Origin of the sequence: Corynebacterium tuberculostearicum (genome assembly GCF_046097255.1) — a bacterium.
GTDB classification, from domain to species: domain Bacteria; phylum Actinomycetota; class Actinomycetes; order Mycobacteriales; family Mycobacteriaceae; genus Corynebacterium; species Corynebacterium tuberculostearicum_J.
Genome location: NZ_CP175770.1, coordinates 675,158 through 790,500 on the forward strand (window position 1 = coordinate 675,158; position 115,343 = coordinate 790,500).

The following is a 115,343-nucleotide window of genomic DNA, read 5'->3' on the forward strand; positions in this document are numbered from 1 at the left end:
ATTCCTCGCCCGAATTCGGATACGTAGCGTAGACGACCTCGTGCACAGAATCCGGCAAATGCATGGACTGCGCTTGCGATTTGATGGCGTCTTCGTCCGAATTGCTGAGGATTTGGGCGTGGTCCAGAAACTCCACCGCGGGCTTTTCCTCTGCGATAGCGGCGGGCGCGCTGGCTACAGCGAGAAGACCTACTGCTGCCGCGCAAGGAACCCATCTCATGATGTTCCATATTACGGGCTCCGCGTGTAAACCGTAGTACTTATGCAAAAGCAACTACGCTAAATCGCTGACTACTGTTTATACCGTTTGGAGAATCGAAGCTATCGTGACTGCCAACAACACCCAGGCCCATGAGCCCCTGCAGCGCATCCTGCTGCCTAAGCGCGGCGAGCCCTTTGATGTGCGGATGCTCTACCTCATCGAGGCCGAGCAAAACCGCGAACGCCTCAGCTGGTTTAACCGCACCTCCGTCACCATCCCGGCCGGCGAGGAAGCATCTTTTGAAACCTACTTCAATGCCTTCCCAGCCTCCTACTGGCGCCGCTGGTCCCAGCTGCGTTCCGTAATCCTCAGCCTGGACATTGAGGGTCAAGCAAATATTTCCCTCTACCGCTCCAAGCAGGATGGCCAGCGCATTTCCGTGGCCAACCACCTGGTAGGCACCGGCCACCATGAGTTTGAGCTGCCGCTCAAAAACTTCGAGGATGGCGGCTGGCTGTGGTTCGATATCACCGCCGAGCAGGAAACCACGCTTGCCGACGCCGCCTGGTGCTCCCCCCACGCCCCCGGCCCGCAGCTGCTGCCGGACGGCACCGAGCAGCCGGCGCAGGACAAGCGCGTGGCGGTTGGCATTCCCACCTTTAACCGCCCCACCGATGCCGTGGCAGCGCTCAAGGCACTGGCTGAGGACCCGGTAGTAGACGAGATCATCGACTTCGTCCTCATGCCGGATCAAGGCAACCAGCACCCCGCTGATGAGCCGGGCTACGACGAGGCGGTGGCCCACTTTGGCGATCGCTTCCGCGAATTCCGCCAGGGCAACCTGGGCGGCTCTGGCGGCTACTCCCGCATCATGTACGAGGCGCTGGAAAATACCGATTCGCCCTTCATCCTGTACATGGACGATGACATCGCCATCGAGCCAGACTCCGTACTGCGCGCGGTCCAGGCGGCCCGCTACGCGGCTAAGCCCATCATCGTCGGCGGCCAGATGCTCAATCTGCAGGAGCGCTCCCAGCTGCGCACCACCGGCGAGCAGGTTAACCGAGCCGATTTCATGTGGGGCGCGGCGCCGCACGCCGTCTACGACCACGACTTTGCCAAGTACCCGCTGCGCGCCATCGGCACCCGCGAGACTCACCTGGATCCCAAGAAGTACGATTCCCGCGCGCTGCATCGCCGCGTTGACGTGGAATACAACGGTTGGTGGATGTGCCTCTTCCCTCGTATCGTGGCAGAAACCAACGGCCAGCCGCTGCCGCTGTTTATCAAGTGGGACGATACCGAGTACTCCCTGCGCGCGGCGCGCAACGGATTCCCCACGGTGACCTGGCCAGGCGCCGCCATCTGGCACATGGCCTGGGCGGATAAGGACGATGCCATTGACTGGCAGGCCTACTTCCACCTGCGCAACCGCCTCATCGTGGCCGCGATGTACCACGAGGGGCCGGCCAAGGGCATTACCAAGTCCATCTTTAAGTCCACCCTCAAGCACACCATGTGCATGGAATACTCCACCATGGCCATCCAGATTGAGGCCATGCGAGACTTCCTGGCCGGACCGGACCATCTCTTCGACATCTTGGAGTCTTCGCTGCCGCGCATCGCGCAGATCCGCAAGAACTACTCCGATGCCGTCATCCTGGAATCCGCCGATGAGCTGCCAGCTCCCACCGGCGCGCCGGGAGTACCCACCCGTAATATCGGCGGCCGCCTGGCCAAGATCAAGAAGATCCCGTGGGCCATCAAGGGCCTCAAGCATCTCGTCAGCAAGGAAGATGCTGCGCACCATGAGGCGCCGCAGCTCAACCTCACCCCGGACGAGGCCCGCTGGTTCACCTTGTCCCGCGTAGATTCGGCCACCGTGTCTACCGCCGGTGGCACCGGCGTCGCCTTCCGCAAGCGTGACCGCGACCTAGCCAAGGACCTCGTGGCCCAGACCCGCGAATTGCTGAAGGAAATCGAAGAGAACTTCGACGACCTGCGCGCCGAATACCGCGCGGCCCAGCCGGAGCTGACCTCGCGCGAGTCGTGGAAGAAGGTCTTCGATGCCCAATAAGCTTTCCGTAGCCGAATCGCGCGTCCTCGAGTCCATCCAGGGTGCGGCTTTCGACGTGCCCGGCGTACTTCCCACCGCCCGCGGGCTTAGCCACTGGGGCGAGCATGCCTTAGGTTGGATGGGCAGCGCTGCGGTAGGGGCGGGCATCGACAAGCGCCGCCGCGAAGGCTGGGTCCGTGTTGGGGCCGCCGCCTTCCTCGCGCACGCCGCCAGTGTGGTGCTCAAGCGCATCGTGCGCCGCAAGCGCCCGGATTATCCGTACGTGCGCGTGGGGGTAAAGACGCCCTCCACATTGTCTTTCCCTAGCTCGCACGCGACTTCGACCACCGCATTCCTGGTGGCGGTAAGCCGCCTGACCGGCCGCAAGGCGCCCCTTCTCGGCGTGCCGGTAATGATGGCATCGCGTATGGTGCTCGGAGTGCACTATCCAACAGACACGGCCGTGGGTGCGGCCATCGGCGCTGCTACCGCGGAGGTCGTGATGAAAGGAATGAAGCATGAGTGATGATGGAAACCAGCACTTTTTCCATTCGGAACCGCACACCTCTGGCGTAGATACCGGCCGCAAGCGCAAGCCGCCGAAGAATCTTGTCGATGGCATGATTAAGGCCCTGCGCCCCAAGCAGTGGGTCAAAAACGTCCTGGTGCTGGCCGCCCCCGCCGCGGCCGGCGCCGATGCGTTATTCCACGGCCGCGTGCTTCTCGACGTCCTCTTGGCCTTCGTCGTCTTTTGCCTCGGCGCTTCCTCCATCTACCTGATTAACGATGCGAAGGACTGGCGCGAGGACCAAGAGCATCCGACCAAGCGCTTCCGCCCGATTGCCTCGGGCGTGCTGCCGATTAAGCTCGCCTATGTCATGGCCGTGGTGCTCATCGGCCTGTCCATCGGCCTGTCTTTCCTTGCCACCGCCGGCCCGCAGCTGGCTATCGTGATGGCGATTTATATCGCGCTGCAGTTGGGCTATTGCTTTGGCTGGAAGCATATGCCGGTGATCGATATTGCGCTGGTGTCTTCCGGCTTCATGCTGCGCACCATGGCCGGTGGCGTAGCCGCAGGCATCGAGCTGTCCCAGTGGTTCCTGCTGGTGGCGGCGTTCGGCTCGCTGTTTATGGCCTCCGGCAAGCGCTACTCGGAGATCCTGTTGGTAGAACAAACCGGAGCGAAAATCCGCAAGTCCCTGGAGGGCTATACGCCCACCTACCTGCGCTTCGTGTGGACCCTAGCCGCCACCGCGGTGGTCATCTGCTACACCCTGTGGGGCTTCGAGCTCGCTAACGACGCTCAGACCGGTGGCGTGTGGTACCAGATTTCCATGGTGCCGTTTACTATCGCCATCCTGCGCTACGCGGCCGATGTGGACCGCGGCCAGGGTGGCGCACCGGACGAGATTGCACTCGAGGACCGCACTTTGCAGGTTCTCGCCTTGGCCTGGCTCGCCTGCATTGCCATGGCGGTTTATATCATGCCGTTGTTCTAGACACAGCGGAAACGATGTAGAAATTTTCTGCGGGGCTGATAAACTTTCTCCCCGTGTTTAACACCGACCACAAGAGCATCGCCCGCTGGAGTACCCCAGCGGCCGTTCTTGTGATCGGTGTTTTATCTTTCTGGGGCGGCTTCGCCCGCCGCTGGATTTCCGATGACGGCCTCATCGTCCTGCGCACCGTGCGCAACCTCGAAGCCGGAAACGGGCCCGTGTTCAATATGGGCGAACGAGTCGAGGCCAATACCTCCACGCTGTGGCAGTACCTCATCTTCCTCGTGCGCTGGGTAACCCACGCAAATCTGGAAGGCATCGCCATTTATTTGGGCCTCTTCTTGGCGGTAGCAGCAATGGTTGTCGGTACGGGGGCGTCGGCAAGCGTGCGCTCTGGAGCCGTCCTTCCGGCCGGCGCACTTGTGTATTTGGCCCTGCCACCGGCCCGCGACTTCTTTACCTCCGGCCTGGAATGGGGACTGTGCATCTTCTACCTTGCGGTGCTGTGGTGGCTGTTGCTGCGGTGGTCGCGCCCGCGCCGCCACTCCGGGAGCAATAGCGACGCCTATTGGCTCGCCTTCTGGGCCGGGCTGTCCTGGCTGGTGCGCCCAGAGCTTGCCCTGTACGGCGGCCTGGTGGGAATCGTGCTGCTCGTATCCCACCGCTGGTGGAAGATTCTTGCCGTCGCAGTGCCGTTGCCGTTGGCCTATGAGATTTTCCGCATGGGTTACTACGGCCTGCTGACCCCGCACACGGCCGTGGCCAAGTCTGCGGCCGGTTCCGAATGGGGCAAGGGCTTTACCTACCTGGCGGACTTTGCCGGGCCGTACTGGCTCTTCCTGCCGCTCATCGTGCTGGCCATTGACGGTCTATGGAAGGTGGACCTGCGCCCCACGGCTCTGCGATCCACCGCCACTGCCACGTATCTTTTTGTGGGCGCGGCGCTCATCCATACGCTTTACGTCTTGCGCGTGGGCGGAGACTTTATGCACGGCCGCATGCTGCTGCTGCCGCTCTTTGCGTTTCTGCTTCCGATCTTTGTCGTTAGCGTACGCATGTGGATCGTCTCCGTCCTCTGCGCGGTGTGGGCGCTGGTTATCGTTCTGCGCGGCCATCCGGTGGATCGCAGCATCTATGCGGATGAGATTTCCATCGTGGACGAGCGTGATTTCTGGACCTATGCCACCCAGCGCCAGGATCCGCCCATGCGCGCTGAAGAATTCCTCGGCGCCAAGTTTATGGAGGACTACCAAGAGGGCATCGACGAGCTAGAGGCCGGCGACGCCATGACCTTCCGCTATATCAAGGGCGAAGATCGGTTCTCGTGGACGGCCACGCCTGCGGATCCTTCGCGCACCGATCCGCCGACCGTTTACCTGCTCAATTTGGGCCTGTCTTCCATGAATGCGCCGCTGGATATTCGCGTGCTGGACAATATCGGCCTTAGCAACCCCTTGGCGGCGCGCCAGCCGCGCATCGAGGGCGGGCGCATTGGGCACGACAAGAGCTTGGATATGTCGTGGCAGGTGGCAGATTCCGCGGCCGATATCGACGAGATCCCGGCGTGGATTGATAAGTACGAGGCGGCCAAGGCTCGCGCCGCGCTTGCCGACGCCGATTTTCAGAAACTCTTCGCCACATACAGGGAACCCCTAACTTGGGACCGTTTCTGGAAAAATATTAAATTCTCCCTGACCGATGGCCGGACCCTCACTTTTTCTTCTGATCCCTCTGACTACCTGCGCTAATTCCTTTAGATGCAGACTTTAGGGAGAACCTAAGTTACACTATTCTGTGACATTGTTATCGATCCGTGACGTTAACGGTATACAGGTTCCGGACGATAGAACTTAGTGACAATCACCGAGTAGTTTGAAGGAGAAAGATGACTGCATCCATCAAGGGTCGCGTCCTTTCAGTCATCATGGCAGTTGCCGTAGCTTTGGGCCTGGCCGTCGTGGCGGGTTCCCAGCCGGCAGAGGCAGCCAACCGCGACTGGCTGCGCCGTGACGCCACTGGTACGTGTGAGTGGGACAAGGTTGGCTGGTGGGTCCAGCGTTGCGACGTTTGGTCCGAGGCTATGGGCCGCACCATCCCGGTGCAGGTTCAGCCGGCAAAGCGTGGCGGCAATGCTGCCCTTTACCTGCTGGATGGCCTGCGTGCCACCGATCGCACTAACGCATGGGTAAATGACGTTAATGCTGCCAAGACCTACGAGCCGCACAACATCACCCTCGCTATGCCCGTCGGTGGTGCCGCTTCCTTCTACGCTGACTGGCAGGGTCCTGCTACCTACGACCTGGAAAATCCGGTCAACTACAAGTGGGAAACCTTCCTGACCAGCGAGCTTCCTGGCTACTTGGAGCGCAACTTCGGTGTTGCCCGCAACAACAACTCCATTGCTGGCCTGTCCATGGGCGCCGGTGCTGCACTGACCCTGGCTGCAAAGCACCCGAACCAGTTCCGTCAGGCGCTGTCCTACTCCGGCTTCCTGACCACCACGGTCCCAGGCGCTCAGACCATGATGCGCTTTGCCATGCTGGATGCGGGCGGATTCAACATCAACGCTATGTACGGTTCCCTGTTTAACCCGAAGCGTTTCCAGAACGATCCGCTGCTGCTTATTCCGCAGTTGCGCAATACCAACCTGTACATCTCCGCAGCTTCTGGTGTCCCAGGCGCCGGCGATAGCCACTACCTGCCGGAGCACCAAGCGGCAGGTGCTGCACTCGAGTTCGGCTCCAATATCACCACCCGCGTGTGGGAGGGCGCCGCTCGCCTGCAGGGCCTGAACCCGACCGTGGACTACCCAGCACAGGGTCTGCACAACTGGGAACAGTTCGGCTACCAGCTCAACCGCTCTAAGCCACAGGTACTTAACGTTATGAACGCTTGGTAATTCTCGCGGCCTGATCCTCCTTCCTGATGGAAGGGGGATTTTCTTTTGCGGCGGGTATCGAACAAATATGCGTCTAACTATTGCGGGTGTCTCGGCGTTGCGTTAATCTATGGGTGTCAGTTCGATTGGGTGTGCGAATCTATTTAGAGGGGGAGCTTTCGTGACTACTGCTACCGCACCACCAAAACAGGCGTATTTTTCTACCAATGACATGGAAGACACCGTGTGTGTCATGGCCATGGTGCAAAGAATTCAATCATGGCAACTGTTCCAGGCAGTGCTGCCACAGTTAGAAGACGACGTTGATTGCACACTGGCCATATTGTCTAAGAGGCTCGGTCTTTCGCGATGGCGGGTATCAAGTGCGATCCAAGCCCACTTTCGGATGCGCGAGCTGCCGCTTACTACCGCGGTACAAACGGAACACTGGATTTTGGACCTTCCGCGACTCCAGGTCATTGACGTGGAATTGCGTCCCCTCGGCGAGGATGAAGCGCAGATCCAACTGGTTGATGCGGCCTTGGCAGATTTCCTCACGCCCAAAGACCCAGGACAGCACGTGCCGACGGAACCGGAAATCCGAAATTTCCTGCGTGGATTCATTGATGGGCTGCTGAAGCCAGATTTGTCGGCGCAGATCGAGCGCGCAGTGTCGGTGTCCTATTCGGGTGGACAAGCCACGATTGTATTGAAGACGGATAAGGCCACTGCGGCGGCGATTTCCCGGCATGTTGATAAAGCGGCAGCAGAAGACGGAGTTTCAAAGGCGGAAGCGCTGGAAAATCTGATCTTTAACCGCACTAGTACCAAGGTGGTGATTAACACCTATCGCACCGGCGAGGATCCTTCCCGCGTCTTTATTCCTAGTGCAGGATGGTGCGATCTGGGGGAGGACTTAGCACATGACTCTGCGGTGCGAACTCTTACCGCCGAGGACGTCGAAAAGTATGTTCCCTCAGAAGAAATCCGTGCCTGGGTGCAGGGGCGGGACGCGACCTGCCGGTGGCCGGGGTGTTCAATGCCAGCGCACTATTGCCAACTGGATCACCGAGTGGAGTACGGCGACAAAGGGCCTACCAGTGTGGGAAATCTGGTGAGCTTGTGTCAGCATCACCATAACGTGAAGACGGATGGTCGGGTGCGATACATCATGGACCCGTTTACCGGAGATATTGTCTGGATGTTTGAGGATGGCACCTATGAGGTGGACCGAGCGGCAGGTCCTCTGGCGCCCCGGAATATTCATTGGAAGCTGACGTGGGAGCGATTCCTCAAGCTCAGGAGGGGGCCATTGCAAGGTTTGTGAGTCGGGACTATACAGGGGCCCATGTTCGCTATTGAGAATCCAAACACAGGCAAGAGTGAAGACCAGTTTGAACGTATCGATGATTCGCAGCGCGATGACATCCTAGACCGTTCCACCGCGGCCTACGAGGCATGGCGGAGCACTCGCATCGAGGAGCGTGCTGCGGTTTTGTCCCGCACAGCTGATCTTTATGAAGAGCGCATTGATGAGTTAGCGGATCACATCGGCCGCGAGATGGGCAAGCTGACCCGTTGGGCCAAGGCCGAGGTGCAGATTGTTGCCGATATTTACCGCTACTACTCCGAGCACGCGCACGAGCTGCTTGCCGACGAGTACCTGCCGGCACAGAATGCCGACAAGACCGTAGTGCGCAAGGAGCCGATCGGCCCGTTGCTCGGCATCATGCCGTGGAACTTCCCGTACTACCAGGTGGCCCGCTTCGCGGCGCCTAACCTGCTGCTGGGTAACACCATTGTGCTCAAGCACGCTTCCATCTGCCCGCTGTCTTCCCAGGCGTGCCAGGACATCCTGGAAGAGGCTGGTCTGCCGAAGGATGCGTACATCAACATCTACGCTTCCGGTTCCCAGATGGATGCCTTTGTAGCGGATAAGCGCATCAAGGGTGTTTCGCTGACCGGTTCGGAGGGTGCAGGCTCTGCCGTGGCCAAGACCGCCGGTGAAAATTACAAGAAGTCCGTGCTGGAGCTGGGCGGCAACGACCCGTTCCTGGTTATTGATGATGAGAACCTAGAGTGGGTACTGGATCAGTACAACCTGATCCGCATGTACAACACCGGCCAGGCCTGCAACGCGCCAAAGCGCCTCATCGTTCTGGAGGACTTCTACGACCGCACCGTGGAGTACCTGGAGAAGAAGATTGGGGACATGAAGGTCGGCACTTATGACGACGAGAATGCCGACATTGGTCCGCTGTCCTCCATCGGTGCTCGCGATGAGATCGTGGAGCGCCTGGAAAAGGCCGCGGCCAATGGTGACGCCAAGATCCGTGTAGGCGGCAAGAAGATTGACCGCGAGGGCGCCTACATGGAGCCTGCGCTGCTTACCGACGTCGACCCATCCACCGACGTAGGCTGCAACGAGATCTTCGGCCCTGTGGCTATTGTCTACAAGGCCAAGGACGTTGAAGAGGCTATCGAGATTGCCAATAACTCGGAGTATGGTCTGTCCAGCTCCGTCTGGGGCACCGACCTGGATGCCGCGTTCGAGGTGGCAAACCAGCTCAACGATGGCATGACGTTCGTCAACGAGGCGTCGGTAACCGCAGCAGGCCTGCCATTCGGTGGCGTGAACCGCTCCGGCTACGGCCGCGAGCTGGCACGCTGGGGCGTCGGCGAGTTTGTCAACGAGCACCTGTACCGCGTGAGCGGACAGGATAACCCGGGCAACTCCCCGGCAATGTAGCGGCGTGTCAGTCTAGCGTAAGTCTCAAGTTCAACTTAAACTTGAGCACACGATAGACAGCTCACGCCGCAGGCATCGGTCCGGGGGAGGGGAACCCTCGGAAAGGTACCGCGGCAAATCTTCAAGGACGTTTACCTATGCGCAAAAGCACTTCCCCGAGCAAAGCTCGCAAGGGCCTTGCAGTGGCCGCAGTACCTACCGCTATTGCCGTGGGTTTGGCTCTGCTGCCAAACGCCACCGCACAATCTTCCGTAGGCGATCTCTCTTCCGCAATCGGCGGCGATTCCAGCCTGTCCGATCACTTCGCACCGAAGGATCCGCCCGCCCGCACCCCGCTGAACACCGAATACCCGGATGTTAAGGGCCTGCCGGAGGGCGTCAAGATCAACCGTGTGGAGTACCTGACCAACCGCCACCTGATGGTCTACATCAAGTCCGCGGCTATGCCGGACAAAGAGCAGAAGGTACAAATCCAGCTGGCTCGTGACTGGTACTCCCACCCGGAAAAGAAGTTCCCAGAGGTATGGGCACTCGACGGCCTGCGTGCCCGTGACGATGAGTCCGGCTGGACCATCGAGACCAATATTCTGAACCAGTACGCTGACCGTAACGTCAACCTAGTGATGCCGGTAGGCGGCGAGTCTTCCTTCTACTCGGACTGGGAGCAGGCAGACCGCGGTAAGCGCTACATGTGGGAGACCTTCCTGACTAAGGAATTGATCCCCATCTTGGATAATGAGTACCGCTCGAACCACAAGCGTGCGGTCACCGGCCTGTCCATGGGCGGCACGGCCGCGATGAACTTGGCTGAGCGCAACCCGCACCTGTTCAACTTCGTGGGTTCCTTCTCCGGTTACCTGGACACCACTACGCGCGGCATGCCGGAAGCCATTATGGCTGCGCAGCGCGATGCCGGCGGTTATGATTCCCGCAAGATGTGGGGCCAGCCGGGCTCCCAAAACTGGATCGACCATGATCCAAAGCTGGGCATTGAAAACCTGAAGGACATGAAGGTATATGTCTCCGCAGGTTCGGGCAAGGATGACTTTGGTAACGCCAACTCCGTGGCTAAGGGCCAGGCAAACCTCGCCGGCATGGGCTTGGAGGTCATCTCCCGTATGTCCACCCAGACCTATGTTGATTATGCGAAGCGCGCCAAGATTGACCCTGTGGTTAAGTTCCGCCCATCCGGCGTGCACAGCTGGGAATACTGGCAGTTTGAGATGCAGCAGGCATGGCCCTACATCGCAGATGCCCTCGAGATGGACAAGGCTGATCGCGGTGCGGACTGTGAGGCCATCGGCGCCATCGCCAAGGAGACCAAGAGCGGCGTCATTGGCTCTTGCTTGAATAACGAGTACGACGTCGCCAAGAAGGGCAAGGCCCAGGACTTCGAGTCTGGTACCGCTTACTGGTCCCCGGATACCGGTGCGCACGCCCTCTTCGGCCGCATTGGTGCTCGCTACGCCGAGATCGGCGGGCCCACCTCCTGGCTGGGCTTCCCTAAGACCGGTGAGTCTAAGACCCCGGACGGCAAGGGTCGCTTCGTGCACTTCGAGCACGGCTCCATCTACTGGTCCCCGGAGACCGGTGCTTGGGAGATTACCGGCGATATGTTCCAGGCCTGGGGCAAGAACGGCTACGAAAAGGGCGACCTGAAGTACCCGACCGGCCCAGTCAAGAAGGTCGGCGAGGGCTACATGCAGGAATTCCAGGATGGCATCCTGACCCGTAATCCGGATGGCTCCAACCAGGTAGTCCACGGTGCTATCGGCGCCAAGTACAAGGACATGGGCGGCGCTGAATCTGCGCTCGGCTTCCCGACGTCCGGTGAGAACGCCGTCAATGGCGGCTTCTTCCAGACCTTTGAGAAGGGCAGCATCTACTGGTCCCCGAAGACTGGCGCGCACTACATTCTGAAGAGCAAGATCATGGACCGCTGGGGCCAGGCTGGTTGGGAGCAAGGCGAGTTCGGCTGGCCTACTTCTGACTACTCTGAGATTGCCGCTGGCGGCCTGAGCCAGGAATTCCAGCACGGCAAGATCAGCGAGGTCCTCGGCCAGGTTCGGGCCGAGAAGAAGTAGCTATGCGCAAGCTAGTAGTTGTGGGCGCGGCGCTGTGCCTGGGTCTTGCGGGCTGCGATTCCGCCACGGTGGATAGCGAACCGCCGCAAGAGACCGAGATCGCGCCCCTCGAGCGGGAGTCCGATGCCCCTTCCTCTTCGGAGAATTCCGCTTCTAAGTCGCAGGAAGACCGCGGTGCGCGTGAGATCTCTGAAATCCCGTCCGCTGAGGTGCCGGAACCGGACGCCAAGTACTTGGACAAGCTCAAGGACGCCGGCGTTAACGTCGATGGTGTAGAGGATCAGCTCCTTGGAGCCGGCAAAGCGGCCTGTGACGAGAATGAGGTCACCATTTCTGCGGTTGCCGGCCAGCTCATTGAGCAGCAGCGCACCACGCAGAGTTTTGAGGAGCTTTCCCAGCTCATCAAGGATTCTGCACGTTCAGGGATTTGCTAGGTTTAGCTGGTACAACTAATCCATGCGAAAAACTATTACCGTTGTCGCGGCCCTCGTCGTTTTAGCTGTCATCGGCGTGGGCGCGTCGCGTTACCTCAACCAAGGCACCGATTCCCCTGCTCCGCACACCACGGAGCAGGCCGCGCCGCCGCAACCGCAGCAGCCTGAGTGGTGCCCCCGCGTGGAGTTCATTTCTGCCCCGGGTACTTGGGAGTCCGCGGCTGACGACGACCCCATTAATCCTTCTGCCAACCCGCGCTCGTTCATGCTGTCTATTACGAAGCCGTTGCAGGAGGCCTACGGGGACGACGTGAAGGTCTGGACCCTTCCCTATACCGCGCAATTCAAAAACATTAATGCGCAGCACGAAATGAGCTACGACGATTCCCGCAATGAGGGAACCGGCAAGATGAATGACGAGCTGCGTAGCGTTCATCAAAGCTGCCCAGCTACCAAGTTCATTCTGAGCGGCTTTTCTCAGGGCGCGGTGATTGCCGGCGACGTTGCCGATGAGATTGGTGGCGGCCAGGGCGTGGTTCCGGCGGAATCCATCGCAGGCGTGGCCCTTATCGCAGATGGCCGCCGCCAAAATGGCGTCGGGCAAAACCCAGGCCGCAAGGTGGGCGGCGTCGGCGCTGAAATTGCGCTGCAGCCGGTATCCGGATTGGTTCAGCCCATTGTGCCGGGTGCCTCCATGCGTGGTGCGCGCCAGAATGGGTTCGGTAGCCTCGCGGATCGCACCTTCCAAATTTGCGCGCCCAATGATTCGGTGTGTGATGCCCCGCCAAACGTCACCAATGCACTAGAGCGCGCGCAGGGTTTGATTGCCGCGAATGGCGTGCATGCGCAGTACGCCTCCAATAGTGGCGTTATCGATGGCACGACTGCCAACCAGTGGGTAGTGGGCTGGGCCCGCCAGCTTATCGACGCCGCGTAACAACCATTCCCCCAACTCCGATAGTTTTATTATCGAAACCATTTACCTAAGGAGAATCGATGGATCTGAAAGCGCAGATGGGGCAGTTCCTAGCGCCCGAGTTCACCTTGGCCCAGTTGTCAGAGAATCTCTTCCAAGCGGAGACCAACCCAGACCGCGTGGTGATGCGCCAGTGGATCTACGGGGAGGAAGAAACCTGCCGGGAGCTTACCCGCGCACAGGTCAATAACCGCATCAAGGTGGTGGCGGCGCGCCTGCAGCAGGTGGCAGAGCCCGGTACCCGCGTGGCCATCTTGGCTGGTAATTCGCCGGAATACGTCTTCGGCTTCTTGGGTGCTCTTTATGCGGGCATGGTGCCGATTCCGCTGTATGACCCCAACGAGCCGGGGCACTCGGACCACCTCAAGGCCGTATTTGGTGACTGTGACCCGTCCATCGTGGTGACTAACCGCGTATCGGCGGCGGCAGTGCGCACGTACTTTTCCGCTCAACGCGAGCGCCCGCGCGTCATTTCCCTCGACGCCCTTCCTGATTCTTTGGCGTCCTCCTGGACTCCTGTGGAGGGAACCGCAGAGGACACTGCCTTCCTGCAGTACACCTCCGGTTCCACCCGCACCCCGGCCGGTGTGGAGCTCACCAATCGCGCGATTATTACCAACGTGGCGCAGATCTTCCAGGCACTCCAGCTGCAGATGCCTGCCCGCATCGTTTCTTGGCTGCCGATGCACCACGATATGGGCATCATCCTGGCAATATTCGTTACCATCCTGGGTCTTGACTTCGAGATGATGACCCCGCGCGATTTCATCCAACACCCGGATCGCTGGGTCCGGCGCGTGACGGCCGGCAAACAGGCCACCTATACCGCTATCCCGAACTTTGCCTTGGAACTTGCCGCTCGCCATGCCAAGGATGCAGATTTCTCGCACGTGGCAGGCATCATTATTGGTTCCGAGCCGGTGACCGAATCGGCCGTGGACTCCTTCCTCGATGCCTTCAGCGTGGACCGTTCCGTACTGCGTCCGTCCTATGGCCTGGCAGAAGCGGCGCTTATTGTGTCCACCCCGCAAACTGACAAGCGCCCGGTCATCGCGCACTTTAACCGCGCGGAGCTAGCCGCAGGTCGCGCCGTCATCGAGGATAAATCCGAAGACACCGTTGCCTACGCCTCCAATGGACAGTGCGTGCCGCATCAGCACCTCGCCATTGTGGATCCGGAAACTCGCGCCGAGGTAAAGGACGGCGTCATCGGAGAAATCTGGGTTCACGGTCCCAACATGGCCACCGGCTACCTCAACCGCCCAGAGGAAACTGCTGCGACCTTCCGCAATACGCTGGGTGAGCGCCTGCAGGATGGCTTGCCGGAAGACGATTATTGGATGGCCACCGGAGACTTGGCAACCATCGTGGACGGGGAATTGTATATCACCGGCCGCCTGAAGGATCTCATCGTCATTGCTGGGCGCAACCATTATCCGCAGGATATTGAGGGCACGGTGCAAGCAGCTTCCGCGCAGGTTCGCCCGGATTCCGTTGCTGCCTTCTCCGTGGAAGGCAATGATTCTGAGTCCCTCGTCCTGCTGGTGGAGCGCGCCGATGATGCGCAGCCGTCCGGCGATGCCGAGGCAACCGAGGCCATTCGCACCGCGGTCACCGCCCACCATGGCATCACTCCGGATGACATCGTGTGGAAGGCACCTGGCGAAATCAACCGCACGTCCTCCGGCAAGATTGCGCGCCGCGTAGCCAAGAAGAATTATGTGGGATTCTGATATATCGCTAACAAAGTGACAAAATATAGCGATATACCCCTACGCCATTTAGTATTTTTCCGTAACGAAAGACCTTTTTATGACCATCGAGCAACTGCGAGCATGGCTGCGTGACTGGGTCGCCCAGGCCACCGGTGTTTCCGCCGAAGAGATCCTAGATTCCAAGCCTTTGGAAAATTATGGCCTCTCCTCGCGGGATGCTGTAGTGCTATCCGGCGAGCTGGAAAACCTTCTGGGCACCCGCCTCGATGCCACCGTGGCATATGAGTATCCCACCATCGAGCTGCTGGCGGATCGCCTGCTGAACGCACCTGCGGCGCCCCAGCCAGAAGAGCACGCGCCGCGGATCGCGCAGGGATCCGACGTTGCGGTCATTGGTCTTTCCGGCCGCTTCCCGGGCGCCAAGAATGCCCAAGAGTTCTGGTCTATGTTGGCGGAATCCCGCGCGGGCACCGGCCCGTTGCCAGTGGGCCGGTGGTCCGAGTACTCCGCCGATCCGGTCATGAGCGAGAAGATCGCTCAGCAGAATACCGACGGCGGCTATATCGAAGACATCGCGTCCTTTGATGCGGAATTTTTTGGCCTGTCCCCACTTGAGGCTGCCAATATGGATCCCCAGCAGCGCATCCTGTTGGAGCTGGTGTGGGAAGCGTTAGAAAACGCTGGTGTTCCCGCCAATGAGCTGCGGGGAACGCAGACCGGTGTGTACATGGGCTCGACCAATAATGACTACGGCATGCTCATCGGCGCCGATTCCGCTGAGATGCACCCGTATGCGCTGACCGGCATTTCTTCCGCGGTGGTGGCTAATCGCATTTCCTACGCCCTGGATTTCCGCGGCCCTTCCATCAACGTGGATACGGCTTGCTCCTCCTCCCTCGTGGCGGTGAACCAGGCGATGAAGGATCTGCGCACGGGGAGCGCGGACGTGGCGCTGGCTGGCGGCGTGAATATTCTGGCCGCCCCGCATGCGTCCACGGCGTTCTCGGAGTTAGGCGTTACCTCTCCAACGAGCGCCATTCACGCCTTTTCTGACGACGCCGATGGCATCGTGCGTGCCGACGCCGCCGGCGTCCTCGTGCTCAAGCGCTTGGAGGACGCGGAAGCCGACGGCGACGATATCTTGGCCGTCATCAAGGGCTCGGCCGTTAACTCCGATGGCCACTCCAACGGCCTGACCGCCCCGAACCCGGAGGCACAGGAGGATGTGCTGCGTCGCGCGTATGCTGATGCGGGCGTAAATCCGCAGGACGTGGACTATATCGAGGCCCACGGCACCGGCACCATTCTGGGCGATCCGATCGAGGCCTCTGCCCTGGGACGCGTGCTCGGTGCGGGCCGCGGGGTCGAAACTCCAATTTTGCTCGGCTCTGCCAAGACCAATATCGGCCACTCTGAATCCGCCGCGGGCGTGGTCGGCCTCATCAAGGTCATCCAGGCCATGCGCAATGACGTGATTCCGGCCAATATCAATTACTCGGCGCCGAATCGCTATATCGATTTCGAGGCCGAGCACCTTGAGGTAGTCGAGGATCCGCGCGAGTGGCCCGAGTACTCCGGCCACAAGGTCGCTGGCGTATCCGGCTTTGGTTTCGGTGGCACCAATGCGCACGTCGTGCTCACCGATTACCGCGGCACCCCGGCTGAACGCGCGCCGCAGCTTTCCACCGACACGGTGGCGTTGCCGGTCTCTGGCCTCTTGCCTTCGCGCCGGGCACGCGCTGCGGCCCTGTTGGCAGACTTCATTGAGGCGGAAAAGCCCGCGCTTGTCGACGTCGCCCGCACCGTCGCCCGCCGCAACCACTCCCGTTCCCGTGCCGTCGTGACGGCTAGCTCCACCGAGGAAGCAGTCAAGCGCCTGCGCCAAGTAGCTGAGGGCAAGGTTTCCGTTGGCATCGCCGCTGCGGATTCCCCGCAGGTTCCGGGCCCAGTATTTGTTTATTCCGGTTTCGGATCCCAGCATCGCAAGATGGCTAAGGACATGATTGCGATCTCGCCGCAGTTCAAGGCTCGCTTGGAAGAGCTCGATGCCATCGTGGACTTTGAGTCCGGCTGGTCCATCCTGGATATCGTCAACGACGACGCCCAAACCTATGACACCGAGACTGCCCAGGTGGCCATCACCGCCATTCAGATTGCGTTGACGGACCTGCTCGCTTCCTTTGGCGTGCGCCCGGCCGGCGTGATGGGCATGTCCATGGGCGAGATTGCCGCGGCTTATGCCGCAGGCGGCATCTCCGCAGAGGACGCCATGGTTATTGCCTGCCACCGCGCGCGGTTGATGGGTGAGGGTGAGGCGTCGCTAAGCGATGCCGAGCAAGGAGCCATGGCCGTCGTAGAGCTCTCGGCCGATGATATTGCCGCGCTCGACGGCAATATCGAACCCGCCGTGTATACCGGACCCGGTATGACCACCGTGGGCGGCCCCCGCCAAGAGGTACTGGACTTGGTGGAAAAGCTCGACGGCGAGGGCAAGTTCGCCCGCGCTCTCAACGTGAAGGCCGCCGGGCACACCTCGGCCGTGGACCCCATCCTGGGCGAGCTGCATGCAGCCATCGCCGGCATGGAGGCCAAGCCGCTGCACACCCCGCTGTTTTCCTCCGTGGATAAGGGCGAGGTTTATCGCCCTGGTACCACCGTCCACGATGAGGACTATTGGCTGCGCATGACCCGCCACTCGGTCTATCTGCAGGATGCCACCGAGGCAGCCTTCAACGCCGGCCACACCCAGCTGGTGGAAATCTCGCCGAACCCGGTGGCGCTGATGGGCCTCATGTCCACCGCCTTCGCCGTGTGCAAGGCCGATGCGCAGCTGCTGTATGCGTTGAAGCGCAAGGTAGATCCCACCGAGTCGTTGCTGGATCTACTCAGCAAGCTCTATGTCGCCGGCATGCCGGTAGATTTTGGCGCAGTCTTTGGCTCGGGTGCGCGCGTGGAGGCGCCCTATACCCAGTTCAACCGCCAGCGCTTCTGGACCAACGCGCGCCCGTCGGCCGGCGTTTCCAGCCTGCCGGGCGCACGCGTCAACCTGCCAGAGGGCAAGGTGGCCTTCTCTACCAATGCGGACCAGGCGCCATCCGCGCTGGCCATCGTGGAGGCCGCGGCCGAGGCCGTCAAGCCTGGGGCGCGCATCATCGCCACCGAGGAACACGCCGACCTGCCACCGCGCGGTGAGGTCACCACGGTGGTAAGCCAGTCCATCGGTGGTATGTCCGTAGCCGTCTACGCCGTCCGAGGCGCACAGACGGAGCTCCTAGCGGAAGGCTTTGCCTCCGCCTTGGACTTGGGCGCGGCGCCTATCCCGGGCGTGGCCGAGGTGCCCGAAAGCGCGCCTGCAGCGACGGAAGAAGTCGATGCCGTGCGCTGGGATCCCACGGAGGAGACCGTGGAGGACCGCCTCGCACTCATCGTGTCGGAATCCATGGGCTACGACGTCTCTGACCTGCCGCGCGAGTTGCCGCTCATTGACTTGGGCCTGGATTCCCTGATGGGCATGCGCATTAAGAACCGCGTGGAAAATGACTTCCAGATTCCGCCGCTGCAGGTGCAGGCGCTTCGCGACGCCTCTTTGGCAGACGTCATTGCCATGGTGGAAGAGGCCGTCGCCGGCGGCAGCGTGGATACCAGCGACATTGCTTCTGCGGATACTCCTGCACCAGAAGAAGACGAGCCCGGCCAGGGCGTCGGCGTTGCCCCGCGCGATGCCTCGGAGCGCATGGTCTTTGGTACCTGGGCCACCTTCACCGGAAAGGCCGCGGCGGGCGTTACCTCGGCGCTGCCTGAGGTGAGCGACGAGGTTGCCACCCAGATTGCCGAGCGCCTCACTGAGCGCGCCGGCATCGAGGTCACCGCCCAGCAGGTCCACGAGGCCGAGGCGCTAGAGACTTTGGCCGACCTCGTCCGCGAAGGACTGGAGACCGAGGTAGAAGGCAATATCCGCGTCCTGCGCGAGGCTGATGGTCCGGCCGTATTCATGTTCCACCCAGCCGGCGGCACCACTGTGGTCTACCAGCCACTGACCCGCCGCCTGCCTGAGGACGTGGCAGTCTACGGCGTAGAACGCATCGAGGGCTCGCTGGAAGAGCGCGCCGAGGCCTATATCGAGGACATCCTGCACTACGCTCGCGGCCGAAGGGTCGTGCTCGGCGGATGGTCCTTCGGCGGCGCGCTGGCCTACGAGGTGGCCTACCAGCTGCATCAGCGCACCCAGCGCGGCCAGGATTCGGTGGACGTGGCGTTCATCGCGCTGCTGGATACCACCCAGCCGTCGAACCCAGCGCCGGATACCCCGGAAGAAACCCGTGCCCGCTGGGAGCGCTACGCGGCCTTTGCCAAGAAAACCTACGGACTGGACTTCGAGCCGCCGTACGAGATGCTGGAGACCATGGGCGAAGATGCGCTCATGACCATGTTGGCGGAGTTCCTCGCTACTACCGACGCCTCCGAGCACGGCCTTGCCGCCGGCGTCCTGGAGCACCAGCGCGCTTCCTTCGTGGATAACCAGATTCTGGCCAAGATTGACTTCCATCGCTGGGCCGATGTCACGGTGCCGGTGCTGCTTTTCCGTTCCGAGCGCATGCACGACGGTGCGATTGAGCTGGAGCCGCGCTACGCTGAGATTGATCCCGACGGAGGTTGGGGAGTTATCGTTAAGGATCTAGAAATTGTGCAGCTGCAAGGCGATCACCTTGCAGTGCCAGACGAGCCAGCCATCGGCATCGTGGGCAAGCATATGGACGAATGGATCGAGGAGAAGATACGTGGCGGCCAAGCAGACAACCGCTGAGAAACTCGCTGACCTGCGCGAGCGTCTGGACAAGGCGCAGGACCCAGGCAGTGAGCGCTCCCGCAAGCGCCGCGACGAGGCTGGGCGCACCACGCCTCGTCAACGCATCGATGAATTGCTAGATGAGGGTTCCTTCGTCGAAACCGGCTCCTTGGGTAAGACCCCAGGTGACCCTGACGCCATTTATTCCGATGGCGTGGTCACCGGTTATGGCCGCATCTCCGGCCGCCCAGTGTGTATCTACGCCCACGATAAAACCGTCTACGGCGGCTCTGTCGGCGTGACCTTTGGCAAGAAGGTCACCGAGGTCATGGACATGGCCATCAAGATTGGCTGCCCGGTCATCGGTATCCAGGATTCCGGCGGCGCCCGCATCCAGGATGCGGTGACCTCGCTGGCCATGTACTCCGAGATCGCCCGCCGCCAGCTTCCGCTGTCCGGCCGCAGCCCGCAGATTTCCATCATGATGGGCAAGTCGGCCGGTGGCGCCGTCTATGCTCCCGTGACCACGGACTTTGTCATTGCCGTGGACGAGGAAGCGGAAATGTATGTCACCGGCCCGAACGTCATCCGTGAGGTTACCGGTGAGGATATTACCTCCGCTGAGCTGGGCGGTGCTCGCCAGCAGGAGCTCAACGGCAACGTTTCGGCCGTCGTTCCCTCTGAGGAAGACGCCTTCGACATGGTGCGCGATCTCTTGGACCACCTGCCGCTGACCTGCTTTGATGAGTCACCGGAGTTCGCTGCGCCTTCCGACGCCGAAGTGGCAGAAGACGAAGAGCTCAACGCCTTCATGCCGGATGACACCAATGCTGGCTACGACATGATGGACTTGTTGACCCAGTTGGGCGATGACGAGGATCTCATCGAGATTCAAGAGAACTTCGCGCCCAATATGATCACCGCCTTTGGCCGCATCGATGGCAAGACCGTCGGCTTTGTGGCCAATAACCCCATGCACCTTGCGGGCTGCATTGATGCCGATGCCGCCGATAAGGGCGCGCGCTTCATCCGCATCTGCGATGCTTACAATATTCCGCTGGTCTTTGTGGTGGATACCCCGGGCTACCTGCCGGGCGTAGAACAGGAAAAGGTGGGACTTATCCACCGCGGCGCCAAGTTTGCCTTCGCCGTGGTGGAAGCCACCGTGCCGAAGGTCTCGCTCATCGTGCGCAAAGCCTACGGCGGTGCCTATGCGGTGATGGGCTCGAAGAACCTGACCGGCGATATCAACCTGGCGTGGCCGACCGCGCAGATCGCCGTGATGGGCGCGGCCGCTGCCGTGGTGATGATCGCCGGCAAGCAGCTCGAGGCCGCCGAGACCCCGGAACAGCGCGAAATGACCAAGAAGATGTTCATGGACTTCTACGATGAGACCATGACCGCTCCTTATGTCGCGGCCGAGCGCGGCTATCTAGACGCGATGATTCAGCCGAATCAGTCCCGGTTGGCGCTCCGTCAGGCACTGCGCCAACTGGCCACCAAGCAGGAAAGCGATCTGCCGAAGAAGCACACTATTGCCCCGATGTAATGCCTTGTGCTTGGATAGCATATAAAGAGCTAATCCTAGTGAAGGAGTTATCTATGATTCTGTCTAGCGCTGTGGACATCGTCAGCGAGATCATTGGTTTCGTGGTCGATATTCTGAATCAGGCAGGCATTCAGGTAAGTTCCAAGTAAAAGGAGCAAAAAAGAAGGAGGGTTAAACCCTCCTTCTTTTTTATTTGCGGGCGAAAAGCCGCCAGCCAAAGAAAAATAGTGCGGACATCACCGTCGCTACGATGAGGAAGCTCCAGTGCGGCAGGCGGCCGTTGACCAGCATCCACAGGGCCATGCCGCCCACGACGGTGCTCAGCCAGACGATGCCGCCCTCCTTCCACTTGCCCTGCGCTTTGGCAGCCAGGATGATGACCCAGCCGATAAGCGCGCCTATGGCCCAGGGCCAAAAGGCATCTACCCAGGTGGAAAAGCTCAAACCGCCGTGGGCGAGGCGGGCAGCCACGGCGAAGAGCATCAGGGCGATGATATCGATTACGGGGGCGATTCTCATGCGTTTTCCTTTCGGTTCAAGGCGGCGTAGGTAATGCCCTTGCGGGCATAGTGCCAGAAGTAGATTAGCCAGCCAATGATGGTGATCAAGGCGAAGGAGATAAGGCGGTAGATGATGGCCGCGCCGGTAGCGTCCACCGCGGTCATGCCCGTGGCCACCAGAGTGGCGATGATGGCGGCTTCCACCGTTCCGAGGCCGGCCGGCGTGACCTGAGCAGAGCCGGCAAGCTTAGCGGTGAGATAGGCCAGCGCCACGCCGGCCATCGTCGTGGTGTCCTCGCCCGCATGCAGGGCGGGCAGGTGGCCGGTAACGGCCCACACACAGCCCCAAAGCGAAACCATATCGATCAGGCGGTTGGCCAAAGAGTAGAAGGACACCCAACCGAATTGGCGGCGGGTAAGGTGAACTTCCTCCAGATTCTTGACCTGATCCACGAGGGCTTCGCGCTTGGAGCCCTTAATGAGCTTTTGGCGGTTGAGCCAGCGGATAATGGTATCTGGATGATTGGTCAGCCAGAACAGGCCGCCAGAAAGCGCCAGCATGAGCACCAAGGTGCCGATGAGGGACCAGAGCGCCATATCCGCGTTGAGGAAGAGCACGCCGCCCAAGCCGATGAGCACGAGCCACATCGTGGAAATGGCAGAGGACAGCACGAAGAACCAGCCACACAACATGACGGACGCGCCCCACGTGCGCTGCACGTAGAAGGTGAGGATGGCGGAAAAAGCTGGGCCGGCCGGAAGAGTGGTGGACCAGGCATTAGCGGCCAACGTTAGTGCTGCGGTTTCTGAGGCCGGTACCTTGATGCCGCCGGCGCGAATGAGCAGGCGCATGACCTCGCCCATGGCGAGTACCGCCACGATGGAGGCGATGATCACTAGCGCTATCGCGGCCGGATTGGAATGAGAAAGCCGCGAGAAGCCTTCGCGCAGGAAGTCCAGCTCATCGCGGAAGACATAAACCAAGACCAGCAGGACGATGAGCGAGGCGATAAGGCGCAGCCACTTCTTCACTTACTTACCCCCTTCGAGGCGTTGTTTGAGTTCAGTGAAGGGAACAGTCTTGCCGCGGTGGGTCGCACCGCCGGTCAAAGTGGTGGTGGCGTGGCGCAGCCAGCTAGGGGCCCACCAGTTATCCTCGCGCAGCAAGTGCATGACGGCCGGGACGAGGAGCATGCGGACAATGGTGGCGTCGATAAGCAGGGCAAAAATCATGCCGTAGGCAATGTATTTCATCATCACGATATCGGAGAAGCCGAATGCGCCGGAGACCACGATCATGATAAGCGCCGCTGCGGTGATGATGCCGCCGGTATGCGCGGTGCCGGCCGCAATAGACTCGTCGGTGGAAGCGCCGCGTCGGCGGGCCTCCACCATGCGGGAGACCAAAAAGACCTCGTAATCGGTGGACAGGCCGTAGACAATGGCGATGATGAGCACCAAGATCGGGCTCATGAGCGGGCCGGGCGTGAAGTTGAGGAAGTCCGAGCCCAAGCCGGCAACAAACATCAGCGTCAGGATGCCCAGCGTTGCGCCCAAGGTCAGCAGTGTCATCACAATGGCCTTGAGCGGCAGCACGAAGGAGCCGAAGACTAGGGCCATGAGCAGGAACGTTGCCAGCACCACATAGAGCGCCATCCACGGCAGCGTGTGGAAGAGCGCATCGAGGGACTCCACCTCCATGGCGGGAGTACCGCCCACGTAGAGGTTCACGCCCTCAGGGGCCTTGACCTTTTCCAGCTCGTGCACGATCTTCGCGTAATCATCGCGGTCTTCAATGCCGGCGGAAAGGACGGTCGTGCCGTTCTTGGTGGCGGTCGTCGGCGCCATGGGCTCGGTGAGGCCGTCGAGGCCGCGGACCTGCATGACGACGTCGACAAGCTGCTGGTTCGAGGCATTTTCCACCACAAGCTTGACCGGCTCCGTGCGGAAGGCAGGGAACTCTTCGTTGAATTTATCCTGAGCCACGCGGGTGTCCTGGTCGGGCGGCAGGTAGGACTCGTTGATGCCGCCAAAGGTAATGCTCATCACGGGCAGGGTGAGCGCGATGAGCAGGCCGCATACGGCGATGGTCAGTCCGCGGGCGTGGCGCATGGCCCAGCGCGGAAGCTTATACCACCAGGTGTCCTGAATGGTGCGAGCCGTTCGCGAGGTACGGCGCACGGACCAGGTATCGATCTTGGGGCCGAGCATGCCAAAAATGGACGGCAGCACGGTGACCGAAAGGAGCGCGGCCAAGCCGACTGCAGAAATGGAACCATAGGCCACGGATTTGAGGAAGGCCTGGGGGAAGAGGAAGAGGCCGGAAAGCGCAACGGCGACCATGGCCGCGGAGAAAACCACGGTTTGCCCGGCGGTTGCGGTGGTGGTGGCCACGGCTTCCTCGGTGGAGCGGCCCTTGTCCAACTCCTCGCGGAAGCGCGAAACCATAAAGAGGCCATAATCGATGGCGAGGCCGAGCCCCAGCAGGGTGACGACGGCCTGGGCAAAGACATTGACCTGCGAGAAGCTGGCCAGGATGGACAGGATGCCCAAAGAACCCAAGATGGAGAGACCGCCGACCACCAGCGGCATGCAGGCCGCAACGACGGAACCAAAGACCACCAGGAGGAGGATGCCTACCAGTGGTAGGGCGGCCTTTTCCGCGCGGGAGATGTCATGGGACATTCCCTCATCCAGGGCATCTGCAACTGCCGTGGCACCCGCAATCTCCACTGGCGCGGAGGTATCCGTCAGCGCGCCCTCGATGGTGCGGAAATCCTTCAGCGTCTGCTCGTCATCGCCTTTGAGCCCGATGGCTGCGAAGGCTAGTGAATGATCGGCATTGACCAGGTTCGGGTTCTTCGTGTCGAAGTAGCTGGTCACCGAGTCAATCTGCTCCGGATACTCCGATTTCAACTGGGCCAAGTGCTGCTTGGCGGCGTCGAAGTTCTCATCGGGGGAGTGGAAGAGCAAGATGACATCGCCGGAGTTATCGCGGCCGAATGCTTCCTGCTCGATCTGGGCCGCGCTTGTCGACGCCGCATTGGGATCCTCCCAGCCCTCTTGGCTCATGCGGTCTTCGAGCTGCAAGCCAAAGCCGATGAAGAGCGCAAGGATGGCGGCGACGATGACGGCGGGGATGAGCCGGCGGTGCGCATAGGAAAAACGTCCCCATTTTTCAAACATTGGGGCAGCCTCCTAGCGGTTATTAAGCAGCGCAGCCAGGGGACGGAATGGCTGCAGCCATGCACCACCCTCGGGCAGGTTATCCAGGTTCACGCGCGGTAGCGGCTCGCGGAATACACCCTCGATATCTTCCAGGTCCACAAAATTGATATCCGCGTGGCCTACGGCCCAGGCGGCATGCTCATGGAAACCGAGGACCGTTACCGGAAGGCCTTCTGCGATGAGCTCTTCCAATGGTTCCTGGAAATTCTGGCCATCGGCGGAGGCAACAATCACGCCGGCTAGATCCTCACGGAGGCTTTCGATGTGGTCGAGCATATCCGGATCCACGTCGTCGTCTTCGTGGATCTTGGGCTTGGCAAAAACGCCGAAGCCCACGTTGCGGATGGCTTCTACCCATGGGCGGATGACATCGGCGCCGCCCGGGGTGACATTAGTAAAGACATCGGCGCGCGGCTCCGCATCAACATCCTGGGCAAGGTGTACCAGCCAGCGGCCGATGGCGTCGAAGCGCGGGCGGTGTGCGGCGGTGGGGCGGCCGCCGAGCAGGGAGCCCAGGCCCATGTCCATATTGGGCGCATCCCAGACAAGTAGGTAGGTGCTCATTTATTTCTTCTCCCAGAGATACTCCGTGATGACGTGTTCTTTATCTAGGCCCTTGCCCTCAAACTTGGTGATGACCTGACGATCCACCAACTGCGGGCACTCTGGCCATGGCCAGCCCTTGTAATCCAGGCTCGGCTCTACGTCCACAAGTTCATCGATCCACTCGGCGTATCCGGCGTGGTCGGTAGCAACGTGCAGCACGCCGCCCTTCTTTAGGCGGGACGCAAAAAGGTTGAGTGTGCCCGACTGGATGATGCGGCGCTTGTGGTGACGGGCCTTTGGCCAGGGATCCGGGAAGAAGACGCGGATGCCATCAAGGGATTCCGGCGCAAACATGCGCACCATGACCTCGATACCATCGCCGCGAATCATGCGGATATTGTCGATTCCCTCGCGCTCGATCTGGCCCAGTAACTTGGCCAGGCCCGGCTTGTAGAGTTCGACGGCGATGATATTGGTATCGGCCTCCTTCGGCGCCATGGCGGCGGTAGAGGTGCCGGTACCGGATCCGATTTCCACGATGGTCTTGGCGCCGCTGCGGCCAAACCAGGCATCGAGGTCAATGACCTCGTCTTCCAGCGTGCGGCCTAGTTCTGGCCAGCGCTTTTCAAAAAGCTCATGCTGATTTTCGGTCAGCGTGCCGCGGCGGAAGGTGACGTTGCCCAGGCGTGGGTAGTCAAGCTCGTTGTCGAATACGGCATTGAAATCGGTCTGTGGCGGGCGCCCTGGAGGCATTTCTCCAGCGCGGGTGTTTTGAGAGTTATCTGTGTTATTCATTGCGGCCTATTTTTCCCTGCTTAGCCTTGCCAAGCAATACGCCGTGCCGTGGGTCACGTGTGGCGAGATCAATCCTGGTATAACCAGTGGGGCCGGTTGGGGGTGGGGATGATCGTTTTGGGCGCCGCCGGGGAGGGGAATAGACCCCCAGACAGGGGGGGTGGCAAAAGGCGATTTTTAACACAGTATCTGTGGTTGCGCTTGGTGAAGTTCTGGTAAACGCGGTGGATATAACCAGTGTGACAAAATCTGCGCAAATTATTCGGACAAGCACGTTAATCTTGAGGTGGAAGGCACAGTTGGGGATTCATTTCCCCACTTTTCACACCCACCCTCAGGAGAATTACTAATGACCGCCACTATCCCAGGGCTCGTCGGAGAGCTGCCGACTAAAAACGAAAAGCTTATCGGCTGGATCAGCGAGAACGTTGAGCTTTTCCAGCCGGACCAGGTGGTCTTTGTAGACGGCTCCCAGGACGAGGCTGACCGTTTGGCCGCAGAGCTGGTGGAAAAGGGCACGCTTATCAAGCTGAATGAGGAAAAGCGCCCTAATTCCTACCTGGCTCGCTCCAATCCTTCTGACGTTGCCCGCGTGGAATCCCGCACCTTCATCTGTACCGAGAATGAAGATGGCGCCGGCCCGACCAATAACTGGGCCCCGCCAGCTGCGATGAAGGAAGAAATGACGGAAGCTTTCCGTGGCTCCATGAAGGGTCGCACCATGTACGTGGTTCCCTTCTGCATGGGCCCGATTAGCGATCCGGAGCCGAAGCTGGGCGTGCAGCTGACTGACTCCGCCTATGTTGTGCTCTCCATGCGCATCATGACCCGTATGGGTGCTGAAGCCCTGGAGAAAATTGGTGCTGACGGCAACTTTGTCCACGCCCTGCACTCCGTGGGTGCCCCGCTAGAGCCAGGCCAGGAAGATGTGGCGTGGCCATGCAACGACACCAAGTACATCACCCAGTTCCCTGAAACTAAGGAAATCTGGTCCTACGGTTCTGGCTACGGCGGCAACGCCATCCTGGCTAAGAAGTGCTACGCGCTGCGCATCGCTTCCGTTATGGCCAAGGAAGAGGGCTGGATGGCCGAGCACATGCTCATCTTGAAGCTGACCAACCCAGAAGGCAAGAAGTACCACGTTGCAGCCGCCTTCCCGTCGGCCTGTGGCAAGACCAACCTGGCCATGATTACCCCAACCATTCCGGGCTGGAAGGCTGAGGTCGTTGGCGATGACATTGCGTGGCTACACCTGCGCGAAGACGGTCTCTACGCCGTAAACCCGGAAAACGGCTTCTTCGGCGTAGCTCCTGGCACCAACTACGACTCCAACCCGATTGCCATGCGGACCATGGAGCCGGGTAACACCATTTTCACCAACGTTGCGCTTACCGACGACGGCGATGTCTGGTGGGAGGAGATGTCCAAGGAGGCACCAGAGCACCTCATCGACTGGACCGGTCAGGACTGGACTCCGTCTTCGTCTACCAAGGCTGCGCACCCTAACTCCCGCTACTGCGTGCCGATTTCCCAGTGCCCGAGCGCCGCTCCAGAGTATGACGACTGGCAGGGCGTAAAGATCGATGCCATCCTCTTCGGCGGCCGCCGCAAGACCACCGTTCCGTTGGTTACCCAGGCTTTTGACTGGAACCACGGCACCATGATCGGCGCCCTGCTGGCCTCTGGCCAGACCGCTGCCGCAGAGGGCAGCGTTGGCACCTTGCGCCACGACCCGATGGCTATGCTGCCGTTCATTGGCTACAACGCCGGCGATTACCTGCAGCACTGGATTGACATGGGTGAAAAGGGCGGCGACCGTATGCCGTCTATCTTCCTGGTTAACTGGTTCCGCCGCGGCGACGATGGTCGCTTCCTGTGGCCGGGCTTCGGCGAGAACTCTCGAGTACTCAAGTGGATCATTGACCGCATCGAAGGCAATGTTGAGGCTGAGGAGACCGTCGTAGGTCACACCGCTCGCGCCGAGGACATCGACCTCGAGGGCATCGACTTTGATATCGAGGATGTGCGCGCTGCTCTCGCCGTCAACCCGGAGGACTGGGAAGGCGATATGCAGGATAACGCCAGCTACCTCAACTTCTTGGGCTCCCGCGTCCCGTCCGAGGTGTGGGACCAGTTCCACGCTCTGAAGGAGCGCGTTGAAAACGCCTCCTAAGCACTAGGCTCAGCCAACCCCCAGCGACGTCATTGACGCTGGGGGTTTCGTATTGCCTTACCTAGATATAAAAAGTAAACAATAAGTTAATCTTAGTTAATAAAGGTGAAACTCTTTATCGTTAACGATGACAACTATTAATAATTATGAAATTATTTTATCGGCCCGGAAAACGGGTATTTCATTTCGGAAAAGGAGAGAAATAGATGCGGAAAAAAAAGTCTGGCTTCCGCAGCCGCTGCTTTTGTACTAGGTGCTAGTGCACTTGGGGGAACTGCTTTGGCAGGAGAACTTGTCGATGGGGGGATGTGGGAACACGGTAAGGGTGGAGGACGAGTGTGGTCGAACTACCACCATCCCAGTGTTAATCACGGTAGTTCCGTGAATGGCCACAAGTACGTTGACTCTGGCTGCCAGCCAGCGAATACGTGGGCCCGTGCGCAGGCATCATCTCGTTGGCTCGGGGCGGATGGCGCTTATTACCGCTTGTGTTAATAGAAGGTAAGCGTCACAAGGGTCGCCGTCATGGGCGACCCTTGCTTTAGTTAAGGAAGTATTTCATGAAAGAAGGCGTTAGCCTTTCTCAACGAATTCTCGCCGCATTTTGCGTACTATCCGCATTGTTCTTGGGGTATTGGGCGTTTGCGATGACGCAGTCGGAGGGAATATTTGAAACCGGCTCTTTCATTAACGTCGGATCGAATGATGGCCAGGGCTCTGAAATTCTTGCTGCACTCGATGAGGCTGCGCAATCGAAGGGTGAGCGCATTGCAGTGGAGCTCGAGCAACCGGACCATACCGACGTCTACGCTGCTGGGGACTTTGGTAGCAGTTGGTACGACACGATTGTGCCGGGCAGTCCAGTTCACATGCACGATCTGTCGGAATTGCCGGATAAAGATCCGCGTCAACTCCTACAACTGTCCGGGGGCGAGGATTTCAAAAATACAGTGTATGGAATTCTGGATGCTCACAGCGCGCAGCATCAGGAACTTGAAAGCCTAGAGTGGTCGTTCCTTTTCACGGATACCGCGCTAGCTGGAATTTATTTTCTGATTCTGGCCACGTGCTTTGCTGTCGTCGTGGCCGGCGCGATCGCGCGGACTAGGGATTATGCCGTTTGGCAGCTTATGGGACTATCGCCTAGGGCCATATTTGCACGTGAGTTTCGGCGTTCTTATGCAAGTGCATTTCTTAGTGCACTGGCCATCGCGGTGGTGGCGCTGGTGCTGTGCGCAGTATTGGTTTCACCACGTGTGATGCTAGGGATTATGCGCTACTCGGCAATATTTCTGCTTCCGCTTCTCGTGGTCATGGTGGCTGCATTCCTCCTGACTGTATGGGCATGTAAAAAGCTAGCGTTGAGGGATCGGCTCAAAGGGAAGCTGCCGCAGCGCAGTACCGTGGCAATTGTCGTCTTGTTGAAACTCGTGCCCTGTATTGCAGCTGTAGGACTCATAGCCCCAGCACTAAACCACCTGCATGAAGTGGAGGTGCAAAAAGGCGTTGGTAACTTCTGGAAGCAAGCCGATGATCTGCAGCTCCTGGAACTTTCAGGGGCGCGTGATAGCGAAGGCATCGTAGATTCAACACACAAGTTATCCGAGCTTGCGCGGGCTAAATCTACGGTTGGTCAGTTTCAATATGTACAGTTTTCTGAGGACTCACCGGCAGAGTTCGGCGGAGTCGGCCGCGATATGCTCAGCTTCAATTACACGGCAGCGATGCGTTCGGTGGAAGGCCCACTGCGCGAGAAATTGCAGAATAATCCGCCGCATGAGCCCACAAGGTATATTCCGCGAGGACTGGAAGGCAGTGCAGATTCGGTCCCGAAGGACTTCTATTGCAGCGAGCACGAATGCCCAGTGGAAATCCTCGATAGTGATGACTTCGACGTAGCTACTTGGCAGATAGATGAAACTGGTTGGGGAGAACAGATAAAAACTGCGGGGCCGGTGATGACCATCTATCCGGACGACCAGTTGCCGTCAGATAGAACCATTGTTGCCGGCATGACTCAGAATGGCACTGGCTTTCTGGGTGGGGTTCCGCCTGAGCTTCGCGATGATCCGGACCTTAGCAACTTCGTTTTGAAGACCAACTCGGCTGCACATCTTTGGGCCAAGGGAAACGCATCGCTGCGTGCCGATACCGTTGCGTTGGTCCTCGGTGTCATTGCTGCGGCTTTGATTGCGCTAACCATGGCGGTCATTGCGGGCTTTTTGTATCGAAAGTTGTTTGCACAGCGGCTTCGCGTCTACCGGTTCATGGGAATCCCCATGGCTCGGGCGTATCGATATTTATGGCTTGCTGACGCCGCAATCTGTTGTGTCACCATCGCTTATCTATGGTTTAAAGGCGGCCAAGCACGAGAGCTAGAACGTATGAATAGTATGCCCGCCGTCGTCGCTCAGCTGAAAGTAACGCCAGAAGCAATGGCCTACGGGGTTGGGCTTTCGATTCTTGTGGCTGTCGTTTCAGTAATGACAATGGTGCACATCTCATATCGGGCAGGAAAGAGATAGAAGAATGAATGAGGCCGTAATAAAGATTCGGGAAGGTCGCTACTCCATTGCTAAACGCACCTTGTGGTCCGGCGTGGATATAGATATCGCGCCAGGGCAAGTAGTCGCCTTAACTGGGCCTTCGGGCTGCGGAAAAACCACGCTATTAAATTGCTTAGGTCTTCTGGACTCGCTCACCGGCGGAAGCATGGAAGTGCTCGGTCACGATGCTACGCGTATGAAAGAAAGGCAGGCGCGAAAAGTGCGTCGCAACGATATTGGCTATCTATTTCAGGATTTTGCTCTGGTTGATACCGATTCGGTTGCCGATAATTTAGCTGTAGCATTGCCTCCTAAGACGCCGCAGGCTAAGAAGTCAGAAATTATTTCCGGTGCGCTGGAGCAGGTGGGCTTAGCTGGGCGAGAGAAGGAGAAAGCATTTTCCTTAAGCGGTGGCGAACAGCAGCGAGCTTCTTTTGCCCGTATCTTGGTACGCACCCCGAGCCTCATCTTGGCGGATGAGCCAACTGCGGCTCTCGACAGTAAGAACAGTGACCGCGTGCTGTCCCTACTGCAGGAGCAAGCCGCTGCTGGTGCTGCTGTCGTCGTGGTTACCCACGATGATCGAGTCCGGGATCAATGTAGCGAGGTATTCGAGCTCAGCGCGTATTGCCATTGAAACTTTTAGGTTGCAATACCAATGTCAAGTTAGAAACCGCGAATTCCCGCATACCCGGCACGCGGGTGAGCCACCAAGCCCAGCTGGGGTGGTAGCGGGGGAAGGCGAGTTTGAGCGCGCCGGTGCGCTGTGCCCAGTGGAGGCCGGCGGAGCAGGGGACGTCGAAAAGCGAGGTGCCAAAGACATTCTTGGGCGGGTGACCGTGGCGGCGGGTGTAGCGATCGCGGGCAAACTCACCGCCAATGTAGTGCTCCCACAGGCCGGTCTCGTGGCCGCCAAAGGGGCCGAGCCACACCGTGTAGCTCAAGATGGTGAGGCCACCGGGGCGGGTCACGCGCAGCATTTCCTCGCCCATATCCCAGGGGTTGGGGATGTGCTCGGCCACGTTGGAGGAATAGACCACGTCAAAGGAATTATCGGCAAAGGGCAGGTTGGTGCCATCGCCGCGCACGGAATTGCTCAAGCGGATGCCGGCCGCAGACATCTCGCCGGCGTCCGGCTCCAAACCCACATAGCGGGCGCCGCGCCGGGCAAAAGCGTCCGCAAAATAGCCCGGGCCACCGCCCACATCGAGCACCCGTGCTCCAGGAAGCTCCACGCCCAAGTCGCGGCCGAGGTTATCCACCAGCGCGGCCGTATCCTCCGCGAGCCCGCCGTAGAAGATCTCCGGGCGCGTCTGCTCAAAGCGGAAGGAACGCAGCAGCTGAATGGAGCGGCGGAGCGTGGCCATCTCACGGGTATGTCTCATAACCCACTAGGCTAATACCTCACGATGAAGATTCTTTTACTATGCTGGCGCGATTCCACCCACCCGCAAGGCGGTGGCTCGGAGCGCTACCTGGAGCGCGTGGGCGAATACCTCGCGGCGCAGGGCCACGAGGTGGTTTTTCGCGCCTCCAAGCACATGAATGCCGCGCGCCGGGAGGTGCGCGACGGCGTGCGCTATAGCCGCGGCGGCGCCAAATTCGGCGTGTATCCGCGTGCTTGGGCGGCGATGCTGGCCGGCCGTTTAGGGCTGGGTGACCTGCGCGGCGTGGATGCGGTCATCGATACCCAAAACGGCATCCCATTCTTCGCCCGCCTGGTGTCCGGTGCGCCGACGGTGCTGCTTACTCACCATTGCCACCGCGAACAGTGGCCGGTGGCAGGCCCTCTCCTGGGCCGGCTCGGTTGGTTCCTTGAGTCCCGGGTGGCCCCGCGCGTGTATCGCGGCGCTCCCTATGTCACCGTGTCTGAGGCCTCCCGCCAGGATTTAGAGGCGCTGGGCATTAAGGGCGCGCACATCATCGCCAATGGCCTGGACCCGGTTCCGGATCACGTTCCTTCCCTGGAACGAGAGGCCGAGGTGCACCTGGTGACGCTCTCGCGCCTTGTGCCACATAAGCAGATCGAGCATGCCATGGATACGGTGGCGCAGACCCCGGGCGCGGTCTTGGACGTCATCGGCTCCGGCTGGTGGGAGGCTAACCTGCGCGCCTATGCCGAGGAGCATGGCGTAAGCGATCGCGTGCGCTTTCGCGGCCAGGTGACCGAGGACTATAAGCACGCCCTGCTCGCCCGCGCCGATGCCTTGCTTATGCCCTCGCGCAAAGAGGGGTGGGGTTTGGCAGTAATGGAGGCAGCCCAACATGGGGTGCCCACCGTTGGCTATACATTTGGCCTGCGTGACAGCGTTATCAACGGCAAGACCGGCATCTTAGTAGAGCGCGAAGAGGACTTCGTGGCGGCCACCAAGCAGCTGCTTGCCGACGCCCCACTTCGCCGCACCCTCGGCTCCAACGCGCGGGATTTTGCCGCTAGCTTCTCGTGGAAGAAGACCGGCGAGCAGTTCGCGGAATTGCTGCAAGGGCTAGTAGCGGACACGCCATCCACAAAGCGGTAAGCGCCCACGGAACCTGCGGCCGGGGCGCGTTCGTTTCCGCGGCTATGGCACCGTCCACCACGACCACACCGACGCCGATCTCGGCCAGCCGGTTCATATCCTGCATTTCCCACGCCTGCAGCGCCGCCCGGTATTGCGGCGAGGCTTGGTCCACCACCGTGCCGTCTACGCTCAATTCCCCCGATTCCACCATGGCCACCGCCTTGGAATAGGGGTCGACGGCCACGCCGCCGGGTACCTCCACAAGATTGGCGCGCTCCGGGAAGAAGGCCACGCGGCCGTCAATCGCGCGCACCAACTGCTCATCTATCCCCGTATCCCGCGGCGCGAGCACCGCGAGGCGTCCTGGAACGGGCAGCAGCTGCACGGTCGCCGCCACGGTGGCCAGTGCCGCCGGCAGATTCGGCAGCGCCCCCAACGAGGCCACATAGAGCGGCAACGCCAACATGGTCAGTTTCCCGCTATCGCGCAGCAGCGCCGCCCCCGGTACGTGATCGATGAACCACACCAGAGCACCGGGAACCAGCCAGAAGAATATCGCCCCGCCGAGACCAATCGCTGCTAGTATGCTCAGCCGAACGGGAACTCGCCACGCCCCGAGTACGGCGATGACTGCCACGATGACGCCGCACACGGCGAACCCAATGGCCGCCTCTGCATTCCAGATACCGCCGAGCCGCAGCAGCGCGCCCGCGGTGCCGACGTAGTCTTCTGCCCGCGGGCCAAACGCGGCCACCGCTGCAGCAGTATCGCCGGGCGCGGCGGGATTGAACATGCCCGGAATGGCCCACGGCAAACACAAGACCACGCCGCCGAGCGCTACCCGCTTGCGGCAGGTCACCGCCGCGGTCACCACGGCAAAGAGACCACCCGTAGGGGTAAGCGAAGCTCCCCACATAGCCAGCCACGCCACCCAGCTGCGTTGCTTTCCGGCCCACGCGATGACCGGCAGCAGCCACGCAGCCACCGCAAGCGACCACTGACCCTGCAGGAGACGCTCGATGACGAAGGGATTGGCCACCGCCACCGCCATCGCGCTCACCGCGGCGACCGTAGAGCGCGCCCAGCGCGCCGCGGTGAGCGCGGAGGACGCGGCGGCGGCAAAAATGAGCACCCGTGCCGCCCACGCGCCGCCCACGAGAGCGAGGAAACCGTCTTGCGGTGCGTTGCGGGCGGGCAGACTGCCGCCACCAAAGGCAGAAGGGGAAAGGGCCGGATGGTCAAGCAACGCCATATCGCGCCACAAGAACTCGCCGGGCAAGGCAAAGGGCCAGCACACCGCGGCCACGAGGAGGGTGCCCCAGATAAGGAGTAAAAGACGCCTAGCCTTCACGGTGGCGGCGCATGTACATATAGGCGGCACAGAGCAATAGACCAACGCCGATGGCCTTGCCGGCCCAGCCGACCACCATCAAGGCGCGAATGGTGCGAATGACCGGGCGCACCTCATTAAGGCGCTCCGCGCGGGTCTCATCGGACCAGCGCAGATCAGCGGCAAGGATGGAGCGGTCTTCTGTATCGTCATTCGCCACCATGGTGCCGGCCTGCTTTTCGTCCGCGGCGAAGAAGATTTTGATGTTCTCGCGCAGGTCCACCATGGTGCCGGTGGTCGGCTCGACGGAGATATCGCGGCCGATGGTGTAGAAGGGCTCGACCGTGACTCGGTCAGTGGCATCCAAGGCGAGGAGCTCGCGTGACTCGGCGTCGTAGAACCGCTTCGCTGGCCCGGAGATGCGGAAATCCTCGGCCGCTAGCTGCTTATCGCCGGTGCCGGTATCGACCTCGGCGGTAATGCTTTTGCGCATATCAGCCAAGGAAATGGGCTGGATATCGTGGTGGAAAGAATAGGTAGGGATACCGTCGAGCTTTTCCGTCGTGGTGAAGTCCACCGCCGTGGAGGATTGCGTCGCTAAATCGAAAAACGGATAGGAGCGCTGCTCGGTACCGGAGGGAAAGAAGTAGTTGATTCCATCGCGCTCGAAGTCGGTGCGGGCCATGCCGGTATCCAGCGCCGGTAGCACAAACTTCCATTTATCCTTTGGCGCAGCAACTGGGTAGGTGGACTCGCGGTTCAACACGGAATGCTCCGTGATTCGGGCAAGGGGAGTATTGCCGGCGAGCAGGCGAGAGAGCGAATCGGAGTTAGCGAGCGCATCATCTTCTGCCACCTCAGAGGTGGTGGTATTGCGCTCGATAGTAAGCAGGTCGTGGTGCAGGTAGCACCACATGGGTGCCTGTTTTTCCTGGCACTGCGGGTCTTTGCTATCGCCGGTGGCTTTGGCCCCGGCGATAAACTCGGGCGCATCCATCCACACGCCAGCCGACGGCGCGGTGACGGTGTTGATGTTTTGGTCGAAGGCCAGCGGCCGGGTTTGGTTGTTATACAGAGGCGGCACCACGGTACCCAGCACCAAGAAAATGACGGCGGCAATGACAACCCACGCCAGTGGCGAGCGTGGCCAAAGGTAGCGTTTCATTGCAGTAGTATGTCCAATCAGTTTCAGGTCGATCCGGGGTTAGGAGCAAGCGTGCAGCCGCAGGCATCTGTGAAAAGCGTACCCCAGCATCTGCCGGAGCTGGACGGTCTACGCGCGGTCGCCTCCCTTGGAATCATTGTCACCCACGTGTCTTTTCAGACCGGAACCGGGTGGGGGTTTGCCGGGCGCTTTGATTATTTCGTCGCCGTCTTCTTTGCGCTCAGTGCCTTCTTGCTGTGGCGTCGCCGCGGCTTGCACACCTTATCCGGCTATGCGCGCTCGCGCGTGGCCCGCCTATTGCCAGCCTATTTTGCCTGCGTGGTGGCGGTGATGCTCCTGCTTCCCGACGCCCACTCGCTCACCCTCACCCAACTGCTGAGCAACCTCACCTCTACCCAGATCTATGTGGTGGACGGGCTAGCGCCGGGGCTTACCCACCTGTGGTCGCTATGCGTGGAGTTCTTCTTCTACCTTGCCCTGCCTGTGTTGGTGTGGCTTCTTGGGGCGCTGCCGCGACGCTGGCGGGTAGCGGCCATCGCGCTGGGCGCCGTTGTTAGTTGGGCCTGGGGCTTCGTTCCCTTTGTGGCCGATTACGCCAAGGATCAGGTCAATTCGCAGATCTGGCCGCCGGCGTATGCTTCGTGGTTTGCCGTGGGAATGCTGGCCGCGGAATGCGAAGAAGCCGGTATTAGCTGGCGCGTGCAACGCGCGCTGCGGCCGCGCTGGGCGTGGTGGCTCGCGGCGGCGGTGGTGCTGTGGATTTCCAGCCGCGAGTGGTTCGGGCCGCAGGGGCTGGTGCATCCAGGACCGGGCGAATTTTCCCGCCGCATCATTGCGGGAGCGGCCTTCGCCGCAGCCGTGGTGATACCGGTAGCGCTTGCTCCGCGGGACAAGTCCTGGCTGACCACTCCGCTCATGCAGGCACTGGGCGCGTGGTCCTATTCCATCTTCTTGTGGCATGTGGCCATTCTGGGACTGGCGTTTCCGCTTACCGGGGTGCCGCTGTTTAGCGGGAAGCCCCTGGACTTTTGGGTGATTCTGGCCGTAACGGTGGTGGCCACCGTGGTGGTCTCGGCCGCGAGCTATACACTCATCGAGCGTCCCGGCCGGGATTTTCTCCTCGGTCGGAGGCGAAAAGACAGGCCACGCCCGCGGCACACAAGCAGCTAAGCAGGAGCGAATCGCCCGCATAGGATCCCGATGTCCACGGCGCGCGTGCGAGGATCGCCCCGGCCGCCGCTACGACACCGGGCGCGAGGTAGGCGCGCGGGATGGTGGTCCAGCGCAGCACCAACCAAGCGGCAACGGCCGCCACCGCGGCCGGCCAGCCGGTCAGGGCCAGCGCGGCCAGCGCCACGATGGCCGAGGCGGCACCGCCGCGCGGCGCGCGCCACGTGGGCTGGGACGGGCGCCGCGTGGCCGCCAGGATGCACAGGCTGAGGGCGAGCAAGCCCACGGCGCCGCCGAAGAGGAGGGTGGTGCGGTAAACCGGTTGGGCGCTAAAGGTCATGCGGAAGTCGCCGGAGCGGCCGGCCGGAATGACAAAAGCTTGGGTGGCCGCATCGATCTCGCGCGGGGTGAGCTCTTCCTCGCCTAGGTAGCCGCGCAGGCCCTTATTGAAGGCGCGACCAGTGACCAAGAGGCGATCCTCATCAGCGGCTGCAATCGAGTACCCGGTGGGCTCGGAAGAGCCTGCTGGTTGCCAGCCCTCCTCGCGCAGGCTCACCCACGGCCCCGTGGTGCGCACGCGGTGCGTGCCAGGGCTGAGGGTGAGGGAATCGCCGGGGGAGTAGCGGTGGGCGTCGATAAGCACGGGCTTGGTGGAATCCACCGTCACGCGCATGGGGCGCGGCGCCGTGAAATCGCGGATGAGCACGCCGGTATCCTGCAGCATGCGCTGGAAGAAGAATTGGTGCACATTGGGGGAGGTATCCGGGACGGTCACCACGCGCTCGACCGGCTGGCCTTCCACCCCTAATTCCGCGATGCCGGTGCGGTGGGATAGCTCCACGCGGATGGACTCGGTATCGCCGCCGGGAACGCGGACCTCCTGCGAGCGGAAGGGCTGTAAGTCCACGTCTACGGACGCGCTGCCAGAGCGCACGGTCACCGTGGTGGCGCTGGTGGCTATGAGCTTGAGGCGCGGCTGGGTGAAAGAGCCGCGCAGCTCAATCCACCCGGAGTCATCGCCCGGCGCGGGCCACCAGGCGGTGGAGTTTTCCCCATCCACCGCGGCCGTGGCGGACTTTTTCGGCTGGGCCCCGCCAAAGGCCGTGGCATCGGCGGCCGAGGAAGAGACTGCTACCGAGCCGCCGTGGGTTTCCACCTGGGTAAGCGGCCCAGCGGAGGGATAATCGCGCAGGCGGTTATTCACGTGGCTGGGGTCGTCCGCCGCCAGGGGCGCGGAGATGGGGCCGTCGAGGGTGCCGTAGTTGCGGTCCGTGAGCGTCGGGGTATCGGTGACGATATCGGCGTCGTGATCGACGAGCTGGCGGGTGGTAGGGGTGGAGTGGGCGTCGAGAAGCGCCAAGGCTTCCCCACCGCCGGCCACGCGCACTGGCTCTGTCGGCCCTAAGGACATGCCGGCGTGGTTGAGCAGGATGACATCGACGTCGCCGAAGCGATGGACCTCGCCGCCAAACTTGCTGGCCAGGGCCTCGTCCTCGCCGGTGAAGAGATCATGGCGCACCATGACCGCGCCGATGCCCAGGCGCTGCAGGGAGCGAACGCCCGTGGCTGGGTCCTCCTTGAGTGCGGCCATGACGCCGTCGAGCCCGCGGATGGCTTCTGGCGGCACGAGCGGAATGGCATCGCGCACGGCCCAGGGGACATCGAGCAGCGGCTGGGCTGGCTCATCGCGCGTCCACCCCCAGGTCTGCCGGGCAAAGGATGCTTCCGGGTAGATAAGGGTGCGGGTATCGGCGGCATGGGTATTGATAAAGTCCGTGGCCTCGTGCCAGTAGGAGGGAACCTCCTTATACGCCCCCAGCGGCAACAAGCGCTGCGACCATGCCGGGGAGACCACCGCGATGCACAAGAGCAGCGTCAGTGCACCCACCGTCTGCCTCTTGGTGGGGCGCAAACTCCTCGGTAGTGGAAGATGGGCGCAGGCGCGCGCCACGCCTAACAGCAGTGGTATGTGCACCAGCGGATCGAATTTATGCAGGTTGCGCAGCGCGGCCAGCGGTCCATCGAGCGCATCGAGGTACCACGCCACCTGGCAGCCCAGCACCGCGATGCCCACCACCAGCATGACGGACCACACGCGCGGCAGCTTGCTAAGACCGTAGATACCCACGGCCGCGATGCCCATGGTGACCAGCACAAAGAAGGACTCGGTGGCTAGCTCATAGCCGGCCACGCGTTCGGTATCAACAAACGGCGTCCAGCTCGTGGTGCCGCGCAGGATCTCGGGCAGGTTGAGCCAGCGCGTGGTCACGCGGGCGGATTCGATGAATTCCGTAAACGGCGGGGCATAACGCCCAAGCACGACGAGCGGGCCGATCCACCAGGCCGATACCGCCAGGCACCCTAAGAGCCAGGCCGCGCCGGGTCTGAAGGCGCGGCGGTAGAGCAGGATTACTGCGGCCGGGATACACGCCGCGATGGTGGCGGTGGCATTGACCGCGCCCATCAGCGCCACGGGGATGGTGGCCGCGGCGGCATCGCGCCAGGTGAGCTTGGCATTGAGGAAGGGCAGGATAACCCACGGCGCGAGCATGACCGGCCAGGTCTCAGAAGAAATGGCGGTCAGCGTAGAAAGCGTGCGCGGCGAGAGCGCGTAGAGCATCGCCGCCACCCAGACCCACCTTCCGCGCAGGCCCACCTTGCAGGCGAGCTTATGGAAGCCGATGAAGCCGACGCTTAAGACCAGTAGCCACCAGAGGCGCTGGGCCACCCAATCGGGCAGGGGCTGGGTTAAAACGAAGAATGGTCCCTGGGGAAAGAGGTAGCCATAGGCCTGATTCTGTAGCTGCCCCAGGGTAAAGGTATCCGTATAGGCGCTGAGCGCCCCGCGGAGAAAGTGCAGCGGATCGGCCGCCAGATCATGCTTGGTATCGGCGGCCGTTAACCCCCACGGCTGCACGAGGAGGATGAGCGCTAGGGCAAGGATCCCCAGCGGGTAGGGGCGGGCAAGCCGCCCGCGGAGGGTACGCACACCTAGTTGCGGGATCCGTACTCAGGGCCGCCCAAAACCGCATCGGAAGCAGAAACCGCATTGCCTTCCGGCACGGTATCGGTGCCGGAGAATTGTGCGATGCCGATGATGGTGATGACGCCGAGCGCGATGCCCACAACAGCGCTACCGATGGCAGGGCCAAGGGTGCGCTTGTTCAAAGAATCGGTTTCCAGAGCCATGGCTAAAGATACTAGCAGCTATTTAGAAGTATTCTGCCTCATCATCGTCCGCGTCATCCTCGTTTTCCTGCGGCACGATAAAGACGGGAAGGCCGGCATTGCGCACAATCTGATCGGCGGTGGAGTTGGTCCACCAGGCGCGGAAACCTGTCAGGGCGCGGGTGCCGGTCACGATGACATCCACGTCCAGCTCGTGTGCTGCATCAATGATGGCGGAGGAAATAGTGGTGGCGGATTCCACCAAGTGGGCGCGGCCGGCCAAGCCCAGGCTTTCGGCCAGCTCGATGCCCTGGCGGCAAATCTTTAGCGCCTCTTCATAGGCCGGATCCTCTTCGACGCCATCCGGGGAGACGGTGGACTGGTGCATTCCGGTGCGGCTGACGGCGCGGGCGGTTTGCCGGGCTACCGGCTCCCAGGCGGTGAGGATTTCTACCGTGGTGGGCCGCAGCAGCTGGGCCGCGTACTCGAGGGCGCGGCCGGCTCGTTCGGTGCCATCGTAGGCAATTAGCATTGTCTCGCCGTTACTCATGTCACTAGTCTACCCACCGCTTGCGACAGAACGCGAGGAATATTGCACACTGGAAGGCATGAAAACTCCGCGCATCCTTGCCAGCCTCGCCCTCGTGACGGCCTTGGGCGCCTGCTCTACCTCCACCCAGGAGGACAATGAGAGCCAGGACTCCACCACCGCGGCCGCGTCGAGCTCAGCTGCCGCGACGCACGAGACGCACGAAGAGACGTCGCAGGAAGAGGCCCCGCAGCAGGACATCCGCGCCATGGCTGCCTCGGTGCTGATGCCGCCGGTCACCAACTACGACGACGCTAAGGCCAAGCTGGAGGCCGGTGTGGGCGGAATCTTTATCCCTAGCTGGGCGGATCCAAACCTGCTGCAGGAAGAGGGCCGCGATATTAATGCCCTGCGCCAGGAGGTGGGCCGCGACTTTGAGGTCTCCATCGATTTTGAGGGCGGGCGCGTGCAACGTTTCTCGGAGATCCTGAGCGAATATCCCGCGCCGCAACAGATGGCAGCCGAGCGTTCCCCACAAGAGGTGGAGCAGCTTGCGCACGAGATTGGCACGAGCCTGAAGGCGCATGGCATCAACGTGGACTTTGCACCGGTACTCGACGTCGACGGCAATGGCCTAGAGGTGGTGGGCGATCGATCCTTTTCCACCGATCCGGTCCAAGCAGGCGAGTATGGCGCGGCCTTTGCCCGCGGGCTGGATTCCGCCGGGGTCAAGGCCGTGTTCAAGCATTTCCCAGGCCACGGCCGCGCTTCTGGCGATACCCACCTGGCCGAGGCCGTTACCCCGCCGCTAGAAGAACTAGAAGGCCACGAGTTCATTCCTTTTAAGACTGCCCTTCCCCAAGCGCCCAATGCCGCGCTCATGATGGGACACCTCGCCGTGCCCGGCCTGGGTGATGGTCAGACGCCTGCCTCAATCCTGCCCGAGGCCTATGGCCTGGCCCGCGAGACCCTGCAGTACGACGGGCCCATCTATACCGATGACATCGGTGGCATGAAGGCGATTTCGGATTCGCTCCCGCTTGCCGACGCCGTCGTGACCTCCCTCAATGCCGGAGCCGACATGCCCCTGTGGTCCACCGAAGGCGACATTAATGCGGTGATAGACGCCGTTGTTGGCGCCGTCGACCAGGGCCGCCTGCCACTCGAACGCCTTGAGGACGCAGCCCGCCATGTCAGCGCTCCCCCGGCCGGCGCTGCACCCGAGCCCGCACAGGACTAGGAAAAATGCCACTAAAACCGTTAACCTTTAAGGCGTGAAAAAGGCAGAAGGAAAAAACGGTGCTAAAGGCTGGCTCATCGCGCTCGGCGTATTGGTCGGCCTTGTCCTGATCGCGGGCATTGCTTATGCCTGGGATGTCGCGGCCAACCAGGACAAGATTCCGCGCGCCGTTTCCGTCAACGGCGTGGATATCTCCGCCATGGATCGCACCGCCGCCGTGGAGAAGCTCGAAGATGAGCTTGCGGGCGTAGAAACCGAGCCCGTGAGCGTCACCTCCGGCGACCTGCACACCGATTTCGTTCCCTCCGAGTCGGGCCTCGCCCTGGATAACCAGCGCGCCGTGGACAATATTGAGGAGCCTTCCCTCAATCCTTTTACCCGCCTGTATAGCTTCTTCCGCTCCACCCGGGATATTCCGGTAGAGACCAACGTGGATGAGGCCCAGCTGCAACCGGCCCTGGACCGCGTGAAGAAGGATCTCTCCACCGATCCAGTCGATGGCATGCTGGAGCTCAACAATGGTGAGCTCAAGGTCACCGACCCCAAGCTCGGCCAAACCGTGGATGCCGGCGCCCTGCACAATGCGGTTACGGATAATTGGCTCGATTCCGAGGGCGTAAATGTGGACCCAGAAGAAGTAGAACCGGCCATCAATGATGAAGCTATCGAGGCCATGCGCACCGGCGATGCCGCCAAGGCGCTGGATAATCCCATTACCCTGAAGGCCAAGAATAATGTCAGCGCTACCTTGAATAAGCCGGAAATCTCCCAGTTCACCAGCATTGAAAAGAAAGACGGCAAGCTTAAGCTCGCCGTGGATACCAACCGCGCGCAAGAGCTGCTGGCCGAGCGCTCCGAGGGCGCCGATGTCCCGGGCGTAAATGCCAAGATTTCCTTCAACGGCAACGATAAGCAGGTCACCCCGTCGGAAGATGGCGAGATCATCGACTGGGAGCCGACCATGAAGGACTTTGACAAGCGCGTGACCGGCGATGACCGCGAGTGGGATGCTACTTACAAGCCGGACCCGGCAGAGTTCACCACCGACGATGCTAAGAAGGCGACCTTCAACGACACCGTGGGCGAGTTCACCACCGAGGGCTACTCCGCTGCCTCCGGCAAGAATATCGAGCTGGTGGCCCAACAGGTCAACGGCGCCGTGGTCAACCCGGGCGAGACCTTCTCCCTCAACGGCCACACCGGCCCGCGCGGCACGGCGCAAGGCTACGTTGAGTCCGGCATCATTATTGATGGCCACTCCGGCTCCGCCGTGGGCGGCGGCATTTCCCAGTTCGCCACCACCTTGTACAACGCTGCCTACTTTGCAGGCATGGAAGATACTGCCCACACCCCGCACTCGTACTACATTTCCCGCTACCCCGCCGGCCGCGAGGCCACCGTGTACGAGGGCGCCATCGACCTGCAGTTCACTAATACCTTCAATACCCCGGTCCGCATCGAGACCGACTTTGGTGGCGGCAAGATTACCGTGCGCCTAAAGGGCACGAAGACGGTCGACGTTGAGTCTGTGAACAACGGCCGCTGGGCCAAGACGGAGCCGCAGCGCAAGTCGGTGAGCGAGGATTGCTCGCCGTCGTCTGGCGCGCCGGGCTTCACCACCTCGGATACCCGCGTGATCAAGGACCTCTCCGGCAAGGAGATCTCCCGGGAGACCACCACCACGGTCTACGACCCGCAGCCCATCGTTACCTGCGGTTAAGCCATGACCCGGCCGATGCACACCGCGGTGAAGGACCCGGCGGACATCGATCAGCTGGCCCAGCACCCGGTTGCCTTCCGCCGCGTCGCCGGCCTGTTTCGCCCGCACCGCGGCACGCTGTTGCTGGTGGTGGCACTCATCATCGCCACCTCCGGGCTGACGGTGGTGCAGCCTTTCCTGGTGCGCCGCACCGTGGATGAGGCCATTCCTGAACACGACACCGCGCTGCTGCTGTGGCTCGTCGGCGGCATGCTGGCCATCACCGTGGTCTCCCAGGCCATCGGCGTTATCCAGTCCTTTCTGTCGGCGCGGGTGGGGCACACCATCATGCACGAGCTGCGCACGTAGGTCTTTGCCAACCTGCAGCGCCAGTCGCTGCAGTTCTTTACCAATAACCGCGGCGGTGAGATTCAGTCGCGCCTGACCAATGACATCGCGGCGATGCGCGGCATGGTGACCACAACCGCGACATCCGTGGCCAGCAACCTCACCATGACTGTGGCTACGTTGGTGGCGATGGTGGCGCTTTCGCCTACCCTCTCGCTTTTGTCCCTGGTGGTACTGCCGCCTGCAGTGTGGCTGACCCGCCGCGCCGCCGTTCTGCGCCGCAGCCTCATGGAGAAAAACAGCCGCGCGCAGGCGACGCTGCAGCAGACCATTTCGGAGAACCTGTCCGTGTCCGGCATGCGCCTGGCGGCCACGCTGGGTGCGCAGGAGCGCGTCTATGACGGCTTTGAGAAAACCTCCCGCTCCCTCATCCGTTTGGAGCTGGAATCGCAGTTGGCCGGGCGCTGGCGCATGGCGCTGACGCAAATCATCTTCGGCGTGATGCCGGCCCTGATTTACCTGGCGGCCGGCTTGCGCCCGGGCATTACGATTGGCACGCTCATCGCCTTTTCCACCCTGCAGACCCAGATCTTCCGTCCCATTACCGGCCTGCTCAACGTGGGCGCGCAGTGGGTGGCGTCGATGGCGCTGTTTAGCCGCATCTTCGAGTACCTGGACCTGGAGCCCGAACTCACCGAGGCCACCCAGCCCGCCCAGCTTGCCGACGCCTCCCTCACCCTCCAGCACGTCTCCTACCGCTACCCCGGCACCGACACCGACGCGCTTTCCGACGTCTCCCTTTCCATCCCCGCCCACACCACCACCGCGCTAGTGGGGCATACCGGGTCCGGCAAGTCCACGGTGGCCGCACTTTTTGCGCGCCTTGCCGATCCGACCGAAGGCACCGTGCACCTGGGCGGGGTCGACCTGCGCGATATTCCACCTGAGCAGCGCGCGGAGGTCATTGGCGTGGTCTCCCAGGAGACCTACCTGATTCACGGCACGGTGCGGGAGAACCTCCTCTTCGCGCAGCCGAATGCGAGTGAGGAACAGATGTGGGCGGCGCTTAACGCCGCGCGCGTGGACGAGGTCATCGCCGCGCTGCCGGAAGGTCTGGACACAGTGGTGGGCTCGCGCGGCTACCGCTTCTCCGGCGGTGAGCAGCAGCGCCTTTCGCTTGCCCGCACGTTGCTGCGCCAACCACGGGTGCTCATCTTGGATGAGGCCACCTCCGCCCTCGACAACGAGACGGAGCGCGCCATCCAGGAGGCAGTGCTTGGCGCGGATGCTACCCGCTTGGTCATCGCCCACCGCCTGTCCACTATCCGCGATGCCGACCAGATCATCGTCCTCGACGCTGGCCGCGTGGTCGAGCGCGGCACCCACGCCGAGCTGCTTGCGTGCGGCGGTGCCTATGCGGCGCTTCTTCGTGCTGTCGACGAGGCTCAGAGTACGTAGAGAGCTTTTGTCAGGAATCTTAACGCTATTAACTCTTTGGTACGTGGGCTGTTGAAGGCTGAGAATCTAAATGAGTTCAGGGTACCTTGAGCGCTCTTGGTGACGCTTCCTTTTATGGGTCATCAAAGGGGATGTTCTACCTGGTGGTATTGGCAGCATATATGGTTCGTTTCGTCGTCGTTGGAAGGTGCTCTCTGGGAAGCTACTCTCCTGCGTGAAGCTTGCATTCTATGTAACGGGTGTAAAATCGAGCAGGCTTACCCCCTTAAAGGGGCAATGTGTTCAGTTTCACACAAAACTAGATGACGTCTCGAAAGCATTAGTTGAACTGCAGAAGGAGTCTTCACGTTTGGGTGGACCGTGCGGATTCTTGAGAAGTTTAGCCGGTTTTGCGGGGGAGGAGCTTTAGTCGGGGACTTTGCCCAACACGCTGGGGTAGAATCTAGTTATGTAATCCACAGGCTATCGTTAGTTAAGGTTGGGGCCTGCGTAGACGTTTCCACCTGAAAACTACTCTCGGCAGGCGAAAGATTCTTAGCAACGAGTCAGGTCATGGTGCGTGAACCGTGGGGAATGGATTGCACACAGCCAATGAGGCGCGGTGCCTCATTTCGGAACTCGTGTAAAGGACCAGTTTTCGTGAACAAGATCTCTCGTACCGCTCGTTCGGTTACTTTCGCTGCCGTCGTTGGCCTCTCTATGGGTATCTCCGCTCCGGGGGCCCTGGCGGAAGACGGTGCTGTCGATGCACAGCCTGCTGCTGAGCAGGGCGCCGTGAACAAGGCAAACATCAATTTCAACAAAAAGGGCTCGATCACCCTCCACAAGAAGAAGGGCGCCGAGACCGATAATCGGGCCACTGGTAAGGAAATGACGGGCGTCCCGGGTGAGGCTCTGCCTGGTGTGACCTACAAGATCACCAAGCTCGATTACGATCTGCAGAACGGTGATTGGGCGACGTTCCCGAAGACCGCTGCTGACGTCAAGGACGACAAGAAGACTGCGGAAACCAAGGAAGCAACCACCGGCACTGATGGCAAGGCAGCTTTCACTGATCTGCCATTGGGTATCTACTTGGTAGAGGAAACTAACGCTCCGGCCGGCATCGTTGCTGGTGCTCCGTTCATCGTGTCGGTCCCGATGGTCAACGAGGCTTCCGATGCCTGGAACTACGACGTCATCGCATACCCAAAGAACACGGAGACCAAGACCGAGAAGACTGTCAAGGATGCAGATAAGAACATCCAGGACGCGTACTCCTACACCATCAATGCGGATGCTCCGACTTGGGGAGCAGGCAAGAACCTGACTGCTTTCCGCTTCGAGGATCGGCTGGATCAGCGCCTGGACTTCCAGAAGGTCACTGAAGTAAAGGCTGGCGATACGGTTCTCACTGCGGGTGACTACACGGTCAATGACCCGAAGGCCAACGGCAACAAGCTTGTCGTAACCCTTACCGAGCAGGGCCTTGCCAAGGTCAAGTCCGGTGCCAAGATGTCCCTGACCTTCGAGGTTAAGCGCAAGGCGGTTGGCGACACCACTGAGCTGAAGAACCAGGCTGATGTCATCTTCAATAACCCGAACACCGGCAAGGAAGTCAATAACCAGACCAACGAGGTCGTGACCTACCACGGCAAGCTCAAGGTTGTTAAGAAGGACGGCAAGGAAGCCGGTAAGGTCCTGCAGGGCGCGGAGTTCGAGCTCTACCGATGTGCCTCCGCGCAGGATAAGCTCGAGAACCCGCTGACGGTAAACGGCGCGAAAAAGTGGACCACCGGCGCCGACGGTACCTTCACCATCGATGGCCTGCACGTCACCGACTTCGAGGATGGCAAGGAGGTTGTTCCGGCAAGCAAGAAGTTCTGTCTGAAGGAGACCAAGGCTCCTGCTGGCTACGCCAAGCTGGACAAGCCGGTGGAGATCAACTTCACCCGCAAGGACATCGCAGCTACCGGAGAAGGTGACGACGCGGTGACTCTGGTTGCTAACGTTGACAACGTCAAGCAGGATACCCCGAACCTGCCGAATACTGGTGGTGCCGGTGTGGGCATCCTGGCTGCTATTGGCGCAGCAATTGTTGCTGCTGGTGCTTGGTTCGCTCGTCGTACCGCGCGCAACTAATAGCCGGGCGTAGTTCCGGTGGCGCAGACTGTCCATGATGGTCTGCGCTGCGGGTCGGGTAATCAAAATATGGTGCTCGAACCAGTGAGGGGACTGGGCTAGGTATAGACTTCAGTCCCCTTCATTCTCTTTCGTTGTAATCCCGGTCGCGCTGCGCTAGCGCGTGGGGCATTGTTTTGGGTGGTGCGGGTCGTTGACTACGGTGGTAGGCCAAAATGCAGGCCGACGGCACAGGCGCCGTGGAGGCCTAGTCCTTCCGGCGGTAATCGTTGTCGTTGGGTTGTTGGTGATGCTGTACCCAGTGGTCTCGACCGCATGGAACAATTGGAACGCCTCAAGAGTGGCGCAGGAATATGCGCGACTGGATAAAGAGACACCGGCGCAGGTGCAGGATTCGGTGTGGGATGCTGCACATGCATACAACGAAGAACATACGTCGGGTCCGATCTTGGATCCGTGGCTGAACCGTATCGGGGTAGACAATCCCGACTATGAGGCTTATTTGAAGCAGTTGGGTGAGACCGAAGCGATGGCCCGCCTCGTGTTCCCAGCAGTAGACGTTGATCTTCCGGTGTTTCATGGCACCGCAGATAAGACACTGCAGCGTGGTTTGGGGCATTTGTATGGTTCTGACCTGCCGGTCGGTGGATCAGGAACCCATTCCGTCATTACGGGGCATACGGGTCTGGCAAATTCGACGATGTTTGATCACCTCGACTCTGCCACCGAGGGAGATGTGTTCTATATCCAGGTTGCTGGCCACAAATTGAAGTACGTCGTAGACGACATTCAAGTTGTGCTGCCGAGCGAGGTAGATGGCCTACGGCCAGTCGCTGATCAGGATTACGTCACACTGATTACGTGCACCCCGTACGGGATCAACACGCATCGCTTGCTGGTGCGTGGCCATCAGGTTCCTATGGAGCCTGGGGAGGAGTCGGTGTTTGAAAACTCCCATGGTCCGGGCTGGCAATGGTGGATGTACGCGCTGTTGGCTGCGGTGATTGTCATTGGGTGTTGGCTGGTGTGGTGGCTGCGTCGCCAGAAGGCGGCTACCGGGGTGCAAGAAGTTATTAATAAGGAAAGTAGCGTGCGGGAGTAAGGCGATGAAGAGGTTGACAAATGCATGGTCGGCCCGAGTGGTTGCCGTCGGAGTAGCGTGTGCGGTTGCGTTCGCAGGGCCGGGCGTCGTTGCTGCAGAAGCGGTGCAGGTTGCCGGGCAGCAGTCCACTGGTGCGGAACGCACTTCGGCTACGGATACAGTGACAATCCGGCTGACACAAGGCAATCCCAACGACGATGGCCAGCCGCCCTCGGGAAAAATCCAAGGTGTCACAATTCATCTGGACCGGCTTGCCGGCTTGGACCCGACCAACGCTGACGACGCAGCCCGCGTACGGAACGCGAATCTCGACGAGGTTCGTGATTGGCGCACCGATGTGCACGTGGATCTGGTCACCAATGCCAATGGCGAGGTGACGTTTGATGGTCTAGCTCATGGCTTCTATGTGGTGACGTCTACAGCGCCGGATGATTCCTACCGAGAGATAAACCCGTTTGTGGTGGCGGTTCCATTCCACACGGTGGTAGATAACCCGAAACCAGTACCAGGAGTAATCGTGGCTAAGACCCACAAACCGGGTGAAACGCCGACGCCACCCACGTCGTCATCTGCTCCGAGCGCTCCGCCGTCACGCCCGGATACCCCGCAAACACCTCCGAACTATCCACCGACTAAACCAGGGAAGCCACCTCACCAACCCGAGACAACGCCGCCGGGTACTCCAAGTGCCGGTAAGACCTCAACCCCAGTAACGTCGTCGGGCAATGGTGGCTCATTGGCGATGACCGGTGCACAGGTAATCGGTGTAGTAGCCGCAGCGTTGGCATTGATTGCCACTGGTTTCGTGATGATTGCCTTTAGCCGTAGGAAGAATTCAGAAAGCGAGGGACGCTAATGTCCTGGACAGATTCTCATCCGGTCGAGCCGGTTGTGTACCGCTGGCGTGCTCTTGCGGCGTTCATTGCTGCACTGGCTCTCGTTGTTGGTGTTGCTGCACCGGCTGCTCTGCCCGGAATCGTTGGTGCCGTAGCCGAAGCACAAACCACAACCCTGCGCACCAAGCTCGATTCCGCAGACCAACTGAGCCTGACTGTTGGCGACTCCGCAACATTTGAAGGCCACTTTGTTGACGCCGGAACCGTGGAGGAGTTGGAATTCACTGTTGAGACTGCAGGACTGGAGTTCGACGGCTCGGCCTACACACTGACTATCGACGGCGAAGTGATCCCCGTCCGCGAAGGAGACAACCTCGTTGTAAAATCAACCAGCTCTTCAGTGACTTTCCGAATCACTGGCCTTTCTACTGACGTGCCAGCAGGAGCAGCTTTCTCATTGAAGACCCCAGCGGTCGTAGAGGATTCCGAACTTAGTGGGATGTCCGTCGATGTGCGGGGAGTAGCCGAGGAGACGCCCAGCACGTCTTCAACGGAATCCAGCGAAACCCCAGAAGCTCCTTCGGAAGTGACTGAGCCGCTGGAAATTGCTGACGTTGACGAGGCTCCAGCTCGCCTGATGGCAGCACCGAACATTACCCCGTACGCTGCAGGCGACCGAACCATCACGATGAAAAACGATGGTTACGTGCTTAAGGGAAGCCGCTATATCCCGAACTTTAAGATTCCGTCCGGTGAGCTTTTTGGCGGCCAGCTGTCCATTCCGCAAGGCACGGTGGTTACCCTCAAATCCAGCGTTAACAGTTATTTATCGACTAACCCTGATGACCTGACGATCTATTACACCGGTGCCAACGGAGGTTGGTATGAGACGAGGGTGACCTACAGAAGGATTAACGCTAGGGAATACCAGGTCACCCTGCCGCAGATTACTATTGGTGGCACCGCACAGATTCAGTTTAAGGGTGTTCACCGCGGGCCAGCCGACACAGAGTTTACCGCTTCTTTCACTGTTCCTGCGAAAGAGAAGTGCCAAGATTCGGATTTGGTTACAAGCAGAAAGCCAAAGCGCGAGCTCACCCCAGCTGAATTTGCCGACGGTAGCCCTGTCTACGTTGTGACCAGTGAACCTAAGGATCTTCGCCGAGACACTTCTATCCTGAGCCGGCAAGTAAATCAAGGCCGAGACTTTCGCCAGGTGGGAGAGTCCACTCCCTGGGTATACAATGCTCTAGCCTTTGATTCGAGTGATAACTGGCTTTATGCGGTAAGCCAGATTCGCGGTCAAAATGGTGATCCCTGCTACCCTGCAGGAAATCTCCTGCAGATCAATCCGGCAACCGGTGAAGTATATAATCTTGGGCCTATTTTAAAGGCCGGAAGTACCGGTACCCCGTTTGAAACGAGCGGCGACCGGGATGTCCTCAACGCTGGCGTGTACACCAGCGAGGGATTCTTTGTGGCCAACACGTCCACTTCTGGTAGCCGTCACCTTTATAAGGTCGACGTCGACAAAGTCACGGCTCAACGCGTGCTAGGAAGCCAGAAGTCCTACTCGGAGGACTGGGCGGTGCTCCCGCAAGCCCAGAAGTATATGTGGGGTTTCCAGAGTAAGGCTCAGGCAGGCGACAAGCTTATCCTTGAACGCATTGACACACAGACCGGCGACATCAGGACCTGGGATCTCACCGGCATCAAGACCTTGGATGGGCGCACGATCTCGAACCCCTCTGCTTCTTGGGGCAAGGCGTGGACCTACTCCAATGGAAACCTGGGCTTTGGCTCGGGTAGTGCGAATGCGAATCAGCTGGGCTTTGAGCTAAAGATCACCAACCCAGATGATGATAGCCCGAAGTTCGAGCTGGTCAACATAATGAACAACCTGCCTGCTTCATTTAACACGGACGCGGCCTCCGACCTAGTTCCGCCACCGCCAGGGCTGCAATCAAACATTGCGGTGAAGAAGCAACGCTCGGAGACCAAGGTGGTAAACGGCGAGGTGCGTACTTTCTGGACCATCTCCGTGGAAAACACCACGGATAACACCAGTTCGGGCGGCACATTCTGGGAATACCTACCAACGGATACTCACTATGGTGTGAACGCTACCGACCCCACGGCAAAGTTTGAGGGCTTTGGTCCGGGATCTACCGTGGTCAACGGCCGTGGTCCGGGGCCCAATGAGATCAAACCTGAGAGCGGCATTTACGCCGGGATGGACGTGCCGTCAGCCACAAGTGGTGAGGTGGGGTACATGAAGGGTTACGTGGGTACCCTTCCCGGACACGCGAAGGTAGAGTATGTCGTCTCTGCGCCGGTGCGAAAAGATGAGAACGGCAACCTCAAGACGGTGTGTAGTCCCAACAAGGTGGCCTTCCAGGCCACGGACGGGGAGTCGAGCCCGGCTGAAGATGACAACGTTGCTACTGAAGCCTGCTTGAATAAGGTTGCTGTCGACAACACACCGCAACCTGTTCTTGGTGCAGTGAATGAATACACTGCGAAGTACAACGTCGTAGTTGAGGCACCGGACGCACCTGGCTTCGACACCAACGACGTGATCTACGGCAAGCTCACGGACACCCCGAAGTTCGTTGGTGCTGCCACGGTGACTGGAGCCACTGTGGTCTTCAAGGATGAGTTCAACAGGACCAGCCAGCCGCAGTCGTACCTGGGCGCCGGTCCGTACGAACTCAACAAGAATGACACTCCGAAGATCATTAAACCTAAATCCAAGGGTGTTGGCGGAAGTACAGGGCAGCATGTCTACGAGGTGACGGTGCGTTTCAAGCTGGATCGTTCAAAGCTGGACAGCACCTCTGTACCCGCCGGGTACCCGAGCCAACCTGCAGGAAACACCCGCTGCTACACCAAGGATGGCCTGCACGAGCCCAACTTTGGACTCATGAACGAGGCAGAAATAGGCGGCTGGAAGGATACTGACTGTATCCCGCTGGAGACCAAGGAAACTATGGACGTCCTGCTCGAAAAGGCGAGCTATAATCCGGACAACCCGGACGAGATCCAAACCGACGGGTTGCTTGGCGGCGCGCAGTTCACCGTCCACCGCGGTGATGCTAACGGCAACCTGAAGCTAAACGCGGATGGCAGCGTCAACGCTGATGCTAACCCCGTGGTGAAGCAGTCCACGACCACCACCACAGGCCGCGTCAAGCTCGAAGGCTTGGACGCCCCTGGCGTTTATTACCTCATCGAGACCAAGGCACCGAACGGCTATAATCTGCTGCCCGCGCCGATCAAGTTCTCGACGGAGTGGGATCAGAATGGCAATGCAGTCATCAAGGTGCTCTCCGGGGGGACCGCGATCACCAGTAATAGGTGCGCTGAATCTGACACCTCTGCCAACTGTGTGAAGAAAATCGGCGTCCTTCAGGTCGCTGACATCACCAAGGGTGCACTGCCCAAGACCGGTGGTGAGGGCGTAGGCCTGTGGGCGCTCGCTGGTGGCGCGATTGTCGCGGCAGGGTGCCTCGCTTTGCGACGCCGCTGGGCATAGAACCACCGCTTGCGGCAACTTTAGAAAAGGCCCGCTTTTCCAATAACCAGGGAAGGGCGGGCCTTATTGCATGCTCATTGTCGGTTAGGAGTCCTGCGGGTCGTCGTCAAGCGCGGCGCCCTTGCCGTTGCCCACATATTTGCGCCACCAGTAGATGAGAAGAAGCACGATGATGGCAGCGGCAGCCAGAATGGCCCACATCCACCACTGCCAGTGAATACCAGAGCTGTTGAATGCGGCCTCGTCTTCCGGATCCATTGGCACTCGGTGGCCGGTGACGAGCAAGCGGTGGGTATTTACACCGTAGGGGGTGCAGGTAATGAGCGTAACGAGGTCCTGGCCTGGCTCACGGTGGAGCGAGCTGGTGTCCGCAGGCTCGACGACCCGAATATCGTGCACCTCGTACTTGAGCTTCTCGCCGCCGGCGGCGATGTAGAAAGCATCGCCCTTCTTGACCTTGGTGAGGTTGTCCCACAGCGTGGCATTTTGTAGGCCAGTGTGAGCGGAAAGTGCTGCGTGCCGGCCCTCTCCACCACCGACGCCGCCGACAGGTAGGTCCGTGCCGTAGAGGTGGCCAGCGCCGCGGGAGAGTGCTTTTTCTGAGGTGCCATGATAAATGGGCAGATCGGAATCGATAGAGGGGATAACAATGCGGCCCATGGCATCGGTCTCCGACAGCACAGACAGGTATTGGCGGTAGCGCTGGTACTCGGGGGAGTCTTCGTTATCGGTGGTGGTCCAAGCGTCTTCCACACTGATTTGGCCCAGCTGCGCGTTGTAAGACTGCGCCTCGTCCCACGCGGTGTGCAGTACCTCAGGCGGGGCTTGCTTTTCCAGCTTGGCGTATTCCTCCGCGGCGCGGGATTGGGTGTGGTTGTTCCACTGCGTGGCCACGACGGGGTAGAGCAAGACACCGAGGCCGACGAGAATCAGGATCAACGCGATGATGGCGTTGTGGTTGGTGCCTTTTTTCTTGGCTGCGTCGGTGTTTTCCGCTGGTTCCTGCTTGCCCATTGTGTCCTTCCTGTGTGGGGTCTGTTGCGGTGCGTCCTGGTATTGGCGTGGGGGTAGTTTTTGAATCTCAGGCTAGGGACGATGTAGCTCTGAGAGAAAACGTGTCTGTCTAGTCGCCGATAACAAAGCACAGGGCTTCATACCGATTCAGAGTTGCCTCGTCGATGACCAAGATTTGATCAACCGCGCGCTGTTCGTGGAGCTCATCGATTGTGCGGGGCGCAAGATCTTGAAGTACATGCTCACGCTCAGCGCGAAGATCCGCTGTGGTTTTAGGCGTGAAGATAGGGGCTGTCATGGTCCATCCTGTAGGTATGAAATTAGTCCATGAAATGGGAAAACAAGTGGAGCCGACGACGGGAATCGAACCCGCGCCAGCAGCTTGGGAAGCTGCAGTTCTACCATTAAACTACGTCGGCACTGCGCGCTTGCACGCTCCGGCCTACTATACACCGCGGCCTTCGGCATGAGTAGAATTGGGGCCGTGCTTCTTTCAGATCGTGATATCCGTGCCGCCATTGACGCCGAAGAATTGGGCATCGAACCCTTCGACGGCGAGCTCATCCAGCCCTCGTCCGTAGATGTGCGCCTAGATAAGTATTTCCGGGTCTTCAATAACTCGCGGTACACGCATATTGACCCCAAAGAGGAAATGCCGGATCTCACCACCTTGGTGGAGGTAGAAGAAGATCAGTCCTTCATCCTGCACCCAGGCGAGTTCGTGCTCGGCGCCACGCTGGAAAAATTCACACTGCCGGCAGACTTGGCCGGTCGATTGGAGGGCAAGTCTTCCCTTGGCCGCCTGGGATTGTTGACCCACTCCACCGCGGGCTTTATTGACCCAGGTTTTTCCGGCCACATCACGCTCGAGCTTTCTAATACCGCCAACCTGCCTATCGCCCTGTGGCCGGGCATGAAGGTGGGTCAGCTGGCAATCTTCAAGATGACTTCACCAGCGGAAAGCCCATATGGCACCGGCTCGCTGGGCTCGAAGTACCAGGGGCAGCGCGGCCCGACGCCATCGAAGTCTTACCTGAATTTTCGATAGGCTTAAACCGGCATTCACATAGAGCCTCTAATATGGGGCTTTATGCGTATGACTGTAATCGGCACCGGATACTTGGGTGCAACCCATGCTGCCTGCATGGCCGAGCTCGGCCATGAAGTACTAGGCGTGGACGTAGATGACAATAAAATTTCCGCTCTTAGATCGGGCAAGGTTCCGTTCTTTGAACCGGGCCTGCCGGAGGTTCTCGAGCGCAATATCGAGGCCGGCCGCCTCGACTTCAGCACGGACTATGAAGAAGCAGCCGTGTTCGGCAACCTGCACTTTTTGGGCGTAGGCACCCCGCAACGCCGCGGTTCCTATGCAGCCGATATGACCTACGTGAAGGCCGTGATCACGGATCTGGTGCCCAAGCTCAAGGGTGATCACATCATCTTTGGTAAGTCCACTGTTCCGGTGGGAACGGCGGCGGAGCTCCAGGAGCTGGCCAATGAGCTTGCCCCAGAAGGCACCACCGTGGAAATCGCGTGGAACCCGGAGTTCCTGCGTGAGGGCTATGCCGTCAAGGACACCATCACCCCAGACCGCATCGTTCTCGGTGTGCGCGAGGGCGAAAGCCGTGCCGAAGAGGTAGCGCGCGAGGTTTATGCTCAGCCGCTATCGCAGGACACCCCATTCATCGTGACGGATTGGCAGACCGCCGAGCTAGTCAAGGTCTCCGCTAATGCGTTCCTGGCCACCAAGATTTCCTTTATCAACGCTGTCTCCGAAATCTGCGAGATTGCAGGCGCGGACGTTACCGCTCTTGCCGACGCCATTGGGCTCGACGAGCGCATCGGCCGCAAGTTCCTGGGCGCTGGCCTCGGCTTTGGTGGTGGTTGCCTGCCCAAGGACATCCGCGCCTTCATGGCCCGTGCTGGCGAGCTTGGCGCCGACCAGGCGCTGACCTTCCTGCGTGAGGTGGATGCTATCAATATGCGCCGCCGTGACCGCGTGGTGGACCTTGCCAAGGAAGCCTTCAATGGCTCCCTGCTTGGCCACCGCGTGACCGTATTGGGCTGTGCGTTTAAGCCGAATTCCGATGACGTGCGCGATTCGCCTGCCCTTGCCGTTGCCGGTTCCCTGTCGCTGGCTGGCGCGGCAGTAACCGTCTATGACCCAGAAGGCATGGACAACGCGAAGAAGGTATTCCCCACCTTGGATTACGCCGCGGACACTGACGATGCCCTGCGTGAGGCTGAGCTAGTTATTCTGGCAACCGAGTGGAAGCAGTTCAAGGAATTGGATCCGCAGCAAGCGGGCCAGCTCGTGGACAATAAGCACATTATCGATGGCCGCAATGTGCTGCCTGTTGCAGACTGGCAACAGGCGGGCTGGAAGGTCGAGGCCTTGGGGCGCACCCTCTAGGTCCGCTACATCTGAGATACAAAGGCTGAGCAGCGTGATTATTGCGCTGCTCAGCCTTCTGCATAAGGGCCCTAAGCTTGTGCGCGCTGTGGCACTGTGAAAGCTGCAATGGCTGTAGTGATGGGAACCGCGAGGGTCAATGCCATCGCACCTACTCCGGAACGCAGCAGCTCCGTTGCGACGAGATCGCTGCTTAAAATCTGGCCTGCGGGGCGCTCCGCTGCGGTGATCAACATGAGCAGTGGCAAGGTCGCACCGGTATAGGTCAGAATTAGCGTATAAACCATTGAGGCAATATGGTCGCGGCCCACCTTCATTGCGGAGAGGAAAAGCTGTGAAGGGCGAGCATCAGGGTCCGCTCCGTGGAGTTCGGTAATGGTGGATGCTTGAGCCACGGCGGCGTCGGCAAGGCTGCCCAAGGCACCGACCACAAAACCGCATAAGAGCACGCCCACGATGGACACGTTGGGCATATAAAGAAGTAGCTTCAGGTTGTCCTCGGAACTATAGCCTTGTAGCTGCGAACTATCGATAGCGGCCCACGCTAACGCTGCTGCAAGAATGAGAGCGATAAGGGAGCCGCCCACCGCCGATGCCGATTTCCAATTCAGGCCGTGGACGAGAGGTACGGCGAACAGAATGATGGCGGAACAGGCAACAAGGGCGGACCAGAGGGGGTTATGGGCGTCGATAAGAGCGGGGACGAGGAACGCAAAGATCACGCCTAGGCTGAGCGTCAAGCCGATAAGGGCGCGCACGCCATGCCAGGCCGCAAAAGCGATAATGACGACGGCCACGATAACTGCCCACAGAGCTAGGCTTCTGGTGCGCTGATAATCAGCAAAAGCATAGGACGCAGCGCCGGAAGGGTCATCTGCTTTGGAAAGAACAATTTTGTCGCCCGGTTTAAGCTGCGGATCGCCGGCATTGCCGTAGGTGACCAATTGGGTCATGCGTCCTTCGTCCTCGCCGGAGGTGATGTTGACCAGGGCACGGTCGCACTGCACTTCCTCAGTCCCAGGAATAAGTGGCGGTGTATCGAAGGCCTGCCCAGTAAGTTCCGATTGGCAAGCCGAGTGGTCTGTCGTATCGACCGTGCCCTCGACCTGTGGGTGGTTGAGGGCATAGGTTTGCCGAAAATCGGTGGAGGTGTGCTCGGAGGCTGGACTCTGAGGCCACAGCACTGCCATGCCCGCAATGGTGGCAATAAGCGCTGTGACGAGCACGCCGAGCAAAGTTAATCGCCATGGATGCTGAGTTATCGAAGTAGAGAGCCGACTCCATGAACTAGGGGTCGGCTGAGGCTTAGGTGCCGCAGAATGTCTTCCCATGCACTATATTGTTATGGAATATCAATATCATTAGCAACTGGTGGGGGAGAAAGCTACTGCTTATAGCTCACCAGGAAGTTGCCAAGGCGCTCGATGGCGTTTTCGATCTGGGATGCCCACGGCAGCGTGACTACGCGGAAGTGATCCGGGTTCGGCCAGTTGAAGCCGGTTCCCTGCACCATGAGGATCTTTTCCGCCTTCAAAATATCCAGCATGAGTTTGGCATCATCATGGATTTCATACACGTTCGGATCCAGGCGCGGGAAGAGGTAAAGCGAGCCCATGGGCTTTACCGCAGAAACGCCCGGAATCTCATTGAGCTTCTCGTAGGCGATATTGCGCTGGCGCAACAGGCGCCCGCCGGTACCGGTGAGCTCGTAGATGGACTGCCGGCCGCCTAGCGCCACCTGGATAGCATGCTGTGCTGGGACGTTTGGGCACAGGCGCGTTCCGGCTAGGAGCTCCAGTCCCTCGATGAAGCCACGGGCGTGGTGCTTAGGGCCGGTGAGCACCATCCAACCAGCGCGGTAGCCGCACACGCGATAGGCCTTGGATAAGCCATTGAACGTGATGGTGAGCAGGTCAGGGGCCAGCGAAGCGATGGAGATGTGCTGCGCGCCGTCATAAAGAATGCGGTCATAGATCTCATCAGCCAAGATGAGCAGGTTATGCTCGCGGGCGATGTTGACAATCTTCTGCAAAACTTCGCGCGAGTAGACCGCACCCGTTGGGTTATTCGGGTTAATGACCACGATGGCCTTGGTTTTATCCGTAATCTTGGACTCGATGTTCTCGATGGATGGATTCCAGTCATCCTCCTCATCGCATAAGTAGTGCACCGGGGTGCCGCCTGCCAGGGACGTAGCTGCGGTCCACAGCGGATAATCCGGCGCTGGGATGAGAACCTCATCGCCATTATTAAGCAGCGCCTGGGTGGTCATGCTGATGAGCTCGGAGACGCCATTGCCCAAGAAGACATCGTTGATATCGAAGGGCGGGAAGTCCTCCAGCTCGTAGCGGGTAACAATGGACCGACGAGCAGGAATGATTCCCTTGGAGGTGGAATAGCCCTGGGAAGTAGGCAGGGCAGCGATCATATCGCGCATGATGACATCGGGAGCCTCGAAGCCAAAGACGGCCGGGTTACCGGTGTTGAGTTTTAAGATGGTGTGCCCATCGAGCTCCATGCGTTCCGCTTCCGCAGAGACCTCGCCACGGATGTCATACGCGACGCCCTTGAGTTTGTCGGACTGGTCAAAGATGCGGTGTTTCGGAGAAGTCATGGAAATATTGTGCCACGATTCACAGCCACACAAAACGCTTTAACAGCAGCGATGACTATTTTTTATTCCACTCGTTGAACTTGCGCTTGGCCAGATCCATAGCCTGTCCGGTAATTTCGCCGGCTTGCATGCGGCGATCGGCCCACATCTTTTCTTCGATCATTTTTTGCTGTGCGCGCTCATGCGCCGTGAGCGCGCGAATCTCGCGCAATTGTTCTTTCTCAATCTGGCGTACAGATGGGGCGTGCCACGAGGATGGGCCCACCTTGGCAACGTAGAGCAGAATCCACAGGATCGGGATGAGCGCGGCTGCTGCCGCTCCACCGAGTAAAAGCCATGGGTTGCTCAAGGTCGCGCTCATCACGATAAGCGTTGGGCTGGCAACGGCAAGCAGCATCGAGCCGGAAAGTGCGGTCGCTAACTTTGGTTTCTTGCCTGCATTATGGGCGCGTGTGACCTCACCGCGGGAATAGACCTTGACCTCGTGGGAACCACGCGCCGGAATGTCTTGAAAGACAGGCACGAGGTCTTGGTGGGTGCTAGCGCGCATGACGTCGTCCGAGCGGTCCTCGAACTCCTCCATGGTTAACCGGCCTTCACCCACGGCGCGGGCGAGGTCATTGATGGCATCGTTGCGCTCGGAATCGGACAGGCGCATGGTCCGATTGATAGGGGAAGAACCAAAGTTATTACTCACGTTTTCCAGTTTAGGAAAATTCTTCCCTTCCAGGGACGTGCTCTCAGCGAACGCAGCCTATAGGTCCTTGGATTCAGCGTCAGGGGTCTTCTCGTCCTTCTTTTCTTGCTGGTTTCCGCCCACCAGGCTGGCCAAGAAGGGGAAGATGGCGACGGTAAGCGCTCCACCGGAGACGAAGATCGAGGCATTCTCGGCCTCCATGATCCCGGAATTGACCGCCAGGGACGTTACCGCCACGATGATTGGCAGACCGGTGGCGGAATACAAACTTACTTGGAGGCGCTCGCGGAAGGTTTCAATATCAGATCCGGTATGCCCAACATTTTCGCGCAAGAAGACGGGCAGGCCACGGGTCACCAAGATGAGAGCTGGAATGCCCAGTACCTTCCACGGATTATGAGCGATGGTATCCCAGCTAATGCTCATGCCAGAGACCACAAAGAAGACTGGAATAAGCATCGAATAAAACACCACATCGAGCCGGTGCTCTAGGCGGCGGTGGAATTCATCCGGGATAATGCGGTTCAAGATGATGCCGGCAGCAAAGGCACCGAGCACAATATCGAGTTCAAAGACTGCGGTAACGGCCATAAGAATGGCCAGAATAAGGATGATTAGACGCAGAATCGTTTGGTTGGTTGAGCCCGCACCAGAGATAAAAGCGGTCTTCACCCAAGGGATCGCTGATGCGATAGCCGCCGGCATGACGGCGACGGCAACGGCGATGATGATGAAGAATAACAAAATGATCATCGTCGTCAGCGTGGAACGAGTACCCAGCAACAGCGCCATGGCGGTAATGGGGGCGACCTCGCCAATAGCACCGTGAATCATCACGGAGTTGCCCACTTTGGTGCCCAGAATGCGGTCCTGTTTCAGCATCGGCGTGAGCGTGCCCAGCGCCGTTGATGTCAGCGCCAAGGCAACGACGATGGCACCGGGCACGTTATCCACCAAGAAGTAGGCGCCCACGCCACAGGCGAGGGCACAGATGATCCAGGTAGATAGTGCCGTCCCGGCTTCTTTGGTTTTAGGGTAGAGATTTGAATCTCAAAGCCCGCGAGGAGGAACAGCGCGCCCACGCCGAGCTCCTTGAGCATTTCGATGCCTTCATCCTCGGCCGCGAGGTCGAGGACGGAAGGGCCAATAATCATGCCGAAAATCAGCAAAAGGGCCACCGACGGCAGGCGGTAGCCCAACATATAAGAGACCAGCGGCGCGAGTAGAGCCGCGGCCATAATCCAGGCGAAAGAGACGAGGGAATTTGTATTTTCGGTCGCGCCTGCCGCCAGCAGCAGGGCATCGGTGGGGAGTCCCGCATTAAAATGCATGGACTACAGCGTACGCACCAATGCCCCTGCGCGCCTACTCAGATTCAGGTGGCTTTGGCACGCTTTCCGACGCCGGTGGTGCCGGAGCCGCCGGAGGTGCTGGCGGGGTTGGTGCGGCTGGCGGCTCAGCCTTTGGCGGGGTGGGCGCAGCAGGAGCCTGTGGAGGTTTCGGGGCCGCCGGTGCGGCTGGTGCTGCCGGAGCTGCTGGCGCTGCAGGCGGCGTCGGTGCGGCTGGTGCCTTGGGTGCAGGTGCTGCTGGGGCACTTGGCGGGGTGGGTGCGCTCGGTGCAGCGGGAGCGGCTGGAGCCGCTGGTGCTTGCGGAGCTTGCGGTGCAGCTGGTGCGGCCGGGGCCCCGGGCGTTGCGGGTGCGCTAGGCGGTGTTGGAGCTGCTGGTGCCTTGGGCGCTGGTGCTGCTGGAGCACTTGGTGGGGTAGGAGCGCTCGGTGCAGCAGGAGCAGCAGGAGCAGCTGGAGCTGCTGGTGGCTGGGGAGCTTGTGGCGCAGTTGGTGCGGCCGGGGCCGCGGGCGTTGTGGGTGCGCTAGGCGGTGTTGGAGCTGCTGGTGCCTTGGGCGCAGGTGCTGCTGGAGCACTTGGCGGGGTGGGTGCGCTTGGTGCCGCGGGAGTCTGCGGTGCAGCCGGCGCTGCGGGTGCGGCTGGTGCTGCAGGAGCGGCGGGGGCTGGTGCTGGTGCCGATGCGGCCGGGGTGTGGGTGGTGTTTGGGGTGGCGGAAGTAGGGGCGTCGGCAAGCGGGGCGTCAGTGGTGCCCGCGGACTTTTGGTGGCGCACAGGGGTGGCCAGGAACGCCTTGGGGTGGGGCTCCGGCAGGGTGCCGGACTCGTCGAGGGAGATGGAATTGCGCAGCATAACCGCCACGTCATTGACCTTGGTGGTGGGGGTGGAATCCTGCGCCAAGGACTTCACGCCGCCGGTCATCATGACATTGCAGAAGGGGCAGCCAGTAGCGATTTCCTCGGCGCCGGTCTCTAGGGCCTGCTCGGTGCGGAAGTCATTGATGCGGGTGCCGAGCTTTTCCTCCATGAACATGCGGGCGCCGCCGGCGCCACAGCAGAAGGCCTCGTCGCGGTTCTTGTCCATCTCGCGCAGCTCCACGCCGGTGGCCTCGAGCAGCTCGCGCGGAGGATCGAAGACCTTATTGTGGCGGCCGAGGAAGCACGGATCGTGGTAGGTAATGGGCTTGCGGTTTTCCGGCGTGCGTGGCACCGGCTTGAGCAAGCCTTCGCGGACCAGCCGGTTGAGCAGCTGGGTGTGGTGGAAGACGTCGAAGTGCCCGTCAAAGTCCGGGTACTCGTTGCGGATGGTGTTAAAGCAGTGCGGGCAGGTGGTGATGATCTTGCGCTGGCCCTCCGGGACCCCGTCGAAGGCGTTGTTGAGGGTTTCAACGTTTTGCTGCGCCATCATCTGGAAAAGGAACTCGTTGCCGGCGCGGCGGGCAGGATCACCCGTACAGGTCTCACCCGTGGAGAGCACGCCAAACTTCACGCCTGCGGTATGCAGAAGGTCTACTACGGCACGAGTGGTGCGGCGGCCATCGTCATCATAAGCGCCAGCACAGCCCACCCAGAGCAGGTATTCCATATCGGAGAAATCGGCCTCGTCCTCACCAATGATGGGGACGTCGATGCCATCGGCGCGGGCCTCATCGATCCAGGCGCGGCGCTCAGAATTATTCCGGCCCCATGGATTGCCCTTGTTTTCCATATTCTTAAACAGGCCGGTGAGCTCGGAAGGGAAGTCCGATTCCGCAAGTACCTTGAAGCGGCGCAGATCCGCGATGTGGTCGATGTGCTCAATATCGGTTGGGCACTGATCCACGCAGGCACCGCAGTTGGTACAAGACCAGAGCACGTCATCATCGATAACGCCGGCCATGGACAGCACATCCAGGCCCTCGTGCGGATTGTAGTTATCCAGTGCGCCCTGGCGCAGGTCCATCATGAACTTTTTGGGGCTCAGCGGCTTTTCGGTATTCCACGCCGGGCATAGCTCTTGGCAGCGGCCGCACTCGGTACACGAGGTGGAATCCAGCAGCATCTTCCAGCTACCCGGGGTGATGTCTTCCTCCAAGTCCGGGGTGGGCAGGGATTGCAGCGCCTTTTCACCGGTGGCGTTGCGCTGGAAGAAGATATTGAAGAAGCTGGTGAAGCGGTGCCACATCACGCCCCACTGGAAATTGCGGGAAATAAAGACAATAAACAGCATGCCGGATAGCAGCTTGAACAGGGCGAAGAAGCTCACCAATGCTGGGGATGCAGGGAAGAGCTTGGCAAGGTGGACGCTCAAGAAATCCGCCCAGGCGGAGCCGCCGCCGTAGGTGGCGATCTTGGTGGATTTCACCAGGATCATGCCGAGTCCCTCAGAAAAGACAATGAACTCTACCCAGCGCGCCGAGGCGGTTTGGGAATTGAAGAAGCGGCTGCCGCGTTCGGTATCGCCAAGCTTGAGACGCACGCCGATGAGGAAGCCGATGCCTAGGACCGTCGCGATGCCCAAGACTTCCTCAACGAAGTGGTAGACCGGCCAGTGGCTGAGCCACGGCCAGCCCTTATTCGGCGCGAAGGTTTGGATATAGGCCTCGAACCACACCAGGATGCCGAAAAGGAATCCCACCATCACCAGCCAGTGGGCGGCATTGACTAGAGGCTTACCCTTGAAATGGGAATGGCCAAAGACCTCCGCAATCACGCGCCATAAACGCTTGCCTAGGCTATCGGTGCGCTTGAGCTGGGTGGGTCCGCCGGAGCGGATGAACTTAAAGAGGGCCCATACGCGGGTGAAAAAGTACAGCCACACCGGAATCGATGCGGCTATAGCGATCCAACCGAACACGGTGGTCATGCGTGCTCCTTTAATACTGATGCTCCACGTTGTTATCTACCTTAAAGCCTAGGGGTGGAAATCAGAGAGTCTGCATTCAGTGCGGTATCACGGCGGGGTGGGCTGTACACTGTCAAGATGAGAAACTCGGCCGCCATATTCTGCTAAACGTGCTGTGCACGGCGGCGGAATAATACAGTGTCGGCGTCCGTAATGTGGCCGGGCAAGAAGAAGACCGAGACTGCCGCAGAAAGGGTAAACCGCCATGGGCAAAACCAATATCACCAAGGCCGCGGTGGCCTTGACCGCAGGCCTTGCTGCCTTTGGGGTTACTGGATTCGCCGTGGCGCAGGGCGGCTTGACCGCGAACCTGGCCCTTTCCGGTAGCTTCTTTAAAATCACCATGGGGCACTTGGATGGAGAGGGCTTTTCGCTTTTTGTTGATGATGATCAAAAAGCCGAAGAGCACCTTCCCGTCGCGCGTATCAAACTGGAGCATGCGAAGGTCTCTGATCTCTGCCTTTCCGTGACGGTTCCCAAGGTGCCCGGCGTTGGTGGGGAGGCCACCCTAGCGCTGAAGGCTGAGGGCGAGGGCAGTGTGGAATCCGATAGCCTGCTGGTCGGTGCGACCGACGTGGATGGCTCTTTGGTGATGCAGGATGTCAACGTGGGCATCGATGCGAATCAGCTCAGCGATACCGCGGATCCTGGCGCGTGGGGCCTGTATTCCAAGCAGGTTTCCCTCAAAGCGGATGATGTGAAGGCCACCTCCGTGGGTGCACAGCGCCTTTCTGCCAAGAATGTGGGAGTGACGGTGAGGAGGGGGTCCGATAATGGCTGCTGAGTCCACCGCGGAAGAAACACAGACCCTCCCGACGGCGGAGGTAACGGGCGAGGAGGAATCTAAACCCAGCGTCTGGCAGCGCTTCCGCCGCTGGCGCAGCGGCCGGCCCTTCTTTCCCGGCCTATTGCTCATCTTGTCCGGAATTATTATCGCCGCACCGGCCTATATCACCATCCGCATCTCTGACCTTTTGGTGATGATTTCCACCATCTCTGGCGTCTCTACGCTGCTTATCGGCGTCTTGCTAGCCATGTTCGGCCTTGGCGCGTGGTTCCAGCCGGCAACCTCGAATTATGTCGGTGTGCTGGGCATTATCGTGGCCATTATCGCCTTGCCGACGTCCAATTTGGGCGGCTTCATCATCGGCTCCCTGCTCGGCATCATTGGCGGGGCCTTTACCTTTGCGTGGCAGCCGGGGGAGAAAAAGCGCCGCACCAAGGAAGCAGCAGAGCAATGACGAGGGCGATGCCGCGGGCGGCGCGTAGCTGCTTGGCCGTACTCACCTGTGCCCTGGTGGTGGGCGGTGCGAGCGGTTCCGAACGGGTTAATGCGCAAGATGCCCCGGCGGTTCCGTACTTCAGTACCGTCTTCGCGGATAAGGTGACGCTGACGAAAAATGTCACCGTTTCTTTGGGTACTTTCCCCACCGCCAGCGGTGATGTGCGGGTTCTAGAGCTGAAGGGCGAGAACCTCGACATCGACAACCTTGGCATCACGCTGCCTGGCCGCTACGGCGTTGGCATGCTGACCACGGGAGGGGATACCACCGAGGTACGCGGGGGACCGGTGACCATCATGGCTACCGGGCTCAAAGCCACCCCGGCGGTGGGGGATATTTCTGCACCCTCCGCAGAAATCGATTTGAGCCGCGACGATATCAAGGCTGTGCTGGATAAGCTCGGTGTCCCAGAGTCGCACCCCGTCCCCGATGCACAGGTGCCAGACGTAGTCATGGACCATATCGAGCTGCGCGATGTCACCCTTGAGCTGGTTAACCTCAAGGGCGCTCATTTCAACGCGCCGACGGTGACTGTGGGGCTGGGATAGCTCTTCGCCGGGGCCGGAAAAGAACGCTCAGGTGGCCTATCCCTGCGCGAACTGGGACTGATGCAGGCGCCAGTATGCGCCCTGGGCCGCAAGGAGATCATCGTGCGAGCCCTGTTCGACGATGGTGCCGTTTTCCATAACGAGGATGAGGTCAGCATCGCGAATGGTGGACAAGCGGTGGGCAATGACAAAGGAAGTGCGATCCGCGCGCAGCGCGTTCATCGCTTCTTGGACGAGTACTTCGGTGCGGGTATCGACCGAAGAGGTAGCTTCATCGAGGATGAGTAGCGCGGGTTGGGCCAAGAAAGCGCGGGCGATGGTGATGAGCTGGCGCTCGCCGGCCGAGATAGCACCGCCATCTTGGTCGATGATGGTGTCATAACCATCGGGCAGGGCGTGCACGAAGCGGTCCACATAAGTTGCCTTTGCAGCGGCGATCACCTCTTCGTCCGTTGCGTCCAAGCGGCCGTAGCGGATGTTTTCCATGATCGATCCCTTGAAGAGGACAGCATCCTGGAGCACCATGCCCACTTGGGAGCGCAGCGTCTGGCGGGGCATGCGGGCGATATCGTGCCCGTCAATGAGAATCTGACCGCCGTCTAATTCATAAAAGCGCATCAGCAGGTTGACCAGGGTAGTCTTACCGGCGCCGGTGGGGCCGACAATGGCCGCGGTCTGGCCGGGCGCCACGCGCAGGTTGAGGCCGGTGATAAGTTCCTTATCCTCCGAGTAGGAGAAATCAACGTCTTGGAATTCAACGAGACCCTGGGCGCGGCCGGGGAGGTCCTCGGCGGTGGTGTCGGGGGTTTGTTCCTCGGCGTCGAGAAGCTCAAAGACGCGTTCTGCCGAGGCCACGCCGGATTGGACCTGCTGCATCATGCCGCCGAGCTGGCCGAGCGGTTGGTTGAACTCGCGAGAATACTGGATAAACGCAGTGGCCGCGCCCAAAGTCATGTGGCCATTAGCCACGCGCAGGCCGCCCAATACCGCGATGGCAACGTAGGACAGATAGGACAGGAACTGCATGATCGGCATCATGATGCCGGAGAGGAATTGTGCCTTTGCCGCGGAGCGATAGAGCTCTTCGTTGCGCTTATCAAATTCCTCCGTCATTGCTTCTGTGCGGCCGAAGACGATGGCAAGGTCATGGCCGGAGAAGGATTCCTCTACCTGGCCATTGAGCTGGCCGGTAGAGCGCCATTGCGTTTTGAATTGGCGCTGTGAGCGGCCGCCGATGACCCCGATGACTAGTGCGGTAAGCGGCAGAGCTAGGAGAGCAACCAGTGCGAGCTGCCAGGAAACACTAAACATCATGATGGTGATGCCAATGACCAGCAGCGCGTCATAAAACAGCTGTGATAGTGCCTCCTGCAGGGCCTGCTGCACGTTGTCGATGTCATTGGTGGTACGCGAAAGGATATCGCCGCGCTGCTGGGAATCAAAGTAGTTCAGCGGCAGCGCGTTCACCTTCGCTTCAACGCGCTCACGCAGGTCAAATACGGTATCCATGCTCACCTTATTGAGAATGGCCCCCTGCCACCATTGGAAGCCGGAAGAGACGATATACATTGCGATAACGGCAATGATGAGCGTACCCAAGCGGTGAAAGTCAATGCCTTCGCCCGGGATGAAATCCATGGCGGAGGCCATGTCTGCGAAGCGGTCCTGTCCTTGCGCACGCATGCCATCGATAGCTTGTTGGGCGGTTATATCGGCGGGAAGGTTACGGGAGATAACTCCGGCGAAGATGACATCCATGGCCTTGCCCATGATTTTCGGGGCCACAACGGCTAGGAAAATGCAGACAACATTCATAGCTGCCACGGCCCATAGGCTGCGCTTAAATGGGGCAAGCAAGGAAAAGAGGCGCTTGATGGAGGGCCAAAAATTCTTGGCTTGGCGCGGAGCAGATTCGCCCATGGGGCCGGTGGAGTGCTCCGTGGACTCGGCGGTGGAGGCGGTATTTTCAGCCATTAGTTCTCGCCTCCTGCAGTAGTGGCGGTTTCTTGGGAATCAACAATTTCTTGGTAAACAGCGCAACGCCCAAGGAGCTCCTCGTGCGTGCCGCGGTCAACAATGCGGCCGGCATCGAGTACCAGGATTTGGTCGGCATCGCGAATGGATGCCACGCGCTGGGCGACGATTATGCTGGTCACCGGTTGCTCACGTTGTGCGAAGGAAGCCTGCATTGCGGCGCGCACCTTGGCGTCGGTAGCCACGTCCAGCGCGGAGAAGGAATCATCGAAGAGATAGACCAGCGGGCGGGCAACAAGCATGCGCGCAATGGACAGGCGCTGGCGCTGGCCACCGGAGACGTTGGTGCCGCCCTGTGCGATGGGCATGTCCAAGTCTTCTACGAAGTCCGCCTGAGCCACGCGCAGCGCCTCCCAGAGCTCGTCATCGGTGGCTTCGGGGCGGCCCAAGCGCAGGTTGGAGGCCACAGTGCCGCTAAATAGGTAAGCCTTCTGCGGGACGGGGGAGACGCGCTGGACGATGTCCTGGCGGGCCAGGGAGGTGGTAGGCGTGGCGTCGATAAGCACCTGGCCCTCCGTGGGCACATACAGACGTGGGATGAGGGAAACCAGGGTGGTCTTGCCCGAGCCCGTGGAGCCGATGATGGCGGTGGTGGTGCCGGGCTTAGCGGTAAAGGAAATGTCTTCTAGCACCGGCGCATCCGCACCGGCATAAGAAAAGCCCACGTTGCGAAATTCCACCGTGCCCGCGCAGGCCTCCGGAGAGGTGGTGGAGCTGGGTGGGGTAATGGAGGGCTTGTGCTGGAGCACCTCGGTGATGCGGCGGGCACAGATAATGGCGCGCGGCAGCATCATCGCCATGAAGGTACCCATCATGACCGCCGCCAGAATCTGTAGCAGGTACTGCAGGAATGCGGTGAGCGAGCCGACGTTGACTAAGCCCTCATCCACGCGGTGGCCGCCGAACCACAGGACCGCACCCGTGGCCACGTTGAGGATCACCGTAATGAGCGGGAACATCACCACGAAAAGCCGGCCGATGTTCAAGGACAGGCGGGTGATGTTCTTATTTTCCTCGGTGAAGCGCTCGGACTCATAGGCCTCGCGCACGAAGGCGCGCACCACGCGGATGCCGGTGATCTGCTCGCGCAGGGTGCCATTGATGGAGTCCAGCTTGTCCTGCATGGAACGGAAGAGCGGCATGAGGCGGGAAATGATAACGGAGATGGTGCCGAGCAAAACCGCCACGGAGACCCACACCAGCCAGGACAGTCCGGCGTCTTCGCGCACGGCCATGATGATGCCACCGATGGACATGATGGGTGCGGTCACCATGAAGTTCAGCATCATCATGTAGACCATTTGCACCTGCTGGACGTCATTGGTGCCGCGGGTAATAAGCGTAGGTGTGCCAAAACGGCTCATGTCCTCAGTGGACAGGGAATTAACGTGGCGGAAGACCTCGCCGCGCAGATCCCGGCCGACGCCCATGGCGGTGCGGCTGCCGCACCAAACTGCGCCGATGGCGGTGATGACTTGGGCAAAGGCTACGGCCAGCATGATGCCGCCGGTGCGCCAGATGAAGTCCACATCGCCCTGAGACACACCTTCATCGATGATCTTGGCATTAAGCGATGGAAGGTACAGCGTGGCAGCTGTTGACAAGGCCTGCAGGACAAGCACCGCGATGAAATACGGCGTATATGGCGCCGACCGTGTAACGAGAATGCGAACCAGATCCATGGACTCGCGCCCCTTTCCTTGCCGTGGCTGGGTAGCCGTGCAAGTTTATACCGGTGGTGGGTGGGGCGCTAGTTGGTTACTGCTGCTAAAACCCCACGTGAGCCAGCTGCGCGCGGGTGATGACGGTGCGCCAGTCTTCAAAATCCTGCAGTGGGGCGCATAGGCCTTCCCACGTGGTGACGGCCACGCCGCGGGCCTTGAGTTCCAAGACGAGTAGCTCGCGGTCGCCAGAGGCGGCCAGGCGGTGGATTTCGTTATGCGTGATATCGCCGTCTGGTCCTACCCGCACGTTGCCGATAAGGCGCAAGCGGGGAGTGGTGCCGGGGCCGCAGTGGGAGCCGGTGACGGCGTCGCCCAGCACGCCCGCCAAGCCCGCAAAGCGGCGGAGTAGACCGAATGGTGCGGTGCACTGGGTAATGAGGTCCACACACATGCCAGCGCTGATAAGCTTCTCGGCGGTGGATAGGACTGCCGGGCCCTCCCCGATGATGGCTATACGCTGCATGAAAGTGCCTCCTTGTGCAGGGCGCGCACGCCCGCAATAGACTGTCTTGTCTGTAAATCTAGTCCGCTTGGTACGGATTGGAAACTTTTTATTCGCACCTCCCGCCAAGCTCAGCGGCTTTTCGCCCAGAATCCGCTGCGCCGCCTCGGGGTTTTGCCTAATGTGTGACGGCATGAACCCAACGACGAACCTGCTGGACGGTGGCAAGAACTACCGCGACCCCAGCATCTCCCCGGAAGGCACGCGCGATACTGCGCCGCTGGACGCCGAGGTAGCCGCGCGCAACCAGCAATTGGTGGACCAGTGGGCGGATAAGCTTTATGACGCCTCAGCGGAAACCATTACCGAATGGGCCGCCGAGCACGCACCCGGCCGCTTGGCCGTGACCATGTCCATGGAAAATACGGTCTTGGCCGAACTCGCCCACCGTGCTGGGCTCGATGCAGACCTGCTTTTCATCGATACCGGCTGGCACTTCCAGGAAACCCTGCAGGTAGCCGACGAGGTAGAAAAGCGCTACCCGGACCTCCCACTTGTTCGCGTGCTGCCTTTGCTCACCCCGGAAGAGCAAGACGAGGTGTACGGTCCGCGCCTCTACGCTCGCGATACCGCGGCCTATAACCGCATGCGCAAGGTCGAGCCGCTGAATATGGCGATGGACCCATATGCTGGCTGGGTCACCGGCCTGCGCCGCGCCGATTCCGAACACCGCGCCACCGCCCCGGCGCTGAGCCTCGACCGCACCGGCCGATTGAAGATCTCTCCCATCATTACCTGGGATCTCGACGATACGGACCGCTATATCGAGGACAACGACCTCATCATCCACCCACTCACCCTGCAGGGATACCGCTCCATCGGCTGCGCCCCGCTGACCTTCCCGGTTGGTGAAGGCGACGATGCCCGATCCGGGCGCGTATTTGCAGACGGCAAGACAGAATGCGGGTTACACGAATAATGAGCACACTTTCTCCACACTTAAAAGACCTAGAAAACGAGTCTATCCACATCCTGCGCGAGGTGGCCGGGCAGTTCGACAAGGTAGGCATCCTCTTTTCCGGCGGCAAGGACTCCGTCGTTGTCTTCGAGTTAGCCCGCCGCGCCTTCGCCCCGGCCACGGTGCCGTTTGAGCTGCTCCACGTCGACACCGGGCACAACTTCCCCGAGGTAATCGATTTCCGCGACCGCCTCGTGGAAGAATCCGGCGCTCGCCTCCATGTCGCCCGCGTCCAGGACTGGATCGACCGCGGCGACCTGCAGGAGCGCCCCGATGGCACCCGCAACCCGCTGCAGTCCGTGCCGCTGGTAGAGACCATCGCCGAGCGCGAGTATGACGCCGTATGCGGTGGCGCCCGCCGCGATGAGGAGCGCGCCCGCGCCAAGGAGCGCATCTTCTCCATCCGCGATTCCTTCGGCGGATGGGATCCCCGCCGCCAGCGCCCCGAGCTGTGGGACCTGTACAACGGCGGCAAGATGGCCGGCGAAAACGTCCGCGTCTTCCCCATCTCCAACTGGACCGAGTCCGATATCTGGGAATACATCGGCGCCCGCAAACTGGAGTTGCCCTCCATCTACTACTCCCACGAGCGCGAGGTATTCAAGCGCAATGGCATGTGGCTAGCACCTGGCGAATGGGGCGGCCCGGCCGAAGGCGAGGAGCTGGAAACCCGCACCGTGCGCTACCGCACCGTGGGCGATATGTCCTGCACCGGCGCCGTGGACTCTACCGCTTCGACCCCGGACGAGGTACTCGCGGAGATCTCCATTTCCACCCTTTCCGAGCGCGGCGCCACCCGCGCCGATGACAAACTTTCCGAGTCCGCCATGGAGGACCGCAAGAAGGAAGGCTACTTCTGATGACTACGACCCTCACGCCGAATGTCGGCGCCCTCAAGCAGCGCGATACCCTGCGCTTGTGCACCGCCGGCTCCGTTGATGACGGCAAGTCCACCTTCGTCGGCCGCCTGCTCTATGACACCAAGTCCGTGCTCGCGGATCAGGTCGAGTCCATGGAGCGCACCTCCACCGACCGCGGTTTCGACGGCATGGACCTTTCCTTGCTTGTCGACGGCCTGCGTGCCGAGCGCGAACAGGGAATTACCATCGACGTGGCTTATCGCTACTTCGCCACGGATAAGCGCACCTTTATCCTCGCCGATACCCCGGGGCACGTGCAGTACACCCGCAATACGGTCACCGGCATGTCTACCTCGCAGGTAGTGGTGCTTCTTATCGACGCCCGCCATGGCGTCGTCGAACAAACCCGCCGCCACCTCAACGTCGCCGCCCTCCTTGGTGTGCGCCATGTTGTCCTTGCGGTGAACAAGATTGACCTCGTGGACTACGACGAGCAGGTCTTTCGCGATATCGAGTCCGAGTTCAACCAGATCGCCGCGCGCTTAGGCATCACCGATACCACCGTGGTGCCGATTTCCGCGCTCAAGGGCGATAACGTGGTTGAGCGTTCCTCTAATATGCCCTGGTATACCGGACCGACCGTCCTCGAGGTTCTCGAGACCGTCCCCGTGGCCACCGGCCGCGCCGATGAGCTGGATTTCCGTTTCCCCATCCAGTACGTCATCCGCGAGCATGCCTCCGATTACCGCGGTTACGCCGGCCGCGTGAAGGCCGGCTCCATCTCCGTGGGCGACGAGGTCCGCCTGCCCGAGGGCCGCACCAGCACCGTCACCCAGATCGACACTGCCGACGGCCCCGCCAACTCCGCCGCCACCGGCGACTCCGTGACGCTCTTGCTTGCCGACGACATCGATCTCGCCCGCGGTGATCTCATCGCCGGGTCCCAACGCCCCGCGGCCACCCGCGAATTCGACGCCACAGTCGTCGGCCTGACCGAAAAGGACATCAAGCCCGGCCAGATGCTCAAGCTGCGCTACGGCTCTTCCCTGGTTAAGGCCCGCGTCGCCGCCGTCGCCCGCACCCTGGATCTTGATGGCGTTTCCGATGTCGAGGACCCCGAGTCCGTCGCCATGAACGACATCGCCCACATCAGCATCCAGACCCAGGCCGAGCTCCCCGTCGAGGACTATGCCGCCCGCGGCGCGGTGGGCAACTTCCTGCTCATCGATCAATCCTCCGGCAACACCCTTGCCGCCGGCTTCGTAGGCCACCGCCTGCGCTAGTCACTCTTTGCGCTGCTGCTGCTCTTTTCACCGCGCATCATTAGGATGCCCGTGATGCCGAGCAGCAGCGGCGTGGAGATACCGAACACCGTAGGCCCTACTACGGTCAAGTTCACGATCAGCAGGACAACCGCCGCCACCAGCGCGAAAGCCCCGAACTTCTGCTGAAACGTCTTCTCGCTCATTCCTATCTCTCCTTCGGCTATGTTACGGCCACGATAACCGCCCCTGGCTCCCCACGAAAGCCTAGAACGCGGCCATTTCTTGGCTTCCGCACGCCCTTGGAAGCCCCGCACCGCCACACGGTGACCGCCCTTCGAGCAAAACAAGCACGTTTCGCTGCCAAATCGGTGAAAATTTAGCGAAACGTGCTTGTTTGTTTCTCTTTGGCTAGGTACCTATGGGAAGAACACTTCTCCAACAGCGGTGCCCAGCTCTGAGAAAAATTCTGGAGTGTCCTCAGTGACCTTTTCCTTCCATTGGATTTTGTCACCTTGGTTGTAATCCAATGTGCTGGCCAGCGTATCTCCAGCTAATTGGTCCAACCAGCCTTCTATAGCGGTTTCTTCTTCCGACGTTGCGGAACCTGATCCAGGAATGACCGGCACTTCCAATCCCACATACGCAATCCCTTTCGGAGCCGAGACCGTGAAAATGGCGTAGGCGAGTCCCGCTGTTCTCCACACCGCCCGAAGTTCTACTGCAGCCGGAGAAAGCCCATTGTCTCCTGCGTAGTATCGCTTTAGCAGGCGGTTCATCTTCTCTGCGAATTCTGTTGAATTCCAGCCATCAGTCATCTTCATCAATCTTCTGGGATAAGGATTTGGTTTTCACGGCCGCGATTAACTGTTTAAAGCGCCCAGATTCTTTTCTATTTTTCTGCATCCCAGAGCTTGTTATATTCGTCCGCAATCAAAGGCCACATAAAAGAGCATGCTTCGTCGTAAGAGCGGGCATCGGTAATGGCATGGCCGCTGATAACTAGGTCGTGGTAAATCAAGCGGCCTGACTCATCGTGGCGCTCCTCTGGATCTGGAAATCTTAAAGCTAAGTGTCCATTGCAGCGTTCAAACACGCGGCGGGAGTTTTCAAAGCCCGAAAATGCCTCAAGATATGGTGGCAATGGGTCCTTATAGCCGCCATCGAGTAAGAACTTATGGCCCCAGTGTTTGCCTCGCGTAGCCCAGATTATTTCCATCGCGGCGACCTTTCGAGAATGTCGTTGTCGATGCTCTCGCGCAATTTCATGACGAAATCTGTAAGCAACAATTCCTTAAATGCATGCTTTTCCACCGCATTCTTTCGGGCTTCAGCAATCACCGGAATGGCCGCAGACATGAGTGGGTCAACAAGGCCAGCGATACCTTGAGCCTTCGCTAGGAAATTGAAAGGCATCTTGTTCACCTTGCCAAGCATCGCAAGAGCCGTTTGGGCTATGCCAAGCCCCCTCTTCACGATCTTTTCGTCCGCTAGACCAGCCGGGAGAAGGCGCAATACATTCCACCGCTGGTAGCGCTGGATAGGCAAAATCGTAGATAGCGGAAGCAAGGCGTCGACGCCTTTATGCTTTTCTAGATCAATAGTGCCGTTCTTGAACTCAGCTGAAGAAATGACGATGTAGTCTTCTCCGACGGATAGAGCCTCGTCGCCGTTGACGAAATCAGCCAGAACTTTGCGCAGCGCGTTCAGTTCATCTGCGGCATGAAGTACCACGAGTTCATGGAGCCTGTGTGCATCCAACTCCGGCATGAGGTCGGCTTTAGAAAGCGCGATAACCCAGATGCGGGGAAACTGCTCCAGCCGTTCATTGTCAGCAATGATGTCGGATTTAATGCCCAGCAATGTGTTCCGGAAGGTGCCGAATAGAGACTTGAGGTAGCGCTCTTCGTCGCCTTGGTGGTCGAGCAGCTTTTGTGCGTCAACTAAAACTAGTGCGACATCTGATTGGATCAGTTGGCGGAAAGTATGCGCCCGATTATTTCTTTCGCTTTCAGAGTTGACTTCGGACTCAAACCATTCGCCTGGATAGTCATGCCAAGTAATGCCAATGTGTGAAGTCTTCCTTTTCGCGTCCAGAGGCTGGGACTCGGGGTCGAATTTAAAATCGAACGGAGAGGAAACAAACTTATCCTGCATCGGAGCTTGGGCTTGCTTCTTCATTCCCAAGTATTTTTGGAGCAGTTTGTTTCCCCGTGCGGAGTCTTCCGCAAGGAATCTGTACCCGTTCTTTTGGATAGTCGATGGCTCGTTGAGGCGGCCAAAGAGTGAGGAAAGAAGGACTGTCTTTCCGCTTCCAGCCTGACCAAAAACTGCGATGTGCTGGTGAATTTGTTGTTTGCTCATAGTGCGAAAATACATCAGCGGAAAAATTCGCGCCCAATGCGTGCAAGAAATTCTTAGTAAGGCAAGGGCCGGGTAAAAGCAACGGATTGACCACGCTGCAAGCTACCTTAATACGTCGGTGGAACGTCCCCAGACATGACTACCTTTTGGGCACCTTCATCCCAGCGGAAGCCGGCTTGTGTTGTCCCCGATGCTTCAGCGTTGCCCTCACCTTCCTTTGGCCAGCGGTAGGTAACTGCAATCTCGGAATCATCCACTCGGCTGACCTTTGGCGAAAACCCGTATGCCTTGGCGGTGGCCGTTCCTAGGTATTCGCCATTGTGGAAAAGCAGGATGTGATATGGCGAGGAAGCGGTCGCTCCTTCAAGCGTGACGGTTATCCACGAAAGATCTGCGCACGGGTCAAAATTGGAGTCAAAAGGCCTCCACGGCCTATCAAGTCCTGGATATGGTTCGACCTGAGCGATTGCCTTTTCATAGGCACTCTCGTCGTTGTCGGAGCTGCACTCAGAAGAGCCACCATTGCCTTGACCCCGGCTAGGTGCACTCTCGTCCTGCTTCTTCTCTGGAGGAGTTTCGACTACGGTAGTGGTCTTTTGTGCGGGCTTTTCTTCAGTATTTCCGTCGGCGGAAGAGGGAGCTTGATTCGCTTCTGGAGCGCTTTCCTTTGCAGCAGAGAAAGAAGGCGAATCTTCTGGATCCGCAGAATCACTTCCACAGGCTGTTAAGGAAAGGCAGAGAACACCGGCGCTAGCCACTGCTGCTGCGGAACGCAGTTGAAGCAAGAAATGGTCGAGGCTGTTGAGCATGGTCGAGTTTCCTTTCGCGGGACTATTAGCAGGAAGCCGAGTCAAACCCGACAATAGCAACAGCGCTGGCCAAGAAAAGCCGAAATGGCAATCCTAGATTCTTTATCCCGTTGGCGGTACGTCGCCGGACATGATGACCTTTTGCTGTCCTTCATCCCAGCGGAAGCCTGCGTTGGTTGTGCCTGAGCGGTTGGCATTGCCTTCACCTTCGCGCGGCCAGTGGTAGGTTACCGCGATCTCGGAATCACTCACGCGCTCAATAGTGGGGGCGAATCCATAGGGCTTTGCCGTTGCGGTGCCTAAGTATTCGCCGTGATTAAACAGCATGATGTGGAAAGGCGAAGAACTAGTTCCTCCCTCAATCATCAGGGTTTCCCACGATAGGGATGCGCAGGGGTCATAGCCGGAGGAATCGAAAAGCTCCCATCCGATGGTGCCCCACGGAGCGACTTGGGATATTCCCTCGGAAAATGCTGTTTGGGCATCAGCTGCGCCACACGACGAAGTGGTGTCGGCTTCCGGGCTCGGCTGCTCGTCATCCATCACGACGTTCGGGGGCACCGGCCGAGTAGTTTCTTCTTCCGTCGCAGCTGAGTCAGTGGGCGATTCTTTCGGCTTGGCATCGCTGCTTTCTTCTGTAGCGGACATTGTCGGCGACTCCACTGAAAACTCCTGTGCGGTTGTATCCGACGTTTCGTCATCGCAGGAAGCCAAGGAGAAACTAATGAGGGCGAGGCTTGTTGCAATGCCTATACGACTTATTCGTCCTAGGTGGGCAGATGATTTAGGCATAAGATATTGCTTTCACATTGAGGCGGTAGATGAAAGGTCAAAGGGGCGCACGCTGCGTTGTAGCGGGGTAGGGAGTCAACGCAGCAGAAGGGGAGTGACAGGGAATTGAGCGCGGAATCTGGGTTAGCAGGGGTCAGAGAAATCCGCGTCGTTATTGAGGGAACGGGCATTGCCGCCGTACTTGGCCTTAAGCTCGCATACTTTGTCCACGCTTTGGCCGGCTTCGTAGATGATGGCATAGATAGGGCCGCTTTCAGTGTGGCTGCGCAGGGAACTACATGCGCCGCCCCGGATGATCTTGGAGCCTGGGTACTTCTTGTGCACTCGGTAGGGCTCAGAAATCGGATCAGTTGCCGGCGGGATGATGACCGATTCCACGATGAGCACGTAGCTACCATCGCATTCGCCATACCAATAATCTTCGGGCGGAAATTCCTCCTCGGCGGTAATAGGCTTGTCGCGGACCTTGGGGGTTGGCGTTGCTTGAGAGTCGCAGAGTTGGAGCTGGTTGGTCAGCTCCCTCGGAGCGCCTGCCTTGTCCAACTTGCCCTTGTCGTAGCACTGATTGACGGAGTCTCCAGTCGTATTGTCTGACCGGTACAACTTCCACTCATTATCGGTCCAATAGAAAAGTCGGTAATTCGAGGAATTCTTTTGCGCGAGGTACTGCCAGGTGCCGTCGCAAAACAGCTGAAGCGTGCCACCAGGCGCGTCCATTTTGTTATTGGCTAGAGTTCCGCACTTCTCCTCTGTAGAGGGGCCAGTGCTAGCGCCCTTAGCTTGTGTAGTCTTAGCTTTCTTCTCAGGCGTGGATTCTTTCTCAGAAGTTGCCTCTTCGGTGGTTTCCTCGCTGCTGTTTTCTTGAGAATGAAAATTCGGTTCAGCGCTGCTCGAACCATCAGAATCCTTGTTTCCCGTTAGCGCCCAGGCGCCACCGCCAATAAGCGCAATGATGGCGAGAGCGGCAACGACAATAATGGCGGTGCGCGTGCCTTTGCCTGAAGATTCAGTGCTTGTTCCTGTGCCGGGGTCCTGCATAGGGGAGGCAGGCCCGTTCGAATCTGAAAGTGGGGTTGAGTCTGGTGGACCCCAAGAATTCTTGTCGTTCAAAGGTAAGGCTCCTTTGTGCGCTGTCCAGAAAGAGAAATGCGAAAGAAAGAGAATGATTAAGAATCATTCCGCGTCATACTATAGGCATAAGAGTTGCAAAGATTCTCTCGAATGGGACTATGAAAGGGGTATTTGCAACGTGCCACTTTTCTATTATGTAACTCGTAGGGATTAAGTACGTCATAATTTGCTTGACCGAAAGACCAACAGCGACGAAGCTGAGAAGTCCCAAAACCTCCTAGAAAGGCTTCATCTGACGCCTACTTTCCGAGACAAGACCCCAATGAAGGACACCGGGTAAGACCAATGTCCGGCTTAATCCCAAGCATGACCAATAATTAAATCCCCGATGAGGGGGAGGAAGGAGCCTTCGTGGGCCTGGAGCGCAATCTCAACGCCGCGGAATTGCACGCGACCCGTAACCGGGTGAGCGTGTCCCCGGATCTTATCCGCCGCTTGGGTGGGGCCCTAGGCTATGACGAGATCGAGGCTTTTGGTTCAGAGGCGCAAACGGAATTGAGCAAGGTCTTTGATTTGGGAGACATCATCGATTTGATGCTGCTTAGTCAGCTGCCGGAGATGGAAGTCGCGCCGGGTGTGGAGCAGCAGGTAGAGGGGGACGTCGCTAAGCAGCTGCTGCGGCGCATCAGCGCGGGTGACTATCTGACGCGCCAGCAGGTGCATGACCGCCTGCCGCGGGCGACGGTGATGCTGTACCGCATGGGGCATCCGCGCCTGTGGGCGTTTGCCGCCCGCCAGCGCCTGCCCCAGGACGCGGAAAGGGCCGTGCCGGATTCCTTCCACCGTGATATCACCGGCCCGTACACCACTCCGGAGGAAGCGTGGCTGGGCATGTACGTGGCTGATGCCACGCGGATTGGGGAGCTAAACACCCAGGTAGAAGGTGCTGGGCTGGACGAGGACAGACAACAGCGCCTGCGTCTGGGCATGAGCTTGGCCGATACATACCGCCAAGTGTGGAGCTCCGCGCGCGGCCACTGGCGCGTCAGCCCCCAGACGCGCTATATCGTGCCTTCGCGTTTTGGCTATTGCCCCTTTGTCTTCCGCGTGGCCGAAGGCGGGTGGCGCCGCGATTCCTTCGAGGGGAGCCACGATCGCTTCATGGCCACGGAGGGCTATTGGATCGACGTGGAGCGCGAACGGCTCATTCACCTCGGCGCGCCAGACCCGCGCGATGCTTGGCTGCCTACGGCGCGGGTCGCGGCCGAAGCACCGACGGAGGAAGACCTGGCCGTCGCCCGGGTGCTCAGCGGGAAAATCATTGCCCTTGGCGCCGGCCAGAAAAACATTACGATTCGCCTGCGCCAGAAGAACCGCACATTGAACTTTGACTAGGGCGGGCAGGTATTCTCGCAGGCATGGAGAATCTCAACGGACGCACCCTTTTCGTCGCCGCTGTGGACGCGGAAGCCGCCCACATTCCGGAAGGCGAACCCCTGCTCATCACCGGAATCGGTACGGTTCCGGCGGCCATTGCGCTGACGGAAGCTCTTGCCGACGCCCGCGCTAACGGCGCCCTTCCCGATCGCGTGGTCAACATTGGCACGGCCGGCGCGCTTGTCGACGGCATGGCTGGCGTCTTCGAAGTCAATAAGGTCACCAAGCATGACTTCAAGTTAGAAGTGCTTACCGATATCAACCGCTACCTGCTGCCAGAGGTCATCGAGCTTGAGACCTCGGGCCGCCTGCCGGTGCGCGGACTGGCCACGGGCGACATGTTTGTCTCCGATACCGCCCTGCGCACCGAGCTGGCCAAGAAATCGCAGCTGTGCGACATGGAAGGCTATTCCATCGCCGCCGTATGCCAGCGTTTCGGTGTGCCCTGCACCCTGCTTAAACAGGTGTCCGATTCCGCCAATGAGGAATCCAAGGGCACCTGGGCCAACGTCCTTGACCGCGGTGCGCGCCAGCTCGCCTCGGCCGCTACGGACCTAGGCTTTCTGCGCTAGAACTTGATACCGAACTGCGCAGCCATCTTGCGCAGCTGTGCTTCAGCCTGGCGGATCTGCGCTTCAAACTGTGCCTGCAGTTGAGCGATGGTCGGCAGGCCGAACTGCGAAGACAGCTGAGAGATCGGATCCTTGGTGCCAGCGCGCAGGCAGGCGTTCATATCATTGCGCTGAGTCTGCATCTGACCGCGGAAAATCTTAATACGGTCGATGCGGCGCTGCTCGTCAGGGGTTACGCCATTGCGCTGGTAGGTAGCGATCTGCTTATTGGACCAACCGATGAGATCGTCGTGCTTGCTAATATTCCAGCGCATGTAATCATCGCTGAGGAAGTTCTTTTCTTTGTCTGGGCCCCAGGGAGTGGCCTCACCGACTAGCTCCTCGGGAACTACTAATTCATCCTTCTCCGAAATCGCCCAGCAGCCGCCGTCCGCCCGCTCAAAAGTCGAGACCTTAGCCTCTGCGGCAGGAACAGCGATGGACGACGCTACGAGAGTGGCGGCGAGAGCGCCTACAAATTGCTTACGCATGAATACTCCTTGAAATGAAATAGAAAGAGAAATGGGCGTCTTCTTGGGCCCGTTGACAATGCTAATTTCACGGGAGGCGGCCGCAACTGCAAGCGGAGGAAATGTCTTGTGCGCAGCCCAATTGCACTCTTTTAGGGGTAAGTGTGTCGGGGAAAATAAAAGCGCGCCGGGGAGGGCCGGCGCGCTGCTAGTGGTGGCTGAGTCTTAGCTCAGTGGGCTCATGGACTGGTAGAGCTGCTCTACCTTGTCGCGTGGGGTCTCATCGTGTTCGTAGGTGAAGTCGCTGAAGTCTTCAGGATCGTCCTTGGAGCCGGTGATGATGTCTATATCGGAGGGCTCGACTTCGCCGGAGCGCAGCGCAGCCATTTCGGCGTGGTAGCGCACCACAACGGCGATGGTTGCGGCCACGGGGACGGCGAGGAAGGCGCCGACGATGCCCGCCAGGGTGGAGCCGACGGTCACGGAAAGCAGGACGACGGCGGCGTGCAGGCCCATTGCCTTGGACTGCAGCATCGGCTGGAGGACATTGCCTTCCACCTGCTGGACGATGATGATAAGTGCAAGCGCCAGCAGCGCGTTGGTCAGGCCATTGGAGACCAGCGCGATGATGATGGCGAGGGCACCAGCGGTGACCGCACCGATGATCGGGATGAAGCTGGCGAAGAACGTCACCACGGCGATGACGAGCGCGAGCGGAACTTGCAGCACCCACAGGCCAAGGCCGATGAGGACTGCGTCCACCATGGCAACGGCGGCCTGCGCCTGGATAAAGCCGGACAAGGTCTTCCAGATGCGCGCCCCCAGCTCGGTGATGTGCCAGCCGGTGGAATTGCCGGTGTACTTGCGCAGCCACGGCAGGAACTTGTCGCCGTCTTTAATGATGAAGAAGGTGACAAAGAGCATGATCAGCGCGGCCACGACGATGGAGCTGGCCATCGAGAAACCAGAGATAACGCCGGTGGCGATGGTAGAGGCTTGGCCCTTGGCAAACTTAACCACGTCTTCGAGCACGGACTGTAGCTGGTCGCTTTGGATATCGATGGGGGACTTTTCTACCATCTCCGTGATTTGGTTGATGCCGTCTTCGGCCTGATTAATGAGCGTTTGGCTCTGGCTGGTGACTACCGGGGCCATGGCGGCGAAGACGCCGCAGAAGACAATGATGAGGCCGAGCAAGGTGCTTACCGCCGCGAGCGAGCGCGGGAATCCCTTGTTCCGCAGCCACGCGCTGATGGGGTAGAGCACCGTGGAGACGAGGACGGCGAGCAAGACCGGCAGCAGGCCTACCCAAATGAACTTGAGCAGGTAGCCGGCCAGCGCTAGGCCGGCGACGATAAGGATAAAGACCACCGAGACCTTGGCCATGGTGCGGAAATCCTTGGCCAGGACGGCGGATTTATCGTCGCGCTCGGCAGGGTGCTCGCTGGCAGCCTCTGCACCAAGGTGCGCATCATCATAAGCGACGAGGGTATGCGAATCTTCCTCGCCCGGCTTTTGGATCTGTGTTGCGTTGCCTTTTTCCTGCGCAGACGGGCGCTTGGCCTCGTCGCGGGAAGACGAATTATGTGACGTAGACATTGTCTACCACTATGCCACATAAAACTCGCAGCGCATATACGAAAAAGGAGGTAGCGGCCCACGGGCGGGGCGCTACCTCCCTTCAGTACCTTTAACGCGTCCGCTGACGCGGCCGAGAATTACTCGTCACGCAGGTTACCTACGTTGCGGATAATGCCGAAGCGGTGCATGGTAACCGAAACTGCCTGCTCAAGCAGGTAAGGCATGAGCTCACGGCGGCCGTCGGCAAGCACGGGCTGGTCCAGCACCACGGAGTTGGAGCGCACCGCGGCCTCGTAGATGGAATCCGGCACGGTGCCCAGGGCGCGCACGCGGGAGGAGGCGTCATTGGCCACGTCGGTAGCAAAAGCCTCGTCGGTGATGGCCTTGACGTCGAAGCCGAGGTCCTGCAGCTGGGTGGCAACCTCCGGGGTGGCGGAGATTTCCGTGGAGGTGCCGGTAATTGCGGCGGCCAGCACCTGGCGAGCAACTTCGCGCAGTTCGTAGCCTTCGCCCACGCGCACGCGCAGCTTGGTCAGAAGCGGGCGGTAGCGGAAGATATTGGCCTCAGAAACCAAACCGGTGCGGTCGTGGTTGCGGCCAAACTCTTCCTGCCACGCCACCTGGTCCAGCTCAGCGGCGCGCCATAGCCAGGTGATGTCCTCCTCGGTGAGCTTGCCAGAGAGGTTATCGCGCAGGCGGTGCAGCGCGGCGAGGCTTGCTGGGGCGATATCCACGTTGCGCGGCTTGAGCTCGCCATCGGCCCACTCACCCATCTGTGCCACGTAGTTCGGGCCGCCAGCCTTGGCGCCCGGTCCCATGACGGACTTCTTCCAACCGCCGAAGGACTGGCGCTGGACAATCGCGCCGGTAATGCCGCGGTTGACGTAGGCATTGCCCACCTCAACCTTGTCGATCCAGTACTCAATCTCGGCGTCGTCAAGCGAGTGAATGCCGCCGGTCAGGCCATAGCCGGTGTCGTTCTGCCAGGCAATGGCCTCTTCCAAAGTATCGGCGTACATGATGCCGAGGATGGGGCCGAAGCACTCATTCTTGTGGTACCAGGAGCCTGGCTGCACATTATCGCGAATGCCCGGGGACCACAGGGTGCCTTCCTGGTTGAGCTTTTCCGGCTTGAGCAGCCACTTCTCGCCCGGCTCGAGCTGGGTCAAACCGCGCAGGAGCTTCTCGCTCGGCTCTTCCGCCAGGCCATTCATGGTGGTGGTGATATCGAAGCCCGGGCCTGGCTTAAGGGTCTTGACGGCATCCAGCAGCTGGGTGCGTAGGCGCTCGGACTTACCAGCCGCACCGACGAAGATAACCAGGGATGCCGCCGAGCACTTCTGGCCGGAGTGGCCAAAGGCAGAGTTGTAGAGGTCATCGATGGCCAGGTCTGGGTCGGCCGCAGGGGTGATGATGAGCGCGTTCTTGCCGGACGTCTCCGCCATAATGTTCATCTTCGGCTTCCAGGAACGGAAGAGCGCACCGGTATCGGAAGCACCGGTGAGGATGACATTGTCCACGTCATCGTGGGAGAGCAGCGCCTTGCCAGCCTCGGCCTCATCAGTAAGCACCAGCTGCACCAAATCTGGATCCAAGCCCTGGGCCTCGAGGGCGGTGCGGAAGGCTTCCACCACGAGCTTGCCGCAGTGAACCACCTGCGGTGCAGGCTTGACGATGACCGCCGAGCCCGCTGCCAAGGACGCCGCAATGCCACCGGTGGGGATGGCAATGGGGAAGTTCCACGGCGGGGTCACCACGGTGACGGTGTGCGGGGTGAACTCGGAGTAGGACTCTTCCAGCAGGCGCGCGGACTGGCCGTAGTAGGTGCAGAAGTCAATCGCCTCAGAGACCTCAGGGTCGGTCTGGGTAACGGTCTTATTGGCCTCATACGCAGCCACAGAGATGAACTTGCCGCGCTGGGACGCAATCTGATCTGCCACGGCCTCTAGTGCGGCGGCGCGCTCGGCGGCAGGGCGCTTGCCCCACTCGGTGCCCAGTTCCTTGGCGCGAGCGATGTGACCTTCGACCGCCGTAGGGTCGGTAACCTCTGCGATGCCGTGCTCGCCCGGGTTGCGCTTGAGCGCTTCCTGCGCCCACTGGCGGTTCGGCGCGAGCGCCGGGTCAGTATCGGCCTCGTTGGTAAAGCGGCCGGTGCGCGGTGCCTGGCGGCCGTCCTCCTCGAGGCGGTTTTGGGTGCGACGGGCACCAGCGAAGGTGTCCCAGCGCTTGGCGACGGCCCGACGGAACGTCTCTTCCTGGTCTGCCAACGGCTCCTCGCCTGGGGCAAAGAGCGCGTAGAGGAAGTTCTGCGGCGCGGAGTTCTCCTCCAAGCGGCGTACCAGGTAGGACACGGCGACGTCGAAGTCTTCTGCGTGGACAACCGGGGTATAGAGGATCTGGCGGCCGTCAAAGACCTTGCGCACCGCTGCCTGCTGTGCTGGGGACATGCCCTGCAGCATCTCCGAATCCATCATGTGCAGCACGCCGCGCTTCTTGCCCAGCTCGTAGGCCATTGCGGCGGTGTAGAGGTTGTGGGTTGCTACACCGATGCGGATGCTGCCGGCGTACTCCTCGCGCAGGATGAAATCCAGCAGGCGGTAGTAGTTGGCGTCAACGTCGAGCTTGTTGGTGTAGGTAGCCAGCGGCCAATCGTGGACCTCGCTCTGCACGTTTTCCATGGACAGGTTCGCGCCCTTCACGATGCGCACCTTGACCTTGCCGCCGCCCTTAGCCACGCGCTCCTTAGCAAAGTCAGCGATATCCTTGAGCGCATCAAAGGTATCGGGCAGGTAAGCCTGCAGCACGATGCCGGCATCCAGAGTGAGGAATTCCGGCTCGCTGAGCAGCTCCTTGAACAGGCGGATGGTCAGGTGGAGGTCGTGGTACTCCTCCATGTCCATGTTGATAAAGACCTTGTCGGTGCGGTCCGCCGCAGCCTGGTACAGCGGGCGCAGGCGCTCCTTGAGGCGCTCTACCGAGCCATCGATATCCCAGTGGTTAAGCTGGGCCACCATGGAGGAAGCCTTGACCGAAACGTAGGTTACGCGTGGGTTCCGGATGAGCTTGAGGGTGCGCTCCGCGCGGGACTTCGCCTCTTCCTCACCGAGCACGGCCTCACCCAGCAGGTTGAGGTTGAGCTGTTCGCCGGATTCGGCGGCCTTGTCCAGGATCTTGTTGAGAGCATCAGACTCGGCGTCGAGAACGAGGTGGCCAACCATCTTGCGCATGTACAGGCGGGCAACCGGCATGACCAGGTTGGGCAGGATTGGGCCGAAGAAGCCACCGGCACCAACGAGCGCACCATTGATGCTGCCGAGGAACGACGGGTCATAGTGAGAAGAAATATCCTTCAGCGCATGTGCGGCAACCTTGTCATCTTCTGGGCGCATGACGCGGTCGACGAAGTCCATGGTGAACTTCACTCCGTCCTCATCGCGCAGCAGGTCCGCGAGTTGTTCGGTGGCCTTATCTTCTTCGTCCGCAGTGGATTTCAACCAGTCGTCAGCGCGGCTGATAGCTGCAGGCAGGACTGCTTCCACATCATCAGAGATGGGCAAGCGGGTATTGGCAGGAGAAGTCATATGGGTTCTACCTCTTTTTCAAACGGGTCACATCCCCTTAGCCGCTAGCAGTATTCGTGCCGGACAGTGGGCTGCCGGGCGATACGGGCGGCTGGGACGTAAGCGGTGAGCTATGTGGTGCTGCAGGGTTGCAGTCGGGTGAGGAGCGAACACGCGGGTGCGCGCGACGCAAAGTGAGGGTCGCAGGGATTCGGTGTGAAGTGCGATGTTCAGCGGGCCACTATGCGGGCCGAATGCGGACGGGAGGCCTATCGCTGCTGCGACGAACGCGCGCCAGGTTGGTGTTCAACACTCACCTGCTTTCTATGACGTGACTGTGTAAGGCTAGAGGAAAACGCGAGAGCCATAACACTCTGACGTGCGGCAACCCTGCAGGTTCAGGTTCCAAATGTTGCCTGGGAAATACTATGAACTTTTGTGTTGCCGCAATTATAGGAAAGCGACAAACGTGATGCTAGTCTCTTTTGAAAAATGGTAAGCGGGGGTAGAAAAACAAAAAATAAACCCCAGCATGTGGGGTTTAGAGGGGGTATTGACTCATCCGGGGGTAATCTACCCCCGAATTGTCCAACAATTGGGTTCTAAGAACCGTAGCCGGCCTTAAGCGCCTTCACTGCTAGTTCGAGGCGGGACTTGGCATGGAATTCACTGAGCAGGGTGGACACATACTTCTTCACCGTGCCCGGTGCATAGTGCGTGCTTTTGGCAATCTCTTCGTTGGACTTGCCCTGGCAGACCAAGTCCAAGACCTGCTCTAGCGCAGGGGAGATGTGGTGATTGTCCTTGATCTTTGCGTTTGCGGCTGCCGCATTGGCGCCTGCTCCCTCAGCGTTCCAATCGGGAAGCTGCTCAAACAAACGGGTAAGCGACTGTGGGGTGACAACCGTGCCGCCGCGTACGGCCTCGCGCACGGTATCCAAAATGTAGACCGGCTTGGAGCTTTTCAAAATATAGGCCGCCGCCTTATTGGACATGACTTCTTTGAGGGTCTCGTCATTGTCCATTGCGGTCATCGCAACAAAGACCGGCGGGTCTTCCAGCTTGTTGACCTCGCGCAAGAGGGTCGTGCCGTCCATCTCGGGCATATGGATGTCCGCGACAATGACATCAAAGTCGTGCTCTTGCAATAGCTCGAGGGCGACCTTGCCATTTTCTGCGGTGGCGCGCACCTCCATGTCCTCAGCCGAGGCGAAATAGCGCCCCAGGGCCTCAAGGACAAGTGGGTCGTCATCGACGACCAAGAGGGATGTTTTTACTTCACGCACCATGGGGCTGGGCAACCAAATGCAATATCGACGGGAGATGCGTATTCCGTGGTCTTTGGCAGCTCACCAGGGGTAAGGCCGGCGCCGAAGATGGAAGAAGACAACATGAGTGGGGCGAGAAGACTTGCGAGTGCGGCCTGCATTAAGGCGCTCCTTTTTGTGAAAGATTGAATAGGCAGAAACAAACGAAAGCTTAGTGTATGAATCAAGCCTTTGCTATACATCGTGGTGGAACTAACGCCGCTTATGCGCGCTGGGCGGCAGGAATAGGTTCAATTCCCATTTCCCCGAATTCAAATCGGTGTCCAATCGTGCGTCAATTGTGGCTGCAATCCGGTTCATGGAGGACATGCCAATACCTGAGGACATTTCAATGTTCTTGCTTGTTGGTTTAGCGACGGGATTGGTGATGGTGATAACCGTCCATCCCATGTGGGGGCGGACGGAAATTACGATCTCCGCCCCTGGTGGAGAATACTTCACCGCGTTTAGGCAGGCTTCTGTGGTGATGGCTGCAATGGGATCGAGAATGGCTTGCGGGAATTCCGGTGCAAACTCTTCCCCTGCGACCTCAACAATGGGTGATCGGTTGAGCCGGGAAAGGCGCTCTTCTTCTTCGGAAATTAGCTGGGCGAAGCTGGTCGGCTTCGTGGTTGTGCCAAAACTCATGCCGTCGTTAAGTCCATCGATATTATTTCGCAGGACCTTGGTCAGTGCCCGTACTTCGGACATGGAAGAGCGCATGGAATCGCTGAGCTCATCGAGTTTCTTCGCTAGCTCCGGCTGTTTGGAGTACTCGAGGCTTAGGGCCTCTAGCTGCATAGTATTTACCGTGAGGTTAGAAACAACCGAATTGTGCAAGGTTTCTGCGAGGTCGGATTGGCGGCGCTTCACGTCATCGTTCCACTCCACCATGGCAGACCTGTATCGGTTTGCAGAGTGGGCGAAAGTTGCTCCAATTACGCCACCGACGCTAATTAGCATTCCCCACGTGAAAGCTGGAGCAGGGTGGATACTTAGTTCAAGCGTTTCAGGATCAATGAGTCCACATATCCAAAGGAGCAGGCCGACCGCAATTGTGCGGCTGTGTTTGCCGTGGTAAGCAACTACGGCTAGAAAAATCGGAGCTAGGAACACCGAACAAACAAAAGGGGTCCTAGTAAGAAATGTAGCGATTAGCCAGGCGGTAACGAACGCGCCTGCCATTCCCAACGGCCAGCGATAACCCGAAGTAGTTATCACTGTAAGAACTAGTCCAAGGATGGCTGCCGACAACTGATGTTCTGTGGGGGTAAGGAATGCGCCTAGCAGGGTAAGGACAACGCAGAAGAAGGCCGTAATGGCTGCTGTTCGCTGCAGGGTCATGGCCGCGCGGATGCGTTGGTGAAGGGGCAGCTGTGAAGGTTTCGACACGGTACGGTCCACGCTTCCTGGATGCTAAGGCTCAATGGGTTTTATCTCCCTAGTGTAGGTACAGCGAACGTGAAACAGCGATTGAAAACAGCGAAACCCCCGCACCTTCGTGCGCGGTTCCTTGTGGTGGGTTCCGAGCGGAGGAAGAAGGTGAGGGGGTTTAGCTGGTCTTCATGAAGGAGTACAGAAGGCTAATTACTTAGCTTCTGCAGCAGCCTCTGCGTCATCCTTGGAGGACAGGCCCTCGAATACGGAGGACAGGCCCTCGGAGTCGGTGTTGGACTCGGAGGAAGCCTCGATGAGGCCCTTGATGCCCTTGATGAGTGCCTCGAAGTCGATGGCGGAGCTGAGGTCTGCGAGGGTATCGAACATATACATTCCTTTCGGATCGGCGGAGTAAAACTACAATCTCTCTCTGGGGTAGCAGCTCTTAACTGCTGTGATTCCTAGTATGCGGTAGCAGGGGCGGGCTGCCAATCCTCTTTTGGATCCTTTCTGAGGTGACTTTTGGATCCTCTTAAGGTTATGTAAGGATCTCCGTTTGGGTATGGGGCAGTGTTGGGTGAAGGGGGTGATCGTGTGGAGGGTAGGGGGTGGGCGTCGACAAGAGCGCCGCTGAGCTGCACAAAAGGAAAGTTTAGAAGAAAAGTTGAGTCGCGGGGAATAACTTTTGTAGGCTACCTGTTGTAGAGATTGAGTGACACGGACTCAAGGTTGTGTGACCGGACGTAGAAGTTCTGTTACAGTAGCGCTCGGACGCAACGAGAAGTTGAGTCACTGACAGTCAACTTTATTAATTACCTCAAGATAAAAGGAGAAGAAATCATGGGACGCGCAGTAGGTATTGACCTTGGTACGACGAACTCCGTCGTTTCCGTACTGGAGGGTGGCGAGTCCACCGTTATCGCTAACTCTGAGGGCTCCCGCACTACGCCTTCCGTCGTTGCTTTTGCGAAGAACGGCGAAATCTTGGTCGGCCAGTCCGCTAAGAACCAGGCGGTAACCAATGTTGACCGCACCATTCGCTCCGTCAAGCGCCACATCGGCACCGACTGGAAGATCAACATTGACGATAAGGACTACACCTCCCAGGAGATTTCCGCTCGCACGCTGATGAAGCTGAAGCGCGACGCAGAGGCTTACCTCGGTGAGGATGTTACTGACGCCGTTATTACCGTTCCTGCATACTTCGAGGACGCACAGCGCCAGGCCACCAAGGAAGCTGGCCAGATTGCAGGCCTGAACGTGCTGCGTATCGTTAACGAGCCAACCGCAGCTGCTTTGGCTTACGGCCTGGAAAAGGGCGAGCAGGAGCAGACCATCCTGGTATTCGACCTGGGTGGCGGCACCTTCGACGTCTCCTTGCTGGAAATCGGCGATGGTGTCGTCGAGGTTATGGCCACCGCCGGCGATAACGAGCTGGGTGGCGATGACTGGGATCAGCGCATCGTCGACTGGCTGGTAGACCGCTTCAAGACCTCCCAGGGTGTTGACCTGACCAAGGATAAGCGCGCCGTACAGCGTCTGCGCGAGGCTGCAGAGAAGGCAAAGATTGAGCTGTCCTCCTCCCAGCAGGCCAACATTAACCTGCCGTACATCACCGTCGACTCCGACAAGAACCCGCTGTTCTTGGATGAGACCCTGACCCGCACCGAGTTCCAGAAGATCACCCAGGATCTGCTGGACCGTACCAAGGCTCCGTTCAACCAGGTCATCAAGGACGCTGACCTTTCCGTCGGCGATATCGACCACGTTGTTCTCGTTGGTGGCTCCACCCGTATGCCGGCCGTATCTGACCTGGTTAAGGAACTGACCGGCAAGGATGCCAACAAGGGTGTCAACCCGGACGAGGTTGTTGCAGTAGGCGCTGCCCTGCAGGCAGGCGTGCTGCGCGGCGAGGTTAAGGACGTGCTGCTTCTCGACGTCACCCCGCTGTCCCTCGGCATTGAGACCAAGGGTGGCGTGATGACCAAGCTCATCGAGCGCAACACCACCATCCCGACGAAGAAGTCCGAGACCTTCACCACCGCGGAAGATAACCAGCCTTCCGTACAGATTCAGGTCTTCCAGGGCGAGCGCGAGATGGCTACCGCCAATAAGTTGCTGGGCTCCTTCGAACTCGGCGGTATTGCTCCTGCACCGCGCGGTGTTCCGCAGATTGAGGTCACCTTCGATATCGATGCCAACGGCATCGTCCACGTGACTGCAAAGGACAAGGGTACCGGCAAGGAAAACACCATCAAGATTCAGGATGGTTCCGGCCTGTCCCAGGAAGAAATCGACCGCATGGTCAAGGATGCTGAGCAGCACGCCGAAGAGGATAAGAAGCGCCGCGAGGAGCAGGAGCTGCGCAATAACGCAGAGTCCACCTCCTACCAGACCCGCAAGTTCTTGGATGACAACGCTGACAAGGTATCCGAGGATGTTAAGACCAAGGTCACCGAGGCTGCTGACGCCGTTGATGAGGCTCTAAAGGGCGATGACCTCGAGGCCATCAAGTCCGCAGTGGAGAAGCTGTCCACCGAATCCCAGGAGATGGGCAAGCAGATCTACGAGGCACAGGCTGCTGAGGCAGGCGCTGAGGGCGCTGCCGATGCAGGCGCTGCGCAGGGTGACCCGAACGTCGTCGACGCTGAGGTCGTTGACGAGGACGAGAACAAGGATGGCAACAAGTAATGACTCAGGACAGCGGAATGCCGCACAACCCAGGCGACCCGGAAAACACGGATCCGGAGGCTACCTCGGCTGACCGCGCTGAGGCTGCTGCCGAGCAGGCCGAGGAGGCCCAGGCTGCGCAGGAAGCGCAGGCTGACGCCACCGAAGAAGCCGAGCTGGATCCCACCCTCGATGCTGACCTTGAAGAAGCGCTGGCAGATGTCAACGCTGATGAGGTAGAAGCCGAAGCAGCGGGTGAGGAGCCCGCAGGCACCGGCGCCAGCGATGTGGAAGCACAGTTGGCAGAACGCACGGAAGACCTGCAGCGTCTGAATGCGGAATACACCAACTACCGCCGCCGCACCGAGCGCGACCGCCAGGTCGTAATCGAGACCGCCAAGGCCAAGGTCATCGCAGATATGCTGCCTGTCCTTGATGACCTGGAACTGGCTCGTGAACACGGCGACTTGGAAGGCCCGCTCAAGGCGTTTGCGGATAAGCTCCACAGCACGCTGGAAAAGCATGACCTCGCCGCCTTTGGTGAGGAAGGCGATGCCTTCGACCCGGAGGTCCACGAAGCCGTGCAGGACTTGTCCTCCGGCGATGAGCAGGTGCTTGGCACCGTGCTGCGCAAGGGCTACCGCGTGGGCGACAGGCTCGTACGCAATGCCATGGTCATCATCGCGGACCCCAGCGATGAGTCCGGCAGCTCGGAAGATTCCGAGTAAATAACATAAAGGGCGCCCTGGGAATTGACTAGTGACCTTCCCGCGGCGCCCTTTTACTTAACTTGTATCGATTCTCTTTGAAAGGAGGAGATGCCCAGTGAGCGCTAAACCCGAATGGGCAGACAAAGATTACTATGCGGATCTGGGGGTCTCCTCGTCCGCAGACCAGAACGAGATTAAGCGTGCTTACCGCAAGCTAGCGCGCGAAAATCACCCCGATACCCACCCGGACGACCCCGCGGCAGCGGAACGGTTCAAGAAGGTTGCGGAAGCCTACGACGTGCTTTCCGACGCCGCCGAGCGCAAGGAATACGACCAGTTCAAGGCCATGCTCCGCAATGGAGGCGGCTTTGGACGGATGGGAGGCGCCGGATTTCCCGGCGGGTTTCGATCCACGCGCATGGGTGGACAAGGTGCGCAAGAATTCGACCTCTCGGACCTCTTCGGAGGATCCGCTGGAGGATCGGCTCAAGGCGGCGGTGTTGGGGATATCTTCGGTAGCGTTTTCAACCGCGGCGGTAGTGCTGGCCACTCAGCTAAACCGTCGCGGGGGGCCGACGTCGAAACGGAAATAACCCTCGACTTCCGCGAGGCCGCTAAGGGAACCACCATTCCCCTAGCACTCAGCGGCAACGCGCCGTGCACTACGTGCCACGGCTCGGGTTCCGCTTCCGGCAAGACCTCTACCTGTGGCACCTGCAGCGGTACCGGTTTTACCTCGGAAAACCGCGGCGCTTTCGGTTTCTCTGCCCCGTGCAAGGACTGCGATGGCACCGGCCGCCGCATCACGGATCCGTGCAAGGATTGCCACGGTACCGGCACGGTTCACCGCACCCGCAACATCACCGTGCGTATCCCTGCCGGCGTCATCGATGGGCAAAAGGTCCGCCTCGCTGGCCAGGGCGAAGCAGGCCCCAACGGCACTCCCGCCGGTGACCTCTTCGTAGCGGTGACTGTAAAGCCGGACAAGGTCTTCACTCGCGAGGGTGATGACCTCCATGTCACCGTTCCGGTGTCTTTCACGGAGCTGGCCTTGGGCGATACCATCGCGGTTCCAACTTTGGATAACCCGGTGCGCGTGAAGATCCCCGCTGGAACGCCGGATGGACGCACGTTGAGGGTGCGCGGAAGGGGCATCGCCAAGCGCGGTGGCAACTCCGGTGATCTGCTGGTTACCGTGCAGGTGACCGTGCCCACCAAGCTCGATGCCGCTGCCTCCAGCGCCCTGCGCACCTATGCTCAAGCGGAAAAGGACTCCGGTTTCAACCCGCGTGCGGGTTGGGCCGGCGCCGAGAATGCTTAAGGCAGGAGGTGTGTTAAAAAATGAGCACTGGAAAGGCAGAAGATTCCGGCACCGCGGTCTACGTCATCTCCGTAGCTGCGGAACTATCCGGAATGCATGCCCAAACCCTGCGCACCTATGACCGCATGGGTTTGGTCTCCCCGGCCCGCACCCGTGGTGGCGGTCGCCGCTACTCCGACCGGGACATCGAGCTGCTGCGCAAGATTCAGGCGCTGTCCCAAGATGATGGCGTCAACCTTGCCGGCATCAAGTCCATCATCGAGTTGACCGAGGAACGCGATCGACTCGAGGCCGAGCGCGACGCTTTAGCTGAAGAGGTCCGGGCCCTGCGCGAGCAGGCCGCTGGACGCCGCCCGCAGCGCAGCGGTGAGCTTGTCCATGTACCACGGTCCACCTCCGTGGTGATGTGGAGCCCGCGCACCGCGCGTGAGCGCAAGCGCTCCCGCGGCCGTGGATACGGCCAAGACTAACTCTCGCTCTGCAGACGAGTTAAACCCAACCCCGCAGCCAGCTTCCCCGCTGGCTGCGGGGTTTTCTTCTACTCGCGTGCTCGCGGTGCATGTGAATATTTGCAAAGGGGGCAACCGTAATCAGTGCGCATTGCAAAGTTTCGGGTTAGGATGACTAGCAAGCAGGTGACGCACAACACATACATAAGAAATAGTGTGGTACAACACCTTCACCTGTAATTTTCTCTAGGAAAGGACACGCACCATGACCCTGTATGCAGCCCCCGGAACCGAAGGCTCCATCGTTGACTACCGCGAACGCTATGACAACTACATCGGCGGCCAATGGGTGGCGCCCGTCGATGGTGAATACATGGACAACACCAGTCCGGTAAACGGCGAGGTATTTTGCCAGGTAGCTCGCGGCAAAGAAGCCGATATCAACTTGGCTATTGATGCCGCGGAAAAGGCCTTCGAAACCTTCGGTAAAACCACCCCGGCCGAGCGTGCGTTGCTCCTGCACCGCATTGCGGACCGCATCGAGGAAAACCTGGAAAAGATTGCGGTCGCGGAAACTTGGGAGAACGGCAAGGCCGTACGTGAAACTCTGGCCGCTGATATTCCGCTGGCCGTGGATCACTTCCGCTACTTTGCTGGCGCCATCCGCGCCCAGGAGGGCCGTCTGTCCCAGCTCAACCAGGACACCGTGGCCTATCACTACCATGAGCCGCTCGGCGTCGTAGGCCAGATTATCCCGTGGAATTTCCCGTTGCTCATGGCCGCCTGGAAGATTGCGCCAGCGCTGGCTGCTGGAAACTGCATTGTCATGAAGCCGGCTGAGCAAACCCCAGCATCCATCCTGTTGCTCATCGATATCATCGGTGATCTTCTTCCTGATGGCGTGCTCAATATCGTCAATGGCCTAGGTGATGAAGCCGGTGCGGTACTATCCGGTTCTGACCGCATTGCCAAAATCGCCTTCACCGGCTCTACCCCGGTGGGCAAGATCATCAACAAGGCTGCCGCTGACAAGGTCATCCCCGTCACCTTGGAGCTGGGTGGTAAATCCCCGTCCATCTTCTTCAAAGACATCATGGATGAAGACGATTCCTACTTGGAAAAGTGCGTGGAGGGCTTTGTCATGTTTGCCCTTAACCAAGGCGAGGTCTGCACGTGCCCATCGCGCGCGCTGGTGCACGAAGACATTGCGGATAAGTTCTTGGAACTGGCCGTTGAGCGCGTCAAGAAGATTAAGATTGGACACCCGCTTGATACGGAAACCATGATGGGCGCGCAGGCCTCCCAGGAGCAGATGGACAAGATCAAGCAGTACCTGGAGATTGGTCCGCAAGAAGGTGCGGAGACTCTTGTTGGCGGCCACGTGAACAAGGTGGAAGGTCTAGAAAAGGGCTACTACATTGAGCCCACCGTGTTTAGGGGAAATAACGACATGCGCATCTTCCAAGAAGAGATCTTTGGCCCGGTGCTCTCCGTAGCTACGTTCAAGGACTATGACGAGGCGATCGAAATCGCTAACGCCACCAACTTCGGCCTTGGTGCCGGCGTATGGTCGCGCAGCCAAAACATCTGCTACCGCGCAGGCCGCGATATCCAGGCCGGCCGCGTGTGGGTCAATCACTACCACGACTACCCAGCGCATAGCGCCTTTGGCGGCTACAAGGAATCTGGCCTTGGCCGTGAGAATCACTTGATGATGCTAGGCCACTATCAGGAGACTAAGAATATGTTGGTTTCCTATTCGGACCAGCCGGCCGGCCTGTTCTAAAGGCCTTACCCCTCGGATTAGTTCGCGCGTGCCACGTGGCCTAGGCCACGCAAGAACCGTGGGTCCTCCCAATAGGAGCCATGATCGCCAGGGAGGCCATCCGCACCGGGAAGGGGAGTGGCGCCAAAAGTATCAACGGTGGGATCGGGGCCATGGATGCCGGCGTGAGGCCCCGTCGCAATAGCGATGGGGTCGTTGGCGTTGGTCGCGGCCCAGATGCGGCCATGCAGTTCTGAGGCATGGTCAGCGCCGGTGCCAGGGCTGCCGACGAGCACTACGTCCTCAGCAATTCTTTCCTGCTGTGCGGCATGCCCGGTGACGACAGAACCATAGGAATATCCCACGACGGTGCGCTTGGCCTGCGGGTACCGTGCACCGAGCGAGCGTTGAAACCGGGCGAGTTCTTGGCTGGCAGTTTTCGCGGGAGTGGCGTGAACCGCACGGGGCAGGGAGGATGGCGCCTGGTAGCCCAACCACACCACCGCCGGTCCGCCGCTGGCCTTAGCTAGATTGCGACCGCGGTCTACCGCGCGCTGCCAGGTTTCTGGATCGGAGGAGTGAACTCCTTCCACAAAGGTGGTAAGCGATGCCGGCGTAGTCCGAAAGCCGCCGGGGTCCACCATGGCTACGAGCCGTCCTTCACTAGTTTCTAGCACCCGCATATCTGGGTTCTGCGCGGCTAGCTGAGATACGTGCTCACTGGCGTGGGCAAGATTAATCTCGTGGACGGAATCTACTGGAAGATCGGAGAAGTCTTCCAAGCGAGCCGGTGGGGCCACCCCGGCAGGCGTACATAGGGCATCGATTTCTTGAGAGCAGAGCCAGTCGAGGGAATCGCCCAGCGCGCGCACCTGATTCAACAAGAGTCCAGCCGTGCTGGCAGCTACCCCGCTCCGCTCATCTACTTGTCCTAGAAAAGCGATGATGCGGTCCTCGAGTTCCTCGCGGCGGGCCTGCAGGCTGGCGTGGAGTTCAAGGGTGGTGGCAACCTCCTCCATCTGGTGCAGGGGTTGTGCGAGCCAGTCGGTGTAGCCTGCCAAACTGGTGCGGGCGGCGTCACCAGCGGGGCCTCCCAGTGATAGGCTACGCCAATCCTGGTGTGCATCTAAAAATCGAAAGCGCAGTTCAGCGCGTTCGCTGTGCAACGTACTGGCGCCATTTCTTAAGGTCACGGATAGGGTCATCGTGCATCTCCCAATGCCTGGCCCAGGCGGGAATCCACTCCGGCGGCAGTTCCTAGGAAGGCCGCAATGGAGCGCAGTTGCTCGGCCGTGGCGTCTTCCGTTGCGGCCACGGCGCTGGACCAAGTGGCACGGGCTCGCTCTAGTGCGGCCGCGGTGCGGCAGGCGGTATCGAGCGCGGCCGTCGGCGGTGGCAGCGGAGGACGCGCCATGAGGGAGCGGACGTAATCGGGCAGGTGCGTGGGAATTTCTACATAACTCATGCCCCTAAGCCTGAAGGACTACACAACGCCGCGCTAGGGGTAAAGGCGCAGCCTGTGGATAACTCCGCCCTGCTTCATTATTTTGGGAGGCATGAAGGTAGCAGCAGTGCAGTTAACGTCCACCGGTAATATCACCGAAAACCAGGAACTGGCCCTTGCCAAGATCCGTGAGGCGGCCGGAAACGGAGCGCGGCTAATCGTGCTGCCGGAGGCCACGGCGCAGAATTTCCGCTCCGGGCGCCTTGATGAGCAGGCGCAGACGCTCGAAGGCCCGTTCGCCACGGCGATCCAAGCGCTCGCAGAGGAGCTCGAGGTCACCGTCGTCGCCGGCATGTTCTGCCCGGCCGATACCGTGGAGCGCGAGGGCAAGACCATTAATCGCGTGACCAATACGGCGCTCATTGCAGGCCCTGGCGTGCTGGGTGGCTACGACAAGATCCACACCTATGATGCCTTTGACTACCGCGAATCGGATACGGTCTTGGCCGGCGAATCGCTGGTGGCCTTCGACGTGGATGACCTTATTGTGGGTGTGGCCACCTGCTATGACATTCGTTTCCCGGAGCAGTTTAAGGAGCTGGCCAGCCAGGGCGCGCAGCTCATTGTGGTGCCCACGAGCTGGGCGGACGGCCCCGGAAAGCTGGAGCAGTGGCGCCTGCTCACGGCCGCGCGTGCCTTGGACTCCACCAGCTATATCCTCGCGGCCGGCCAATCGCGCCCAGGCGGTGACGCTGAGGCGGGCAATCCTTCCGGACCAACGGGCATTGGCCATTCCACCATCGTTGACCCGAATGGCGTGCGCATGGCCGAGGCCGGCTACGAGGATGACATCCTCTATGCCGACATCGATCCGAATGAGGTAGCGAAAACCCGCCGCGCCCTGCCGGTTGTGGCCACTGTGGACTAGGCCAGAGCCGCGTAGTCTTCCGGCTGCCAGCGCCCGTCGCGGCCCCAGCTAAGGACGTCGATCTGCTGCTTGCCGACGCCCCTTTGAACCAACCTTTCCGCACCTTCCACAACCTCGTCGGCCGGTCCGACGAGTAAGAAGCGCGGGGGAGTGCCTGTGGATAACTCCACCTCGTTGACTACTACATCGGTCGGTTCCCCGGAGACTACATAGTCGGCGTCGGGTGCCAATTCGCGGGCATTGAGCAGCCACGGGTCTTGTTCTTCCCGCACGATGCGGCGCACCGGCACGCCGAGCGCTGCCAGGTTCTGCTGGAAGTAGGTGTCATAGTGGGCGCCGGGGCTGCCCGCCACGGCAAAGAGGCGTGGTACTCGGCCGCGGTCTTCATCGTCCAGCGTGGCGAGCGCCGCGCAGCGGGCCGTGGCCCAGCCGGTGCCATAGGCAATGATGACCAGTTCTCTTGCGCCCGCGTTCTGCAGGCTAATGCCGCCGGCGGGCTGGCCCAGGGTCCACCAGTCTCCTGGCTGCGCGTGCGCGAGGGATCGGGAAGCCTCGCCCGCGGTGGAGACATGAAAGACCACCTGGCCGGTTCCGTCGCTCGGCTGCGCAGGGGTGAGCATCCGCCATTGTCCCGGCAAGTACTGCGTGGTCACCGGAAAGTGCTGCCCCGGTTGATAGGGCACAGCCAGGCCAGCCTCCACGCGGATGATGGACGTCTCGCGGGTGGGGTGATCCACCGCCACCACCTGCGCCGAGTGCGCCGGTGCCTCGCCGGCGGCGTCGGACTCCCGTGCGGCGTCGGCCATCGTGGCGCATACTTGGTGGATGACGTCGCAGGCAAAGTTGTATTGATACTGCGTCAGCGCCAAAACCCGCAGGCCCGCTACGAGGGCATCGTCGAAGCGGGAATAGATTTCGGCCGGAAACCCATGCCGGCGGTGATCGCGGGCGAGCTGGGTGAGTTTTGCGGAGACGTCGGCAAGCAAGGGCTCCCCAGGCTCCGTATGTTCAATCACCCACGCCAGCGCAGGCACCATCGAGGTATGGGTATCGCGCATCGACAGGGCAAAAATCTGCCGGGATTCAGGCACCGCGTTAAAGAAATGCTCGTGCACCGCATCGCGGTACTCGTCTGCGTAATTTCGAAAATGCTCGCCCAATTCCCACATGTCACATCATCCTAATAGTCAGCGCCCAACCGGGGGTCGAGCTACCTACTGAAAGCTGTAGTGGGGGTGAAAACGGGAGCCTATGTTGTGGCTCACTTGGTGGAAGGTATTGTATTTCCTATCCGCTTGCCCTCTAACGGGGGCAAGCCGCCATAATTGCACAGCTAGAAAGGGTCCCCATGGAAGATTTTTCCGCTTATACGCTCATGCTGGATGTGGGCTGGATTTCTTTGCTCATGGTCATCGGCAACGTCCTGCGCCACCAGGTGAAGTTCATCTTCCAGGACCTGCTGCTACCTGCCCCGATCACCGCCGGCCTTATCGGCCTACTGGTAGGTCCAAACGTGCTGGGCTGGATCAACTTCTCCGATAATTTGGGTGACTACACCTCCATCCTCATCGCGGTGGTCTTTGCGTCTATGGCCTACTCCATGGAAGTGGGCGGCAACATGGGCAAGGGCGCGCGCAATATGTGGGGCTATTCCACCATGATGTTCACCGGCCAGTGGGGCCTATTTATCGTGCTGGGTCTTTTTCTCTTTGCGCCGCTATTTGATACCCCAAATTGGTTCGGCATGATGCTGCCCGTTGGCTTTACCGGCGGCTTCGGTACCGCCGCGGCCGTGGGTGGTGCGCTCGAGGGCGTGGGCGCCGATGCCGCCTCCTCGCTGGGCTTTACCTCGGCGACCGTCGGCACGCTGGCCGCAATCATTGGCGGCGTTATCGCCGGCAACTGGGGCATCCGCAAGGGCAAGGTTTCCCACGTGCCCAAGGAACTGCCGGAAGAGCTGCGCCGCGGCTACATCAAAAACATTGATGATCGTCCGTCGCTCGGCCGCGCTACCACCAATCCCTCGTCCATCGAGCCGCTCGCACTGCACTTCGGCTTCATCATCCTGACCGTAATGACTGCCTACGGCATCAACCAGGGTTTGAGCAGCATCTGGGAGAATGTCTCCGTGCCGCTCTTTGCCATGTCCATGGTGGTGGGCCTAATCTTCCGCGCGCTTATGAACTTCGTTGGCGCCGAGGACTACCTGGATAAGGACTCCATTTCCTCCATCTCCGGAGCAGCCACGGACTACCTCATTGCCTTCGGCGTGGCCGCCATCGTTCCGGCCGCTATTGCCTCTTATTGGCAGGCACTTCTCCTGCTCTTCGTCCTGGGCACCATCTTCTGTGTGTTCTTCTTGCTGTGGTTCCCAGCCGAGTTCTTTGGTGAGCGCTGGATTGAGCGCGGCATCTTTGGCTGGGGCTGGGCCACCGCCACCGTGGCAACCGGCATCGCCATCCTCAAGATTGTGGATCCTGAAGCTCAAGTCCGGCACGCTGTCCGAATACGGCATGGCCTACATCGGTTTCGGTCCCTTCGAAATCTCGTGGACCATCATCGCGCCCATGGCCGTCATGTACGGATTCACCGGCCTCTTTGGTGCCATTTCCCTGGCCATTTCCATCGGCGTCTACATTGCCTTCAAATCCATGCGCCTTATGCCGCCGCGCGGCACTATCTTCCAAGAGGGCATCGGCCATGTAGGGCAGAAGCAGGCATAGCCGCGCTTGCCGACGCCCCCCTCTCCGTCAACCTTAAAAAACTATGAGATTGGCCGCACTAAAGTTAAGAAAATAATTCGCCGGTGGGGCGTGATGGAAATGTAAGCGGCCGTGACCTTTGCCTATCGGCCGCACTACCACCGTTAACATCGGTGAAAAATGGTTTTCTCGAAAAGAACATTCGATTGTGACTATCCCTGTACCTTAAATTTTGTTAGAATCGGCGGGTGTCAATCTTTGTCTTGATGAGGAACTAGATGTACCAGTTGGATGGGGCTTCCAGGCGGGTGATCATCCTGGAAGCCGCTGTTTATGTAGCGGGCTGCGCAGGCGAGCAGGCCGTTACTGTGGAATCTGTGGCGGACCAGGCTGGTCTCTCGCCACAGGCGGTGGCTGAGGAATTCGCCACCGGTGCTGACATGCTCGCGGAAATCCCCGCCTTCTTGGATCGTCGCATGTCTGAATACATGGTGGAAGCGGCGCGCCACCTGCCGGAGGATAATTCCGGCGGCGATGTTCTCATGCAGCTGGCAGAGGCTTATTTTGCCTACGCACAAGACGAGCCCGCCATCTATCACTACCTTTTTGAGCAATACGATGCCCTCGATGAGGAGCACGTTTGCCAATTCGCCAAGGGGGAAAAGTCGGGGACTCCGGGTGCGGACATGGCGCTGGACGTCGTCAAGCGCTTTGCCGAAGAGCAAGGTGCCGTCGTGGCCCACGACGGAGACATCTCTCCCCTGCAAATCGGCCGCATTACCTTGGCGTGTTGGTCGGTCATCCATGGCATGGGCCACTTGAGCGTGGTAGGTATCCTGCGCCTGCAACATGCCGTTATTCGCGCGGCCAACCTCAAGCAGGTCGATCGGCTCGTAGTCGATGCCCTGCAATATTGGTTTAAGAATAAGCAGATCCCACAGCGTCGCCCCATCATGAACGATGCCCGTGCCATCGTAGAAGGGGTCATGGGCAGCGAGCGCGAAAAGCCTTTCGTAGCTCCGGAAAACCTCGAGCAGATGGATCCGGAGGAGGCCAAGCGGGTCGTCATCGAGGCTTCCTTGCGCGTCGCCGGCCGCCGCGGTGTTGACCGCCGCTTCTTTGATCACGTGGCCGACAGGCTCGGAACTTCCAAGGATTTCCTGGCCACCATCGTGGACAATGACTTCGCGTTGCGCGAGGCGGCCGAAACCCTTACGACCATGGAGATGGCTCAGGTCTTCGAGGATTGTCTCGCCGCGCTTCCGGAGGACACCCCCACTGTAGACCAACTGCAGATTGTTGCGGCTGCCTATTTTAATTACGCGATGATGTACCCAGAGCGTTTCAGCTCCATTATCGCGCTGGCCAGCGGTTCCATCGTTCCGCACAATGGTGATGGCAGCTCGCACGAGGGCATGACTAAAAACTTCGCCATCATGATGGACCTGTTGCGCAAGTTCGTCATCGAAATGGGCATTACCCCCACCGACCAGCTGGTCTATATCAGCACGCTGGCCGTGTGGGCCGGTGCCAACGGCATTGCACACCTGTGCAGCATTGGCGATTTCAAGAGCTTCAATGAAGATCTCAAGTGGGCGCTTTTTGTCCAGGTAGTGACCGTGTCCTTCTTCGCCATTGCCCATAGCTTGCAGATCCTGGGTCACGAAAACGAAGAGTACAAGCAGGTTTAAGAACCCTGCGCAAAGTTGAGCGGCCTACGCTCAAAAATGTTTAGGTTGAGTGGAATAGGCTCAACTCTGGGTGCGTTGTGCTAAGTGAAGCCCTACAGTGGGTGAATAAATCTTAGAAGGAGCAACGCACACATGAACTCATTTAACCCCACCACTAAAACTCAAGAGGCCTTGCAGGACGCCCTGCAAACCGCCTCCTCTAATGGCAACCCGGATATCCGCCCGGCCCATCTGCTGGCGGCCATTCTTAGCCAAGAAGGTGGCATTGCCGCCCCAGTTCTTAAGGCCACCGGCGTAGACCCGGATACCGTGCTCAAGGAAGCCCGCGAGCTCGTTGATTCTTATCCCAAGGCCGAGGGTGCCAATATGGCCAACCCGCAATTTAACCGCGATGGCCTTAACGTCCTGACCAAGTCGCAGGAGCTGGCCGGAGAGCTGGGCGATGAATTCGTCTCCACCGAGGTCCTCCTCGCCGCGATTGCCGGCTCTAAGACCGACGCCGCCGAGCTACTTACCGGCCGTGGTGCTACTTATGACGCCATCAAGGGTGCCTTCCCCTCCGTGCGCGGCGCTGCCAAGGTGACCTCCGAGAACCCAGAGGACCAGTTCCAGGCCCTAGAAAAGTACGCCACGGACCTCACCGCGCGCGCCCGCGAGGGCAAGATCGACCCGGTCATCGGCCGTGATCAAGAAATCCGCCGCGTGGTCCAGGTGCTTAGCCGCCGCACGAAGAATAACCCAGTGCTCATTGGCGAACCCGGCGTGGGCAAAACCGCCATCGTGGAGGGCCTGGCCCGCCGCATCGTGGCTGGCGACGTCCCCGAGTCCCTCAAGGGAAAGACCCTCATCAGCCTGGATTTGGGCTCCATGGTCGCCGGCGCGAAGTACCGCGGCGAATTCGAGGAACGCCTCAAGGCCGTGCTCGATGAGATTAAGTCCTCCGAGGGCGAGATCATCACCTTCATCGATGAGCTGCACACCATCGTCGGCGCCGGCGCAACTGGCGACGGCTCCATGGACGCCGGCAACATGATTAAGCCCATGCTGGCCCGCGGCGAGCTGCGCTTGGTTGGCGCTACCACCTTGGACGAGTACCGCAAGTACATCGAAAAGGACGCCGCCCTCGAGCGCCGCTTCCAGCAGGTCTACGCTGCCGAGCCTTCCGTGGAAGACACCATCGGCATCCTGCGTGGTCTGAAGGAGCGCTACGAGGTGCACCACGGCGTGCGCATCATGGACTCCGCGCTGGTCTCGGCCGCCGAGCTATCCAACCGCTACATCACCAACCGCTTCCTGCCGGATAAGGCCATCGACCTCGTCGATGAAGCAGGCTCCCGCCTGCGCATGGAGATCGACTCCTCGCCGCAGGAGATCGACGAACTCGAGCGCATCGTTCGCCGCATGGAGATCGAAGAGCTGGCGTTGAAGAAGGAATCTGACGCGGCCTCCCAGGATCGCCTGGCCACCCTGCAAGGCGAGCTCGCGGACCAGCGCGAGAAGCTTGGCGAGCTCAAGGCCCGCTGGGCCAACGAGAAGAAGGCCATCGACGATGTCCAAAACATCAAGGAAGAACTCGATGACCTGCGCCGCCAAGCCGAAATTGCCGAGCGTGACGGCGACCTCGCACTGGCCTCTGAGATCAACTACGGCAAGATTCCACCGCTGGAAAAGGATCTCGCGGCCGCGGAGGTCAAGGCCGCCGAGCAGCGCAATACGATGCTCGATGAGGAGGTAAGCCCGGACACCATCGCGGAGGTCGTTTCCGCCTGGACCGGCATCCCGGCCGGCAAGATGTTGCAGGGCGAGACCGAGAAGCTGCTCAACATGGAATCCGTGCTGGGCAACCGCGTGGTCGGCCAGAAGGAAGCCGTCACCGCGGTTTCGGACGCCGTTCGCCGCTCCCGCGCGGGCGTGGCCGACCCCAACCGCCCGACCGGTTCCTTCCTCTTCCTCGGCCCCACCGGTGTGGGCAAGACCGAGCTCGCGAAGGCCTTGGCGGACTTCCTCTTCGACGATGAATCCGCCATGGTGCGCATCGATATGTCCGAGTACGGCGAGAAGCACTCCGTTTCCCGCCTCGTCGGTGCCCCTCCGGGATACGTCGGCCACGAGGCCGGCGGCCAGCTCACCGAGGCCGTGCGCCGCCGCCCTTACACGCTCGTGCTTTTCGACGAGGTAGAAAAGGCCCACCCCGACGTCTTCGACGTCCTCCTGCAGGTCCTGGATGAAGGCCGGCTTACCGACGGCCAAGGACGCACCGTCGACTTCCGCAATACCGTCATCATCCTGACCTCCAACCTGGGCGCCGGCGGCACCCGCGAGGAGACCATGGACGCGGTGAAGAAGGCCTTCAAGCCCGAATTCATCAACCGCCTCGATGATGTGGTTATGTTCGAGCCCCTTTCGGAGGATCTCCTGCGCGGAATCGTCGACATCCAACTGCGCGGCCTGTCCGAGCGCCTCGACGCCCGCCGCCTGACCCTGCAGGTTTCGGATTCCGCCAAGTCCTGGCTGGCCGAGCGCGGCTACGACCCGGCCTACGGCGCCCGCCCGTTGCGCCGCACCATCCAGCAGGCCATTGGTGACAAGCTCGCCAAGAAGCTGCTGGCCGGCGATATTGTCGACGGCGACACCGTCCATGTGGACGTCGCCGATGGCGGCGCCGAGCTAGACATCGCCGCCCGCTAGTTGGCCGCGCAGCGCCCGCCGCGCCAAATCCTGCTCATGCCCCTAGACTCGGGGGCATGAGCATTTTGGTCTCCCCGCAAGAACTCCGCGAATCTATTTATCACGGCGAGCGTTTCACCCTCTTGGCCACCCACTGGCAGCCCCAGCTGCGCCAGAGCTACAACGAATTCACCTCCCTGCACATCCCGACGGCACTGTTTAGCGATACCGCCAATTCCTTCGCCGGCCTGCCCGGCTCCCAAGTAGGCCGCAACCCGCTGCCGGATCCGGATAAGCTGCAGGAGCACTTCCGCCAGTGGGGAATCCGCGAGGACCGTCCCGTCGTGGTCTACGACGAGGGCCGTGGCCTTTTCGCTGGCCGCGCGTGGTGGACCTTGCGCTGGGCTGGTTTGGACAACGTCCGCATCCTCGACGGCGGCCTGGCCACTTGGCGCCACCTGGGCTATACCACGCTGACCGGCCCTGGCAACTTCGCAGTCGGTGCCACCGCCGAGGTCAACCCCGGCCAGATGCCCGTGGCCACCATCGATGACGTGCGCAATCATGATGGCCTGCTCATCGATACCCGCACCCGCAACCGCTTCGCCGGCCGCCGTGAGCACCTCGACCTCAAGGCCGGCCACATCCCCGGCGCCGTCAACGTGCCGGAGCGCCTGTTCCACAACGATGGCCTGCGCACTTGGAAGTCCGCGGGCGAGATCCGCGAAGTGCTTTTCGACGCCGGCCTCACCCCCGACAACGTCCAAGGCGCCATCATCTACTCCGGTTCCGGCAACCACTCCGCCCTCGCCCTTGCCGCCATGGAAGACGCCGGCTTCACCGGCCTGCGCCACTATGTCGGCGGCTGGTCCCAGTGGTCCGCCAACCCCCAAAACCCGGTGGAGCGCGGCGACCGCTTCACCGTCAACGGCTAACCGCCCCAGCCCGCCCCCTCGCCTTCGCCCTCAGCCTTCCGCGTCCGCGCGCCGAGCGCTGGGGGCTTGCTCATTCCTACTACTATCGTGGGGTGATGGCTTTTCTAATCCTTGCTTTTGCGGTTCTTCTCGGCATTGCCGGCGGTGCCCTGCTGCTTTACGACGGCAAACAGCGCACCTCCACCCCTACACCCTCCGCCGACGCAGACCCCAGCTCCGCGACTCCCACCCCCGCGGATCCCACTCCCGCGGACACCGAGCGCGCGGACGCCGCCCCCGCAGATCCCACTCCGACGGACTCCGCATCCACCGATGCCGCGCCCGAAAGCGGCGCCTCGGCCGAGCCTGCCGATTCGGCCACCCCAGCCACCGAAGCAGCTGCGCCAGCTCCCGCGCCGGAACCCACACCCGAGCCCGCGACCGAGACCCCGACCCAGCAAGAATCTGAGCCAACCGACGAACCCGAGCCGGCCCCCGAGCACGAACCGACCCGCGAACCGGAGCACCGGCCGAGCCACGAGTCCGCGAGCGAGCACCCCGCGCCTTCCAAGCCACACGCACGCCACCGGCCAATCCTGCCAGGAACCATGCGCCGCGAGCGCCGCAATTGGGCGGAAGCCAAAGGTTTTGAATTCATGAAAGCCGACCCTTACCTCGTAGACGAATGGACTAGGGGAGTGGCCTCCACGGGCGCGGCGCCCAAAGACATTGTCGCCGGCAACGTGTATGGCCACGAGATGCTGTTGATGGATATCGATGGCGTCAACGTCATGGCCATGCGCACCGGAGCGGCTTCCGACATGGTGGTGGACTTCCGCCGCTTCGACCGCGACGACGCTAAGGCTTCCGAGGACCTGCTGTTGGCGATGACCATCGAGGGTTTCGATGTGTATTCCTCGGATAGCGCCGTGACCGAGCGCATGGTGGATGAGCGCGTCCACGTCGCCCTGCAGCAAATGCCCGAAACCGTTACCGCACTGTGGATGGAAACGGAGTGGGTCTTGGCGCAGACCACGAAGCAGGCGCGCTCCGCGGAATGGGACGCGATGCTGCCGCCTCTCGCCCTGCTTGCCGACGCCGCCCGCGTCCTCCCACCGCGTTCCTCGGCCACCCACGTGGTGCGCCTTGAGGAATTGGACCCAGCGCGCGAGATTCCCGCCCAGCCCATCGTCGAGGCCGTCGGCGGCACGCCGGCCGCAGGCGCGCCCGAATTCGAGCGTCCCGTCATCCAGCGCCCGGAAGAGCCGTTGCAGATGCCGTCTCGGGCCTACTCTGAAACCCGCGGGCCAGTCGAGCACAGCGCCCTCGGCGGCGACGAAGTAGACGCCATTGCCGACGGCCGCGAGCGCCCCACACCCGATTCCCACACCGCCCGCCTGCCGCGCCAGCAGTTCCGCGCCGCCTCCATCTTCGACAGCCCCTCCGCCGACTCCACCACCGACGGCCCCCGCGCGGCCGACCCCAACCCAGTCGACCCCAACCCGGCCAGCGAGTCCGCGGCCGAGGAATCGGACCCGCGCCGGGGAGAGTAGCCTAGAGTCCGATACCGGCGGCCGGCCGCCGCCCACGAACCACGACAAGGAGCAGATGACTGTGGATTCTCACACCACCAACGCCCAGAACGCGCATGCCCAAAACCTGGACGCCGAGAAGAAGGCCCGCCTCGCAGAACTAGTCAAGGAACTGGCCGTCGTCCACGGCAAGGTGACCCTATCCTCGGGCAAGGAAGCTGACTACTACGTGGATCTCCGCCGCGCTACCTTGCACCACGAGGCTTCCCGCCTCATCGGCGCCCTGCTGCGCGAGCTGACCGCAGATTGGGATTTCGCGGCCGTCGGTGGCCTGACCCTCGGCGCCGACCCGGTTGCTACCTCCATCATGCATGCCGAGGGCCGCGATATCGACGCCTTCGTCGTGCGCAAAGAAGCCAAGAAGCACGGCATGCAGCGCCGCATCGAGGGCGCCGACGTAGAAGGCAAGAAGGTCCTCGTCGTAGAGGACACCACGACCACCGGCAACTCCCCGCTGACCGCCGTGGCCGCGCTACGCGAGGCCGGCGCCGAGGTCGTGGGCGTGGCGACCGTTGTAGACCGCGAGACCGGTGCCGGCGACGTCATCGCTGCAGAAGGCCTCGAGTACCGCTCCCTGCTGGGCCTGGGCGACCTTGACCTCGCCTAACGCAGATAGCGCGGCCGACCAGACTAAGCCGGACGAGGCCAAGGGGCCGACCGAGTGGAACGAGGGCCGCCATGGCGTAGGCCCCTGGGAAGGTCCGTTGCCGCAAGGGCCGGAGGCCGCGAAATACGACCCAGAGCTGCTTGCCGAAGGCGACCGCCGCAACGTCGTCGACGCCTACCGCTACTGGAGCAGGGAAGCGATCACAGAGGACATCGATAAGCGCCGGCATAGCCTGCACATCGCCATCGAGAACTTCGAAAACGACGCCAATATCGGCACCGTCGTGCGCACCGCCAACGCCTTCGCTGTCGATACCGTGCACATCGTCGGCCGGCGGCGGTGGAATCGCCGCGGGGCAATGGTCACGGATAGGTACCAGCACTTGATGCACCACGAGAGCGTCGAGAAGCTTATTGCGTGGGCGGCCGAGGAGGGCCTTACCGTCGTTGCCATCGACAACACCCCCGGTTGCGTGCCCCTGGAAACGGCCGAGCTACCGGAGCGCAGCCTGCTGCTATTCGGCCAGGAAGGCCCCGGCGTGACGCAAGCGGCCCAGGATGCCGCGGTGATGACCTGCTCCATCGCCCAATTTGGCTCCACCCGCTCCATCAACGCGGGCGTTGCGGCCGGCATCGCCATGCACGCCTGGATCCGCCAGCACGCCGATCTGGCAAATTCCTGGTAGGAAGATCGTTACACTAGCTATATCTACCCGTGCGACTGGAGTGATTGAGGAATCGTGGAAGAAAAGTGGGCCCACCGCGCCGAACTCGCAGAGGCCGCCATCAACGAGCGCCACGCGCACTCCGTATGGGGCCTGCCGCGCACCAATCTTGCCGTGGTCAGCTGGCCGCCCACCACGAAGGAAAAGCTCTTTGTCCACTGGCACTACTGGTGGCAGGCCCACTACCTGGACTGCCTCGTTGATGCGGCGCTGCGCAATAACACCAAGGTGCGCCGCCACCGCATCTATGACACCTTGCGCGGCATTCGCATTCGCAACCTCGCGCAGCTGACCAAGAATAAGTACTACGACGACAAGGCCTGGCTCGCGCTGGCCTTCGGTCGCGTCGAAGACCTGAAGAAGGCAAAGACGCCGAAGCGGCTGGCGGCCCTGCAGCGCAATATCCACGAAGGCCTCGATGAAACGCTTGGCGTGCTGCCGTGGCGCTTGGGCGAGAATTTCATGAACGTGCCCTCCAACGGCCCGGGCGCCATCATGCTCGCGCGGATGGGGCGCATTGAGGAAGCGCGCCGCATCGTTGACTGGATCTATGACCACCTGCTTGACGACGACGGCTACATCATGGACGGCGTCCGCATGCGCATGGACGGTCCTGAGGTGGTAAAAAACATCCATCCCTACTGCCAGGGCGTGGTGCTAGGCGCGTGCCTGGAAATCGTGCTGGCGCTGCGGGAAAAGGCCGGCGTGGGCGATTTGGAACAGATCGACAGCGTGTACGAGGCCGAGATGGCTTCCGAGATGATGGATTACATCATCCGCATCCGGGGCTTGGTGCAGACCGTGGCTTCGGGCATGGCTACGCCTTCGGGCGTGGTGGACTGGGAGACCGGCGATGGTGACGGTGGCCTGTTTAAAGGCATTTTGATGCGCTATCTTGCCGACGTCGCCGTGCGCCTGCCCGGCGATTCTCCTGCCAACCGTGCGACGAAGAAGCTGGCCGCGCGCATGGTGGTGGCCTCGGCCGAGTCGGTGTGGGAACACCGCCTCGAGGTCGACGGCCTGCCGATTTTCGGATCCGACTGGTTGTCCGATGCGCGCCTGCCGCATAACTACGGCTTCGGCCGGCGCACCATGAGTGAGAAGGTCGGCATCATTCGCGTAGATGAGCGCGATTTGTCCGTGCAGCTTTCCGGCTGGATGCTGATGGAGGCCTGCGCCCGCGTGGCGCGATATTTGGCTAAATAGCCCACGCTTGTCGGGGTGGATTGGTCCCGGAAATGACTGGGTTGAAAATGTCACACGGTTTTTGCGGCAGAATTTCCGTGAAACGGGCATACTTGGCTGTTGGAACGTGTTTGACCACAAACCCACTTTTTAAGGATGGAAACTCATGCCAATTGCAACCCCTGAGGTCTATAACGAGATGCTGGATACCGCGAAGAAGAACGGCTTCGCGTTCCCAGCAATCAACTGCACCTCATCTGAGACCATTAACGCAGCTCTGAAGGGCTTTGCTGAGGCCGAGTCCGACGGCATCATCCAGTTCTCCACCGGCGGTGCCGCTTTCGGTTCCGGCCTGGCACTGAAGGATAAGGTCAAGGGTGCTCAGGCACTGGCCGCATTCGCTCATGAGGCCGCCAAGCACTACGGCGTGAATATCGCGCTGCACACCGACCACTGCCAGAAGGAAGTACTCGATGAGTTCGTCCGCCCGCTGCTGGCCATCTCCCAGGAGCGCGTCGACCGCGGCGAGAACCCACTGTTCCAGTCCCACATGTGGGACGGCTCCGCTATCCCTATCGACGAGAACCTGGTCATCGCCCAGGAGCTGCTGGAAAAGGCTAAGAACGCGCACGTCATCCTCGAGGCCGAAATTGGCGTCGTCGGCGGCGAAGAGGACGGCGTCCAGGCCAAGGCGGGCGCTAACCTCTACACCTCCCCTGAGGACTTTGAAAAGACCATCGATGCCCTAGGCACCGGCGAGAAGGGCCGCTACATGCTGGCTGCTACTTTCGGCAACGTGCACGGCGTTTACAAGCCAGGCAACGTGAAGCTGCGCCCAGAGGTCCTGCTCGAGGGCCAGAAGGTGGCACAGAAGAAGCTCGGCCTGGGTGAGGACGAGTACGCCTTCGACTTCGTCTTCCACGGTGGCTCCGGCTCCGAGAAGGAAAAGATCGAAGAGGCTCTGCGCTACGGCGTCATCAAGATGAACGTAGACACCGATACCCAGTACGCCTTCACCAACCCGATCGCTCGCCACATGATGGAGAACTACGACGGCGTCTTCAAGATCGACGGCGAGGTTGGCAACAAGAAGGCCTACGACCCACGCTCCTACCTGAAGAAGGCAGAGCAGAGCATGTCCGAGCGCGTCATCGAGTCTTGCCAGGACCTGCACTCCGTGGGCAAGTCCATCTCCAAGTAATTTGGCCACCATGTTCTAAGTTGAGGCAGTCTCGCATATAGGCATGCCGAATGAGCCGCTTCCCCGCGTGGGAGGCGGCTTTTTCGTACTTTCGGCCGGGGCGGCTCCGGACCGGGTCTGGGCGGCGACTCGGTGAGCGGCCGGCGCAGTTAGGGGTTGCCTGTGGAGCTGGCGCTGGAGCTGGGGCTGGGGTTGGGGTTGTGGTTAGGGGCCGGGTTTGGCGGCCTAGCGGGGCTGGGGACGAAGCGTGGGGTGTTGCTCCACGGTGGTATCCAGGCGATGCGGCCATCGATGCGCACCATGCGGCCGCGTTCCGTGGGCCGCGAGGGGTCATCTTGGTTGACGGCGTTGTGGTGCGCGCACAAGGTGACCAGATTTTCTTGGTTGGTGGGCCCGCCGGCGGACCAGGCGGTGAGGTGGTGGACTTGGGCGTCGTCGGCAGGCGTATTGCAGCCCGGCCACGCGCACACGGGATGCTCGGCCGCGGCGAGCATGCGCTGTTTCCACGTGGCCATGCGCTCGGTGCGGTACAGGTTCACCGGACCGTGCTCCGGGTGGACCAGGCTGACGTAGCCGCGCTGGGCTAAGGCGCGAGCGACGAGCTGCGCGCCGGTCATGCGGGCGCCGTTGGTGAGCTGGAGGGTGATATCGGAGGCGTCGGCAGGCGCGGCGACGATGCGGTCGAGCTGGTCCAGCGTGAGGATGACGTTGGTGTGCACGGCCGGCAGCGCGCCGGGGTTGCCTTCGAGGAGAACCTTCTTGGCGGCGGCGAGGGGATCATCTTTGTTGACGGAGGAGAGCACGCCCTTGATATCGGCGATATCGGTGGGATTGGCGGTAATCGAGATGGTGTGGGGGCCGTCGGGGCGGCGGGTATAGCGCACGCCGGGCTCGGGGCGACGGGGAGGATTGAGCTGCTTGAGGAGCTTCTTGGCCACGGAGGGGATGAGGCGGGCCTCGGTGCGACAGAGTTCTAGGCGCAGGTCCCAGGCACGGTTGGTATCGCGCACGCGGCGGGTATAGGACTCAATGCTATCGAGTGTGGCGAGGTCGTGAGCGCGGGTGCGGGCGGCGTCGCGGGCGAGGCGCTGCTTGCGGGTATTGGACGTGCGGCCGAAGTAGACGTGTTGCAGGCGGGCGAGCTGGGCAGCCAGAAGGGGGCTGGCTCCGGCCTCGAGGAGTGAGTCTTCGGAGCAGCCCTGAAATTCGGCGACGAGGTCGACGCCGCGGCGGCATAGCAAGAGAAATTCGGTGTTCACACGGCCGAAGCTAAAGGGGGTTCGAGGGCCGAACAAGCGGTGCGCGGCCGGGGAGGGAGAAATTGTGGATAGGTGGGGGAAAAGGGGGCGTCGGCAAGAGCTATCCACAAGCCAGCCGACGGCCGAGATGCGCGGGGCCGGCGGCGATGGTAAGGGCGGTCTTCTATGCTGGAAGGCATGTCGGAAGCGAAGGAAAGAGTCTCAACGCGGCAAAAGCTGCGGGTGATTGACCGCTCGGTGCTCTCGCGGGTCAACCGCATCCGCTCGCGGTTTGTCTACATCATCCAGGCGACCATCGGCGCGGCGCTTGCGTACTGGGTGGCCGGCGATGTGGTGGGGCACCCGCAGCCGTTCTTTGCGCCGATTTCTGCGGTCATCATTCTGGGGATGTCCGGTGGGGACAGGATGAAAAAGGCGCTGGAGATGTCGATTGGCGGCATCATTGGCGTGGCTGTGGGCGACCTGCTCTTCCAGATAGTGGGCCAAGGGCCGTTCCAGATCTTCTTCATTGTGGGCGCGGGCCTGGTGGTGGGCTCGTTTTTGACCAAGTCGCCGCTGGTGACCAACCAGATTGTCTTTGGCGCGATTTTGATTGCGACGATTTTCCCACCCACGGAGGGCCCAGGTGGCCTGCACCGTGCGATTGACGCGATGATTGGCTCGGGCATTGGCCTGATAACCATCGCGCTGATTCCCAATTCCCCGTTGGTGGAGGCGCGGCGCGAGGTATCGAAGGTGTTAAAGATTGCCTCGAGCATTCTTGCCGACGTCACCTATGGCATCCGCCAGCAAGACCCCGCAGTCATCCGCGACGCGCGCGAGGCGGTGCGCGGCACGCAAGACAGCGTCAATACCCTCCTGAGCGCGGCGCAATCGGGCAGGGAGGCCTCGGAGGTCTCGCCCCTGTTGTGGGCATCGCGGCGCAGCATTCGATCGCTGGAGCGCATCCTTATGCCGGTAGATAACGCGGTGCGCGGTGTGCGCGTGCTCTCTCGCCAGGCGCTGGGCCTGACGGAGGACCGCGACAAGGTTTCGGACGAGCAGGTGGAGTTGCTCGATGAGCTTTCTGAAATCATGCTCGCTGTAAGTGAGCTTTACGGACGGGGCAAAAAGCACGGCCATGACGAAGCGATTGAGATTCCGGACCTTGTGCAGCGCCTGCGCATCGTGGGCGGGCGCGCCGGGTTGGACATCATCGACAGGGAAGGCACGCTGTCGGCCTATATGATTCTGGGCCAGACGCGCTCCCTCGTGGTGGACATGCTGATGGTGTGTGGGTTGTCGCGCGAGTCGGCCGTGGCGCACCTCGTGCCGACGTCGCAGCACCCGGCCTACCCGCCGGAGGTGTGGGGGCGCGACGACTAACGTCGTCGCGCGGAGGCAAGGACGTCGCGCGCGTTGAGTGACGTCGCGCGGGGTTAAGGGCGGACGATCTGGAGGTCGCGCAGGTGGCGGTAGAACGTCACGCGGGTCACCGGGCGCTTGTGGGGGACGGAATCGACGATGACGCGCAGCTGCGGGCCGCCGGCCTGGACGGCGCGGCCGGTGCTGACGGATTCGGGGTCGAGCTGGCCGGGCTTGCGCAGGAGCGAGCGCAGGCGGCCCGGGGATTCGATGGGGGAGGTGGCGCGGGCGGCGAGGATGCCGGGGGCATCGGTCATCGGGACGAGGCGTGCACCGAAGGTTTTGGGGGATGAGGCGGCCAGGGTGTGGTCGTCGATGATGACTTCACCGGTGAAAGCGCCGTTTGTGGCGTCCGAGATGGTGGCGGAGCCCGCGACGGCGAGGCCGGAATCATTGCGGATGAGCGGCGCGGGGTGGACCGGGGCGGTCCGGGCGAAGTCGAGGGCCTCGGCCGAGTCGGTTGGAAGTCCCCAGTTCTGCGCGGCCGCGGACGGGGTGGAGGCTGCGGTTGAGGGGACGGGGATGAAAGCGACCTCGGCCCAGAGACGGTCGGAGCGCATGAGGCGGGTGAGCACGGCCGAGAGGGCGGCGTCAGAGCCGGCGACGACGATTCGGGCGGGCTCTACTAGGTGTGGGGCCTGTGGGGCTGGTTCGGGGGCGCCGAGGTGGCGGACGTCGGGCTGGGCGGCGATGTCGTCCAGTGAGGGGGTGGGGTCGGTGAGAAGGAGGGGGGATAGGAAGGCGTCGATAAGCGCGAGCTCTTTGCGGGTAGGAACGGCCGAGAGATCGTGGGCGTCGGCAGGCATGGCCACGCCCGGGGCGCCGCAGCGGAGGAACAAAAAACGCATGCGGACAATGCTACGCGGGCTTTTTGCGCCGGGAAAGTGTAAAGTTGGAGAGTATTTTGGCTTCAATAATGAGGAAGTGACTAAACAATGGCAGCGATCGTCATTGTCGGCGCCCAGTGGGGCGACGAAGGCAAGGGCAAAGCGACCGACATCCTCGGCGGCAAGGTTGACTACGTGGTCAAGCCGAACGGCGGTAATAACGCCGGCCACACCGTCGTGGTAGGCGGCGAAAAATACGAGCTGAAGCTCCTGCCGGCCGGCATTTTGTCCGAGAACGCCACCCCGGTGCTGGGCAATGGCGTAGTGATCAACCTTGAGGCGCTCTTTGATGAGATTGACGGCCTTGAGGCCCGCGGTGCGAACGCCTCGCGCCTGAAGATTTCCGCCAATGCGCACCTGGTGGCGCCGTACCACCAGACCCTGGACCGCGTGCAGGAGCGCTTCCTGGGCAAGCGCGCTATCGGCACCACCGGCCGCGGCATTGGCCCGACCTACGCCGATAAGGTCGCGCGCATTGGCATCCGCGTGCAGGACATCTTTGATGAGTCCATCCTGCGCCAGAAGGTGGAATCCGCGCTGGACATCAAGAACCAGATGCTGGTGAAGATGTACAACCGCAAGGCCATCGAGGCGGACCAGATTGTGGAGTACTTCCTGAGCTACCGCGACCGCCTGCGCCCGATGGTTATCGACGCCGAGCTGGAGCTCAACCAAGCCCTCGAAGCCGGCAAGCACGTACTCATGGAGGGCGGTCAGGCCACCATGCTCGACGTGGACCACGGCACCTACCCGTTCGTGACTTCGTCTAACCCGACCGCCGGTGGTGCTT

The 115,343-nt window shown here is 60.4% G+C and carries 91 protein-coding genes, 1 tRNA gene and 3 pseudogenes (2 of these 95 running past the window's edge); 53 read left to right on the plus strand and 42 right to left on the minus strand.

The genetic code is table 11. The features are described 5' to 3' along the window. On the minus strand, positions 1 to 220 hold the start of the coding sequence (locus ACKFRY_RS03390; RefSeq protein WP_408923191.1) for a hypothetical protein. 1,043 nt of this gene lie to the left of the window's left edge; only the first 220 of its 1,263 coding nucleotides appear in the window; the start codon lies at positions 218 to 220; the stop codon falls past the left edge of the window. Positions 221 to 326: 106 nt separating this feature from the next. On the opposite strand from ACKFRY_RS03390, the gene ACKFRY_RS03395 reads away from it, so the two are divergent. The 13 genes from ACKFRY_RS03395 (at position 327) to ACKFRY_RS03455 (ending at position 20,928) form a co-directional block, all read left to right on the plus strand. Next, a complete protein-coding gene (locus ACKFRY_RS03395; RefSeq protein WP_408923192.1) occupies positions 327 to 2,279 on the plus strand; it encodes a glycosyltransferase in 1,953 nt (650 codons plus the stop codon). Further along, on the plus strand, positions 2,269 to 2,784 hold the full coding sequence (locus ACKFRY_RS03400) for a phosphatase PAP2 family protein (protein WP_005325407.1): 516 nt from the start codon (positions 2,269 to 2,271) through the stop codon (positions 2,782 to 2,784). The genes ACKFRY_RS03395 and ACKFRY_RS03400 overlap by 11 nt, the downstream gene beginning before the upstream one ends. Further along, positions 2,777 to 3,757: a decaprenyl-phosphate phosphoribosyltransferase gene (locus ACKFRY_RS03405; RefSeq protein ID WP_250409107.1), complete on the plus strand. Its 981-nt coding sequence runs from the start codon at positions 2,777 to 2,779 to the stop codon at positions 3,755 to 3,757. Before ACKFRY_RS03400 ends, ACKFRY_RS03405 begins: the two co-directional genes overlap by 8 nt. A gap of 53 nt (positions 3,758 to 3,810) precedes the next feature. Beyond that, on the plus strand, positions 3,811 to 5,505 hold the full coding sequence (locus ACKFRY_RS03410; RefSeq protein ID WP_408923193.1) for a hypothetical protein: 1,695 nt from the start codon (positions 3,811 to 3,813) through the stop codon (positions 5,503 to 5,505). A gap of 137 nt (positions 5,506 to 5,642) precedes the next feature. Further along, positions 5,643 to 6,656, plus strand: coding sequence for an alpha/beta hydrolase (locus tag ACKFRY_RS03415; protein ID WP_408923194.1), 1,014 nt, complete (start codon positions 5,643 to 5,645; stop codon positions 6,654 to 6,656). A 160-nt stretch (positions 6,657 to 6,816) separates the two neighbouring features. Beyond that, the gene (locus ACKFRY_RS03420) at positions 6,817 to 7,962 is read left to right on the plus strand and encodes an HNH endonuclease signature motif containing protein (protein ID WP_408923195.1); all 1,146 of its coding nucleotides are present in this window, start codon (positions 6,817 to 6,819) and stop codon (positions 7,960 to 7,962) included. A 21-nt stretch (positions 7,963 to 7,983) separates the two neighbouring features. After that, on the plus strand, positions 7,984 to 9,384 hold the full coding sequence (locus ACKFRY_RS03425; protein WP_408923196.1) for an NAD-dependent succinate-semialdehyde dehydrogenase: 1,401 nt from the start codon (positions 7,984 to 7,986) through the stop codon (positions 9,382 to 9,384). 137 nt (positions 9,385 to 9,521) lie between these two features. Next, positions 9,522 to 11,468 carry an alpha/beta hydrolase-fold protein gene (locus tag ACKFRY_RS03430; protein WP_408923197.1) on the plus strand — a complete coding sequence of 649 codons (1,947 nt, stop codon included), beginning with the start codon at positions 9,522 to 9,524 and terminating at the stop codon, positions 11,466 to 11,468. A gap of 2 nt (positions 11,469 to 11,470) precedes the next feature. Next, a complete protein-coding gene (locus ACKFRY_RS03435; RefSeq protein ID WP_005325418.1) occupies positions 11,471 to 11,902 on the plus strand; it encodes a DUF732 domain-containing protein in 432 nt (143 codons plus the stop codon). Between the two features lie 22 nt (positions 11,903 to 11,924). Beyond that, complete coding sequence (locus ACKFRY_RS03440; protein ID WP_005327066.1) at positions 11,925 to 12,839, plus strand: cutinase family protein; 915 nt, start codon at positions 11,925 to 11,927, stop codon at positions 12,837 to 12,839. A 59-nt stretch (positions 12,840 to 12,898) separates the two neighbouring features. Next, a complete protein-coding gene (locus ACKFRY_RS03445) occupies positions 12,899 to 14,611 on the plus strand; it encodes a FadD32-like long-chain-fatty-acid--AMP ligase (RefSeq protein ID WP_408923198.1) in 1,713 nt (570 codons plus the stop codon). Positions 14,612 to 14,690: 79 nt separating this feature from the next. Continuing rightward, positions 14,691 to 19,397: an alpha/beta fold hydrolase gene (locus tag ACKFRY_RS03450; protein WP_408923199.1), complete on the plus strand. Its 4,707-nt coding sequence runs from the start codon at positions 14,691 to 14,693 to the stop codon at positions 19,395 to 19,397. After that, on the plus strand, positions 19,372 to 20,928 hold the full coding sequence (locus ACKFRY_RS03455; RefSeq protein WP_408921778.1) for an acyl-CoA carboxylase subunit beta: 1,557 nt from the start codon (positions 19,372 to 19,374) through the stop codon (positions 20,926 to 20,928). The genes ACKFRY_RS03450 and ACKFRY_RS03455 overlap by 26 nt, the downstream gene beginning before the upstream one ends. Positions 20,929 to 21,117: 189 nt before the next feature. On the opposite strand, the gene ACKFRY_RS03460 is transcribed toward ACKFRY_RS03455, so the two are convergent. Genes ACKFRY_RS03460 through trmB form a run of 5 tightly spaced genes read right to left on the minus strand, consistent with a single transcriptional unit; the run spans position 21,118 to position 25,997 of the window. Beyond that, positions 21,118 to 21,447: a DUF3054 domain-containing protein gene (locus ACKFRY_RS03460; protein ID WP_150851218.1), complete on the minus strand. Its 330-nt coding sequence runs from the start codon at positions 21,445 to 21,447 to the stop codon at positions 21,118 to 21,120. Next, the gene (locus ACKFRY_RS03465) at positions 21,444 to 22,460 is read right to left on the minus strand and encodes a YbhN family protein (RefSeq protein WP_408923200.1); all 1,017 of its coding nucleotides are present in this window, start codon (positions 22,458 to 22,460) and stop codon (positions 21,444 to 21,446) included. The genes ACKFRY_RS03460 and ACKFRY_RS03465 overlap by 4 nt, the downstream gene beginning before the upstream one ends. Then, positions 22,461 to 24,614, minus strand: a complete 2,154-nt coding sequence (locus ACKFRY_RS03470; protein WP_408923201.1) for an MMPL family transporter — start codon at positions 24,612 to 24,614, stop codon at positions 22,461 to 22,463. A 12-nt stretch (positions 24,615 to 24,626) separates the two neighbouring features. Continuing rightward, positions 24,627 to 25,220 carry an NYN domain-containing protein gene (locus ACKFRY_RS03475; RefSeq protein ID WP_005325427.1) on the minus strand — a complete coding sequence of 198 codons (594 nt, stop codon included), beginning with the start codon at positions 25,218 to 25,220 and terminating at the stop codon, positions 24,627 to 24,629. Then, the gene (gene trmB, locus ACKFRY_RS03480) at positions 25,221 to 25,997 is read right to left on the minus strand and encodes a tRNA (guanosine(46)-N7)-methyltransferase TrmB (protein WP_005325428.1); all 777 of its coding nucleotides are present in this window, start codon (positions 25,995 to 25,997) and stop codon (positions 25,221 to 25,223) included. A 349-nt stretch (positions 25,998 to 26,346) separates the two neighbouring features. On the opposite strand from trmB, the gene ACKFRY_RS03485 reads away from it, so the two are divergent. The 4 genes from ACKFRY_RS03485 to ACKFRY_RS03500 all read left to right on the plus strand — a co-directional run bounded on the left by ACKFRY_RS03485 (position 26,347) and on the right by ACKFRY_RS03500 (position 31,353). Then, positions 26,347 to 28,170 (plus strand): phosphoenolpyruvate carboxykinase (GTP), encoded by a 1,824-nt coding sequence (locus ACKFRY_RS03485; protein WP_408923202.1) that lies wholly within the window; start codon positions 26,347 to 26,349, stop codon positions 28,168 to 28,170. A 222-nt stretch (positions 28,171 to 28,392) separates the two neighbouring features. Beyond that, positions 28,393 to 28,665, plus strand: coding sequence for a lactococcin 972 family bacteriocin (locus ACKFRY_RS03490; RefSeq protein WP_408923409.1), 273 nt, complete (start codon positions 28,393 to 28,395; stop codon positions 28,663 to 28,665). A 65-nt stretch (positions 28,666 to 28,730) separates the two neighbouring features. Continuing rightward, positions 28,731 to 30,695, plus strand: a complete 1,965-nt coding sequence (locus tag ACKFRY_RS03495; RefSeq protein ID WP_408923203.1) for a hypothetical protein — start codon at positions 28,731 to 28,733, stop codon at positions 30,693 to 30,695. Positions 30,696 to 30,699: 4 nt separating this feature from the next. After that, on the plus strand, positions 30,700 to 31,353 hold the full coding sequence (locus ACKFRY_RS03500; RefSeq protein WP_179387081.1) for an ABC transporter ATP-binding protein: 654 nt from the start codon (positions 30,700 to 30,702) through the stop codon (positions 31,351 to 31,353). Here ACKFRY_RS03500 and ACKFRY_RS03505 read toward each other — a convergent pair. Beyond that, positions 31,334 to 32,101: a class I SAM-dependent methyltransferase gene (locus tag ACKFRY_RS03505; protein WP_408923204.1), complete on the minus strand. Its 768-nt coding sequence runs from the start codon at positions 32,099 to 32,101 to the stop codon at positions 31,334 to 31,336. The genes ACKFRY_RS03500 and ACKFRY_RS03505 overlap by 20 nt on opposite strands. Positions 32,102 to 32,125: 24 nt before the next feature. On the opposite strand from ACKFRY_RS03505, the gene ACKFRY_RS03510 reads away from it, so the two are divergent. After that, on the plus strand, positions 32,126 to 33,235 hold the full coding sequence (locus ACKFRY_RS03510; protein WP_408923205.1) for a glycosyltransferase family 4 protein: 1,110 nt from the start codon (positions 32,126 to 32,128) through the stop codon (positions 33,233 to 33,235). On the opposite strand, the gene ACKFRY_RS03515 is transcribed toward ACKFRY_RS03510, so the two are convergent. Both ACKFRY_RS03515 and ACKFRY_RS03520 read right to left on the minus strand, forming a co-directional pair. Continuing rightward, entirely contained in the window at positions 33,150 to 34,568 is a 1,419-nt protein-coding gene (locus ACKFRY_RS03515; RefSeq protein ID WP_408923206.1) for a hypothetical protein, read from the minus strand. The two genes, ACKFRY_RS03510 and ACKFRY_RS03515, sit on opposite strands and share 86 nt — an antisense overlap. Further along, positions 34,558 to 35,712: a DUF3068 domain-containing protein gene (locus ACKFRY_RS03520; protein ID WP_408923207.1), complete on the minus strand. Its 1,155-nt coding sequence runs from the start codon at positions 35,710 to 35,712 to the stop codon at positions 34,558 to 34,560. Before ACKFRY_RS03520 ends, ACKFRY_RS03515 begins: the two co-directional genes overlap by 11 nt. Positions 35,713 to 35,721: 9 nt before the next feature. Here ACKFRY_RS03520 and ACKFRY_RS03525 point away from each other — a divergent pair, with 9 nt between their 5' ends. Continuing rightward, entirely contained in the window at positions 35,722 to 36,882 is a 1,161-nt protein-coding gene (locus ACKFRY_RS03525) for an acyltransferase family protein (protein WP_408923208.1), read from the plus strand. Here the strand turns inward: ACKFRY_RS03525 and ACKFRY_RS03530 are convergent. The 3 genes from ACKFRY_RS03530 to ACKFRY_RS03540 are packed head-to-tail and all read right to left on the minus strand — an operon-like array spanning position 36,803 to position 40,600. After that, positions 36,803 to 39,871, minus strand: a complete 3,069-nt coding sequence (locus ACKFRY_RS03530; protein WP_408923209.1) for an alpha-(1->3)-arabinofuranosyltransferase family protein — start codon at positions 39,869 to 39,871, stop codon at positions 36,803 to 36,805. The two genes, ACKFRY_RS03525 and ACKFRY_RS03530, sit on opposite strands and share 80 nt — an antisense overlap. A gap of 2 nt (positions 39,872 to 39,873) precedes the next feature. Further along, entirely contained in the window at positions 39,874 to 40,071 is a 198-nt protein-coding gene (locus tag ACKFRY_RS03535) for a DUF2613 domain-containing protein (protein WP_005325448.1), read from the minus strand. A gap of 22 nt (positions 40,072 to 40,093) precedes the next feature. Beyond that, on the minus strand, positions 40,094 to 40,600 hold the full coding sequence (locus ACKFRY_RS03540; protein WP_049359996.1) for a universal stress protein: 507 nt from the start codon (positions 40,598 to 40,600) through the stop codon (positions 40,094 to 40,096). Between the two features lie 58 nt (positions 40,601 to 40,658). Here ACKFRY_RS03540 and ACKFRY_RS03545 point away from each other — a divergent pair, with 58 nt between their 5' ends. The 7 genes and pseudogenes from ACKFRY_RS03545 (at position 40,659) to ACKFRY_RS03575 (ending at position 52,918) form a co-directional block, all read left to right on the plus strand. Further along, positions 40,659 to 41,819 (plus strand): glycoside hydrolase family 3 N-terminal domain-containing protein, encoded by a 1,161-nt coding sequence (locus ACKFRY_RS03545; protein ID WP_408923210.1) that lies wholly within the window; start codon positions 40,659 to 40,661, stop codon positions 41,817 to 41,819. Positions 41,820 to 41,853: 34 nt separating this feature from the next. Beyond that, on the plus strand, positions 41,854 to 43,539 hold the full coding sequence (locus ACKFRY_RS03550) for a VanW family protein (RefSeq protein ID WP_408923211.1): 1,686 nt from the start codon (positions 41,854 to 41,856) through the stop codon (positions 43,537 to 43,539). Positions 43,540 to 43,542: 3 nt separating this feature from the next. Next, a pseudogene (locus ACKFRY_RS03555) lies at positions 43,543 to 45,324 on the plus strand (ABC transporter ATP-binding protein). Between the two features lie 639 nt (positions 45,325 to 45,963). Continuing rightward, positions 45,964 to 47,445 (plus strand): SpaH/EbpB family LPXTG-anchored major pilin, encoded by a 1,482-nt coding sequence (locus ACKFRY_RS03560; protein ID WP_408923212.1) that lies wholly within the window; start codon positions 45,964 to 45,966, stop codon positions 47,443 to 47,445. Between the two features lie 193 nt (positions 47,446 to 47,638). After that, entirely contained in the window at positions 47,639 to 48,547 is a 909-nt protein-coding gene (locus tag ACKFRY_RS03565) for a class C sortase (RefSeq protein ID WP_049378962.1), read from the plus strand. A 4-nt stretch (positions 48,548 to 48,551) separates the two neighbouring features. Further along, positions 48,552 to 49,403, plus strand: a complete 852-nt coding sequence (locus ACKFRY_RS03570) for a SpaA isopeptide-forming pilin-related protein (RefSeq protein ID WP_083312490.1) — start codon at positions 48,552 to 48,554, stop codon at positions 49,401 to 49,403. Further along, a complete protein-coding gene (locus ACKFRY_RS03575) occupies positions 49,403 to 52,918 on the plus strand; it encodes a DUF6923 family protein (RefSeq protein ID WP_408923213.1) in 3,516 nt (1,171 codons plus the stop codon). The genes ACKFRY_RS03570 and ACKFRY_RS03575 overlap by 1 nt, the downstream gene beginning before the upstream one ends. An 84-nt stretch (positions 52,919 to 53,002) precedes the next feature. Here the strand turns inward: ACKFRY_RS03575 and ACKFRY_RS03580 are convergent, their stop codons facing one another. The 3 genes from ACKFRY_RS03580 to ACKFRY_RS03590 all read right to left on the minus strand — a co-directional run bounded on the left by ACKFRY_RS03580 (position 53,003) and on the right by ACKFRY_RS03590 (position 54,351). Beyond that, entirely contained in the window at positions 53,003 to 53,932 is a 930-nt protein-coding gene (locus ACKFRY_RS03580) for a class C sortase (RefSeq protein ID WP_005325456.1), read from the minus strand. A gap of 109 nt (positions 53,933 to 54,041) precedes the next feature. Next, on the minus strand, positions 54,042 to 54,230 hold the full coding sequence (locus ACKFRY_RS03585) for a hypothetical protein (RefSeq protein WP_005325457.1): 189 nt from the start codon (positions 54,228 to 54,230) through the stop codon (positions 54,042 to 54,044). Positions 54,231 to 54,277: 47 nt separating this feature from the next. Beyond that, positions 54,278 to 54,351: transfer RNA gene (locus tag ACKFRY_RS03590), tRNA-Gly, on the minus strand. A gap of 65 nt (positions 54,352 to 54,416) precedes the next feature. Here ACKFRY_RS03590 and dcd point away from each other — a divergent pair. Together dcd and ACKFRY_RS03600 are read left to right on the plus strand one after the other, a co-directional pair. After that, positions 54,417 to 54,980: a dCTP deaminase gene (gene dcd / locus ACKFRY_RS03595; RefSeq protein WP_239282919.1), complete on the plus strand. Its 564-nt coding sequence runs from the start codon at positions 54,417 to 54,419 to the stop codon at positions 54,978 to 54,980. Between the two features lie 42 nt (positions 54,981 to 55,022). Beyond that, positions 55,023 to 56,345 (plus strand): UDP-glucose dehydrogenase family protein, encoded by a 1,323-nt coding sequence (locus ACKFRY_RS03600; protein ID WP_408923214.1) that lies wholly within the window; start codon positions 55,023 to 55,025, stop codon positions 56,343 to 56,345. 71 nt (positions 56,346 to 56,416) lie between these two features. Here the strand turns inward: ACKFRY_RS03600 and ACKFRY_RS03605 are convergent, their stop codons facing one another. The 5 genes and pseudogenes from ACKFRY_RS03605 to ACKFRY_RS03625 form a co-directional block, all read right to left on the minus strand. Then, the gene (locus ACKFRY_RS03605) at positions 56,417 to 57,580 is read right to left on the minus strand and encodes a YibE/F family protein (protein ID WP_408923215.1); all 1,164 of its coding nucleotides are present in this window, start codon (positions 57,578 to 57,580) and stop codon (positions 56,417 to 56,419) included. A 149-nt stretch (positions 57,581 to 57,729) separates the two neighbouring features. Next, complete coding sequence (locus ACKFRY_RS03610) at positions 57,730 to 58,959, minus strand: pyridoxal phosphate-dependent aminotransferase (RefSeq protein ID WP_049361322.1); 1,230 nt, start codon at positions 58,957 to 58,959, stop codon at positions 57,730 to 57,732. Between the two features lie 55 nt (positions 58,960 to 59,014). Continuing rightward, positions 59,015 to 59,656: a DUF1707 domain-containing protein gene (locus tag ACKFRY_RS03615; protein ID WP_408923216.1), complete on the minus strand. Its 642-nt coding sequence runs from the start codon at positions 59,654 to 59,656 to the stop codon at positions 59,015 to 59,017. Positions 59,657 to 59,713: 57 nt separating this feature from the next. Next, a pseudogene (locus ACKFRY_RS03620) lies at positions 59,714 to 60,987 on the minus strand (cation:proton antiporter). A 34-nt stretch (positions 60,988 to 61,021) separates the two neighbouring features. Beyond that, positions 61,022 to 63,844: a (Fe-S)-binding protein gene (locus ACKFRY_RS03625; protein ID WP_408923217.1), complete on the minus strand. Its 2,823-nt coding sequence runs from the start codon at positions 63,842 to 63,844 to the stop codon at positions 61,022 to 61,024. A 244-nt stretch (positions 63,845 to 64,088) separates the two neighbouring features. Here ACKFRY_RS03625 and ACKFRY_RS03630 point away from each other — a divergent pair, with 244 nt between their 5' ends. From ACKFRY_RS03630 to ACKFRY_RS03640, 3 genes are read left to right on the plus strand one after another with little or no spacing between them, the layout of a single operon-like run. After that, positions 64,089 to 64,667 carry a DUF6230 family protein gene (locus ACKFRY_RS03630; RefSeq protein ID WP_005325466.1) on the plus strand — a complete coding sequence of 193 codons (579 nt, stop codon included), beginning with the start codon at positions 64,089 to 64,091 and terminating at the stop codon, positions 64,665 to 64,667. Continuing rightward, complete coding sequence (locus tag ACKFRY_RS03635) at positions 64,657 to 65,124, plus strand: DUF6114 domain-containing protein (RefSeq protein WP_408923218.1); 468 nt, start codon at positions 64,657 to 64,659, stop codon at positions 65,122 to 65,124. The genes ACKFRY_RS03630 and ACKFRY_RS03635 overlap by 11 nt, the downstream gene beginning before the upstream one ends. Then, entirely contained in the window at positions 65,121 to 65,714 is a 594-nt protein-coding gene (locus ACKFRY_RS03640) for a hypothetical protein (protein ID WP_049360411.1), read from the plus strand. The genes ACKFRY_RS03635 and ACKFRY_RS03640 overlap by 4 nt, the downstream gene beginning before the upstream one ends. A 36-nt stretch (positions 65,715 to 65,750) precedes the next feature. Here ACKFRY_RS03640 and ACKFRY_RS03645 read toward each other — a convergent pair whose 3' ends face one another. The 3 genes from ACKFRY_RS03645 to ACKFRY_RS03655 form a co-directional block, all read right to left on the minus strand. After that, on the minus strand, positions 65,751 to 67,688 hold the full coding sequence (locus ACKFRY_RS03645) for an ABC transporter ATP-binding protein (protein ID WP_408923219.1): 1,938 nt from the start codon (positions 67,686 to 67,688) through the stop codon (positions 65,751 to 65,753). After that, positions 67,688 to 69,430 carry an ABC transporter ATP-binding protein gene (locus tag ACKFRY_RS03650; protein ID WP_408923220.1) on the minus strand — a complete coding sequence of 581 codons (1,743 nt, stop codon included), beginning with the start codon at positions 69,428 to 69,430 and terminating at the stop codon, positions 67,688 to 67,690. The genes ACKFRY_RS03645 and ACKFRY_RS03650 overlap by 1 nt, the downstream gene beginning before the upstream one ends. 85 nt (positions 69,431 to 69,515) lie before the next feature. After that, on the minus strand, positions 69,516 to 69,935 hold the full coding sequence (locus ACKFRY_RS03655; RefSeq protein WP_408923221.1) for a methylenetetrahydrofolate--tRNA-(uracil-5-)-methyltransferase: 420 nt from the start codon (positions 69,933 to 69,935) through the stop codon (positions 69,516 to 69,518). A gap of 172 nt (positions 69,936 to 70,107) precedes the next feature. On the opposite strand from ACKFRY_RS03655, the gene ACKFRY_RS03660 reads away from it, so the two are divergent. The 3 genes from ACKFRY_RS03660 to ACKFRY_RS03670 are packed head-to-tail and all read left to right on the plus strand — an operon-like array spanning position 70,108 to position 73,075. Then, positions 70,108 to 70,893 (plus strand): phosphoadenylyl-sulfate reductase, encoded by a 786-nt coding sequence (locus ACKFRY_RS03660; RefSeq protein ID WP_288211503.1) that lies wholly within the window; start codon positions 70,108 to 70,110, stop codon positions 70,891 to 70,893. Further along, positions 70,893 to 71,792 carry a sulfate adenylyltransferase subunit CysD gene (gene cysD, locus ACKFRY_RS03665; RefSeq protein ID WP_408923222.1) on the plus strand — a complete coding sequence of 300 codons (900 nt, stop codon included), beginning with the start codon at positions 70,893 to 70,895 and terminating at the stop codon, positions 71,790 to 71,792. The genes ACKFRY_RS03660 and cysD overlap by 1 nt, the downstream gene beginning before the upstream one ends. Next, entirely contained in the window at positions 71,792 to 73,075 is a 1,284-nt protein-coding gene (locus tag ACKFRY_RS03670; RefSeq protein ID WP_408923223.1) for a sulfate adenylyltransferase subunit 1, read from the plus strand. The genes cysD and ACKFRY_RS03670 overlap by 1 nt, the downstream gene beginning before the upstream one ends. On the opposite strand, the gene ACKFRY_RS03675 is transcribed toward ACKFRY_RS03670, so the two are convergent. The 7 genes from ACKFRY_RS03675 to ACKFRY_RS03705 form a co-directional block, all read right to left on the minus strand. Then, on the minus strand, positions 73,072 to 73,260 hold the full coding sequence (locus ACKFRY_RS03675; protein ID WP_005329372.1) for a hypothetical protein: 189 nt from the start codon (positions 73,258 to 73,260) through the stop codon (positions 73,072 to 73,074). The two genes, ACKFRY_RS03670 and ACKFRY_RS03675, sit on opposite strands and share 4 nt — an antisense overlap. Before the next feature lie 213 nt (positions 73,261 to 73,473). Beyond that, the gene (locus tag ACKFRY_RS03680) at positions 73,474 to 73,878 is read right to left on the minus strand and encodes a hypothetical protein (RefSeq protein ID WP_005329370.1); all 405 of its coding nucleotides are present in this window, start codon (positions 73,876 to 73,878) and stop codon (positions 73,474 to 73,476) included. A 68-nt stretch (positions 73,879 to 73,946) separates the two neighbouring features. Then, positions 73,947 to 74,273 (minus strand): hypothetical protein, encoded by a 327-nt coding sequence (locus ACKFRY_RS03685; RefSeq protein ID WP_005329368.1) that lies wholly within the window; start codon positions 74,271 to 74,273, stop codon positions 73,947 to 73,949. Further along, positions 74,264 to 75,418 carry a TRAFAC clade GTPase domain-containing protein gene (locus ACKFRY_RS03690; RefSeq protein WP_005329366.1) on the minus strand — a complete coding sequence of 385 codons (1,155 nt, stop codon included), beginning with the start codon at positions 75,416 to 75,418 and terminating at the stop codon, positions 74,264 to 74,266. Before ACKFRY_RS03690 ends, ACKFRY_RS03685 begins: the two co-directional genes overlap by 10 nt. A 107-nt stretch (positions 75,419 to 75,525) precedes the next feature. Further along, on the minus strand, positions 75,526 to 76,227 hold the full coding sequence (locus ACKFRY_RS03695; protein WP_408923224.1) for an LppP/LprE family lipoprotein: 702 nt from the start codon (positions 76,225 to 76,227) through the stop codon (positions 75,526 to 75,528). A 102-nt stretch (positions 76,228 to 76,329) separates the two neighbouring features. Continuing rightward, positions 76,330 to 76,875 (minus strand): LppP/LprE family lipoprotein, encoded by a 546-nt coding sequence (locus ACKFRY_RS03700; RefSeq protein ID WP_408919533.1) that lies wholly within the window; start codon positions 76,873 to 76,875, stop codon positions 76,330 to 76,332. Between the two features lie 267 nt (positions 76,876 to 77,142). Beyond that, positions 77,143 to 78,129 carry a hypothetical protein gene (locus tag ACKFRY_RS03705; protein WP_408923225.1) on the minus strand — a complete coding sequence of 329 codons (987 nt, stop codon included), beginning with the start codon at positions 78,127 to 78,129 and terminating at the stop codon, positions 77,143 to 77,145. 372 nt (positions 78,130 to 78,501) lie between these two features. On the opposite strand from ACKFRY_RS03705, the gene ACKFRY_RS03710 reads away from it, so the two are divergent. Both ACKFRY_RS03710 and ACKFRY_RS03715 read left to right on the plus strand, forming a co-directional pair. Next, a complete protein-coding gene (locus ACKFRY_RS03710) occupies positions 78,502 to 79,485 on the plus strand; it encodes a hypothetical protein (protein WP_408923226.1) in 984 nt (327 codons plus the stop codon). A 23-nt stretch (positions 79,486 to 79,508) separates the two neighbouring features. After that, positions 79,509 to 80,099 (plus strand): nucleosidase, encoded by a 591-nt coding sequence (locus ACKFRY_RS03715; RefSeq protein ID WP_408923227.1) that lies wholly within the window; start codon positions 79,509 to 79,511, stop codon positions 80,097 to 80,099. Here ACKFRY_RS03715 and ACKFRY_RS03720 read toward each other — a convergent pair. From ACKFRY_RS03720 to ACKFRY_RS03750, 7 genes are all read right to left on the minus strand, one after another. Beyond that, entirely contained in the window at positions 80,096 to 80,629 is a 534-nt protein-coding gene (locus tag ACKFRY_RS03720) for a hypothetical protein (protein ID WP_408923228.1), read from the minus strand. The two genes, ACKFRY_RS03715 and ACKFRY_RS03720, sit on opposite strands and share 4 nt — an antisense overlap. A 204-nt stretch (positions 80,630 to 80,833) precedes the next feature. Beyond that, a complete protein-coding gene (locus tag ACKFRY_RS03725) occupies positions 80,834 to 82,207 on the minus strand; it encodes an AI-2E family transporter (RefSeq protein WP_408923229.1) in 1,374 nt (457 codons plus the stop codon). A 119-nt stretch (positions 82,208 to 82,326) separates the two neighbouring features. Continuing rightward, a complete protein-coding gene (locus ACKFRY_RS03730) occupies positions 82,327 to 85,770 on the minus strand; it encodes a bifunctional proline dehydrogenase/L-glutamate gamma-semialdehyde dehydrogenase (protein ID WP_408923230.1) in 3,444 nt (1,147 codons plus the stop codon). Between the two features lie 581 nt (positions 85,771 to 86,351). Next, entirely contained in the window at positions 86,352 to 87,038 is a 687-nt protein-coding gene (locus ACKFRY_RS03735; RefSeq protein ID WP_408923231.1) for a response regulator, read from the minus strand. Next, complete coding sequence (locus tag ACKFRY_RS03740; RefSeq protein WP_250409154.1) at positions 87,023 to 87,178, minus strand: hypothetical protein; 156 nt, start codon at positions 87,176 to 87,178, stop codon at positions 87,023 to 87,025. Before ACKFRY_RS03740 ends, ACKFRY_RS03735 begins: the two co-directional genes overlap by 16 nt. A 91-nt stretch (positions 87,179 to 87,269) precedes the next feature. Beyond that, a complete protein-coding gene (locus tag ACKFRY_RS03745) occupies positions 87,270 to 87,950 on the minus strand; it encodes a sensor histidine kinase (protein ID WP_250409155.1) in 681 nt (226 codons plus the stop codon). 693 nt (positions 87,951 to 88,643) lie between these two features. Continuing rightward, positions 88,644 to 88,820 (minus strand): hypothetical protein, encoded by a 177-nt coding sequence (locus ACKFRY_RS03750; protein WP_179387052.1) that lies wholly within the window; start codon positions 88,818 to 88,820, stop codon positions 88,644 to 88,646. 453 nt (positions 88,821 to 89,273) lie between these two features. Here ACKFRY_RS03750 and dnaK point away from each other — a divergent pair, with 453 nt between their 5' ends. The 5 genes from dnaK to ACKFRY_RS03775 all read left to right on the plus strand — a co-directional run bounded on the left by dnaK (position 89,274) and on the right by ACKFRY_RS03775 (position 95,369). After that, on the plus strand, positions 89,274 to 91,124 hold the full coding sequence (gene dnaK / locus ACKFRY_RS03755; protein WP_005325523.1) for a molecular chaperone DnaK: 1,851 nt from the start codon (positions 89,274 to 89,276) through the stop codon (positions 91,122 to 91,124). After that, positions 91,124 to 91,831, plus strand: a complete 708-nt coding sequence (gene grpE, locus ACKFRY_RS03760; protein ID WP_408921817.1) for a nucleotide exchange factor GrpE — start codon at positions 91,124 to 91,126, stop codon at positions 91,829 to 91,831. Before dnaK ends, grpE begins: the two co-directional genes overlap by 1 nt. 97 nt (positions 91,832 to 91,928) lie before the next feature. Then, the gene (dnaJ, locus tag ACKFRY_RS03765) at positions 91,929 to 93,134 is read left to right on the plus strand and encodes a molecular chaperone DnaJ (RefSeq protein WP_200435576.1); all 1,206 of its coding nucleotides are present in this window, start codon (positions 91,929 to 91,931) and stop codon (positions 93,132 to 93,134) included. Positions 93,135 to 93,154: 20 nt separating this feature from the next. After that, positions 93,155 to 93,604, plus strand: a complete 450-nt coding sequence (locus tag ACKFRY_RS03770) for a heat shock protein transcriptional repressor HspR (RefSeq protein WP_049378992.1) — start codon at positions 93,155 to 93,157, stop codon at positions 93,602 to 93,604. Positions 93,605 to 93,848: 244 nt separating this feature from the next. Further along, entirely contained in the window at positions 93,849 to 95,369 is a 1,521-nt protein-coding gene (locus tag ACKFRY_RS03775; protein WP_408923232.1) for an aldehyde dehydrogenase family protein, read from the plus strand. A gap of 17 nt (positions 95,370 to 95,386) precedes the next feature. On the opposite strand, the gene ACKFRY_RS03780 is transcribed toward ACKFRY_RS03775, so the two are convergent. Then, positions 95,387 to 96,553, minus strand: coding sequence for an alpha/beta hydrolase (locus ACKFRY_RS03780; RefSeq protein ID WP_408923233.1), 1,167 nt, complete (start codon positions 96,551 to 96,553; stop codon positions 95,387 to 95,389). Next, positions 96,550 to 96,813 carry a hypothetical protein gene (locus ACKFRY_RS03785; protein WP_005325530.1) on the minus strand — a complete coding sequence of 88 codons (264 nt, stop codon included), beginning with the start codon at positions 96,811 to 96,813 and terminating at the stop codon, positions 96,550 to 96,552. Before ACKFRY_RS03785 ends, ACKFRY_RS03780 begins: the two co-directional genes overlap by 4 nt. A gap of 91 nt (positions 96,814 to 96,904) precedes the next feature. Here ACKFRY_RS03785 and ACKFRY_RS03790 point away from each other — a divergent pair, with 91 nt between their 5' ends. After that, complete coding sequence (locus tag ACKFRY_RS03790; protein ID WP_408923234.1) at positions 96,905 to 97,720, plus strand: carbon-nitrogen hydrolase family protein; 816 nt, start codon at positions 96,905 to 96,907, stop codon at positions 97,718 to 97,720. On the opposite strand, the gene ACKFRY_RS03795 is transcribed toward ACKFRY_RS03790, so the two are convergent. Beyond that, entirely contained in the window at positions 97,717 to 98,889 is a 1,173-nt protein-coding gene (locus ACKFRY_RS03795) for a 2-polyprenylphenol hydroxylase (RefSeq protein WP_408923235.1), read from the minus strand. The two genes, ACKFRY_RS03790 and ACKFRY_RS03795, sit on opposite strands and share 4 nt — an antisense overlap. A gap of 179 nt (positions 98,890 to 99,068) precedes the next feature. On the opposite strand from ACKFRY_RS03795, the pseudogene ACKFRY_RS03800 reads away from it, so the two are divergent. The 9 genes and pseudogenes from ACKFRY_RS03800 (at position 99,069) to fbaA (ending at position 111,003) form a co-directional block, all read left to right on the plus strand. Then, positions 99,069 to 100,443 (plus strand): annotated as a pseudogene (locus ACKFRY_RS03800) (sodium/glutamate symporter). 257 nt (positions 100,444 to 100,700) lie between these two features. Continuing rightward, entirely contained in the window at positions 100,701 to 102,113 is a 1,413-nt protein-coding gene (locus ACKFRY_RS03805; protein ID WP_408923236.1) for a TetR/AcrR family transcriptional regulator, read from the plus strand. A 132-nt stretch (positions 102,114 to 102,245) separates the two neighbouring features. Continuing rightward, a complete protein-coding gene (clpB, locus tag ACKFRY_RS03810; protein WP_005329335.1) occupies positions 102,246 to 104,801 on the plus strand; it encodes an ATP-dependent chaperone ClpB in 2,556 nt (851 codons plus the stop codon). Positions 104,802 to 104,857: 56 nt separating this feature from the next. Beyond that, positions 104,858 to 105,715, plus strand: a complete 858-nt coding sequence (locus ACKFRY_RS03815; RefSeq protein ID WP_408923237.1) for a sulfurtransferase — start codon at positions 104,858 to 104,860, stop codon at positions 105,713 to 105,715. Positions 105,716 to 105,810: 95 nt separating this feature from the next. Next, positions 105,811 to 107,247 (plus strand): hypothetical protein, encoded by a 1,437-nt coding sequence (locus tag ACKFRY_RS03820; RefSeq protein ID WP_408923238.1) that lies wholly within the window; start codon positions 105,811 to 105,813, stop codon positions 107,245 to 107,247. Positions 107,248 to 107,302: 55 nt separating this feature from the next. Continuing rightward, positions 107,303 to 107,893, plus strand: a complete 591-nt coding sequence (gene pyrE / locus ACKFRY_RS03825) for an orotate phosphoribosyltransferase (RefSeq protein WP_005325539.1) — start codon at positions 107,303 to 107,305, stop codon at positions 107,891 to 107,893. Then, positions 107,880 to 108,578 (plus strand): TrmH family RNA methyltransferase, encoded by a 699-nt coding sequence (locus tag ACKFRY_RS03830; protein WP_408923239.1) that lies wholly within the window; start codon positions 107,880 to 107,882, stop codon positions 108,576 to 108,578. Before pyrE ends, ACKFRY_RS03830 begins: the two co-directional genes overlap by 14 nt. 54 nt (positions 108,579 to 108,632) lie before the next feature. After that, positions 108,633 to 109,823 (plus strand): glycoside hydrolase family 76 protein, encoded by a 1,191-nt coding sequence (locus ACKFRY_RS03835; protein WP_150851510.1) that lies wholly within the window; start codon positions 108,633 to 108,635, stop codon positions 109,821 to 109,823. Positions 109,824 to 109,968: 145 nt separating this feature from the next. After that, entirely contained in the window at positions 109,969 to 111,003 is a 1,035-nt protein-coding gene (fbaA, locus tag ACKFRY_RS03840; RefSeq protein WP_408921826.1) for a class II fructose-bisphosphate aldolase, read from the plus strand. Positions 111,004 to 111,152: 149 nt separating this feature from the next. Here the strand turns inward: fbaA and ACKFRY_RS03845 are convergent, their stop codons facing one another. Then, positions 111,153 to 112,262, minus strand: coding sequence for an HNH endonuclease signature motif containing protein (locus ACKFRY_RS03845; protein ID WP_408923240.1), 1,110 nt, complete (start codon positions 112,260 to 112,262; stop codon positions 111,153 to 111,155). A 165-nt stretch (positions 112,263 to 112,427) separates the two neighbouring features. Between ACKFRY_RS03845 and ACKFRY_RS03850 the strand changes: the two genes are divergently transcribed. Continuing rightward, entirely contained in the window at positions 112,428 to 113,627 is a 1,200-nt protein-coding gene (locus ACKFRY_RS03850) for an FUSC family protein (protein ID WP_408923241.1), read from the plus strand. A gap of 53 nt (positions 113,628 to 113,680) precedes the next feature. Here ACKFRY_RS03850 and ACKFRY_RS03855 read toward each other — a convergent pair whose 3' ends face one another. Further along, a complete protein-coding gene (locus ACKFRY_RS03855) occupies positions 113,681 to 114,514 on the minus strand; it encodes a hypothetical protein (protein ID WP_408923242.1) in 834 nt (277 codons plus the stop codon). 87 nt (positions 114,515 to 114,601) lie between these two features. Between ACKFRY_RS03855 and ACKFRY_RS03860 the strand changes: the two genes are divergently transcribed. After that, positions 114,602 to 115,343, plus strand: the 5' portion of a protein-coding gene (locus ACKFRY_RS03860) for an adenylosuccinate synthase (protein WP_408923243.1). It continues 551 nt past the right edge of the window; only the first 742 of its 1,293 coding nucleotides appear in the window; it begins with the start codon at positions 114,602 to 114,604; its stop codon lies off the right edge, out of view.

Bases quoted from the DNA above. Each gene is read 5' to 3' on its own strand.
- ACKFRY_RS03610 (WP_049361322.1), bottom strand. From the start codon at position 58,959: ATGACTTCTCCGAAACACCGCATCTTTGACCAGTCCGACAAACTCAAG.
- ACKFRY_RS03570 (WP_083312490.1), top strand. From the start codon at position 48,552: ATGAAGAGGTTGACAAATGCATGGTCGGCCCGAGTGGTTGCCGTCGGA.
- ACKFRY_RS03650 (WP_408923220.1), bottom strand. From the start codon at position 69,430: ATGGATCTGGTTCGCATTCTCGTTACACGGTCGGCGCCATATACGCCG.
- ACKFRY_RS03685 (WP_005329368.1), bottom strand. From the start codon at position 74,273: ATGGAAATAATCTGGGCTACGCGAGGCAAACACTGGGGCCATAAGTTC.
- ACKFRY_RS03695 (WP_408923224.1), bottom strand. From the start codon at position 76,227: ATGCTCAACAGCCTCGACCATTTCTTGCTTCAACTGCGTTCCGCAGCA.
- cysD (WP_408923222.1), top strand. From the start codon at position 70,893: ATGAGCACACTTTCTCCACACTTAAAAGACCTAGAAAACGAGTCTATC.
- ACKFRY_RS03670 (WP_408923223.1), top strand. From the start codon at position 71,792: ATGACTACGACCCTCACGCCGAATGTCGGCGCCCTCAAGCAGCGCGAT.
- ACKFRY_RS03535 (WP_005325448.1), bottom strand. From the start codon at position 40,071: ATGGCTCTGGAAACCGATTCTTTGAACAAGCGCACCCTTGGCCCTGCC.
- fbaA (WP_408921826.1), top strand. From the start codon at position 109,969: ATGCCAATTGCAACCCCTGAGGTCTATAACGAGATGCTGGATACCGCG.
- ACKFRY_RS03805 (WP_408923236.1), top strand. From the start codon at position 100,701: ATGTACCAGTTGGATGGGGCTTCCAGGCGGGTGATCATCCTGGAAGCC.
- ACKFRY_RS03545 (WP_408923210.1), top strand. From the start codon at position 40,659: ATGAAAACTCCGCGCATCCTTGCCAGCCTCGCCCTCGTGACGGCCTTG.
- ACKFRY_RS03540 (WP_049359996.1), bottom strand. From the start codon at position 40,600: ATGAGTAACGGCGAGACAATGCTAATTGCCTACGATGGCACCGAACGA.
- ACKFRY_RS03600 (WP_408923214.1), top strand. From the start codon at position 55,023: ATGCGTATGACTGTAATCGGCACCGGATACTTGGGTGCAACCCATGCT.
- ACKFRY_RS03745 (WP_250409155.1), bottom strand. From the start codon at position 87,950: ATGGTGGAGTGGAACGATGACGTGAAGCGCCGCCAATCCGACCTCGCA.
- ACKFRY_RS03580 (WP_005325456.1), bottom strand. From the start codon at position 53,932: ATGGGCAAGCAGGAACCAGCGGAAAACACCGACGCAGCCAAGAAAAAA.
- ACKFRY_RS03510 (WP_408923205.1), top strand. From the start codon at position 32,126: ATGAAGATTCTTTTACTATGCTGGCGCGATTCCACCCACCCGCAAGGC.
- ACKFRY_RS03425 (WP_408923196.1), top strand. From the start codon at position 7,984: ATGTTCGCTATTGAGAATCCAAACACAGGCAAGAGTGAAGACCAGTTT.
- trmB (WP_005325428.1), bottom strand. From the start codon at position 25,997: ATGAATAACACAGATAACTCTCAAAACACCCGCGCTGGAGAAATGCCT.
- ACKFRY_RS03775 (WP_408923232.1), top strand. From the start codon at position 93,849: ATGACCCTGTATGCAGCCCCCGGAACCGAAGGCTCCATCGTTGACTAC.
- ACKFRY_RS03520 (WP_408923207.1), bottom strand. From the start codon at position 35,712: ATGAAACGCTACCTTTGGCCACGCTCGCCACTGGCGTGGGTTGTCATT.
- ACKFRY_RS03680 (WP_005329370.1), bottom strand. From the start codon at position 73,878: ATGAAGATGACTGATGGCTGGAATTCAACAGAATTCGCAGAGAAGATG.
- ACKFRY_RS03585 (WP_005325457.1), bottom strand. From the start codon at position 54,230: ATGACAGCCCCTATCTTCACGCCTAAAACCACAGCGGATCTTCGCGCT.
- ACKFRY_RS03780 (WP_408923233.1), bottom strand. From the start codon at position 96,553: ATGACCCTATCCGTGACCTTAAGAAATGGCGCCAGTACGTTGCACAGC.
- ACKFRY_RS03715 (WP_408923227.1), top strand. From the start codon at position 79,509: ATGGAGAATCTCAACGGACGCACCCTTTTCGTCGCCGCTGTGGACGCG.
- ACKFRY_RS03460 (WP_150851218.1), bottom strand. From the start codon at position 21,447: ATGAGAATCGCCCCCGTAATCGATATCATCGCCCTGATGCTCTTCGCC.
- ACKFRY_RS03430 (WP_408923197.1), top strand. From the start codon at position 9,522: ATGCGCAAAAGCACTTCCCCGAGCAAAGCTCGCAAGGGCCTTGCAGTG.
- ACKFRY_RS03690 (WP_005329366.1), bottom strand. From the start codon at position 75,418: ATGAGCAAACAACAAATTCACCAGCACATCGCAGTTTTTGGTCAGGCT.
- ACKFRY_RS03475 (WP_005325427.1), bottom strand. From the start codon at position 25,220: ATGAGCACCTACCTACTTGTCTGGGATGCGCCCAATATGGACATGGGC.
- ACKFRY_RS03785 (WP_005325530.1), bottom strand. From the start codon at position 96,813: ATGAGTTATGTAGAAATTCCCACGCACCTGCCCGATTACGTCCGCTCC.
- ACKFRY_RS03500 (WP_179387081.1), top strand. From the start codon at position 30,700: ATGAATGAGGCCGTAATAAAGATTCGGGAAGGTCGCTACTCCATTGCT.
- dnaK (WP_005325523.1), top strand. From the start codon at position 89,274: ATGGGACGCGCAGTAGGTATTGACCTTGGTACGACGAACTCCGTCGTT.
- ACKFRY_RS03640 (WP_049360411.1), top strand. From the start codon at position 65,121: ATGACGAGGGCGATGCCGCGGGCGGCGCGTAGCTGCTTGGCCGTACTC.
- ACKFRY_RS03450 (WP_408923199.1), top strand. From the start codon at position 14,691: ATGACCATCGAGCAACTGCGAGCATGGCTGCGTGACTGGGTCGCCCAG.
- grpE (WP_408921817.1), top strand. From the start codon at position 91,124: ATGACTCAGGACAGCGGAATGCCGCACAACCCAGGCGACCCGGAAAAC.
- ACKFRY_RS03820 (WP_408923238.1), top strand. From the start codon at position 105,811: ATGGCTTTTCTAATCCTTGCTTTTGCGGTTCTTCTCGGCATTGCCGGC.
- ACKFRY_RS03405 (WP_250409107.1), top strand. From the start codon at position 2,777: ATGAGTGATGATGGAAACCAGCACTTTTTCCATTCGGAACCGCACACC.
- ACKFRY_RS03855 (WP_408923242.1), bottom strand. From the start codon at position 114,514: ATGCGTTTTTTGTTCCTCCGCTGCGGCGCCCCGGGCGTGGCCATGCCT.
- ACKFRY_RS03470 (WP_408923201.1), bottom strand. From the start codon at position 24,614: ATGTTTGAAAAATGGGGACGTTTTTCCTATGCGCACCGCCGGCTCATC.
- ACKFRY_RS03725 (WP_408923229.1), bottom strand. From the start codon at position 82,207: ATGTCTACGTCACATAATTCGTCTTCCCGCGACGAGGCCAAGCGCCCG.
- ACKFRY_RS03625 (WP_408923217.1), bottom strand. From the start codon at position 63,844: ATGACCACCGTGTTCGGTTGGATCGCTATAGCCGCATCGATTCCGGTG.
- ACKFRY_RS03525 (WP_408923208.1), top strand. From the start codon at position 35,722: ATGTCCAATCAGTTTCAGGTCGATCCGGGGTTAGGAGCAAGCGTGCAG.
- ACKFRY_RS03660 (WP_288211503.1), top strand. From the start codon at position 70,108: ATGAACCCAACGACGAACCTGCTGGACGGTGGCAAGAACTACCGCGAC.
- ACKFRY_RS03700 (WP_408919533.1), bottom strand. From the start codon at position 76,875: ATGTCCGCTACAGAAGAAAGCAGCGATGCCAAGCCGAAAGAATCGCCC.
- ACKFRY_RS03740 (WP_250409154.1), bottom strand. From the start codon at position 87,178: ATGCAGGCCGCACTCGCAAGTCTTCTCGCCCCACTCATGTTGTCTTCT.
- ACKFRY_RS03815 (WP_408923237.1), top strand. From the start codon at position 104,858: ATGAGCATTTTGGTCTCCCCGCAAGAACTCCGCGAATCTATTTATCAC.
- ACKFRY_RS03770 (WP_049378992.1), top strand. From the start codon at position 93,155: ATGAGCACTGGAAAGGCAGAAGATTCCGGCACCGCGGTCTACGTCATC.
- ACKFRY_RS03575 (WP_408923213.1), top strand. From the start codon at position 49,403: ATGTCCTGGACAGATTCTCATCCGGTCGAGCCGGTTGTGTACCGCTGG.
- ACKFRY_RS03750 (WP_179387052.1), bottom strand. From the start codon at position 88,820: ATGTTCGATACCCTCGCAGACCTCAGCTCCGCCATCGACTTCGAGGCA.
- ACKFRY_RS03675 (WP_005329372.1), bottom strand. From the start codon at position 73,260: ATGAGCGAGAAGACGTTTCAGCAGAAGTTCGGGGCTTTCGCGCTGGTG.
- pyrE (WP_005325539.1), top strand. From the start codon at position 107,303: ATGACTGTGGATTCTCACACCACCAACGCCCAGAACGCGCATGCCCAA.
- ACKFRY_RS03630 (WP_005325466.1), top strand. From the start codon at position 64,089: ATGGGCAAAACCAATATCACCAAGGCCGCGGTGGCCTTGACCGCAGGC.
- ACKFRY_RS03495 (WP_408923203.1), top strand. From the start codon at position 28,731: ATGAAAGAAGGCGTTAGCCTTTCTCAACGAATTCTCGCCGCATTTTGC.
- ACKFRY_RS03730 (WP_408923230.1), bottom strand. From the start codon at position 85,770: ATGACTTCTCCTGCCAATACCCGCTTGCCCATCTCTGATGATGTGGAA.
- ACKFRY_RS03655 (WP_408923221.1), bottom strand. From the start codon at position 69,935: ATGCAGCGTATAGCCATCATCGGGGAGGGCCCGGCAGTCCTATCCACC.
- ACKFRY_RS03790 (WP_408923234.1), top strand. From the start codon at position 96,905: ATGAAGGTAGCAGCAGTGCAGTTAACGTCCACCGGTAATATCACCGAA.
- clpB (WP_005329335.1), top strand. From the start codon at position 102,246: ATGAACTCATTTAACCCCACCACTAAAACTCAAGAGGCCTTGCAGGAC.
- ACKFRY_RS03435 (WP_005325418.1), top strand. From the start codon at position 11,471: ATGCGCAAGCTAGTAGTTGTGGGCGCGGCGCTGTGCCTGGGTCTTGCG.
- ACKFRY_RS03445 (WP_408923198.1), top strand. From the start codon at position 12,899: ATGGATCTGAAAGCGCAGATGGGGCAGTTCCTAGCGCCCGAGTTCACC.
- ACKFRY_RS03735 (WP_408923231.1), bottom strand. From the start codon at position 87,038: ATGGTGCGTGAAGTAAAAACATCCCTCTTGGTCGTCGATGACGACCCA.
- ACKFRY_RS03440 (WP_005327066.1), top strand. From the start codon at position 11,925: ATGCGAAAAACTATTACCGTTGTCGCGGCCCTCGTCGTTTTAGCTGTC.
- ACKFRY_RS03635 (WP_408923218.1), top strand. From the start codon at position 64,657: ATGGCTGCTGAGTCCACCGCGGAAGAAACACAGACCCTCCCGACGGCG.
- ACKFRY_RS03485 (WP_408923202.1), top strand. From the start codon at position 26,347: ATGACCGCCACTATCCCAGGGCTCGTCGGAGAGCTGCCGACTAAAAAC.
- ACKFRY_RS03645 (WP_408923219.1), bottom strand. From the start codon at position 67,688: ATGGCTGAAAATACCGCCTCCACCGCCGAGTCCACGGAGCACTCCACC.
- ACKFRY_RS03795 (WP_408923235.1), bottom strand. From the start codon at position 98,889: ATGTGGGAATTGGGCGAGCATTTTCGAAATTACGCAGACGAGTACCGC.
- ACKFRY_RS03415 (WP_408923194.1), top strand. From the start codon at position 5,643: ATGACTGCATCCATCAAGGGTCGCGTCCTTTCAGTCATCATGGCAGTT.
- ACKFRY_RS03400 (WP_005325407.1), top strand. From the start codon at position 2,269: ATGCCCAATAAGCTTTCCGTAGCCGAATCGCGCGTCCTCGAGTCCATC.
- ACKFRY_RS03850 (WP_408923241.1), top strand. From the start codon at position 112,428: ATGCTGGAAGGCATGTCGGAAGCGAAGGAAAGAGTCTCAACGCGGCAA.
- ACKFRY_RS03720 (WP_408923228.1), bottom strand. From the start codon at position 80,629: ATGCGTAAGCAATTTGTAGGCGCTCTCGCCGCCACTCTCGTAGCGTCG.
- ACKFRY_RS03505 (WP_408923204.1), bottom strand. From the start codon at position 32,101: ATGAGACATACCCGTGAGATGGCCACGCTCCGCCGCTCCATTCAGCTG.